The organism is Nocardia sp. NRRL S-836 (assembly GCF_001279525.1).
Classification (GTDB): Bacteria; Actinomycetota; Actinomycetes; order Mycobacteriales; family Pseudonocardiaceae; genus Lentzea.
Window position 1 is genome coordinate 57,541 of the sequence record NZ_LGDY01000102.1, and the last position, 115,343, is coordinate 172,883.

89 protein-coding genes (2 of these 89 only partly in view) are annotated in these 115,343 nt (G+C 71.1%); 57 read left to right on the top strand and 32 right to left on the bottom strand.

What is annotated here, in order from left to right:
- Positions 1–745, bottom strand: partial view of a homocysteine S-methyltransferase gene (gene mmuM, locus ADL03_RS21320; protein ID WP_053735280.1) — the 5' portion only. It extends 140 nt beyond the left edge of the window; 745 of the gene's 885 nt are visible here — the first part of the coding sequence; the start codon lies at positions 743–745; its stop codon lies off the left edge, out of view.
- A 68-nt stretch (positions 746–813) separates the two neighbouring features.
- Between mmuM and ADL03_RS21325 the strand changes: the two genes are divergently transcribed.
- Positions 814–1,815, top strand: a complete 1,002-nt coding sequence (locus tag ADL03_RS21325; RefSeq protein ID WP_053735281.1) for a TerC/Alx family metal homeostasis membrane protein — start codon at positions 814–816, stop codon at positions 1,813–1,815.
- Between the two features lie 340 nt (positions 1,816–2,155).
- Positions 2,156–2,563, top strand: a complete 408-nt coding sequence (locus tag ADL03_RS21330) for a hypothetical protein (protein WP_053735282.1) — start codon at positions 2,156–2,158, stop codon at positions 2,561–2,563.
- On the opposite strand, the gene ADL03_RS21335 is transcribed toward ADL03_RS21330, so the two are convergent.
- On the bottom strand, positions 2,560–3,570 hold the full coding sequence (locus tag ADL03_RS21335; RefSeq protein WP_231642098.1) for a LacI family DNA-binding transcriptional regulator: 1,011 nt from the start codon (positions 3,568–3,570) through the stop codon (positions 2,560–2,562). The two genes, ADL03_RS21330 and ADL03_RS21335, sit on opposite strands and share 4 nt — an antisense overlap.
- A gap of 120 nt (positions 3,571–3,690) precedes the next feature.
- Here ADL03_RS21335 and ADL03_RS21340 point away from each other — a divergent pair, with 120 nt between their 5' ends.
- From ADL03_RS21340 to ADL03_RS47260, 11 genes are all read left to right on the top strand, one after another.
- Complete coding sequence (locus ADL03_RS21340) at positions 3,691–5,193, top strand: sugar ABC transporter ATP-binding protein (protein WP_053735283.1); 1,503 nt, start codon at positions 3,691–3,693, stop codon at positions 5,191–5,193.
- Positions 5,190–5,447, top strand: coding sequence for a hypothetical protein (locus tag ADL03_RS21345; RefSeq protein ID WP_053735284.1), 258 nt, complete (start codon positions 5,190–5,192; stop codon positions 5,445–5,447). The genes ADL03_RS21340 and ADL03_RS21345 overlap by 4 nt, the downstream gene beginning before the upstream one ends.
- Positions 5,444–6,487, top strand: a complete 1,044-nt coding sequence (locus tag ADL03_RS21350; RefSeq protein WP_053735285.1) for an ABC transporter permease — start codon at positions 5,444–5,446, stop codon at positions 6,485–6,487. The genes ADL03_RS21345 and ADL03_RS21350 overlap by 4 nt, the downstream gene beginning before the upstream one ends.
- On the top strand, positions 6,480–7,439 hold the full coding sequence (locus tag ADL03_RS21355) for an ABC transporter permease (protein WP_053735286.1): 960 nt from the start codon (positions 6,480–6,482) through the stop codon (positions 7,437–7,439). The genes ADL03_RS21350 and ADL03_RS21355 overlap by 8 nt, the downstream gene beginning before the upstream one ends.
- Positions 7,436–8,497 carry a rhamnose ABC transporter substrate-binding protein gene (rhaS, locus tag ADL03_RS21360; RefSeq protein ID WP_053735287.1) on the top strand — a complete coding sequence of 354 codons (1,062 nt, stop codon included), beginning with the start codon at positions 7,436–7,438 and terminating at the stop codon, positions 8,495–8,497. Before ADL03_RS21355 ends, rhaS begins: the two co-directional genes overlap by 4 nt.
- Before the next feature lie 2 nt (positions 8,498–8,499).
- The gene (locus ADL03_RS21365) at positions 8,500–8,811 is read left to right on the top strand and encodes an L-rhamnose mutarotase (RefSeq protein ID WP_053735288.1); all 312 of its coding nucleotides are present in this window, start codon (positions 8,500–8,502) and stop codon (positions 8,809–8,811) included.
- 17 nt (positions 8,812–8,828) lie between these two features.
- Positions 8,829–9,983 (top strand): L-rhamnose isomerase, encoded by a 1,155-nt coding sequence (gene rhaI / locus ADL03_RS21370; protein ID WP_053735289.1) that lies wholly within the window; start codon positions 8,829–8,831, stop codon positions 9,981–9,983.
- On the top strand, positions 9,983–12,007 hold the full coding sequence (locus tag ADL03_RS21375; protein WP_053735290.1) for a bifunctional rhamnulose-1-phosphate aldolase/short-chain dehydrogenase: 2,025 nt from the start codon (positions 9,983–9,985) through the stop codon (positions 12,005–12,007). The genes rhaI and ADL03_RS21375 overlap by 1 nt, the downstream gene beginning before the upstream one ends.
- Positions 12,004–13,317, top strand: coding sequence for a rhamnulokinase family protein (locus tag ADL03_RS21380; protein ID WP_053735291.1), 1,314 nt, complete (start codon positions 12,004–12,006; stop codon positions 13,315–13,317). Before ADL03_RS21375 ends, ADL03_RS21380 begins: the two co-directional genes overlap by 4 nt.
- A gap of 373 nt (positions 13,318–13,690) precedes the next feature.
- Positions 13,691–14,173, top strand: coding sequence for a ricin-type beta-trefoil lectin domain protein (locus tag ADL03_RS21385; protein WP_053735292.1), 483 nt, complete (start codon positions 13,691–13,693; stop codon positions 14,171–14,173).
- Complete coding sequence (locus ADL03_RS47260; RefSeq protein ID WP_157529053.1) at positions 14,170–14,655, top strand: hypothetical protein; 486 nt, start codon at positions 14,170–14,172, stop codon at positions 14,653–14,655. The genes ADL03_RS21385 and ADL03_RS47260 overlap by 4 nt, the downstream gene beginning before the upstream one ends.
- Positions 14,656–14,744: 89 nt before the next feature.
- On the opposite strand, the gene ADL03_RS21395 is transcribed toward ADL03_RS47260, so the two are convergent.
- Positions 14,745–15,203, bottom strand: coding sequence for a VOC family protein (locus ADL03_RS21395; protein ID WP_053735294.1), 459 nt, complete (start codon positions 15,201–15,203; stop codon positions 14,745–14,747).
- A gap of 108 nt (positions 15,204–15,311) precedes the next feature.
- Here ADL03_RS21395 and ADL03_RS21400 point away from each other — a divergent pair, with 108 nt between their 5' ends.
- Positions 15,312–16,298 carry a YafY family protein gene (locus ADL03_RS21400; protein WP_053735295.1) on the top strand — a complete coding sequence of 329 codons (987 nt, stop codon included), beginning with the start codon at positions 15,312–15,314 and terminating at the stop codon, positions 16,296–16,298.
- On the opposite strand, the gene ADL03_RS21405 is transcribed toward ADL03_RS21400, so the two are convergent.
- Complete coding sequence (locus ADL03_RS21405) at positions 16,279–18,366, bottom strand: cellulase family glycosylhydrolase (protein WP_082373333.1); 2,088 nt, start codon at positions 18,364–18,366, stop codon at positions 16,279–16,281. The two genes, ADL03_RS21400 and ADL03_RS21405, sit on opposite strands and share 20 nt — an antisense overlap.
- Before the next feature lie 551 nt (positions 18,367–18,917).
- Between ADL03_RS21405 and ADL03_RS21410 the strand changes: the two genes are divergently transcribed.
- The 10 genes from ADL03_RS21410 (at position 18,918) to ADL03_RS21455 (ending at position 33,225) form a co-directional block, all read left to right on the top strand.
- A complete protein-coding gene (locus ADL03_RS21410) occupies positions 18,918–21,560 on the top strand; it encodes a glycoside hydrolase family 9 protein (protein ID WP_197288527.1) in 2,643 nt (880 codons plus the stop codon).
- 170 nt (positions 21,561–21,730) lie between these two features.
- Positions 21,731–22,753, top strand: coding sequence for a LacI family DNA-binding transcriptional regulator (locus ADL03_RS21415; RefSeq protein ID WP_197288528.1), 1,023 nt, complete (start codon positions 21,731–21,733; stop codon positions 22,751–22,753).
- A gap of 557 nt (positions 22,754–23,310) precedes the next feature.
- Positions 23,311–24,591, top strand: coding sequence for an ABC transporter substrate-binding protein (locus ADL03_RS21420; RefSeq protein WP_082373334.1), 1,281 nt, complete (start codon positions 23,311–23,313; stop codon positions 24,589–24,591).
- The gene (locus ADL03_RS21425) at positions 24,588–25,547 is read left to right on the top strand and encodes a carbohydrate ABC transporter permease (RefSeq protein ID WP_053735298.1); all 960 of its coding nucleotides are present in this window, start codon (positions 24,588–24,590) and stop codon (positions 25,545–25,547) included. The genes ADL03_RS21420 and ADL03_RS21425 overlap by 4 nt, the downstream gene beginning before the upstream one ends.
- Entirely contained in the window at positions 25,544–26,362 is an 819-nt protein-coding gene (locus ADL03_RS21430; RefSeq protein ID WP_157529055.1) for a carbohydrate ABC transporter permease, read from the top strand. Before ADL03_RS21425 ends, ADL03_RS21430 begins: the two co-directional genes overlap by 4 nt.
- Positions 26,363–26,364: 2 nt before the next feature.
- Positions 26,365–27,744 carry a GH1 family beta-glucosidase gene (locus tag ADL03_RS21435; protein ID WP_053735299.1) on the top strand — a complete coding sequence of 460 codons (1,380 nt, stop codon included), beginning with the start codon at positions 26,365–26,367 and terminating at the stop codon, positions 27,742–27,744.
- Entirely contained in the window at positions 27,741–28,760 is a 1,020-nt protein-coding gene (locus ADL03_RS21440) for a LacI family DNA-binding transcriptional regulator (RefSeq protein WP_053735300.1), read from the top strand. The genes ADL03_RS21435 and ADL03_RS21440 overlap by 4 nt, the downstream gene beginning before the upstream one ends.
- A gap of 135 nt (positions 28,761–28,895) precedes the next feature.
- Positions 28,896–29,204 carry a hypothetical protein gene (locus ADL03_RS21445; protein WP_053735301.1) on the top strand — a complete coding sequence of 103 codons (309 nt, stop codon included), beginning with the start codon at positions 28,896–28,898 and terminating at the stop codon, positions 29,202–29,204.
- Positions 29,205–29,434: 230 nt separating this feature from the next.
- Positions 29,435–31,462 carry a cellulose binding domain-containing protein gene (locus ADL03_RS21450; protein WP_053735357.1) on the top strand — a complete coding sequence of 676 codons (2,028 nt, stop codon included), beginning with the start codon at positions 29,435–29,437 and terminating at the stop codon, positions 31,460–31,462.
- Between the two features lie 170 nt (positions 31,463–31,632).
- Positions 31,633–33,225 (top strand): cellulase family glycosylhydrolase, encoded by a 1,593-nt coding sequence (locus tag ADL03_RS21455; RefSeq protein ID WP_053735302.1) that lies wholly within the window; start codon positions 31,633–31,635, stop codon positions 33,223–33,225.
- 56 nt (positions 33,226–33,281) lie between these two features.
- On the opposite strand, the gene ADL03_RS21460 is transcribed toward ADL03_RS21455, so the two are convergent.
- On the bottom strand, positions 33,282–33,845 hold the full coding sequence (locus ADL03_RS21460; RefSeq protein WP_053735303.1) for an NADPH-dependent FMN reductase: 564 nt from the start codon (positions 33,843–33,845) through the stop codon (positions 33,282–33,284).
- 85 nt (positions 33,846–33,930) lie between these two features.
- Between ADL03_RS21460 and ADL03_RS21465 the strand changes: the two genes are divergently transcribed.
- Positions 33,931–34,542 (top strand): TetR/AcrR family transcriptional regulator, encoded by a 612-nt coding sequence (locus tag ADL03_RS21465; protein WP_231642100.1) that lies wholly within the window; start codon positions 33,931–33,933, stop codon positions 34,540–34,542.
- Here the strand turns inward: ADL03_RS21465 and ADL03_RS21470 are convergent.
- From ADL03_RS21470 to ADL03_RS21515, 10 genes are all read right to left on the bottom strand, one after another.
- The gene (locus tag ADL03_RS21470; RefSeq protein ID WP_053735304.1) at positions 34,529–35,338 is read right to left on the bottom strand and encodes an ATP-dependent sacrificial sulfur transferase LarE; all 810 of its coding nucleotides are present in this window, start codon (positions 35,336–35,338) and stop codon (positions 34,529–34,531) included. The genes ADL03_RS21465 and ADL03_RS21470 overlap by 14 nt on opposite strands.
- Positions 35,338–37,314, bottom strand: coding sequence for a nickel insertion protein (gene larC / locus ADL03_RS50510; RefSeq protein ID WP_197288529.1), 1,977 nt, complete (start codon positions 37,312–37,314; stop codon positions 35,338–35,340). Before larC ends, ADL03_RS21470 begins: the two co-directional genes overlap by 1 nt.
- A gap of 313 nt (positions 37,315–37,627) precedes the next feature.
- A complete protein-coding gene (gene larB / locus ADL03_RS21480) occupies positions 37,628–38,311 on the bottom strand; it encodes a nickel pincer cofactor biosynthesis protein LarB (protein WP_082373336.1) in 684 nt (227 codons plus the stop codon).
- On the bottom strand, positions 38,308–39,438 hold the full coding sequence (locus ADL03_RS21485) for a glycerate kinase (RefSeq protein ID WP_157529057.1): 1,131 nt from the start codon (positions 39,436–39,438) through the stop codon (positions 38,308–38,310). Before ADL03_RS21485 ends, larB begins: the two co-directional genes overlap by 4 nt.
- On the bottom strand, positions 39,435–40,718 hold the full coding sequence (larA, locus tag ADL03_RS21490) for a nickel-dependent lactate racemase (RefSeq protein WP_053735305.1): 1,284 nt from the start codon (positions 40,716–40,718) through the stop codon (positions 39,435–39,437). Before larA ends, ADL03_RS21485 begins: the two co-directional genes overlap by 4 nt.
- Entirely contained in the window at positions 40,718–41,575 is an 858-nt protein-coding gene (locus ADL03_RS21495) for an amidohydrolase (RefSeq protein WP_053735306.1), read from the bottom strand. The genes larA and ADL03_RS21495 overlap by 1 nt, the downstream gene beginning before the upstream one ends.
- Positions 41,572–42,417: a fumarylacetoacetate hydrolase family protein gene (locus ADL03_RS21500; RefSeq protein ID WP_053735307.1), complete on the bottom strand. Its 846-nt coding sequence runs from the start codon at positions 42,415–42,417 to the stop codon at positions 41,572–41,574. The genes ADL03_RS21495 and ADL03_RS21500 overlap by 4 nt, the downstream gene beginning before the upstream one ends.
- 41 nt (positions 42,418–42,458) lie before the next feature.
- Complete coding sequence (locus tag ADL03_RS21505; protein ID WP_053735308.1) at positions 42,459–43,427, bottom strand: aldo/keto reductase; 969 nt, start codon at positions 43,425–43,427, stop codon at positions 42,459–42,461.
- On the bottom strand, positions 43,420–44,172 hold the full coding sequence (locus ADL03_RS21510) for an SDR family NAD(P)-dependent oxidoreductase (RefSeq protein ID WP_053735309.1): 753 nt from the start codon (positions 44,170–44,172) through the stop codon (positions 43,420–43,422). Before ADL03_RS21510 ends, ADL03_RS21505 begins: the two co-directional genes overlap by 8 nt.
- A gap of 95 nt (positions 44,173–44,267) precedes the next feature.
- Complete coding sequence (locus tag ADL03_RS21515; RefSeq protein WP_082373337.1) at positions 44,268–45,047, bottom strand: FadR/GntR family transcriptional regulator; 780 nt, start codon at positions 45,045–45,047, stop codon at positions 44,268–44,270.
- Positions 45,048–45,201: 154 nt separating this feature from the next.
- Here ADL03_RS21515 and ADL03_RS21520 point away from each other — a divergent pair, with 154 nt between their 5' ends.
- The 7 genes from ADL03_RS21520 to ADL03_RS21550 all read left to right on the top strand — a co-directional run bounded on the left by ADL03_RS21520 (position 45,202) and on the right by ADL03_RS21550 (position 51,348).
- Positions 45,202–46,473, top strand: a complete 1,272-nt coding sequence (locus ADL03_RS21520; protein ID WP_053735310.1) for an ABC transporter substrate-binding protein — start codon at positions 45,202–45,204, stop codon at positions 46,471–46,473.
- A gap of 5 nt (positions 46,474–46,478) precedes the next feature.
- The gene (locus tag ADL03_RS21525; protein WP_197288530.1) at positions 46,479–47,429 is read left to right on the top strand and encodes a carbohydrate ABC transporter permease; all 951 of its coding nucleotides are present in this window, start codon (positions 46,479–46,481) and stop codon (positions 47,427–47,429) included.
- The gene (locus ADL03_RS21530) at positions 47,429–48,256 is read left to right on the top strand and encodes a carbohydrate ABC transporter permease (protein ID WP_053735311.1); all 828 of its coding nucleotides are present in this window, start codon (positions 47,429–47,431) and stop codon (positions 48,254–48,256) included. Before ADL03_RS21525 ends, ADL03_RS21530 begins: the two co-directional genes overlap by 1 nt.
- Position 48,257: 1 nt before the next feature.
- A complete protein-coding gene (locus tag ADL03_RS21535) occupies positions 48,258–49,433 on the top strand; it encodes a mandelate racemase/muconate lactonizing enzyme family protein (RefSeq protein WP_053735312.1) in 1,176 nt (391 codons plus the stop codon).
- Between the two features lie 59 nt (positions 49,434–49,492).
- Positions 49,493–49,834 (top strand): L-rhamnose mutarotase, encoded by a 342-nt coding sequence (locus ADL03_RS21540; protein ID WP_053735313.1) that lies wholly within the window; start codon positions 49,493–49,495, stop codon positions 49,832–49,834.
- Positions 49,835–49,925: 91 nt separating this feature from the next.
- Complete coding sequence (locus tag ADL03_RS21545) at positions 49,926–50,876, top strand: hypothetical protein (RefSeq protein WP_053735314.1); 951 nt, start codon at positions 49,926–49,928, stop codon at positions 50,874–50,876.
- Positions 50,877–50,937: 61 nt separating this feature from the next.
- Positions 50,938–51,348 (top strand): Calx-beta domain-containing protein, encoded by a 411-nt coding sequence (locus ADL03_RS21550; protein ID WP_053735315.1) that lies wholly within the window; start codon positions 50,938–50,940, stop codon positions 51,346–51,348.
- Here ADL03_RS21550 and ADL03_RS21555 read toward each other — a convergent pair.
- Positions 51,326–54,130 (bottom strand): BTAD domain-containing putative transcriptional regulator, encoded by a 2,805-nt coding sequence (locus ADL03_RS21555; RefSeq protein WP_197288531.1) that lies wholly within the window; start codon positions 54,128–54,130, stop codon positions 51,326–51,328. The two genes, ADL03_RS21550 and ADL03_RS21555, sit on opposite strands and share 23 nt — an antisense overlap.
- A gap of 609 nt (positions 54,131–54,739) precedes the next feature.
- Between ADL03_RS21555 and ADL03_RS21560 the strand changes: the two genes are divergently transcribed.
- Complete coding sequence (locus ADL03_RS21560) at positions 54,740–55,498, top strand: hypothetical protein (protein WP_053735316.1); 759 nt, start codon at positions 54,740–54,742, stop codon at positions 55,496–55,498.
- Between the two features lie 9 nt (positions 55,499–55,507).
- On the opposite strand, the gene ADL03_RS21565 is transcribed toward ADL03_RS21560, so the two are convergent.
- Positions 55,508–56,194, bottom strand: coding sequence for a FadR/GntR family transcriptional regulator (locus tag ADL03_RS21565; protein ID WP_053735317.1), 687 nt, complete (start codon positions 56,192–56,194; stop codon positions 55,508–55,510).
- Between the two features lie 220 nt (positions 56,195–56,414).
- Between ADL03_RS21565 and ADL03_RS21570 the strand changes: the two genes are divergently transcribed.
- From ADL03_RS21570 to ADL03_RS21590, 5 genes are read left to right on the top strand one after another with little or no spacing between them, the layout of a single operon-like run.
- Positions 56,415–57,728, top strand: a complete 1,314-nt coding sequence (locus tag ADL03_RS21570) for an enolase C-terminal domain-like protein (RefSeq protein WP_053735318.1) — start codon at positions 56,415–56,417, stop codon at positions 57,726–57,728.
- A 41-nt stretch (positions 57,729–57,769) separates the two neighbouring features.
- A complete protein-coding gene (locus ADL03_RS21575) occupies positions 57,770–58,819 on the top strand; it encodes a sugar ABC transporter substrate-binding protein (protein WP_053735319.1) in 1,050 nt (349 codons plus the stop codon).
- A 25-nt stretch (positions 58,820–58,844) separates the two neighbouring features.
- The gene (locus ADL03_RS21580) at positions 58,845–60,350 is read left to right on the top strand and encodes a sugar ABC transporter ATP-binding protein (RefSeq protein ID WP_053735320.1); all 1,506 of its coding nucleotides are present in this window, start codon (positions 58,845–58,847) and stop codon (positions 60,348–60,350) included.
- Positions 60,343–61,368 (top strand): ABC transporter permease, encoded by a 1,026-nt coding sequence (locus tag ADL03_RS21585; protein WP_053735321.1) that lies wholly within the window; start codon positions 60,343–60,345, stop codon positions 61,366–61,368. The genes ADL03_RS21580 and ADL03_RS21585 overlap by 8 nt, the downstream gene beginning before the upstream one ends.
- 41 nt (positions 61,369–61,409) lie before the next feature.
- Positions 61,410–64,274 (top strand): RICIN domain-containing protein, encoded by a 2,865-nt coding sequence (locus ADL03_RS21590; protein WP_053735322.1) that lies wholly within the window; start codon positions 61,410–61,412, stop codon positions 64,272–64,274.
- 144 nt (positions 64,275–64,418) lie between these two features.
- Here ADL03_RS21590 and ADL03_RS21595 read toward each other — a convergent pair whose 3' ends face one another.
- Genes ADL03_RS21595 through ADL03_RS48560 form a run of 4 tightly spaced genes read right to left on the bottom strand, consistent with a single transcriptional unit; the run spans position 64,419 to position 69,026 of the window.
- Entirely contained in the window at positions 64,419–66,119 is a 1,701-nt protein-coding gene (locus tag ADL03_RS21595; protein WP_053735323.1) for an amylo-alpha-1,6-glucosidase, read from the bottom strand.
- Positions 66,120–66,130: 11 nt separating this feature from the next.
- Positions 66,131–66,943: a carbohydrate ABC transporter permease gene (locus ADL03_RS21600; RefSeq protein ID WP_053735324.1), complete on the bottom strand. Its 813-nt coding sequence runs from the start codon at positions 66,941–66,943 to the stop codon at positions 66,131–66,133.
- Complete coding sequence (locus tag ADL03_RS48555; protein ID WP_053735325.1) at positions 66,940–67,809, bottom strand: carbohydrate ABC transporter permease; 870 nt, start codon at positions 67,807–67,809, stop codon at positions 66,940–66,942. The genes ADL03_RS21600 and ADL03_RS48555 overlap by 4 nt, the downstream gene beginning before the upstream one ends.
- Before the next feature lie 2 nt (positions 67,810–67,811).
- Positions 67,812–69,026 (bottom strand): ABC transporter substrate-binding protein, encoded by a 1,215-nt coding sequence (locus ADL03_RS48560; protein ID WP_053735326.1) that lies wholly within the window; start codon positions 69,024–69,026, stop codon positions 67,812–67,814.
- A 157-nt stretch (positions 69,027–69,183) separates the two neighbouring features.
- Between ADL03_RS48560 and ADL03_RS21615 the strand changes: the two genes are divergently transcribed.
- From ADL03_RS21615 to ADL03_RS50850, 10 genes are all read left to right on the top strand, one after another.
- Positions 69,184–70,197 carry a LacI family DNA-binding transcriptional regulator gene (locus ADL03_RS21615; RefSeq protein WP_053735327.1) on the top strand — a complete coding sequence of 338 codons (1,014 nt, stop codon included), beginning with the start codon at positions 69,184–69,186 and terminating at the stop codon, positions 70,195–70,197.
- A 160-nt stretch (positions 70,198–70,357) separates the two neighbouring features.
- On the top strand, positions 70,358–72,112 hold the full coding sequence (locus ADL03_RS21620; RefSeq protein ID WP_197288532.1) for an RICIN domain-containing protein: 1,755 nt from the start codon (positions 70,358–70,360) through the stop codon (positions 72,110–72,112).
- A 145-nt stretch (positions 72,113–72,257) separates the two neighbouring features.
- On the top strand, positions 72,258–73,685 hold the full coding sequence (locus ADL03_RS21625; protein WP_197288533.1) for an arabinofuranosidase catalytic domain-containing protein: 1,428 nt from the start codon (positions 72,258–72,260) through the stop codon (positions 73,683–73,685).
- A 156-nt stretch (positions 73,686–73,841) separates the two neighbouring features.
- Entirely contained in the window at positions 73,842–76,421 is a 2,580-nt protein-coding gene (locus ADL03_RS21630) for a glycoside hydrolase family 9 protein (protein ID WP_053735329.1), read from the top strand.
- Positions 76,422–76,789: 368 nt separating this feature from the next.
- Positions 76,790–77,878, top strand: a complete 1,089-nt coding sequence (gene chvE, locus ADL03_RS21635) for a multiple monosaccharide ABC transporter substrate-binding protein (protein ID WP_053735330.1) — start codon at positions 76,790–76,792, stop codon at positions 77,876–77,878.
- 3 nt (positions 77,879–77,881) lie between these two features.
- Positions 77,882–79,408 carry a multiple monosaccharide ABC transporter ATP-binding protein gene (gene mmsA / locus ADL03_RS21640; protein WP_053735331.1) on the top strand — a complete coding sequence of 509 codons (1,527 nt, stop codon included), beginning with the start codon at positions 77,882–77,884 and terminating at the stop codon, positions 79,406–79,408.
- Entirely contained in the window at positions 79,405–80,619 is a 1,215-nt protein-coding gene (gene mmsB, locus ADL03_RS21645; protein ID WP_053735332.1) for a multiple monosaccharide ABC transporter permease, read from the top strand. Before mmsA ends, mmsB begins: the two co-directional genes overlap by 4 nt.
- 39 nt (positions 80,620–80,658) lie before the next feature.
- Positions 80,659–83,763 carry a family 43 glycosylhydrolase gene (locus ADL03_RS21650; protein WP_053735333.1) on the top strand — a complete coding sequence of 1,035 codons (3,105 nt, stop codon included), beginning with the start codon at positions 80,659–80,661 and terminating at the stop codon, positions 83,761–83,763.
- A gap of 13 nt (positions 83,764–83,776) precedes the next feature.
- Complete coding sequence (locus ADL03_RS21655; RefSeq protein ID WP_053735334.1) at positions 83,777–84,871, top strand: aldose epimerase family protein; 1,095 nt, start codon at positions 83,777–83,779, stop codon at positions 84,869–84,871.
- Positions 84,872–84,936: 65 nt separating this feature from the next.
- A complete protein-coding gene (locus tag ADL03_RS50850) occupies positions 84,937–85,269 on the top strand; it encodes a leucine zipper domain-containing protein (RefSeq protein WP_082373340.1) in 333 nt (110 codons plus the stop codon).
- 27 nt (positions 85,270–85,296) lie between these two features.
- Here the strand turns inward: ADL03_RS50850 and ADL03_RS21660 are convergent, their stop codons facing one another.
- A complete protein-coding gene (locus ADL03_RS21660) occupies positions 85,297–86,055 on the bottom strand; it encodes an AraC family transcriptional regulator (RefSeq protein ID WP_053735335.1) in 759 nt (252 codons plus the stop codon).
- A 71-nt stretch (positions 86,056–86,126) separates the two neighbouring features.
- Between ADL03_RS21660 and ADL03_RS21665 the strand changes: the two genes are divergently transcribed.
- Positions 86,127–86,948, top strand: a complete 822-nt coding sequence (locus ADL03_RS21665) for a phytanoyl-CoA dioxygenase family protein (protein ID WP_197288535.1) — start codon at positions 86,127–86,129, stop codon at positions 86,946–86,948.
- On the top strand, positions 86,945–87,223 hold the full coding sequence (locus ADL03_RS21670; RefSeq protein WP_053735336.1) for a hypothetical protein: 279 nt from the start codon (positions 86,945–86,947) through the stop codon (positions 87,221–87,223). Before ADL03_RS21665 ends, ADL03_RS21670 begins: the two co-directional genes overlap by 4 nt.
- Here the strand turns inward: ADL03_RS21670 and ADL03_RS21675 are convergent.
- From ADL03_RS21675 to ADL03_RS21700, 6 genes are all read right to left on the bottom strand, one after another.
- The gene (locus tag ADL03_RS21675; protein WP_053735365.1) at positions 87,220–89,187 is read right to left on the bottom strand and encodes a family 43 glycosylhydrolase; all 1,968 of its coding nucleotides are present in this window, start codon (positions 89,185–89,187) and stop codon (positions 87,220–87,222) included. The two genes, ADL03_RS21670 and ADL03_RS21675, sit on opposite strands and share 4 nt — an antisense overlap.
- Positions 89,184–90,833 (bottom strand): glycoside hydrolase family 27 protein, encoded by a 1,650-nt coding sequence (locus ADL03_RS21680; protein WP_053735337.1) that lies wholly within the window; start codon positions 90,831–90,833, stop codon positions 89,184–89,186. Before ADL03_RS21680 ends, ADL03_RS21675 begins: the two co-directional genes overlap by 4 nt.
- A 166-nt stretch (positions 90,834–90,999) precedes the next feature.
- Entirely contained in the window at positions 91,000–92,469 is a 1,470-nt protein-coding gene (locus ADL03_RS21685; protein WP_082373350.1) for a non-reducing end alpha-L-arabinofuranosidase family hydrolase, read from the bottom strand.
- A 38-nt stretch (positions 92,470–92,507) separates the two neighbouring features.
- Positions 92,508–93,515 carry a GDSL-type esterase/lipase family protein gene (locus ADL03_RS21690; RefSeq protein WP_053735338.1) on the bottom strand — a complete coding sequence of 336 codons (1,008 nt, stop codon included), beginning with the start codon at positions 93,513–93,515 and terminating at the stop codon, positions 92,508–92,510.
- 835 nt (positions 93,516–94,350) lie between these two features.
- Positions 94,351–95,394 (bottom strand): LacI family DNA-binding transcriptional regulator, encoded by a 1,044-nt coding sequence (locus ADL03_RS21695; RefSeq protein ID WP_063798666.1) that lies wholly within the window; start codon positions 95,392–95,394, stop codon positions 94,351–94,353.
- Positions 95,395–95,552: 158 nt separating this feature from the next.
- A complete protein-coding gene (locus ADL03_RS21700) occupies positions 95,553–96,326 on the bottom strand; it encodes a FadR/GntR family transcriptional regulator (RefSeq protein ID WP_082373341.1) in 774 nt (257 codons plus the stop codon).
- 266 nt (positions 96,327–96,592) lie between these two features.
- Here ADL03_RS21700 and ADL03_RS21705 point away from each other — a divergent pair, with 266 nt between their 5' ends.
- On the top strand, positions 96,593–98,968 hold the full coding sequence (locus ADL03_RS21705) for an RICIN domain-containing protein (protein ID WP_053735340.1): 2,376 nt from the start codon (positions 96,593–96,595) through the stop codon (positions 98,966–98,968).
- 121 nt (positions 98,969–99,089) lie between these two features.
- Here ADL03_RS21705 and ADL03_RS21710 read toward each other — a convergent pair whose 3' ends face one another.
- Positions 99,090–100,520, bottom strand: a complete 1,431-nt coding sequence (locus ADL03_RS21710; protein ID WP_082373342.1) for a glycoside hydrolase family 6 protein — start codon at positions 100,518–100,520, stop codon at positions 99,090–99,092.
- A 487-nt stretch (positions 100,521–101,007) separates the two neighbouring features.
- Between ADL03_RS21710 and ADL03_RS21715 the strand changes: the two genes are divergently transcribed.
- The 6 genes from ADL03_RS21715 (at position 101,008) to ADL03_RS21740 (ending at position 110,949) form a co-directional block, all read left to right on the top strand.
- Positions 101,008–102,342 (top strand): endo-1,4-beta-xylanase, encoded by a 1,335-nt coding sequence (locus ADL03_RS21715; RefSeq protein WP_197288536.1) that lies wholly within the window; start codon positions 101,008–101,010, stop codon positions 102,340–102,342.
- 88 nt (positions 102,343–102,430) lie between these two features.
- Positions 102,431–103,915 carry a glycoside hydrolase family 43 protein gene (locus ADL03_RS21720; protein WP_082373343.1) on the top strand — a complete coding sequence of 495 codons (1,485 nt, stop codon included), beginning with the start codon at positions 102,431–102,433 and terminating at the stop codon, positions 103,913–103,915.
- Positions 103,912–105,258: a PHB depolymerase family esterase gene (locus ADL03_RS21725; protein WP_053735342.1), complete on the top strand. Its 1,347-nt coding sequence runs from the start codon at positions 103,912–103,914 to the stop codon at positions 105,256–105,258. The genes ADL03_RS21720 and ADL03_RS21725 overlap by 4 nt, the downstream gene beginning before the upstream one ends.
- A gap of 184 nt (positions 105,259–105,442) precedes the next feature.
- The gene (locus tag ADL03_RS21730; protein ID WP_053735343.1) at positions 105,443–108,286 is read left to right on the top strand and encodes a glycoside hydrolase N-terminal domain-containing protein; all 2,844 of its coding nucleotides are present in this window, start codon (positions 105,443–105,445) and stop codon (positions 108,284–108,286) included.
- A 72-nt stretch (positions 108,287–108,358) separates the two neighbouring features.
- Positions 108,359–109,630: a cellulose binding domain-containing protein gene (locus tag ADL03_RS21735; RefSeq protein WP_157529059.1), complete on the top strand. Its 1,272-nt coding sequence runs from the start codon at positions 108,359–108,361 to the stop codon at positions 109,628–109,630.
- Complete coding sequence (locus ADL03_RS21740) at positions 109,627–110,949, top strand: ricin-type beta-trefoil lectin domain protein (RefSeq protein WP_197288537.1); 1,323 nt, start codon at positions 109,627–109,629, stop codon at positions 110,947–110,949. The genes ADL03_RS21735 and ADL03_RS21740 overlap by 4 nt, the downstream gene beginning before the upstream one ends.
- 158 nt (positions 110,950–111,107) lie before the next feature.
- Here ADL03_RS21740 and ADL03_RS21745 read toward each other — a convergent pair whose 3' ends face one another.
- The 3 genes from ADL03_RS21745 to ADL03_RS21755 all read right to left on the bottom strand — a co-directional run.
- Positions 111,108–112,133 carry a LacI family DNA-binding transcriptional regulator gene (locus tag ADL03_RS21745; protein ID WP_053735346.1) on the bottom strand — a complete coding sequence of 342 codons (1,026 nt, stop codon included), beginning with the start codon at positions 112,131–112,133 and terminating at the stop codon, positions 111,108–111,110.
- Between the two features lie 154 nt (positions 112,134–112,287).
- Entirely contained in the window at positions 112,288–114,741 is a 2,454-nt protein-coding gene (locus tag ADL03_RS21750; protein ID WP_082373344.1) for a beta-L-arabinofuranosidase domain-containing protein, read from the bottom strand.
- 207 nt (positions 114,742–114,948) lie between these two features.
- Positions 114,949–115,343: the 3' end of a glycoside hydrolase family 6 protein gene (locus tag ADL03_RS21755; RefSeq protein WP_053735347.1), read on the bottom strand. Its footprint extends 1,354 nt past the window's final position; the window shows 395 of its 1,749 coding nt (coding positions 1,355–1,749); its start codon lies beyond the right edge, outside the window; its stop codon occupies positions 114,949–114,951.

Sequence of the window (115,343 nt, forward strand, 5' to 3'; positions counted from 1 at the left end):
CGTTCCACCGCTCGCCGGTGTTCGGGTAGACGACGACCGGCAGTCCGGTGACCGCGCGGGCGGTGGCCACGGCACCGGCGACCTCCTCGGGCGCCGAGCAGTTGAGCCCCACCGCCACCACCTCGGCCACGCCGTCGACGAGCCCGAACGCCTCCTCCAGCGGCTGACCGGCGCACGTGCGGCCGTCACGGACGCTGTAGGAGAGCCAGGCGGGCACCCCGCTGCCCGCGACCACCCGCAGGACCGCCTCCGCCTCCTGCACGTCCGGGATCGTCTCCACCGCCAGCAGGTCGGGCCCGGCCTCGGCGAGCACCTCGATGCGGCGCCGGTGGAAGTGCTCCAGCTCGTCCGTGGTCAGGCCGTAGCGGCCGCGGTACTCCGACCCGTCGGCCAGCACCGCCCCGTACGGGCCCACCGACGCGGCGACCCAGCGCGGTCCGTCCACTTCGGACGCGGCTGATCGCGCGAGCGACACGCTGGTCCTCAACAGGCCGACGGTCTGCTCATCGGTCAGACTGCGGCGGGCGAAACCCGCGAAGGAGGCCTGGTAGCTGGAGGTGATCACGACGTCGGCACCCGCGCGGTAGTAGGCGAGGTGTGCCGCCTTCACCGCGTCCGGGTCGGTCAGCAGCAGACGTGCGGTCCACAGCTCGTCGGACAGGTCGTGACCAGCCTGTTCGAGGGCGGTCGACAGCCCGCCGTCGACCACGGCCACCCGGTCGGCCAGCGCGTTCACCAGATCCATCAGCCGAGGATACGCAGGATCCGGTAACGTCCAATTCAGACAAATAGACCACCGAGGGAGAGGCACCTGTGCTTGAGATCAGCGGACTGACGTGGGCGGTCACGATCGGGGTGATCGTCCTCCTGCTGGCGGTCGACCTCGTGCTCGCCGCCGCCCGCCCGCACCGGATCGGCTTCCGCGAAGCCACCCTGTGGTCGGTCTTCTACATCCTGGTCGCGATCGGGTTCGGCATCTGGTTCATGAGCGCCTACGGCGGTGGGTACGGCACGGAGTACTTCGCCGGCTACATCGTCGAGAAGAGCCTCTCGGTCGACAACCTGTTCGTGTTCGTGATCATCATGACCACGTTCCTGGTGCCGGAGGAGCACCAGCACAAGGTGCTGACGTTCGGCATCGTGCTGGCGCTGATCATGCGCGGCATCTTCATCGCGGTCGGCGCGACGCTGCTCTCGCTGTTCTCGTTCATGTTCCTGCTGTTCGGCCTGCTGCTGATCTACACGGCGGTCCAGCTGTTCCGGCACCGCAACGAGGACCCCGACGTCGAGAACAACGTCGTCGTGAAGACCGCCCGCAAGCTGCTGCCGGTCACCGACGACTACGTGGGCGGCAAGATCTTCACCCGCGTCGACGGCCGCAGGATGGCCACTCCCCTGTTCGTCGTGCTGGTGGCGATCGGCGGCGTCGACCTGCTGTTCGCGCTCGACTCGATCCCCGCGGTGTTCGGCGTGACCGAGGAGCCCTACATCGTCTTCACCGCCAACGCGTTCGCGCTGCTCGGCCTGCGCGCGCTGTTCTTCCTCGTCAAGGGCCTGCTCGACCGGCTGGTGTACCTGTCGGCCGGCCTCGCGGTCATCCTCGCGTTCATCGGTGTCAAGCTGATCCTGCACTGGGCGCACGTCGACATCGACCCGCGCGTGCCCGAGGTGCCCACGCCGCTGAGCCTCGGCGTGATCATCTCGATCCTGGTGGTCGTGACGGTGGCCAGCCTGGTCAAGACGCGCAACGACCCGTCGGCCAAGGCGCACCCCGGTTCGCTGCGCGCCCACCGGGAGCCGCACGAGGAGAAGTGACCGTCGGGGCGACCGGGTTCGCGGTCCCCGACTCGCCGGGGATCGCGAACGCTCGTTCCGCGCGGGCGGTGGCGACGGCCGGGCACCACACGAAGGCGCCCACCGCGTACAGCGCGAGCTTCCACGGCCGGGGCCGCACCACCAACCGTTCCGGGCAGGTCGTCACCGCACCGGAGCACCCCGGAGCGCCCCGGCGTGAACCGGAGATCGATTTGGCCCCTCGTTCACGCACTCACCCCGTGACTAACGTCGTTGCCGCACCCGAAAAAGGCGCAACAAACGGACCCGGCGCCACATCCCCGCGCCGGTCCGCCTTTTCTCACGACCACGAGGTGAAACCGTGCGTGTTGTTTCGACGTTCGTTCTGGCCACCGCCGCTCTGGTGGCCACCGCGTTGCCCGCCTCCGCCGACGTGGCGGCCGCCGTCGCGCTCCAGCCGCAGGGCAGGCTGGAGGCGCGCGGTGCCGCCGTCACCGCGCCGATGCGGGTGATGTGCCAGAACGGTGCGACCGGGACGTTGTGGGTGCAGATCACCCAGAACGTGCGCGGCGAGCTCGCGATCGGCGACAAATACGTTCCGAGTGTGCCGTGCAGCGGGAACTACGAAAAGGTCAGCGTGACCGTGGTGTCGCGGACGAAGGCGTTCCGGGCCGGTGTCGCTTTCACGTCGGCCTTGCTCAACGTCTACGTTCCGCCGAGCGATTCCACGGTGGTCGACGAAGCGCGGGAAATGACGATCGTCAGTTAGTTCCTGCGCGTTCTGGTCGACGCGCGGACCACGAGCTCCGGCTGGAACTTCACGTGCCGGTGCTCGTGGTCCGGCTCGTTCTCGGCCAGCAGCAGCTGCGCGGCCGTGCGGCCCAGCCGGTCGCGTGGCTGCCGCACCGACGTGAGCGGCACCGCCGCGGCCGCCGCGAACTCGATGTCGTCGTAGCCGACCACGGCGAGGTCGTCCGGCACGCTCAGGCCCTGCTGGGTCATCGACTGCAGCAGGCCGAGCGCCAGCAGGTCGTTGGCGCAGAACGCCGCCGTCGGACGGCGTACCGAGGGCAGCCCGACCAGCCGCTCCCCCGCGCTGCGGCCCTCCGCGACGCGCAGGCCGTTCGTCTCCAGCACGGTCAGCGCCTCCGGCGGGAGGCCGGCCTGAGCCAGTGCCCGCAACGCGCCCTGGCGGCGGTCGCGGACCTGCTGGATCGACATCGGGCCGCCGACCATCGCGATGCGGGTGTGACCGGTTTCGACCAGGTGGGTCACCGCGAGCTCGCCGCCGAGCACGTCGTCGACGGCCACCGAGCAGTGCGTGCCGTCGCGCGCCTCGCGGTCGACCAGCACGACCGGCGTGCCGCGGCTGGGCACGTCGGTGAACTCCGCACCGACCGGCGTGAGCAGGATGCCCTCGACCCGCTGCTCGTGCAGCAGCTCCAGGTACTCGCGCTCCCGGCCGTGGTCGGAGGCGCTGTTGCACAGGTACAGCGCCAGACCGGCCTCCCTCGCCGCGTCCTCGACCCCGCGGGCCACGTCGGTGAAGAACGGGTTCGCCGCGTCGAGCACCACGTAGGCGAGCACCCGGCTGCGGCCCGCCCTGAGCTGGCGCGCCGACTCGTTGCGCACGAAACCCAGCTCCGCGATCGCGGCCAGCACCCGTTCCCGCGTGGCGGTCGCGACGACGTCCGGGCGGTTCAGCACGTTCGACACCGTCGCGTTCGAGACACCGGCGTGACGGGCGACCTCGCGGATGCCCACGCTAGGTTTCACGGCTGACTCCTTGCTTGAAACGTGACAACGAATCCTAGCTCGTCAAGTCTTGACTTCCCCACTTGACGCACCCAGGCTGCACGTAACCCATGTTTTAAAACGTTTCAACATCGAGGAGACATGGTGGGGCCTCCCGTGGTGGAGCTGGCCGAGGTGAGCAAGGCGTTCGGTGCCGTCCGCGCGCTGTCGGGGGTGTCGTTGCGGCTGCTGCCCGGCGAGGCGCACGCGTTGCTCGGCGAGAACGGCGCCGGCAAGTCGACACTGATCAAGACGCTGGCCGGCGTGCACCGCCCGGACGCCGGACGGGTGCTCGTGGCGGGACGGGAGCGGCGGTTCTCCGGGCCCGGCGACGCGCTCGCGGCCGGGATCGCGATCATCTACCAGGAGCCGACCCTGTTCGGTGACCTGACGGTGGCCGAGAACGTCTTCATGGGCCGCCAGCCCCTCGGGTTCGGCCGCCGCATCGACGTGGCGTCGATGGAGGCGAGGACCGCGGAGCTGTTCTCGCGCCTGGGAGTGCGGCTCGACCCGGCCCGCCCGGCGCGTGGACTGTCCATTGCGGACCAGCAGCTCGTGGAGATCGCCAAGGCGCTGTCGTTCGACGCACGCGTGATCGTGATGGACGAGCCCACGGCCGCGCTCTCCGCGCACGAGGTCCGGCGGCTCTTCGGTGTGGTGCGGGCGTTGCGCGAGCAGAACGCCGCCGTCCTGTTCGTCTCGCACCGCCTGGACGAGGTCTTCGCGCTGTGCCAGCGGGCCACGGTGCTGCGCGACGGCGCGTTCGTGTGGTCGGGCGAGCTGGCGGAGGAGACGCCGGACTCGCTGGTGCGCAGGATGGTCGGCCGCGAGCTGTCGCAGCTCTACCCCAAGCAGGACACCACGACCGGCGAGGTGCTGCTGGAGGTGCGGCGGCTGACCCGCGAGGGCGTGTTCACCGACGTGTCGTTCGGCGTGCGGTCCGGCGAGATCGTCGCGCTGTCCGGCCTGGTCGGCGCGGGCCGCAGCGAGGTCGCCCGCGCGATCTTCGGTGTCGACCGCTCCGACGCGGGCGAGGTCCTGGTGCACGGCAAGGCGGTGAAGCGCGGCTCCCCCACCGCCGCGATGGCCGCGGGCATCGGTTTCGTGCCGGAGGACCGCCGCCAGCAGGGACTGGTCGTGGAGGCCTCGATCGAACGCAACACCGCGCTCGCCTCGCTGGGCCGCCTGTCGACGTTCGGCCTGCTGCGCCGCCGCACCGAACGCGCGCTGGCGCAGGACTGGGCGGTCCGGCTGCGGCTCAGGTTCGCCCGCCTCAGCGACCCGGCCGGGGTGCTCTCCGGCGGCAACCAGCAGAAGGTCGTGCTCGCGAAGTGGTTGTCGCGCAATCCTTCCGTGCTGATCGTCGACGAACCCACCCGCGGCATCGACGTCGGCACCAAGGCGGAGGTGCACCGGCTGCTGTCCGAGCTCGCCGGGCAGGGCGTGGCGGTGCTGATGATCTCCTCGGAGCTGCCGGAGGTGCTCGGGATGGCCGACCGGGTGCTGGTGATGCACGAGGGACGGCTGGTCGAGGAGCTGTCCAGGGCCGAGGCCACCGAGGAACGGGTCGCGCTGGCCGCCGCGGGACAGGCGGTGACGCGATGACGCCCACCGCACCCGCCAACGCCGACCCGGCACCGCTCGCCGCGGCACCCGCCGACGCCGCCCCGGCAACGCTCGCCGCGGCGCTCGCCCACGCCGACCCGGCAACGTTCGCCGCGGCGCCCGCCGACGCCGACCCGGCACCGCCCACCGCCCCCGCCAACGCCGACCCGGCACCGCTCGCCGCGGCGCTCGCCAACGCCGCCCCGGCAACGTCTTCTGCCCCCGCCGGCGACCTGCGGGCGGTGGCCGGATGACCGCGCAGCTCGACACCGCCGCCCCACACACGACCGGCCGCACCGCACGCACGCTGAGCAACCGCGTCGGCCGGGTCCGCGAGCTCGGCATCCTCGTCGCCCTCGCCCTGGTCGTCGTGCCGACGGCGCTGGTGAACCCGCGGTTCGTCCAGCCGCAGAGCCTGCGCGACCTCCTGCTCAACGCCTCGATCGTCGCCCTGCTCGCCGTCGGCCAGACCCTCGTCGTGGTGACCCGCAACGTCGACCTGTCCGTCGGCTCGGTCCTCGGCCTGTCCGCTTTCCTGACCGCGCGGCAGTTCGCAGACCACCCCGGCACGCCGCTGGTAGCGGGCATCGGGTTCGGCGTCGCCGTCGGCCTCGCCTGCGGGCTGCTCAACGGCCTGCTCGTGGCGCTGGGCAACGTTCCCAGCCTCGTCGTCACCCTCGGCACGCTGTACGTGTTCCGCGGCGTCGACTACGCGCTGGCGCAGGGCCGCCAGGTCAACGCGGCCAACCTCCCCGACGCGCTGCTCGACCTGGGCAGCGCGCGGGTCGCGGGCGTTCCGGTGCTCGTGCTGGTCACCGTCGTGGTGATCGCCGTCGCCGCGGTGCACCTGCGTTCCTACCGGTCCGGCCGCGAGCTCTACGCGATCGGCTCCAACCCGGAGGCCGCCGTCCTGGCCGGTATCCCGGTCGCGCGGCGCACGCTCACCGCGTTCGTCGCGTCCGGGCTCGTCGCGGGACTGGCCGGTGCGCTGTGGGTGGCCCGCTACGGCACGGTCGACGCGGCCGCGGGCACCGGGCTGGAGCTGCAGGTCGTCGCGGCCGTCGTGGTCGGTGGCGTGGCGATCTTCGGCGGGTCCGGAACGGTGGCGGGTGCGGCGCTCGGGGCGTTGCTGCTCGCCACGATCACGAGCTGCCTGGTGGTGCTGCGGATCCCCGCGTTCTGGCAGCAGGCCATCGCGGGCGCGCTGCTGCTGAGCGCGATCACCGTCGACCGGCTGCTGGCGCTGCGGCTGGCCAGGGCGCTGCGCCGCTCGGAAGGGAGCAGCCGTGCGTAGTCTGCTGCGCTGGGAGACCGCGCTGGTCCTCCTGCTGGTCGTGGTCGCGCTCGGCGGCCAGGTCGGCACGGACGGCGCGTTCCTGTCCGGCGGCAACCTCTTCTACCTCGGCCTCGACATCGGCGAGATCGCGTTGATCGCGCTGCCGCTGACGCTGGTGGTCGTGGCCGGCGAGATCGACCTGTCCGTCGCGTCGGTGCTCGGGCTGTCCAGCGCGTTGATCGGCTGGTTCTGGAACGCGGGCTGGCCGCTGGAGACGATCCTGCCGGTCGTGGTCGGCATCGGCGCTGTGGCCGGCGCGGTCAACGGCCTGCTGGTGACCCGGCTCGGCCTGCCGTCGCTGGCGGTCACGATCGGCACGCTGGCGCTGTACCGCGGGCTCGCGCTGGTCGTGCTCGGCGACACCGCGGTGGCCGACTTCCCGGCCGCCTACACGGCGTTCGGCACCACACCGCTGCCCGGCACGAACGTCCCGTACCCGGTCGTGCTCGCCGCCGTGCTCGCGGTGCTGTTCGGGATCGCGTTGCACGCCAGCACGTTCGGGCGCTCCGTCTACGCGATCGGCGCGAACGAGGAGGCCGCGCGGTTCTCCGGCATCCGGGTCAGGCGGATCAAGCTCAGCCTGTTCGTGCTCGCCGGTGCGGTGGCCGCGATCGCCGGCGTCGTCTACACGTTCCGCTTCTCCAGCGCCCGTGCCGACAACGGCCTGGGCCTCGAACTGGCCGTCGTCGCCGCGGTGCTGCTCGGCGGCGTGTCCATCTTCGGCGGCAAGGGATCGCTGCTCGGCGTGCTCGCGGGTGTGCTGCTGCTGGGCGGTCTGCGCAACCTGCTGATCCTGCGGGACACCTCCACCGAGGTGCTCACCATCGTGACCGGTCTCCTGCTGCTGGTCAGCGTGCTCGCTCCCTCGATCACCCGACGCCTCGGAACGCTCAGGAAGGCAACGACATGAACGCACGCTTGGCGCTCGCCCTGGTGGTGTCCGGGGCCGTCGCGCTCACCGCCTGCGGTGGCACGACGAAGGACAGCGCCGGTCAGCAGGCGAACACGGCGGCGAACACCGCGGCCGCCGACCCGAACGCGCCGATCAAGGAAGGCCTGAAGATCACCTTCCTGCCCAAGCAGGTCAACAACCCGTACTTCACCGTGGCGCAGAAGGGCGCCGAGCAGGCGGGCACGGCGACCAAGGCCGAGGTCAAGGCGACCGGCCCGTCCGATGCGGCCGCCTCCTCCCAGGTCACCTACATCAACACCGCCGCGCAGCAGCGCCAGAACGCGCTGGTGATCTCCGCCAACGACGCCAACGCGGTCGCGCCGGCGTTGAAGTCCGCGCGCCAGCAGGGGCTGAAGGTAGTCACGTTCGACTCCGACGCCGCACCGGACGCCCGTGACGTCTTCGTCAACCAGGCCACGCCGCAGGACATCGCGGTGGGCCAGGTGAAGCTGATCGCGGAGGCGATCGGCGGGTCCGGCGAGATCGCGATCCTGTCGGCGACCCCCAACGCCACCAACCAGAACGCGTGGATCGAGACCATGAAGACCGAGCTCGCGAAGCCCGAGTACGCGAAGGTCGAGCTGGTGGATACCGCGTACGGCAACGACGACGACCAGACGTCGTTCCAGAAGACGCAGGGTCTGCTGCAGGCGCACCCGAACCTCAAGGGCATCATCTCGCCGACCACCGTCGGCGTCGCCGCGGCGGCGCGCTACCTCAGCTCGTCGGAGTACAAGGGCAAGGTCGCGCTGACCGGGCTCGGCACGCCGAACCAGATGCGCAAGTTCGTGCAGGACGGCACGGTCGGCTCGTTCGCGCTGTGGGACCCGAGCAAGCTCGGCTACCTCGCGACCTACGCCGCCGCGGCGCTCGCGTCCGGGCAGATCACCGGTGCGCAGGGCGAGAAGTTCAAGGCGGGCGAGCTGGGTGAGTACACCATCGGCGCCAAGGGCGAGGTCGTGCTCGGGCCGCCGACGGTGTTCACCAGGGACAACATCGAGAAGTTCGACTTCTGACCATGCGGGTCTGCTTCACGCTGCGGGTCCGGCCGGACCGCGTGGCCGAGTACCGGGAACGGCACCGCGAGGTGTGGCCCGAGATGCGGGCCGCCCTCAGCGAAGCGGGGTGGCGCAACTACTCCCTCTTCCTCGCCGGGGACGGCCTGCTGATCGGCTACCTCGAGTGCGACGACTTCGACTCCGCGCTGGCCCGGATGGCGCGGACCGGCGTGAACGCCCGCTGGCAAGCCGAGATGGCCGGGTTCTTCGTCGGTGAGGGCAACGCCGACGACCGGATGCGGCCGCTCACCGAGGTCTTCCACCTCGACTGATCTTTTTGGGGACGAGCATGGACGTGAAGGCCGCGCTGCGCGAGCAGCGGATCGAGACGCCGTCGTGGGCGTACGCGAACTCGGGCACCCGGTTCAAGGTGTTCGCGCAGCAGGGTGTCCCGCGCACGCCGTACGAGAAGATCGACGACGCTGCGGTGGTGCACCGGCTGACCGGGGTCGCGCCGACGGTCGCGTTGCACATCCCGTGGGACGAGGTGGACGACTACGGCAAGCTCGCGGCGCACGCGCGTGACCGCGGGGTGGCGCTGGGTGCGATCAACGCCAACGTCTTCCAGGACGACGACTACCGGCTCGGCAGCGTCACGCACCCCGACCCGGTGGTGCGGCGCAAAGCCCTGGCGCACCTGCTGGAGTGCGTCGACATCATGGACCGGACGGGGTCGCGCGACCTGAAGCTGTGGTTCGCCGACGGCCTCAACTACCCCGGCCAGGACGACATCCGCTCCCGGCAGGACCGGCTCGCCGAGGCCCTGCACGCGACCTGTGAACGCCTCGGCGCCGGCCAGCGGATGTTGCTGGAGTACAAGCTGTTCGAGCCGGCGTTCTACGTCACCGACGTGCCGGACTGGGGCACGGCGTACGCGCACTGCACGCAGCTGGGTGACAAGGCGCAGGTGGTGATCGACACCGGGCACCACGCGCCGGGCACGAACATCGAGTTCATCGTGTCGTTCCTGCTGCGGGCCGGCAAGCTCGGGGCGTTCGACTTCAACTCGCGCTTCTACGCCGACGACGACCTGATGGTGGGCTCGGCCGACCCGTTCCAGCTGTTCCGGATCATGCACGAGATCGTGCTCGCCGACGCGCTGAGGCCCGCGGCGGGCATCGCGTTCATGCTCGACCAGTGCCACAACATCGAGCCGAAGATCCCGGCGATCATCCGGTCGGTGCTCAACGTCCAGGAGGCCACGGCCAAGGCGCTGCTGGTCGACCGCGAGGCACTCCGGGCCGCGCAACGGACCGGTGACGTGCTCACCGCGAACGGCGCGTTGATGGACGCCTACAACACCGATGTGCGGCCGCTGCTGCGGGAGCTGCGCGAGGACATGGGACTGGATCCCGACCCGATGGCCGCCTACCGGCGGTCCGGGTACGCCGAGCGGATCGTCCGGGACCGGGTCGGTGGCGAGGCCGCCGGGTGGAGTGCGTGATGGGCGAGGTCGAAGCGCTGCTGGGGCGGAGCAACCGGCTGGGTGCCGACCCGCGCAACACCAACTACGCGGGCGGCAACACCTCCGCCAAGGAGACGGCGGTCGACCCGGTGACCGGGCAGCCGGTGGAACTGCTGTGGGTCAAGGGGTCCGGCGGCGACCTGGGCACGCTCACCGCGGCCGGGCTCGCGGTGCTGCGGCTGGACCGGTTGCGGGCGTTGCGACAGGTCTACCCCGGCGTCGAGCGCGAGGACGAGATGGTCGCCGCGTTCGACCACTGCCTGCACGGCAGGGGTGGCGCGGCGCCGTCGATCGACACGGCGATGCACGGGCTGGTGGAGGCCGCGCACGTCGACCACCTGCACCCGGACGCCGGGATCGCGTTCGCCACCGCGGCCGACGGCGAGGCGCTGGTGCGGGCCTGCTTCGGCGACCGGGTGGTGTGGGTGCCGTGGCGGCGGCCGGGGTTCCAGCTGGGGCTGGACATCGCGGCGGTGCAACGTGAGCACCCGCGGGCGATCGGCGTGGTCCTCGGCGGGCACGGCATCACCGCGTGGGGCGCGACGAGCGAGGAGTGCGAGGCGCGGTCGCTGGAGATCATCCGGACCGCGCAGCGGTACCTCGACGAGCACGGCCGCGCGGAGCCGTTCGGGCCGGTGGTGCACGAGCCGTTGCCCGAGGCCGAGCGCTGGGTGAGGGCCGCCGAGCTCGCGCCGGTCCTGCGCGGCCTGGCCTCGACCGACGCACCGCAGGTCGGTCACTTCACCGACGCCGGCGTGGTGCTCGACTTCCTCTCCCGCGCACGGCATCCCGAGCTGGCCGCGCTCGGCACGTCGTGCCCCGACCACTTCCTGCGCACCAAGGTCCGGCCGCTGGTGCTCGACCTGCCGCCGTCCGCGCCGCTGCCGGACGTGGTCACGCGCCTGAGAGAGCTGCACGACGCCTACCGCGCGGACTACCGGGCCTACTACGAACGGCACGCGGAACCGGACAGCCCGCCGATGCGCGGCGCGGACCCGGCGGTCGTCCTGGTGCCGGGCGTGGGCATGTTCAACTTCGGCCGCGACGAGCAGACAGCGCGGGTGGCCGGTGAGTTCTACGTCAACGCGATCAACGTGATGCGGGGCGCCGAGTCGGTGTCGCGGTACGCGCCGATCGAGGAACGCGAGAAGTTCCGCATCGAGTACTGGGCGCTGGAGGAGGCCAAGCTGGCGCGGATGCCGAAGCCCAAGGCGCTCGCCACCCGCGTCGCGCTCGTCACCGGTGGCGGGTCGGGCATCGGCAGGGCCATCGCGCGACGGCTGGCCGCCGAAGGTGCGTGCGTGGTGGTCGCCGACCGCAACGGTGACACCGCACGTGAGGTCGCCGAGAGCATCGGGAACGCGGACGTGGCGGTGCCGGTGACGGTCGACGTCACGGACGCGGCCGGGGTCGCGGAGGCGTTCCGGACCGCGGTGCTCGCGTTCGGCGGCGTGGACCTGGTGGTCAACAACGCCGGTCTGTCGATCTCCAAGCCGCTCGCCGAGACCACCGAGGCCGACTGGGACCTGCAGCACGACGTGATGGCCAAGGGCTCGTTCCTGGTGTCTCAGCAGGCCGCGAAGGTGATGCGGGCACAGGGCATGGGCGGCGACATCGTCTACATCTCCAGCAAGAACGCGGTGTTCGCCGGACCGGACAACGTGGCGTACGGGGCGGCGAAGGCCGACCAGGCGCACCAGGTCCGGCTGCTCGCGGCCGAGCTGGGCGGTGACGGCATCCGCGTCAACGGCATCAACCCCGACGGCGTGGTCCGCGGCTCCGGCATCTTCGCCGGCGGCTGGGGCGCGCAACGGGCCGCCGTGTACGGCGTGCCGGAAGAGGAGCTCGGCGCGTTCTACGCCCGGCGCACGCTGCTCAAGCGGGAGGTGCTGCCCGAGCACGTCGCCGCGGCCGTGGTGGCGCTGACGGCGGGCGAGCTGTCGCTCACGACCGGGCTGCACATCCCGGTCGACGCCGGTGTGGCGGCGGCGTTCCTGCGATGAGGGCGGTCGCGGCGGTCGACCTCGGCGCGTCCAGCGGCCGGGTGGTGCGCGGTGCCGTCGGCGACGGCACCGTGCACGTCGAGGAGGTGCACCGGTTCCCGAACGGGCCGGTGCGCCTGCACGACACGCTGCACTGGGACGTGCTGGGGCTGTACCGGGAGGTCCTGACCGGGCTCGCGCTCGCCGGTGAGGTCGACGGCATCGGCATCGACAGCTGGGCCGTCGACTACGGTCTGCTGGACGAGCGCGGGGCGTTGCTCGGCAACCCGGTGCACCACCGCGACGCCCGCACGGCCGGCATCACCGCGCCGGACGGCCTGTACGAGGTCAACGGCCTGCAGTTCCAGCCGTTCAACACGATGTTCCAGCTCCAGGCCGAACCGCTGCTGCCGCACGCGGCCCAGCTGCTGCTGATCCCGGACCTGCTGACCTACTGGCTGACCGGCGAACGCGGCGCCGAGTACACCAACGCCACCACGACGGGCCTGATCGACGTCCGGAGTGGACGGTGGTCGGCCGAGCTGACCCGTGCCCTGCCACGGGGTCTGCTCCCGGACCTGCGCCACCCCGGCGACCCGGCCGGCACCTTCGAGGGCGTCCCGGTCATCGCGGTCGGCTCGCACGACACCGCGTCCGCCGTGGTGGCCGTGCCCGCCGCCGACGACCGGTTCGCCTACATCTCCTGCGGCACCTGGTCGTTGGTCGGTGTCGAGCTGCACTCCCCCGTGCTGACCGCGGCGAGCAGGGCCGCCAACTTCACCAACGAGGGCGGCGTCGACGGCACGATCCGTTACCTGCGCAACGTGATGGGCCTGTGGCTGTTGCAGGAGTGCCTGCGCCGCTGGAACACCGCGCTGGAACCGCTGCTGCGGGCAGCCGCGCACGCCCGGGGCACGGTGTTCGACCCCAACGACCCGGTGTTCCTGCCGCCCGGCGACATGCCGGCCAGGATCCAGCGGTGGTGCCGCGCGCACGACCTGCGCGTGCCGGACACCCCCGCCGAGATCGTCCGGTCCGTCCTGGACAGCCTCGCGATCGCCCACCGCGACGCCATCGCGGACGCGCAACGGTTGTCCGGCAAGGAGGTCCGGGTCGTGCACGTCGTCGGCGGCGGCTCGCGCAACGAACTGCTGTGCCAGCTCACCGCCGACGCGTGCGGCCTCCCCGTCCTCGCCGGGCCCGCCGAGGCGACCGCGCTCGGCAACGTCCTGGTGCAGGCACGTGCCGTCGGCGCGACGCACGGCACGCTGGCCGACCTCAGGAAGCTGGTGCGGGAGTCACAGCCGCTGCGGCGCTACCTCCCCCGGTGAAGGTCCGCACCGAGCGCCGAGCCGACATCCACCAGGCGATGCCCGCCCCGGCCTGCTCGATCATCCGCCTGCGGGAACTCGTTCCGAGCTGATCGCCCAACGGCGTCGGCCGAGGGCTCGCGGTAGCCGGAAGCGCGGTAGCGGACCGCCTGCGAAGGGCGCTGTTCTCGCCGGCGCGCTGGAACCCATCGATTTACCGGGCTGAAGTACCCGGTCGGATACTCATCACCTCCCGCTTCCGTGACCGGCGCGGCCTCTTGCTGACCAGGCAGTGTTATTCAACGCCACCATGGTGGTTCCAGCAGCGCACTGGACCTGCCCGGCGCCTTTACTCGACGGTGCAAGCGAACGCCGTCAACTGGAGGCACAAGACATGATCTTCGGAAGAGTCGCCGCCGTGGTCGCCGTGGCCGCCTCGGCGCTGCTCGTCGCACCGGTCTCCAACGCAGCCCCACCCGATGCGCAGGAGAACGTGTGGATGATCGAGAGCGTCACCCGGCCCGGCGATGTGTGGGACCAGACCAACTGGGCCTGGGACCCCGAGTACCCGGTCATCCCCCACCCGCGCCACAACGAGGACAACCAGAAGTGGTACATCTCCGATGACGGTGGCATCAGGAGCGTGCGGTACGACTGGTGCGTGACCTCGATCGACGGCAAGCTGGCAGGCCGCTCGTGCGACGGCTCGCACGCCCAGCGGTGGAAGGGCTCGTCCTACGACGGTTACCACTCCTGGCTGTTCGAGCTGGGTGACACCGGCCGGTGCATCACGCACAACGGCGTGTACAAGGAACTGGTCCTCGCGGCGTGTGATGCCGATCGGAGCGACCAGCGCTGGATCATCCACCGGGTGTGATCGGCACCGTGCCGGCCGGGCACGTCCCGGCCGGCACGGGTCAGCGCCGGCGAGAGGCCGGGCTGCCCTGGGCGGCTGTGCAGCCGGGGTGGCCACCTGCCGTTGAACGCGCCGTTCTGGCGATTCACCTGAACGTGGAGCCTTTGGTGTGCGTGGCTGTCCACACTCGCCGGTGGAATCAGGAATCATTGGCGGTTCACCGTCGATTGTGGAAGGCCGTCATCCCCATGCGCATGATCGAGAAAATTGCCATCGCCACCGCCGCGGCCGGTGCGGCGTTGTTGGCCGCGCCGGCCGCACACGCCGGTCTGCTCGACGGCTCGGCCAACAACGCCGACCTCCTCGGTCACATCGGGTTGCTGAACAGCAACCTCAACTCTGACGCGACCACCACTGAGGTCGGCAACTCCAACAGCCGGCCCGAACGCCCCGTCGCCGATGTCGATGTCGACCTGGACTCACTGGCGTCCGCTGTCCGCTGACGCCAACGGGTCACCGGGTCCTGCAACAGCACCGTCGCTTCGGTTGGCGGCTACGGGTGAACACGCACTCGCAGCCGCCGGGACGCAGCTCAGTACCCGGCCGCCACGTCGAGGATCCAGGTGACGCCGAACCGGTCGGTCAGCATCCCGAAGGCCGGGGCCCACTGCGCGGGGCCGAACTGCTCGATCACCGTCGCACCCTCGGCGAGCCGGTCCCAGTGCGCGGCGACCTCCTCGACGCTCTCGCCGCGCACGGACAGGAAGAAGGGCTCGGTGGTGACGGTCGTGCCGTTCTCCCTGCGCGTGGTGGGCTCGCCGGAGGCGACCGCCTCGTCGGCGCCCGGCACGTCGTAGGCCATGACGCGGAAGCCGTTGTCGGCGACGACCTGGCCGAACACCACCTTCGCCGCGCCGGGCAGCTCGGCGGGCATGCCGAAGTCGCCGTAGGTGGCGATGGTGGTCTTGCCGCCGAACACCGCGCCGTAGAACTCCAGGGCCTCCCTGGCCTGGCCGCGGAAGTTCAGGTGGGTGACTGCGTTGAGCGACATTGATGTCCCCTGGGGAGTGGTTCCGCACCGGAGGTTTCCGGCGACGAGGACCACGATGCCGGTAGTAGCGGACAGGGAACGTCCGCTACTTGTGCGAGGCTGGCAACCATGCCGATCGCTTCCTCGACCACCACCTCCGGGCGCCTGCTGTCGTTGCTGTCGCTGCTGCAGGTCCGCCGCGACTGGCCGGGCGGGCTGCTCGCCGACCGGCTGGGGGTCAGCGAGCGCACGGTGCGGCGTGACGTCGACCGGTTGCGCGAGCTGGGTTACCTGGTGCACGCCGTCAAGGGGCCCGACGGCGGGTACCGGCTGGAGGCGGGCAGCGCGGTGCCGCCGTTGCTGTTCGACGAGGAGCAGGCGGTCGCGCTGACCGTGGCGCTGCGGATCGCGGTCGGGACGGGAGCGGGCATCGAGGAGGCGGCCGCGCGGGCGCTGGTGACGCTGCGCCAGGTGCTGCCGGCACGGCTGCGGCGGCGCATCGACGTGCTGGACGTCGGGTCGGCCGGTGGCGGGCCGCAGGTGGACACCGAGGTCCTGCTCGCGGTGAGCGCTGCCGTCCGTGCGCGGGAGGAGCTGCGGTTCGACTACCGCGCTCCCGGTGCCGCGGAGGGCGACGGGCCGCCGCGCCGGGTGCAGCCGCACCACCTGGTGAGCCGGGCCGGTCGCTGGTACGTCGTCGGGTGGAGCGCCGAGCGCGGCGACTGGCGGACCTACCGGGCCGACCGGATGACCCTGCGGACCCCGAACGGACCACGGTTCACGCCGCGGGAGGTGCCCGGTGGCGACGTCGCCGCGTTCCTGTCCGCGCGGTTTAAGGGTTCGGACACCACGGCGTGGCCGTGCCGGGGCGAGGTGGTGCTCGACCTGCCGGTCAGCGAGGTCGCGCCGTTCGCGGGCGAGGACACCGCGCACGACGCCGGGCCCGGCCGGACCCGGCTGCTCACCGGGTCCTGGTCGTGGGCCGCGCTCGCGGCGAAGCTGGCCCGCTTCGACACCGAGGTCGAGGTGGTGAGTCCGCCCGAGCTGCGCGACGCGTTCGCCGACCTGGCCGCGCGCGCCGCTCGGGCGGCCGGGCTCAGCCCACCGTCCCGGTGACCGCGCTGCCGGACTTCGTGACGTAGTAGGTGAGCTTCGCGCCGCTCCAGTAGTGGAACGTCAGGGTGACCCGCCGGTTGTCGGCGACCTCCGCGAAGAACTCCGGCGTGAGCGTCGTGGTGCCCGCGGTGTAGTTCGGCGCGAACGTGCGGTCGAACTCCTTGAAGGAGGTCCAGTTCTGCGGGCCCGCGTTCGACCCGTCGTCGTACTTCGCCTCCATCGTGGCGAGCAGGTCGCCGCGGAAGGTCGTCGGGATCGCGAACGCCGCGGTGGTGCCGGTCGCGTTCCGCAGCACGGGCACGTCGTAGGTGACCAGGTTGATCCGCCACGGCACGCCCTGCGAGAAGTGCGCCGTGATCGTGGCGTTCGTGCCGTACTCGCGGGCTCCGCTCAGCCGGGTCAGCGCCGCCGCGGTCAGGGTGAGCTGGTCGCCCTGCACGGTGTAGTCGGTGCCGCGCACCAGTTCCGCCGTGCCCTGGCGCAGGCCGCTGAACGTGGTCCCGTTGAGGTTCAACGTGATCGTCTTGGCGGTGACCGGGCTCGACTTCGCACTGAACACCTGGTCGGTCGAGGCGGTGCCGGACCGCGTGGTCCAGCTGGACCTGATCTGCGCGATCAGCTCGGGATCACTCCACTGGAACGACGTGCGGCCGAAGTGCTGGCCGTTGTCCCACAGCATCGTGGTGATCTTCTTGGCCTTCGCGTAGTAGCCGAAGTACTCGAAGAACTTCAGCTTCTCGCCCTGCTCGATCGTGCCGGTGTGCCGGTCGAACCCGAGCAGGCCGTACTCGCCGAGGATCACCGGGATGCCCCGCGCGACGAACGAGTTGTACACGCGGTCGAACGAGTCCGTGAGGTCCTTTTGCGCGGTGGCGTCGAAATGCGTGCCGCCGGCCACGTTCACGCTGAACGGCCAATAGCCGTAGTAGTGGACCGTCGCGGCGATGTTCGGGTCGTTGAACGTGGTCAGCGACGCCGTCAGCTCGTCGATCCGGGCCTGGTCGGACGAGGTGTGCAGGGTCGGCAGGACGAGCAGGCGGCTGGTGTTGTTGCCGCCGGAGCGCCGCACGATGTCGCGGAACGACGCGTTGAGCTCGTGCAGCAGCTGGGCGTTCTGCGCGTCGCCGGAGCTGCCGGTGAACTGGGGTTCGTTCACGCTCTCCAGCACGAGCTTCGCCGGGGAATCCTTGAAGGCGGCGGCGAGCTGCGTCCAGGTGGCGTTGTAGCGGGCCAGCACACCGGTCCGGTCGGTCGGCATGGTGTTGATCCACTGCCACGAGTCGTGGTGGATGTTGATCAGCACGTGGAAGCCGTCCGCGAGCGCCCAGCCGACGACCTCCTTGACGCGGGCGAGGTAGGCGGGCTCGATGGTGTAGCCCGGTGCCGGGCCCTGGTGCTGGCCCCAGGTCACCGGGATGCGGATGCTCTTGAAGCCCTGCGCCTTCACGTTGTCCAGCAACGCTTCCGTGACCCGCGGGTTGCCCCACGACGTCTCGTCGGCACCCGTCGCGTCCAGCGAGTTGCCGAGGTTCCAGCCCGGCTGCATCGCCGCGACCTGGGCCATCGCGTCACCGGGCGCCGGGTTGCCGGACGTGGTCGTGGTGGTGGTCGTGGTCGTCGGTGGCGTGCCGGGGACGCCCGTGCAGGTCACGCCGTTGAGCGCGAACGACTGCGGCGCCGTGTTGGTGCCGGACCAGCTGGCGTTGAAGCCGAAGGAGACCGAGGCGTTCGGCTCGATCACCGCGTTGTAGCCCGCGTTCGTGGCCGTGACCTGGTTGCCCGACGACGTCACCGTCGCGTTCCACGCCTGGGACACCTGCTGGCCGGACGGCCACGCCCAGGTCAGCCGCCAGCCGTCGACCCGGTCACCGACGTTGGTCACCGCGACGTTCGCGGTGAAGCCGCCGGACCACTGGCTGGCCACCGCGTAGTCGACCTTGCAGCCGGGTGCCGCCGCGGCCGGGGTGACGGCGGCCAGGCCGATGGTCCCCGCCACCGCCACGAGTGCCGCCGCCAGCGCGGCGCCACCACGGCGAACCGCCTGGAACCTGTCGCGAAGTCCGGTCATGGCACGCCTTTCCGAGCCCGGCGCGGGTGCAGGAGCACTCCCTCCGAACCGCACGTTCGGAGGGAGTGCTCGAAGGGGCCGTCGCAGCCGCCACGACGCCGCACCGTGGCGATCCGCGCCCTGTTCGACCCCTGGCTCAGGAGCTGGGAGCGCTCCCAGTCGATTGCCGGACTGTAACCACGCCGGGAGCCGATCGGGAAGACCTGTCGAACACCGGTCGAATTGAAAGCGAACCTCACGTTGCACTCCGGGTGATCGGCGAAAGCGCGTTCGCTCACGCGTTACGATGAACCTCAGCCGCCGGAAAACGGTGCCCGAGCACATTTCGTCACCGGTTTTTCCGAGACGCTCGGCCATTCCGGCGACCGCCCCGAAATTGACGATCATGGCAACTGCGCGGCCGTTAAGCGAAAGTTGCGGCAAACGGCGGAATGCGCGAAGAAAACAGCACAAGGGGCCTGTCGGAGCGGTTTCGTGACCGTTACAGTCCGGGACCTGGGAGCGCTCCCAGACCGACACCCCTGCCATCGGAGGCTCACATGCACAGTCGCATGTCGAGAGCTGCGACAGCCGCCCTCGTCGCCCTGCTCGTGGTGCTGACCGGCCCGCTGGCCTCGAGCTCGGTGGCCGCGCCCGCGTTCAACTACGCCGAGGCACTGCAGAAGTCCGTCTGGTTCTACGACGCCCAGCGGTCCGGGAAGCTCCCGCAGGACAACCGGGTGAGCTGGCGCGGGGACTCGGCGCTGCGCGACGGTTCCGATGTCGGGCTCGACCTGTCCGGCGGTTTCTACGACGCCGGTGATCACGTCAAGTTCGGGCTGCCGTTCGCGTTCAGCATGTCGATGCTCGCCTGGGGCGCCGTCGAGAACCGCGCCGCCTACGCGAGCTCGGGACAGCTGCAGCACCTGATGGCGAACCTGCGGTGGGGCACCGACTGGATCATCAAGGCGCACCCGTCGCCCAACGTCGTCTACGGGCAGGTCGGCGCGGGCAACCCCGACCACGCCTGGTGGGGCCCGGTCGAGGTCATGCCGATGGCGCGGCCGTCGTACAAGGTGGACGCCTCCTGCCCCGGTTCCGACCTGGCCGGCGAGTACGCCGCCGCGATGGCGTCGGCCTCGATGGTCTTCAAGGACACCGACCCGGCCTACGCGGCCACCCTGCTGACGCACGCCAAGCAGCTCTACTCGTTCGCGGACACCTACCGCGGCAAGTACAGCTCGTGCATCACCGACGCCGCGAGCTTCTACAACTCCTGGAGCGGCTACCAGGACGAGCTGGTGTGGGGTGCGATCTGGCTGCACCGCGCGACCGGTGACGCGACCTACCTGGCCAAGGCCAAGTCCGAGTACACGAAGCTCAGCACCGAGCAGCAGAGCACCGAGCGTTCCTACAAGTGGACCATCGCGTGGGACGACAAGTCGTACGGCGCTTACGTGCTGATGGCCAAGCTGACCGGTGAGCAGACCTACATCACCGACGCCAACCGCTGGCTGGACTACTGGACCACCGGCTACAACGGCAACCGGGTGCGCTACTCCCCCGGTGGCCAGGCCGTGCTCGACAGCTGGGGTTCGCTGCGCTACGCCGCCAACACCGCGTTCGCCGCGCTGGTCTACTCGGACTGGCTGTCCACTCGCGACAGCACGCGGGCCAAGACCTACCACGACTTCGGCGTGCGCCAGGTCAACTACGCCCTCGGCGACAACCCGCGCAACGCGAGCTACGTCGTCGGCTTCGGCGCGAACCCGCCGCGCAACCCGCACCACCGCACCGCGCACGGCGCGTGGGCCGACACCATCCAGGACCCGGTCACCAGCCGGCACGTGCTCTACGGCGCCCTGGTCGGCGGGCCCAGCACGAACAACGACGCCTACACCGACAGCCGCAGCGACTACGTGATGAACGAGGTCGCGCTCGACTACAACGCGGGCTTCACCAGCGCGCTCGCCCGGCTGTACCAGGAGTACGGCGGCACCCCGCTGGCGAACTTCCCGGTGGCCGAGACCCCCGACGGCCCCGAGCTGACCGTGCAGGCGTCGGTGAACCAGGGCGCGGCGCAGTTCACGGAGGTCAAGGCGTTCGTGCTGAACAAGAGCGCTTGGCCGGCCAGGACGTTCAACGGCACGCTGCGCTACTACTTCACGCTCGACGGCGCCACGACGCCGAGCCAGATCAGCGTCACCACGAACTACAACCAGTGCGGTGCCGCGAGCCAGCCCGCGCAGTACCGGGGCGCGGTGTACTACGTCGAGATCCCGTGCACCGGCGTGGCTCCGGCCGGGCAGTCCGCGTACCGCAAGGAGGTCCAGTTCCGGATCACCAGCACCGGCACGTGGGACCCGGCCAACGACTGGTCCTACGTCGGGCTGGGCAGCGGCAACACGGTCGCCCAGACCGACCGGGTGGTGCTGCGCCAGGACGGGCGCACGGTGTGGGGCCAGGAGCCCGGCGGTGCCGTCGACGACGGCGAGGCACCGACCGTCCCGAGTGGACTCATCGCCGCGAACGCCGGCAGCACCAGCGTGACGCTGAGCTGGACCGCCTCGACCGACAACGTGGGCGTCACCGGGTACGAGGTCCTCGACGGCACGACGGTCGTCGGCGCGGTGAGCACCACGAGCCTGCTGCTCACCGGCCTCACGCCGGACACGCCGTACTCGTTCGCGGTGCGGGCTAGGGACGCGGCGGGCAACGTGTCCGCGGCCGGCACGCCGGTCAGCACCAGGACGTTGCCCGGTGTCCGCAGCACCCTGACGGTGCAGCAGAAGGGTTCCGGCACGGCCAGGACGAACCAGATCGGTGCCACGGTCCAGCTCACCAACCGCGGCACCACGGCGGCGAACCTCGCCACGACGACGGCGCGGTACTGGTTCACCGGTGACTCCGCGTCGGCCGGCTACCAGGTGTGGTGCGACTGGGCCCAGATGGGCTGCGCCAACATCAGCCTGCGCGTGGTCAAGCTCGCCACCGCCCGTCCGGGCGCCGACGCCTACGTCGAGGTGTCGTTCCCGTCCGGCAGCCTCGCCCCCGGCGCGGGCACCGGCGAGATCCAGCTGCGGGTGGCGAAGTCCGACTGGTCCGCGTTCGACCAGTCCGACGACCACAGCTACCGGGTGAGCTCCACGCTCACCGACTTCGACCGGGTGACCGCCTACACCGCCGGCGCGCTGGCGTGGGGTGCCGAACCCTGACAGAGCTTCGGTGCGGGGCGTTCTGCGCGCCCAGGCGTTCCGCGCCGATCCCACTTCCGGCCACGGGCCGGTCCCAGCCGCGTCCCCGGCACAGCGTGGTGCCGGGGACGCGCCCCGACGCAGTTCGCCCGTTTTCGAACTGACGGCCGCTGACTCCTACGATGAGCGGCATGACGGAGATTGACAGGCACCGGCGGCCCGGTCCGCGCATCGAGGAAGTCGCGCGACTGGCCGGGGTGTCCAAGTCGACCGTCTCCCGCGTGATCAACGACGAGCCGTACGTGAGCACCAAGGCCCGCGACGCGGTGCACGAGGCGATCAGCCACCTGCGCTACAGCCCGAACCAGGCGGCCAGGACGCTGGCGGGCAGCAGGGCGAGCGCCATCGCGTTGGTCGTCTCCGAACAGGGCAGCCGCGTGCTGGGCGACCCGTTCTTCGCCGGCGTGCTGCGCGGGGTGCACTCCGAGCTCGCCGGGCGGCACGTTCAGCTGCTGCTCATGCTGAGCCAGCCGCAGGACCACGACGACCTCGTCGCCTACCTCACCGGCGGCCACGTCGACGGTGCGCTGCTCGTGAGCCTGCACGGCGACGACCCGCTCCCCCGGCGGCTGCACGAGCTCGGCCTGCCCGTGGTCGTCGGCGGCCGCCCGCTCGGCGAGGCGAGCGTTCCGTTCGTCGACTCGGACAACTTCACCGGCGGCCTGGAGGCGGCCCGGCACCTGGTGTCACTGGGCCGCGGCCGGATCGCGACCGTGACCGGCCCGCGCGACATGGCCGCGGGCCAGGACCGGCTCAGCGGGTGGCGGCGCGGCCTCGGCGAGGCCCAGCTGCCCGCGGACCTGGTGGCGGAAGCGGACTTCACGCCGGAGAGCGGCGCCTCGGCGATGGCCGCGCTGCTCGACCGGGCACCCGACCTCGACGCCGTGTTCGTCGCGGCCGACATCATCGCGGTCGGCGCCCTGCAGGTGCTGCACGCGCGGGGCCGGCGGGTGCCGCAGGACGTGGCGGTGGTGGGGTTCGACGACTCGCTGCTGGCCTCGACCGCGACCCCGCCGCTCACGACGGTCCGCCAGGACGTGGAACAGCTCGGGCGGACGATGACCTGGCGGCTGCTCGGCGCGCTCGCCGGGGAGGACGGGTTGCCGCCGTCGCTGCTGCTGCCGACGTCGCTGGTGCGGCGCGCGAGCGCGTAACCGACGCCGCCGCACCGCCAGCCGCCGCGGTCTGCCACGCGGGGAGCTTTCGCACGCTCCTGGAGGACGAAACCTCCCCGCGTGCGCCTAGCAGCAGCGGGGTCAGGGGTGCGGGTCAGCTGTCGATGGTGAGCCGGTCGGCGTCGGCGAGGCGTTGGCGTGGGCGGCGCGGCAACACGGGACCCACCGTCGAGCGGCCGCACAACGCGCAGCCCGACAACGCATTCGTCGCGGAAACATCCGTGTCCCGGCCGGGTGGGCAGCGTGCGCGTCTGCGTGACCGAACGCTTGCTAGGCCAACCGGTCGCAGGCCCGTTGACGCTGTCCGTACCTGTACCCGCACACAGCGTTAACCCAAACGACACTCTTCCGGGAACGCTCCCAGTTTTCCCAACTGTGACCTCCGCCGAGAACCCGAGGTCACCCCCCTCACCACGGCCGGAACTGCCTGATCCGGGCCGGAGTGTGTCTTGACACACTCTCGACACCAGTACGACACTCCTCGGCACCTGGGAGCGCTCCCAGAATCCGCCCGCCGAGACCAGAGGAGTTCTCCCGTGCGACACCGTTGGGTCAGCGTGCTGATCTGTGCCGCCGTGTCCGCCGCAGCCACGACAGCGTGCGGCTCGGGTGGCGCCACTCAGTCCGCCGATGGCAAGACTGAGCTGACGATCGCCACGTTCAACGAGTTCGGGTACGAGGACCTGTTCAAGGAGTACGAAGCAGCCCACCCGGACGTCAAGATCACGCAGCGGAAGACCGGGCAGGGTCAGCCGCACCACCAGAACCTGTTCACCAAGCTCGGTGCCGGGTCGGGTCTCGCTGACATCGAGGCCGTCGAAGAGGGCTACCTCAGCCAGGTCATGTCGAAGTCGGGGCAGTTCAACGATCTCAAGGAGATCGGTCCGAAGATCGAGGACGGCCGCTGGCTGCAGTGGAAGACCGACGCGGTCACCACCAAGGACGGCAAGCTGATCGGTTACGGCACGGACATCGGCCCGCTGGCGATGTGCTACCGCAAGGACCTGTTCGCGCAGGCCGGGCTGCCGTCCGACCCCGAGGGCGTCAAGGCGCTCTTCGCCACGTGGGACAGCTACTTCGCCGCCGGTGACACGTTCGTCGCCAAGGTTCCCGGTGTGGCGTGGTTCGACAGCGCCGCCCAGGTGTTCAACGCCATGCACAACCAGCACGAGGTCGGCTACTACGACAAGTCCGACAAGCTGGTCGTGGACACCAACCCCGACATCAAGTCGGACTGGACCGCGGTGACCGCCGCTGTCGCGAAGGGACAGTCGGCGCGGCTCGGCGCGTTCAGCAACGAGTGGAACACCGGCTTCAAGCTCGGCAAGTTCGCCACCAAGACGTGCCCGTCGTGGATGCTCGGCGTGGTGGAGTCGCAGGCCGGTCCCGAGAACGCCGGCAAGTGGGCGGTCACCGACGCGTTCCCGAACGGTGGCGGCAACTGGGGTGGCTCGTACCTGAGCGTTCCCAAGCAGAGCAAGAACGCGAAGAAGGCCGCCGAGCTCGCCGCCTGGCTGACCGCGCCGGAGCAGCAGGTCAAGGCGTTCAAGGCCAAGGGCACCTTCCCCAGCCAGGTGAAGGCGCTCGACGCCCCGGAGCTGCTGCAGCAGACCAACGCCTACTTCGGTGACGTGAAGGCCGGCGCGCTGTTCGCCACGCAGGCCAAGAAGGTCAAGGCCGCGCAGTACAAGGGTCCGGCTGACGGCCAGATCCAGGAGACCGTGTTCAGCCCGGCCCTGCAGTCCGTCGAACAGGGCAAGAACGCCGACGAGGCGTGGAAGACCGCCGTCGAAGGCGCCCAGAAGGCGGCCAAGTGACCGCCGTTCTCTCCAAGGTCGACCGCGGGCGAGTCCAGGAGACTCGCCCGCGGGCGCCGCGGCGGCACCGGCTGTCCAAGTTGGACAGCAAGGTCTCGCCGTACCTCTTCGTCGCGCCGTTCTTCGTGCTGTTCGGCGCGGTCGGGCTGTTCCCGTTGCTGTACACGGCGTACGTCTCCCTCTTCGAGTGGGAGGTGGGCGCGGACAACCCGACGTTCATCGGTCTCGACAACTACAAGACGTTGTTCGAGGACGACCAGTTCTGGAACGCGCTGTTCAACACGTTCAGCATCTTCGTGCTCTCCAGCGCCCCGCAGGTCGTCGTCGCGGTCGTGCTCGCGGCGCTGCTCAACGAGAACCTGCGCGCCCGCACCGGCTGGCGGATGGGTGTGCTGCTCCCCTACGTCGCCAGCCTCGTGGCGTTGACGATCATCTTCGGCAACCTGTTCGGGCCGCAGTACGGTCTGGTGAACGACTTCCTCACCCTGGTGGGCATCGGCCCGATCGACTGGCAGGCCTCGACGTTCGGCAGCCACGTCGCCATCGCGTCCATGGTCAACTGGCGGTGGACGGGCTACAACGCGCTGATCGTGCTCGCCGCGATGCAGGCGATCCCGCGTGACGTGTACGAGGCCGCGGTCGTCGACGGCGCCGGGGCGCTGCGGCGGTTCTTCAGCATCACGCTGCCGCTGCTCAAGCCGACGCTGATCTTCGTGATCGTCACCTCGACCATCGGCGGCCTGCAGATCTTCACCGAGCCGAAGCTGTTCGAACCGTCCGGTGGCAGTGGCGGCGGCACGGAGCACCAGTACCAGACGGTCGTGCTCTACCTGTACCAGTCGGCGTTCCAGGGTCTCGACCTCGGGTACGCGTCCGCGATCGCGTGGGTGCTGTTCCTGATCGTGATCAGTGTCGCCGCGCTCAACTTCTTCCTCACCAGGAGGGCGGTGCGATGACGAACCGCAGACCGTCTTTCCTGATCTACGGGCTGCTCGGCGCGTTCGTGCTCGGCTCGGCGTTCCCGTTCTACTGGTCGTACCTGGTCGCGAGCCGCGACAACGCTGTCCTGACCGGTGACTTCACGTTGATCCCCGGCGGCAACTTCTTCACGAACGCCGCCAGGGTGATCGACACGATCCCGTTCTGGAAGGCGCTGGCCAACAGCTTCATCGTGTCCGGGACCGTGACGCTGTCGGTGGTGCTGCTGTCGACGCTGGCCGGTTTCGCCTTCGCCAAGCTGCGGTTCCGCGGTCGCGGGGTGCTGTTCCTGTTCGTGGTGGCGACGCTGGCCGTGCCGACCCAGCTCGGCATCATCCCGCTCTACATGGCGATGGCCGAGTTCGGCTGGGCCGGTGAGCTGGAAGCCGTGATCGTGCCGAACCTCGTCACCGCGTTCGGCGTGTTCTGGATGCGGCAGTACCTCCTCGACGCCATCCCCGACGAACTGGTCGAGGCGGCGCGCATGGACGGCTGCAGCCTGTGGCGCACGTTCTGGCACGTCGCCCTCCCCGCGGCCCGGCCAGCCGCGGCGATGCTGGGCGTGTTCACGTTCATGCAGTCCTGGAACGACTTCCTCTGGCCGCTCGTCGTGCTCAACGCCGACAACCCGACGCTCCAGGTCGCACTGGAGAAGCTGCAGAGCGGCTACTACGTCGACTACTCGCTCGTCCTCGCCGGAACCACGCTCGCGACGATTCCGGTTCTCATCGTGTTCCTCGTGCTCGGGCGGCAGATCGTCGCCGGTGTGATGCAGGGCGCCGTCAAGGGGTGAAAATGGAGAACATTGTTTTCCCGCAGGGTTTTCTGTGGGGAGCCGCGACCGCGGCGTTCCAGGTTGAGGGTGCGACCGCCGTGGACGGCCGCACCGACTCCATCTGGGACGCCTTCTGCCGGGTGCCCGGCAAGGTCGTCGGCGGCGACTGCGGCGAACCCGCCGCCGACCACTACCGGCGGTTCGAGCAGGACGTGGCCATGATGGCCGAGCTCGGCCTCAAGGCCTACCGGTTCTCGATCGCGTGGCCGCGGGTGCGCCCGGACGGCGGCGAGGTGAACCCCAAGGGTCTCGACTTCTACCAGCGGCTCGTGGACACGTTGCTGGCGCACGACATCGTGCCGTGGCCGACGCTCTACCACTGGGACCTGCCGCAGACGCTGGAGGAGTCGGGCGGCTGGACCTCCCGTGACACGGCCTACCGGTTCGCCGACTACGCCGCCGCCACCGTCGAGGCCCTCGGTGACCGCGTGGACACGTGGACGACGCTGAACGAGCCGTGGTGCTCGGCGTTCCTCGGCTACGCGTCCGGCGTGCACGCACCGGGCCGCACCGACCCGAGCGCCGCCGTCGCCGCGGTGCACCACCTGCTGCTCGGCCACGGGCTCGCCGCGGACACCATCCGCGCGACCGTGCCGGACGCGAAGGTCGGCATCACGCTCAACATGTACCCGATCATCCCGGTCGACCCCTCCGACCCGGCCGACCTGGACGTGGCGCGCCGGCTCGACGGGCTGCAGCAGCGGATCTTCCTGGACCCGTTGCTGCGCGGCGAGTACCCCGCGGACATCGTGGCGGACCTCGAACCGTTCGGGTTCAGCGAGCACGTGCGCGACGGCGACCTCGACGTGATCTCCGCGCCGATGGCCATGCTCGGCGTGAACTACTACTCCGAGCACTACGTCAGCGCGTCGCCGAACGGCAGCGACAACGCGCCTTCGCCGTGGGTCGGTGTGCAGCACGCGTCGTTCCCGCGCCGTGACGCTCCCCGCACCGACATGGACTGGGAAGTCCACCCGGACGGTCTCACCGCCGTGCTGCTGCGGCTGCACCACGACTACCCGCGCCTGCCGCTCTACATCACCGAGAACGGTGCCGCGTTCCGCGACGACTTCTCGGTCAACGGCGCGATCGACGACGTCGACCGGACCGGGTTCATCGCCTCGCACCTGCGTGCGGCGCACGCGGCGATCGAGGCGGGCGTCGACCTGCGCGGCTACTTCTGCTGGTCGCTGATGGACAACTTCGAGTGGGCCGAGGGGTACGCGAAGCGGTTCGGCATCGTCCACGTGGACTACGCGACCCAGATCCGCACACCGAAGATGAGTGCGAGGTGGTTCGCCCGAGTGGCCCGCGACAACGCGTTGGTCGCCGTCTCATGACGGAAGGCAGGACTCGGCGCCCCGGCCCGCGCATCGAGGAGGTCGCGCGCGTGGCCGGGGTGTCGAAGTCCACCGTCTCCCGGGTGATCAACGGGGAGAAGTACGTGAGCGAGCGGTCGCGCCAGTCCGTGCACCGCGCGATCGCCCTGCTCGGGTACAGCCCCAACCACGCCGCGCGGACCCTGGCCGGCAGCAAGGCCAACGCGATCGCGCTGGTGATCTCGGAGCAGGGCAGCCGGGTGCTCGCCGACCCGTTCTTCGCCGGTGTGCTGCGCGGGGTGCACGCCGAGCTGGCGGGACGGCACGTCCAGCTGCTGCTGATGATGAACCAGCCGCTGGACGGCCAGGACCAGGTCGCCTACCTCACCGGCGGGCACGTCGACGGCGCGCTCGTCGTGAGCCTGCACGGCGAGGACCCGTTGCCGAGGACGTTGCACGAGGCGGGGCTGCCCATCGTGGTGGGCGGCCGCCCCCTCGCGGGCGGCACCGTCCCGTTCGTCGACTCGGACAACTTCAACGGCTCGCTGGAAGCCGTGCGGCTCCTGGTGTCCCTGGGCCGTGAGAAGGTCGCCACGATCGCGGGCCCGCGGGACATGGCGGTGGGCATGGACCGGCTCAGCGGGTGGCGCTGCGGGCTCGCCGAGCACGGCCTGTCCGTGTCGCTGGTGGTGCACAGCGACTTCACGCCCGAGGCCGGGGCACTCGCGATGGAGGAGCTGCTGCGCAGGGCACCCGACCTCGACGCGGTGTTCGTCGCGGCGGACATCATGGCGCTGGGTGCCCTGCGCGTGCTCCAGGCCCGCGGCTACCGCATCCCCGACGACGTGGCGGTCGTCGGGTTCGACGACTCGGTGCTCGCCTCGACCGCGGTGCCGCCGCTGACCACCGTGCGGCAGGACCTGGAGCAGTTCGGCCGCACCATGACCTGGCGGCTGCTCGCCGAGCTCGCGGGCGAGGAGAAGCTGCCCCTCTCGATGCTGCTGCCCACCTCGCTCGTGCGCAGGGCCAGCGCCTGACGCACTTCCGAACGCGCCGGCCCGAATCGACGCGGACCCATTCGACGCCGAAGTAGTTGCCCCGCGGCCTGAACCCGGGCCGGGACCAGGCCGTACTACGCGGTGTGAGTGGGAGAGAAGAGCGGGGGTTGCAGGATGCGGACCGGCAGGTTCTACGACAGCTCGGGTGACGACGCCCCGGCGCTGCCCGACACGGCGGTGCTGCGGGTGCTGTGGATGACCGCGCAGGGCATGGTGTGGCCGTGGCTGCTGCAGAGCATGTGCCGCGGGGACGCCATCGAGCACGCGCTGCGCGCGGAGCTCATCTGGGCGCCCGTCGGCGAGCACCTCGGCTACCACATCACCGACGCGGGCAGGCGCCGGATCGTGGACTGGTACCAGCGGAACAAGCCCGGCGGCGACGCGGACGACGCCCAGCAGTGGCGTGCCGTGACGTTGCGCTGACGGTCACCGGTGCCCGGCAACCGGGCTTTGCCACGTGTGGCAGAGGAACTCCCGCGGCTCCGCCGAGTCCGCTCCGCCCTTCGGGTGCGTTCGCGTCGAATCGACCGTCGAAAGTGGACTGCCCGGTCATCCACGCTTCCGATGGCTCCGAACGCCGTCTTGACCCTCGGGCGGCAGCCGACGAACCTGGGAGCGCTCCCAGAACTTCCGTCGACGAGGACGTGATGCGCATGGCCAGCCGCCGGCTCCTCCTGGTGACCGTGCTCGTCGCGGCCTGCCTGCCCGCCGTGGCGAGCACCGCCGCCGCGGGCAGACAGGCCGCGGACGCCACCGTCGTGGTCAACGCGAAAGCGGGGCTGGCGACCGTGCCGGACACCGCGCTCGGGGTGAACCACGCGATCTGGGACAGCCAGCTCGGCACCCCGGCGGTCGCCGACCTGCTCGGTGACGCGGGCGTGCGGATGATGCGCTACCCCGGCGGGTCGTACGGCGACATCTACCACTGGAAGGACCACACCGCTCCCGGCGGGTACGTGGCGCCGAACACCGACTTCGACACGTTCATGACCGGCGTGCGCCGCGCTCAGGCCCAGCCGATCGTCATCGCGAACTACGGCACCGGCACGCCGCAGGAAGCCGCCGAGTGGGTGCGCTACGCCAACGTCACCAAGGGCTACGGCGTGAAGTACTGGGAGATCGGCAACGAGCTCTACGGCAACGGCCACTACGGCTCGGGGTGGGAGGCGGACGACCACCCGGACAAGAGCCCGGCCGGGTACGCGCGGGAGACCGTGGCGTTCGCCCAGGCGATGAAGGCGGCCGACCCGACCATCAAGGTCGGCGCCGTGCTGACCACCCCGGCGAACTGGCCGGACGCGATCGTCGCCGAGGGCGACGCCGCGAGCTGGAACCAGACCGTGCTGTCGATCGCGGGCCCGCACGTGGACTTCGTGATCGTGCACTGGTACCCGTCCGGTTCCACGACGGCGCAGACGCTGGCGGCCACGGACCAGATCGCGGACATGACGTACCTGCTGCGCCAGCAGATCACCAGGTACGCCGGGCCGGACCCCGGCCGCCTGGGCATCGCCATGACCGAGCTGAACTCGTCCTACGGCCGCAACACCCAGCCGGGCGCGCTGTTCGCGGCGGAGGCCTACACCTCGTTGCTGGAGAACGGTGTCTTCACCGTCGACTGGTGGAACACCCACAACGGTCCCGGCCGGGCCTCGACCGTGGCCGGTCAGCCGGACTTCGACGACTTCGGGCTGCTCTCCAGCGGTGGCTGCCTGCCCGACGGCGCGTGTGAACCGCCGTTGAACACGCCGTTCGCGCCGTACCACGCGTTGAAGGTCCTCAGCCTCTTCGCACGGCCGGGCGACCAGCTCGTCCGCGCCGGCTCCGACGACGCGTCGGTCAGGGCGCACGCGGTCCGCAGACCGAACGGCGACCTCGCCGTGCTGCTCCTCAACGCCGACCAGGACAACCCGCGCACGGTCACCATCGACTACGCGGGCTACACCCCGGCCGCGGGCGCGCCGACCGTGCACACGTTGACCAACGGCGCGACCGGCGTCGTGACGTCGGCGGACGGCACCGCGACCAGCCGCACCCTGCCGCCGTTCTCGCTCACCACCCTCGTCCTGCACCCGGCCGCGACGGCGCAGCTGCCCGCCGCGCCAGGACGACCGGCGCTCAGCTCGGTCACCGACCGCACGGCCACGATCACCTGGCCGGCCGTGCCCGGTGGCGTGAAGTACGAGGTCCACCGCCAGGTCGGCACCACCAGCGAGCAGTGGGGTGAGACGACCGGCACCTCGTTCACCGTCCCGAACCTGCGCCCCGGCACCCGGTACACGGTCAACGTGCTGGCACGGGACGGTTCCGGCGCCCTGTCGTGGGCCTCTCCCCCACTCACCCTGACCACCGGCAGCCCGGCCACGAGCACGTGCTCGGTCCGCCTGGGCAACGTGAGCGACTGGAGCAGCGGCTTCGTCGGCAGCGTCGACATCACGAACACCGGCACCCGTGCGATCGCCGACTGGACGCTGACCTTCACCTGGCCCACCGCCCTGCAACAGGTGTCGTCGGGCTGGAACGCGACCTGGAGCCAGGCCGGCAGCACGGTCACCGTCGTCGGCACCGGCCGCATCGAACCGGGCGCGACCGTCGGCACCGGCTTCGTCGGCAGCTACACCGGGCCGAACATCCCGCCGACGGCGTTCACGCTGAACGGAACCCTCTGCCGCACAACCTGAGCAACTCCCACTGATCCACAGTGGACCGTCTGGGCACCGACGTGACCGGACGGTCCACTGTGGATGTTGTCGAATATCGACGCACCCTTGACACCGCCGCCCGGCTCACTACGCTCGCCCTCTGGGAGCGCTCCCAGAACGTCACTGCGGCGTTGCTCAAAGGAGAGCAGATGAAGCGGCGGAACAAGATTTCAGGCGCGCTGGTCGCGGCCGTGGTGGCCGTGAGCGGGATGGTCGCCCTCGGCACGGCGAGCCAGGTCACGGCGGCGGCCGCGGGCGGAACGGGCACCGGGTACCTGCACACCAGCGGCAGCAAGATCCTGGACAGCACCGGTGCGACGGTCCGGCTGACCGGCATCAACTGGTTCGGGATGGAGACCGACAACAAGACCTTCCACGGCCTGTGGGCCAGCCGGACGTGGCGCCAGCAGCTCGACCAGATGGCGCAGCTGGGCTACAACACGTTGCGCATCCCGTTCTCCAACGACGCGCTCAAGCCCGACGCCAAGGCCACCGGCATCAACGACTACACCAACCCCGACCTGGTCGGGCTGTCCCCGTTGCAGATCCTCGACAAGGTGATCGACTACGTGGGGCAGAAGGGGATGCGGGTCATCCTCGACCGGCACCGCCCGACCAGCGCCGGCCAGACCGCGCTCTGGTACACCGCCGGTGTCCCGGAGTCGACCTGGATCAACGACTGGAAGATGCTCGCCCAGCGCTACGCGGGCAACAGCACGGTCATCGGCGCCGACCTGCACAACGAGCCGCACGCCGAGGGCACCAACCCGGCCGCGACCGGGTCGTGCTGGGGCTGCGGCGACACCGCCCGCGACTGGCGGCTGGCCGCGGAACGCGCGGGCAACGCGATCCTGGGCGTGCAGCCGAACTGGCTGATCTTCGTCGAGGGCGTCAGCTGCCCGAGCGGCGGGCTGTCGAACGTGTGGGACGGCGACCCGACCAACGACGAGGACTGCGGCTGGTGGGGCGGGAACCTGTCGAAGGCCGGTGAGTTCCCGGTGCGCCTGTCCGTGGCCAACCGGCTGGTGTACTCGCCGCACGAGTACGCGACCTCGGTCTACAACCAGCCGTGGTTCAGCGCGCCCGACTACCCGGCCAACATGCCCGCGATCTGGGACAAGTACTGGGGTTACCTGTACAAGCAGAACATCGCGCCGCTGATGATGGGTGAGTTCGGCACCACGCTGGCCAACCCGGTCGACAAGGTGTGGCTGGAGAACCTCATGGCCTACACCGGGACCGGCGTCAACGGCATGTCGTTCACCTACTGGTCGTGGAACCCCAACTCCGGTGACACCGGCGGCATCGTCGGCGACGACTGGACCACGGTCAACCAGGCGAAGCAGAGCATCCTGCAGCCCTACCTCATCCCGCCGACCGGTGGCGGGACCGGTCCGACGAGCACCACGACCACCCCCGGCCCCGGCACCGGTGCCTGCAGGTCGGCGTGGAAGCTGGACAACTCGTGGCAGGGCGGGTTCCAGGGCGCGCTGACGGTGACCAACACCGGCACCAGCGCGGCCAACCCGTGGAAGGTCACGTTCACGCTGCCCGCGGGGGCCACCATCGTCAACGGCTGGAACGGCACCTTCAGCCAGAGCGGCACCACGGTCACCGTGACCGCGCCGTCGCACAGCACGTCCCTGGCACCGGGAGCGGCCGTGTCGCTCGGTTTCACCGCCAACGGGACGGCGAGCGCACCCTCGGCCGTCACGCTCAACCAGGCGGCCTGCGGCGCATGACAGCATTCGGCCGTGGTGCCCGTGCGGGCACCACGGCCGTATGTCGGTCGGGCGGGTCAGACGGTGGCGGTGGCGCTGGCGCGAGCGGCCAGGCCCTCGATGACGGCGGACAGCTTCTCGGTGACCTCGGGGTCGTCGACCGGGTGCAGCTCGGCGAAGCGGACCACCGAGCCGGGGATCGACAGCGTCAGGTCCTCCGCGACGTCGGCGCCGGCGATCCGGACGGCCTTGCGCGCCTCGTCCTGCGCCCACACGCCGCCGTACTGGCCGAACGCGGTGCCGACGACGGCGACCGGCTTGCCGGACAGGGCGCCGGCGCCGTAGGGGCGCGACAGCCAGTCGATGGCGTTCTTCAGCACCGCGGGGATGGTGCCGTTGTACTCGGGCGAGACCAAGAGCAGCGCGTCGGCGTCACCCGCGGCCTCGCGCAGCTTGACGGCCTGCGCGGGGACGGTGCCCTCGACGTCGATGTCCTCGTTGTAGAACGGCACGGTGTCGAGCCCGTCGAACAGGCTCACCTCGACGTGCTCCGGCGCGATCTGCACCGCAGCCTCCGCGAGCCTGCGGTTGTGCGATCCGGCGCGGAGGCTGCCGACGAGGGTGAGAATGCGGACGGCCATGTGAATGCTCCTGAGTGCGGGTCGAACAGGATGACACCAGCGTAAACGGGACGCGGCCCGGTTATCTTCCGGTTAGGCTCCTGAGGTGATCAGCGGCACACCCCTGCCCCTCGTGGGCACGGAGCCACACCTGCGTGCGGACGCGGTGCGCAACCGGGCCCGCCTGCTGGAGGCCGCGGCCAGGCTGGCGGCCGAGCACGGCGCGGCCGCGCTCACCATGGAGATGGTGGCGGCCGCGGCCGGCGTCGGCAAGGGCACGGTGTCGCGCCGCTTCGGCGACCGCAACGGCCTGCTGCAGGCGTTGCTCGACCACGCGGAACGGCAGTTCCAGGAGGCGTTCCTCAGCGGCCCGCCACCGTTGGGCCCCGGCGCCGACGCGGACGCGCGGCTCCGTGCGTTCGGACCGGCCCTGCTGCGCCACGAACGCACGCACCGCGACCTCTACCTCGCCGCCGAACCCACGCCGCAGCGCCGGTTCGCGGTCCCGGCCAAACGGCTGCGCCACGCCCACGTCGCGGCACTGGTCCGCACGCTGCTCCCGGGCGCCGACGCCGACCTGCTCGCCCACACCCTGCTGGCCTCGGTGGACGTCGTCCTCGTGGGCCACCTGGTGACCGACCACGGCATGACCGCGCACCGGCTGGAGGCGGGCTGGCACGACCTGCTCGACCGGCTGCTGCCGGTCACTCGTGGTTGAGCGCCCCCGACCGGAACACCGCGAGCTCCGCACCGCCGAACCCCGCGGCGCGCACCACCTCGGCCAGCCCCGCCCTGACCTCCGGCCGCTCGGCCAGCTGCGGGTCGAGCTCGACCCGCCCGACGTCGCCGAGGTCGCGCACCCGCAGGTCCCTGGAGGGCGTGCCGGCGTCGGCCAGCCAGGCCCGCACGGCCACCTCGGCGCGTTCCACCCTGGCCAGTCGCGCGGGCGTGATCGTGAGCCCGTACCGCACCCGGCTCGCCAGGCACGGCTGCGCCGGTTTGTCCCACGTGGACAGCCGCCACAGCCGGCTCACCGCCCGGACGTCGGCCTTCGTCATCCCCAGCTCCCGCAACGGCGTGTGCACACCGATCTCGTCACCGGCGCGGATGCCGGGCCGGAACGGGTCCCGCGCGTCGTCGGCGTTCGTGCCGGTCGCCACCGCCGTCAGCCCGTGCTCCCGCGCGACCGCCGTGATGGCGTCCAGGACCGTGGACTTGCAGAAGTAGCACCGGTCACGGCCGTTCGCGACGTACCCGGGACTGTCCAGCTCGGAGGTGGCGGGCGCGATGTGCCGCACCCCGAGGTCGTGCGCGAAGGCGACGGCGCCCGTGAGCTCGGCGGCGGCGAGACTGGCCGAGTCGGCGGTGACCGCGAGAACGGCGTCCGGCCCACTGGCCCGCACGGCGGCGGCCAGCACCAGCGCCGAGTCCGCGCCGCCGGAGAACGCGACCGCGACCGGCCCGATCCCGGCGAGCCGCACGACGAGCCGGGCCGCGGTGGTGGCGGTGTGCATCAATGCTCCTTCGGCAGTTCCGCGGCCATGGCCAGCACGGAGCGCAGCGGCAGCCCCGTCTGCCTGGCCACGGCGGCGGCGTCGTCGTACTCGGGCTTGCCGTGGTGCGGTCCGTGCTTGCGGCGCACCGGCATGCCGTGCACCCGCACGACATCGCTGGTGCGGGCCACGGCCGTGCGCCGCACCGCCGTCCGCCGCACACCGAGGGTGCCGGTCTCGGCGAACATCAGCCGTTCGAGCGCGTCGGCGTTCTCGGGCGTGGCCAGTGCGTGCAGCACGTGCGCGGGCCGGCCCTTCTTCATCACGGCCGGGGTGGTCCAGCTGTCGAGGGCGCCGCTGTCGAGCAGCAGGCCGACGACGTGGCCGAGGACCTCGCCGGTGACGTCGTCGAGGTTGGTCTCCAGCACGACGAGGTCCCGCGTGTCCGGTGGCGGGTGGTGTGGCGGTGGTTGGTGGTGTGGCGGTGGTTGGTGGTGCGGCGGGGCGGCGGTGTCGAGGAGCTGGGGGTCGTCGGCGGTGGGGGCGCCGGGGGCGGCTTCGGCCGCGCAACTGGCGGTTCCGTCGGCTGCGGGGGCACCGGGGGCGGCAACGCCCGTGGTTCCGCTGGCCGCGGCGACACACGGGGCGGCTCCCACCACGGCCGCGCGACTGGCGGCTTCACCGACCCCGGGGACGCGCGGGTCGGCGCCTACGGCGGCAACATCCGTGGTTCCGCTGGCCGCGGCGGCACTCGGGGCGGCCCCCACCACGGCCGCGCGACTGGCGGCTTCACCGACCCTGGGGACGCGCGGGTCGGCGCCTACGGCGGCAACATCCGTGGTTCCGCTGGCCGCGGCGGCACTCGGGGCGGCCCCCATCACGGCCGCGCGGCTCGGGATTTCGCCGCCCTGGGCGTCGCCGGTGTCGGGTTCGGCTGCGGCGGAGGCTGCGGTCGCGCCTTCCAGCGCGCCCGTGTGGGCGACACGTACCGCACCGAGGCCACGGGATTCGCCTGCGTCGCCGACACCGTGAACGGTGCCCACCGCCGCCGCGCTGCTACCGGTGTCCCCGCCCGAGGCGCCGGCGTGGTCGGCGTCCGTGACGGCGAGGCCACGGGTGTTCCCGGCCACCGCGCCGGTGTGGGCGGCACCCACCGCAGCACCGAGGCCACGGCGTTTGTCCGTGTCGCCGTGCACCGCAGCAGTGCTGCCGTGGTCGGCACCCGCCGCGGCGGCGAGGCCACGGGCCTCCCCGGCCACCGCGCCGGTGCGGTGCGCTCCCACCGGGTCGCCGATCCGCACCACGGCGACGTTCGGCCGGTCGGGCAGTGTCCTCGTTCCCGCCCCGTAGCCGGTGGCGGTCAACCGCATCGGCGGGGGCGGGCGGTAGTCGGCCGACATCGCGCGCAGCAGGGCGGCGGCGGTCGGGGTGACGGTCTCGCCGGTCAGGGGCGTGCCGGTGACCACCGCGCCCTCCAGCAGTGCCGCGGTCGCCGGTGCCGGGCAGGGCAGCACGCCGTGGGCCGTCCTGACCGAGCCGGTACCGAGCGGCAGCGGCTCGCAGTGGACGGTTCCGACACCGAGCGCGTGCAGGGCGGCGGCGACGCCGACGACGTCCACGAGCGTGTCGTGGCCGCCGAGCTCGTGCAGGTGCACCTCGTCGGGGTCCTCGCCGTGCAGGCGGCCCTCCACCTCGGCCACGGCCCGCAGGGCGGCCACCGCCAGGTCCGCGACGGGCCGGGAGCGCACCCGGCGGGCCATGGCGATCAAGTCGCCCGCCTTGCGGCTCGTGGCGTCGTCGGAGACCGCGACGACCGCCCGGCGGGCGCTGAGGCCGTGGGTGAGGACCCGTTCGACGGTGAGGTCCCAGCCGGTCAGGCCGGTGTCGGCGACGGCGGCGCGGACGGCGTCCAGCGACGCGCCGGCGTCGACCAGCGCGGCCAGCAGCATGTCACCGGCCAGCCCGGTGAACGGCGCGATGACGCAGATCCGGTTCATGGCGCGCTCCAGCGGAGAAGGCCAGGTACAGCGACGGAACCGCGAGCCGGGCTCGGGACGGCGCTCGGCCGGGACCCGAACGCCACGGCAACCGGACCGCAGGCCCGGCCCGCGACCACACCCCGGCAAGACCCGGACACCACGGCACCCGAACCACAAGCCCCGCCCACGACACAGCGGGCTCCAGACACGCGCGAACCCCGCATCCCACACACCCCCCGGCAAACCGCAGACACGCCCGAACCGCGTTCCCGGCTCATCACGCCACCCCGGCCGGACGCGGACACCACGGCGGCCGAACCGCGTTCCCGGTTCACAGCGCGCCCCGGCGAGCCACCCGTGACAGCCGGAACGCCGCCATCGCCGCCCCGAACCCGGAGTCGATGTTCACCACGGTGATCCCGGCCGCGCAGGACGCGTGCATCGCCAGCAACGCGGTGATCCCCTCCAGCCCGGCGCCGTACCCGGTCGACGTCGGCACGGCGACCACCGGGCACGCGACGAGCCCACCGATCGCGCTGGCCAGCGCACCCTCCATGCCCGCGACGACGATCACGGTGTCCGCCGCGCGCAACCGGTCCTGCTCGGCGAGCAGGCGGTGCAGCCCGGCCACGCCCACGTCGGTGACGGTGGTGACGTCGAGCCCGACGGCCGTGGCGATGGCGGCGGCCTCGTGGGCCACGGGCTGGTCGGCGGTACCGGCGGCGGCGACCACGACGGTGAACCCGGTCGGTGCGGCCGGGCGCCAGCCGAGGAGGCGGGCCGCGGGGTCGTACGTGCCGTCGGGCACCTCACTCACCACAGCGGCCGCGACTTCAGGGGCAACGCGGGTGGCGAGCACCGGACCGTCGTTGTGCCGCAGCAGGGTGCGGACGATCGAGGTGATCTGGGCCGCGGTCTTGCCGGTGCCGTAGACGACCTCCGGCAGTCCCTGGCGGGCCTCGCGGCCGACGTCCACCCTGGCGAAACCCAGGTCCACGGCGTCCGGTCCGGTCACGCCGCCCCTCCCCTCGCCACGACGGACGGCAGCTCGCGCCCGATCTGCGCCAGCAGCTCCGGCGCCCGGCTGACGGCGGCGTCGAGGTTTCCGGCGCGGGCCAGCAACGACCACGCCGCGCTCACGCCGGCCGCGCGCAGCTGGTCCGCGGAGAGGCGGACGTCGCCCGCGACGACCACGACCGGGACGCCGTGCCGCCGGGCCGCCTCCGTCACGCCGACGGGGGCCTTGCCGCGCAGGCTCTGCTCGTCGAACCGGCCCTCGCCGACCACGACGAGCGCGGCGGTGCGCAGGGCCTCCTCGACGCCGATCTCGGCCAGGACGAAGTCCGCGCCGGACGCGCGGCGGGCGCCGAGGGCGGCCAGCGCGGCGAAGCCGGTGCCACCGGCCGCACCCGCACCCGGTTCGCCGCTCAGGTCACGGCCGGTCTCGGCGGCGAGGACGGCCGCGAACCGGCGCAGGCCGCGTTCCAGCACCTCCACGTCCCGCGGTGACGCGCCCTTCTGCGGGCCGAACACCGCGGCGGCACCGGACGGGCCGGTCAGCGGGTTGTCCACATCGGACACCAGCGTCACCCGTGCCAGCCGCAGCCGGAAGTCCAGACCGGACAGGTCCACGTGGGCCACGCCGGTCAGCGCGGCACCGCCCGGCCCGACCGGCGCGCCGCGGGAGTCGGTGATCCGGGCGCCGAGTGCGCGCAGCAGGCCCGCTCCCCCGTCGGTCGTGGCGCTGCCGCCCACCGCGAGCACGATGTCGAGGCAGCCGTGGTCGAGCGCGGCACGGATCAGCTCGCCGGTGCCGTGGCTGTCGGCGACCAGCGGGGCGAGCCGGCCGTCCGGTAACGCGTCGAGGCCGCTCGCCGTGGCCAGCTCGACCACCGCGCGGGTACCGCGCACGGCGAACGCGGCCCGCACCGGCCGTCCGGTGGGGCCGGTGACGTCGACGTGGACCTCGCGGTACCCGGCCTGGGCCAGTGCCGCGAGCGTGCCCTCGCCGCCGTCCGCGACCGGCATCGCCACCGCGGCACCGCCCGCGTCGACCACCCCGGCGACAACGGCGGCACAGGCCTGCGCCGCGGTCAGGCAGCCGCGGAACTTGTCGAGGCAGACGAGCACCTTGCCGCTCATCGGCGGCCCCCGGTGACGTACGGGATCGTCTGCGGCCCTTCGGGAAGCACGCACAGGCGGGCACCGGGCCCCGCCGCCGCGAGCGCCTCCCGCACCGCGAGGGAGATGTCCGCCGTCTGCTCCAGGTGCGCGGTGGCCAGGTCGGCGTCGCTGAGGTGCGAGGTGTGCATGACCACCCGGCAGTCGGCCTGGATGCGCGCCTGGATCTGCACCTGCCACTGGTCGGGCACGGTGACCTCGCGCGCGGAGATCTCCGCGAACAACGCCGCCGGCGAGTCGGCGGAGGCGAGGACCTCGCGGTACGAGCCGTGGTCGGGGAAACCGTCGCGGCACTCGGCGGCGCACACGATCGTGCCGCCCGGCCGCACCACCTGGTAGGCCGCCGACATGCCCTTCACCGACTGGTAGAGGTTCTGGTCGAGCGGGTAGCCGGAGTTGGTCGTCACCACGACGTCGAACAGGTGCGGCACCGGCTGCATCGCGACTTCACGGGCCGTGCGCACGGCCTCCGCGTGCATGTCGAGCAGGTCTCCGCCGAACGCGGCGACGACCTCCTTGTCCTGGTTCAGCACGACGTCGAACCCGAAGGTCACGCCGGTGGCGGCCGCGATGGCGCGCACGTCGTCGTGCACCGGGTTGCCCTCGATGACGCCCCACGTCGCCCGCGGGTGCCCGATCCGCCGCGCGTCGTGCAGCACCAGCACCGTCTCCAGCGCGGCGAGGCCCGGCGCGACGAGCTTCGGCCCGCCGGAGAACCCGGCGAAGAAGTGCGGTTCGACGAACCCGGTGGTGATCCGCACGTCCGCGGCGACCCACTCGCTGTTGAGCCACACCGGCACGTCCGCGCCGAGCCGGCCCAGCCACGTCAGGCTGTCGCGGTCACGGGCGTCGTGGTTGACGATCCGCACCGAGTCGACCACCTCGTCGCCGAACATCGCCCGCAGCTCGGCGTCGGTGTTGCCGCGGTGGGTGCCGGTGGCGACCAGCACCACGACGTCGGCGGGGTCGACCAGCCCGTCGAGCTCCTCCAGGACCGCCGGGATCATCAGGTGCCGCGGCTGCGGGCGCGTGCCGTCGCAGGCCGAGATCGCCACGGTCTGGCCGCGCCGCACCCGGCTGCGCAGCGGCGGACCCGCGACCGGGGACCGCAACGCCCGCCGCAGAACGTCCCGCGGTGGCTCGGAGACCCGGTGGTGCCGCGGTGTCACGACCGTGGTCACCGCCGGGTCGACGCGGAGGTCCAGCCCGGTCTCGCCGTAGGCCAGCCGCACGGTCCGCATCACCGCTCCCCCAACCGGTAGACGCGGGCGGCCGTGCCGGCGAACACCTCGGCGCGCTCGTCCGCCGACAGGCCCGCGGTCAGCTCCTCCGCGGCGCCCAGCACGTCCTCGTAGGAGGCGGCGAGCAGGCACACCGGCCAGTCCGAGCCGACCATCAGCCGACCGGGCCCGAACACCTCCAGCGCGACGTCGACGACCGGCCGCAGGTCCTCTGCGGTCCACTGTGGACCCGCCTCGGTCACCAGCCCGGACACCTTCGCGGTCACGTTCGGCTCGGCCGCCAGCGCCGCGAGGTGTGTCGCCCACGGCTGGTACTCCCGGTGCGCGATGTCCGGTTTGGACAGGTGGTCGACGGCGAACCGCAGGTCCGGCACCGACCGCACCGCCACCAGCGCCGCGGGCAGCTGGTGCGGCCGGGTCAGCACGTCGTAGGCCAGCCCGGCGTCGCGCACCGCCCGCAGCCCGGCCAGCACCGCGGGCCGCATGAGCCAGTCCGGGTCCGGCTCGGACTGCACGAGGTGCCGCACGCCCACCAGCCGGTCGCCGCCGGGCCCCGACCTCAGCCGGTCCAGCTGCTCGGCCACGTCGGGCGCGGTGAGGTCCACCCAGCCCACGACACCGGCGATCAGGTCGGAGTCCTTCGCCAGCGCCAGGAACTCCGCCGTCTCCTCGACGTCGGGAAGCACCTGGACCAGCACCGTGGCATCCACCCCGGCCAGCTCGGTCACCGCGCGGAGGTCGGCGGGACCGAAGTCGCGCCGGATCCGCTCGACCTCCGGCGCGTCGAGCCAGTCCTGCGGCCGGGCGGACAGGTCCCACAGGTGGTGGTGGGCGTCGATCCGGCGCGGCGCGGTCATGCCTGTCCGATCCGGTGCCGCTGCACGCCCAGGCGGTCGACGCTCACCTCGACGGTGTCGCCCTCGCGCAGGTAGCCGAAGTCGTTCACGCCGAGCGCCACCCCGGCGGGCGTGCCGGTGTTCACCACGTCACCGGGTTCGAGGACCATGAACTGGCTGAGGTACCAGATGACGTGGTGCACGCCGAACACCATGTTCTTCGTGTTCCCGTCCTGGCGCAGCTCGCCGTTGACGCTCAGCCGCAGCCCGAGCGCCTGCGGGTCGCCCACCTCGTCCGCGGTGACCAGCCACGGCCCCAGCGGGTTGAACGTCTCGCAGGACTTGCCCTTGGTCCACTGGCCGCCGCGCTCGATCTGGAACTCGCGCTCGCTGACGTCGTCGGAGACCGCGTAGCCCGCGATCACGCCCGCCGCGTCCGCCGGGCTGTCCAGATACCGCGCGGTGGCACCGAGAACGACCGCCAGCTCCACCTCGTAGTCGGTCTTCGTGCTCTTCCTGGGGATCAGCACGGTGTCGTTCGGCCCGACGACCGTGTTGGTGTTCTTCATGAACACCACGGGTTCACTCGGCGGTTGCGCCGAGGTCTCCGCCGCGTGGTCGGAGTAGTTGAGCCCGATGCAGACCAGCGCACCGGGACGGGCGACCGGCGCGCCGATCCGCAGTCCGGTGACGTCCAGCTCCGGCAGTCCGGCCAGCGCGGCACGCACCCGTGCCACACCGCCGTCCGCGAGGAAGTCACCGCTGATCTCGCTCGTCACCGGGCGCAGGTCACGCGCCTGGCCGGCGTCGTCCAGCACCACGGGGATCTCGGTGCCGGGATCGCCCACTCGCAGCAGTCGCATTGCCGTTCCTCATCCGTTCTTCGTCGATGCCGTTGTCGGAGTCAGGGGGTCGGTACGCCGGCCCCGAGCAGTCCTTCGTCGCGCAGCTCCGCCCACAGCCCGGCGGGCGGGGGCGTGTCGAACGCGGCCACGTTCGCGCGGATCTCGGCCTCGGTGCGGGCACCGACCAGCACGCCGGTCACCGCCGGGTGGCCGAGGGGGAACCACAGCGCCGCGGCCGGCAGCGTCGTGCCGTGCCGTGCGCAGACGGCGGCGATCCGGCGGGCCCGGCCGACGACCTCCGCCGGGGCGGTCCGGTAGTCGTAGGTGGCGTCGTCCGGCACGTCCTGCGTGGCGAGCAGGCCGGAGTTGAACAGCCCGGCGGCGACCACGTCCACCCCGCGCTCCGCGCACAGCGGCAGGAGCTCGGCCAGTGCGGGCTGTTCGAGCAGGGTGTAGCGGTTGGCGAGCAGCACCGCGTCGACCGTGTCCACTTCGGACGCGCGCACGAACCGAGCGAGCAGCTCCCACTGGTTCATCCCGGCCCCGATCGCGCCGACGACGCCCTGCTCGCGCAGCTCCACCAGTGCGGGCAGCGCCTCGCCGGCCGCCTGCTCCCAGTGGTCGTCCGGGTCGTGCAGGTACACCACGTCCACCCGGTCGAGCCCGAGGCGGTCCAGCGACGACTCCAGGCTCCTGCGCACGCCGTCCGCGCTGAAGTCCCACACGCGGCGGTGCGTCGCCGGTACCGCGAAGCCCTCCGGGTCGAGCCCGGCACCACCGGCGTCGGGCACCAGCAGCCGTCCCACCTTGGTGGACACCACGAACTCGGCACGCGGCCGGTCCCGCAGTGCGGCGCCCAGCCGTCGTTCCGCGAGGCCCAGCCCGTAGTGCGGAGCGGTGTCGAAGATCCGGACGCCGGCCTCCCACGCCGCGTCGACGACCGCGCGGGCGGCGTCGTCGCTCACCTCGGTGTACAGGTTGCCCAGCGGGGACGTGCCGAGGCCGAGCCGGCTGCGCTGGTCAGCCACGGGGACGCAGCCGCAGCGCGTCCATGCCGCCGTCGACGGCGAGCACGGTTCCCGTGGTGGAACCGGACAGCGGGCTCGCGAGGTACGCGATCGCCCCGGCCACCTCGTCGGCGCTGACGAGCCGGCCGTGCGGTTGCCTGGCCTCCAGCGCCGCGAGCTCGGCCGCCGGGTCCGTCGTCGAGTCGAGGAGCCTGCGCACCCACGGGGTGTCGGCGGTGCCGGGCGCCACGGCGTTCACGCGGACGCCCTCGCGGACGTGGTCGGCGGCGAGCGCGCGGGTCAGCGCGTGCACGGCACCCTTGCTCGCCGAGTAGACGGCCCGTTGCGGCAGACCGGCGGTCCCGGCGATCGAGCCGGTGTTCACGATGGCGGCGGCGCTGGACTTCCGCAGGTGCGGCAGGGCGGCGCGGGCCACCCTGGCCATCCCCAGCACGTTGACGTCGAACACCTTCAGCCACTCGGCGTCGGTCGCGGCGGTCACGTCACCCTGCGCGCCGATGCCCGCGTTGTTCACCACGACGTCGAGGCCGCCGAAGTGCTCGGCCACCGCCGCCACGGCCGCGCGGACGCTCTCGTCGTCCGTGACGTCGGCCCGCACGAACAACATGCCCTCCGGCAGGTCCTCCGCCGCGAGGTCGAGCACGGCGACGCGCGCACCGCGGGCGGCCAGCAGCTCGGCGGTGCTCCTGCCGATGCCGGAACCACCACCGGTGACCAGCGCCACCAGCCCGTCGAAGTCACCCATGACCGATCGCTCCGTTCGTCGAATGCTTGCGGGACAGGCGAATTGCGTCCGCAGCGCGGAGGCGTCGCCCGGTGCGCGGCGGCAGCGCAGGTGGTCTACCGGTCCAGGCGGCCGGGTTCGCCCACGCCGGTGCGCCGCACCAGCCACGCCTCGGTGATGTGGGTGAACATGGCCTCGGCGGCACCTTCCGGGTCGTGCGCCGCGATGCGCTCGCAGATGCGGCGGTGCCCCTGGTTGGAGGCCGCGCACAGCTCGCGGTCGGTTCTGCCCATGTAGCGGGCGGTGTTGAAGACCTGGCTCTCCAGCGACCGCACGACACCCCTGGCGATCCGGTTGCCGGACGCGCGCATGATCGTGTCGTGGAAGGCGTGGTCCTGCTCGCGGTAGGCGACCGGGTCGTCCACCAGCTGGTCCATCAGGTCCACGAGGTCGCGCAGCGCGGCGACGGTGGCCTCGTCCGCGGTGCGGGCGGCGACCTGCGCCATGTCGGACTCCAGCAGCCTGCGGGTGACCACCAGGTCGTCCAGGACGCCCAGCGTCTCGTCCTCGGCGACCACAGCCCCCAGCACCAGCTCGTCGAGCACGTTCCACATCGACGGCGGCGTGACCATGGTGCCCGCACCCTGGCGAACCTGGACCAAACCCTTCTCCTGCAACACCTTCACCGCCTCGCGGATGACGGTCCTGCTCACCGAGAAGGTCTCGCACAGCACGGGTTCCGGCGGCAGCGAGGTGCCCGACGGGTGGTCGCCGCGCACGATCCGCTCCACCAGCTCTGTCGTGATCGCCCTGGCCAGGTTCGCCGGCCGGCGCACCCAGCCCGGCGCGGAGTGCGCGCCCACCGTCGCGTTCGGTTGCTGGCCCGATGCCGTCATTCGTTCCTCCGGTCGCGCCCCGGCCGAAGCACCGCGGCGTGCAACGAGCCTACCCCGAATGACCCGTTGACGTAATACGTCATACGACTTACGTTCAGCACACACCTCGTCGGGCCGCTTTCGCCCGGCCATCCGTCTCGAGAAGTGAGCAGCGATGAAGCAGCGGACACTGTGGTCTGCCGCCCTGGTGGCGGGGCTGGCGTTGACAGCGGGATGCGGGAGCGCCGCCGGACCCGGCACGTCGTCCGGCGGCTCCGGTGACAAGCTCGTGGTCTGGGACTGGAAGTCCGGCGACGCGAAGGCGGCCGGCTACCTGGAGAAGGCCAAGGCGGACTTCGCGAAGAAGCACCCCGACGTCAAGGTCGAGTTCGTGGCGCAGCCGTTCGACCAGTACTACACCCTGCTCGGAGCGGCCATCCAGTCCGGCAAGGGTCCCGACGTCATCCTGTTCAACGGCGGCGGCCAGATCCGCGACCGGTCCGACGCGCTCGCCCCGCTCGACTCCCACGTCGCCGAGGACCGCGCGCGGCTGGCCGGCTGGGACGCGTTCACCAAGGACGGCAAGGTCTACGCGGAGCCGGTGACGTTGCAGGGCCACCCGATCTACTACAACAAGGACCTCTACCAGAAGGCCGGTCTGGACCCCGAGGCCCCCGCGAAGACCTGGGACGACTTCGTCCGCAACTGCGGTGCCATCACCCAGAAGACCGGCGCGAAGTGCTTCGCGCTGGGCAACAAGGAGGGCATCGGCATCCAGTTCTTCCTGTCCGCCATGGGATCGGCGGTGCTGACCCCGCAGGAGTACGACGACTGGATCGCCGGGAAGCGCGACTGGTCCTCACCGGACGTCAAGCGGATCTTCGAGCTGTGGAAGCAGACCGGTGAGGCCGGGCTCAACACCGACGGCGCCAACTCCACCGCGATGTTCAACGACGCGTTCGCCGCGTTCAACTCCGCCAAGGCGGCCAACGTCATCGGCCTGATGTCCGATGTCGGGCACTGGAAGGACTTCGCCGAGTTCCTCACGCCGGAGAAGGTCGGCGTCATGCGGGCGCCGGTGGTCAACCCGGCCGCGAAGCCGAGCCTGGCCTACGACGGCGGCATCGGCTACGCGGTCGCGAAGTGGACGAAGGACCAGAAGCTCGCCGCGGACCTGGTGCGGTCGCTGACCTCGACCGAGGCGCTCAAGGCGTTCTACCTCGACGGTGGCGCGATCGCCTCCGACACCACGATCGACACCTCCGCCGGCGGTCCCGCGGTCAAGACGATCGTCACCGAGGTCAAGTCCGGCAAGCCCGCCCTGCACGTCGCCTTGTCGTCCAAGACGATCGACCTCATGGGACGGCTCTCGCAGCAGCTGCTCAGCGGCTCGACCACGGTGGACGAGGTGCTGCAGCAGCTGGCCGCCTCCGACAAGACGGGCTGACCGGCGTGACGGCACCCCCTCTGTCTCCCGCGGGCCCGGCCACGACCGGGCCCGCCGGGGCGACCGCGCGCCCCGCACGGCGGCCCCGCGGCGGCCCGCGGTCCGAGCGCCTGGCTCCCCTGGTCCTGCTGGCACCGGCCGTGCTCGTCATCGCCGGCCTGCGGCTGTGGCCGCTGGTGCTCGGGATCAACTTCTCCTTCACCGGCGACGGCGAGCGCAACGGCCTGCCGGTCGGCTTCGACAACTACGTGACCCTGCTGCACGACCCGCTCTTCCGCACCGCGCTGCGCAACGTCGGCCTGCTCGTGCTGCTGCTTCCGGTGGCGGTGGCGATCCCCGGCCTGCTCGCGACGTTCATCTTCCTGAAGGTGCCGGGACACCGGCTGTACCGCGGCGTGTACTTCTTCCCCGCCGTGCTGTCGCCGGTCATCGTCGGTGCGATCTTCACCCTGCTGCTGGCGTTCGACGGCCCGCTCAACGCGCTGCTCGGCGGGCTGGGCCTCGGGCCGGTGGACTGGCTGGGCGACCCCGACGTGGCGATCTTCGCGGTCGTCGGCGTGCACGTGTGGGCGACGTTCGGCATGGCACTGGTGGTCTTCCTGGCCGGGTTCGCCACGCTCGACGCCTCGCTGCTCGACGCGGCGAAGGTCGACGGCGCGTCGCTGGGGCAGACGATCCGGCACGTGGTCGTGCCGAGCCTGTCCCGCACGATCCAGTTCGTCTTCGTCACCACGATGATCGGCATGCTGACGTCGATGTTCGGCCTGGTGTACGTGATGACGAGCGGCGGGCCGGAGGGGTCGACCTACCTGCCCGAGTACTACGTCTGGATCCAGCAGGGGCAGATGAACCAGCCCGCGCTCGCCTCGGCGGCGTCCACCGCGTTGTTCCTGATCATGCTCGTGGTGGGGCTGGCCCAGATCGGGATCCTGCGGCGCGCGGGCAAGGAGGACTGATGACCGGCACCCGGCTGACCAGGTGGGTGGTCGCGATCCCGATGGCGCTGCTCGCGCTGGCGACGGTCTACCCGCTGGTGTTCACCACCAACGTCGCCATGAAGACCCGCCGCGAGTACGTCCTCGACCGGTTCTCCCTGGCCGAGTCGTTCAGCCTCGACAACGTCGTCAAGGCGTGGACGAGCGTGGGGATGTCGCGGTACTTCCTGAACTCGGTGGTCGTCGTGACGTGCTCGGTCGCGTTGCTGCTGCTGATCGGGTCGATGGCGGGCTTCGCGCTCGCCCGGCTGCGCTTCCGCGGTTCCTCCGCGCTGTTCCTGGGGGTGCTCGCGGCGTTGTTCATCCCGTTCCAGGTGATCATGGTGCCGCTGGCGCGGATCATGGCCGACACCGGTCTCGTGGACACCTACCCCGGGCTGGTCCTCGCCTACGTGGCGCAGTTCCTGCCGTTCACGATCTTCCTGCTGACCAGCTACTACTCGACCGTGCCGCCGGAGATCGTGGACGCCGCGCGCATCGACGGGAACTCCGTCTACGGCGTCTACTGGCGGATCATGCTCCCGATCGGCGCGCCCGCGCTGCTGTCGGTCGGCGTGCTCAACGCGCTCTTCTGCTGGAACGACGTGCTCATCTCGTTGCTGATGATGCCGTCCGCCGAGCACCGCACGCTCATGGTCGGGGTGACGTCGTTGCGCGGGCAGTACTCCGACGACATCCCCACGTTCGCCTCCGGTGTGCTGATCGCCGCGGTCCCCGTCCTGGTCGTGTACCTGTTCCTGCAACGACAGATCGCCGACGGGGTCACCGCCGGGTCGACGAAGGGCTGACATGCGCATCACTGGTCTGCGGACCCTCACCACGGTCCAGGACTGGGGCCGGCCGGTCGGTGACGCCAACGGCGTCTACGCCGACGGGCTCGTCCGGGTCCCGATCGTCGTCGTCGAGACGGACACCGGCCTCACCGGTGTCGGTCTCGGGCCGCACGTGGAGATCGACAGCGTCTTCGCCGCCATCGAGGGCGAGGACCCGCGGTCCGTGACCGCCCTCTACGACCGGATGCTGCGCCACACGTTCAAGGCGGGGCACTCCGGCGCGGTGTTCGGCACCATCGGCGCCGTCGACACCGCGCTGTGGGACATCAAGGCGCAGGCGGCGGGAGAACCGCTGTGGCGGCTGCTCGGCGGCCGCGACCGCCGCGTGCCCGCCTACGCCTCCGGCCTGTGCGCCGCGCTGACCGACGACGAGCTCGTCGCCGTGTACCAGAACTACGCGGCGCACGGCCTGCGCGCGGCGAAGCTCAAGGGGGGCCTCGACGTCGACCGCGACCGCCACCGCCTCGCCCTGGTCCGCGACATCCTCACCGAGGCGGGCCGCGGCGCCCGGCCGAGCCTGATGCTCGACGTCAACGAGACCTGGACGCGCAAGCAGGCCGTGCGCTACGTCTGCGAGCTCGAACGCACCTTCGACCTGACCTGGGTCGAGGAGCCGGTGCGGCGCTGGGACGTGGAGGGCCACGCGGCGGTGGGCCGCGGCATCCGCGCCTCGGTCGCCACCGGTGAGAACCTCACCGGCCTCGAACAGCACCGGCCGCTGATGGCCGCGGGCGCCGTGGACGTCGTCCAGACCGCCGCGGTCTGGGGCGTGACCCACTTCCTGCGGGTCAGCACGCTGGCCCACGCCCACGACCTGCCGGTGAGCCCGATCGGCACCAGCCCGATCGGCCTGCTGCACGCCGCGGCGTCGTTGCCCAACCACCTGGTCAGCGAGCTGCAGGACCTGCGGCCCGCGGTGGGCGTCGCGATCGACCTGACCGTCGAGGACGGGGCGTACGTCCTCGGTGACAGCCCCGGTCTGGGGCTGCGCATCGACGAGGAGAAGATCGCCGCGTCAGGCGACCTGCTGCCCGACCCGCTGGCCGGCGGTCCGCACATCCGGCCGGAACGCGCGGGACGCCGCCTGCACGCGGTCGAGCCCGCCCAGAACGACCCCGGCCCCGACCTGTAGCACCGAACCCGCACCCCGCACGTGGCACCGCGTGCCGCCGGACTCCGAGGAGAACCGACATGGACCGACCCCAGCGCTTCGGCATGGTGATCCGGCTGCGCCCGGAGCACCGCGAGGAGTACCTGCGGCTGCACTCGGCCGTCTGGCCCGCCGTCGAGAAGACGATGCTCGACGCGAACATGCGCAACTTCACCATCTTCCTGCACGGCGACCTGCTGTTCGGTTACTACGAGTACGTCGGCGACGACCACGACGCAGACCAGGCCCGCATCGCCGCCGACCCGGAGACGCAGCGCTGGTGGACGTTCACGGACCCGTGCCAGGAGTCGCTGGCCGAGCCGGGCTCCGGTCACTGGTGGGTGCCGATGCAGGAGGTGTGGCACCTCGAAGACCCCGCATAGCGTCGTTGCGCGGCAGTGACAACAGCACGACAACCGCGCTACAACAGCACGCCGGTACTCCTTCGGTCAGCAGAGCACAACCGAGGAGGACATGGTGAGAGCCAAGCTGGCGGCGGTACTGGTCGGATTGCTCGCGGTGGTGGGGCTCGTCGTGCCGACGGCGAGCGCCACACCGAACTACCGCGACGTCTACGTGCGGGACAACGCGAGCGACGTGGGCAACGAGCCCAGCACCGGCAGCATCTACTACAGCCCGGACATCAAGGTGTGCCACACCCCGGTGCTCTGCGCGGTGTCGCAGAACCCGATCGCCGGGGCGACCAACTACGTGTTCGTGACGTTGCGCCGCAAGGCCACCCCACTGGGCAACGTGGACGGCAACCTCGTCCTGTACCGCAGCAACCTCGGCGGCGGGACGGCGTGGCCGGGCGGCTGGACCTACATCGGCAACGCGGCGGCGAGCGTGCCGGTCAGCGGCACCACGGTCATGATCACCTGGCCCGGCTGGAACGTGCCCGGTCCTGCCCACTTCTGCCTGCTCGCCAGGTGGGTGTCGAACGCCGACCCGATGACGTTCGCCGAGGTCGCCAACACGCAGCTCAACGCCCAGCGCAACAACAACATCGCGTGGCGCAACGTCGACTCGGTGCGGGTCTACCCGTCCCGGCCGGTCACCGTGCCGTACACGATCGGCAACCCGGAACCGTTCGACACCCGGCAGAACCTGCTCTTCGAGCAGCCGGAGCGGCCGTTCGCGGGCACGGTGACGGTCGACCTCGGGCGTGACCTCGCGGCACGGTGGAAGGCCACCGGCCAGCGGGGCGTCGGCGTGAAGCAGGTCGGCGAGACGCAGTTCCAGCTGGTCGAGCCGAAGCTCGCCCGCTTCGACGGCCTCACGCTCAAGGCCGACGAGCGCGTCGAGATCGCGCTGACGTTCGCGACCCAGGTGGAGGCCGAGCCGGCGGTGCTCGAGGTGCACCAGGTCGACGCGCAGGGCCTCGACCTCGGCGGTGCCCAGTACCGGATCAACGACAAGGAGTGAGTATCAGCTTCGGCGGGTCCGACTCCGTTGAACGGAGCCGGATCCGTCGAAGGGGTTGTCAATGAAGACGATCATGGTGTTGTTACTGCTCTTGCTGGGAATCGTGCCCGCACACGGCGCAGCGGACTGCGAACCGCCCGACTGCCCGGTGGTCGTGGACGCGCTCGACGGGCCGGTGCACGAGAGGGCGGAGTCGTCCGCCGCGGTGCTCAAGCTGCGCAACGGCGCGTCGAGGCAGGACGTCGAGGTGTCGTACAGGTTCGTCGACGGCACCGCGAAGCTGGGCGAGGACTACAAGGCCGTGCCGAGCGGAACGGTGACGATCAAGGCGGGCCAGACCTCCGCCGGGGTGCCCTACACCGTGTTGCGGGTGAGCGATCAGCAGAAGCAGTTCTCGCTGCAGATCACCGCGGTGAGGTACGGCCAGATCGGCAAGGGCGTCGCCGTGTTCACGATCGGCGGCAAGTGGTGAACAGGGCGAGGGCCTGAGCCCAGTGCCGTGCGGCCTCGGTCCACCGCCCGCACCGACCGGCCAGGTCGGCGGAGCTGCGGTGGACCGAGGCCTCCTCGAACGCGTCCGGTGCCTGCGCGCGCACCGCGAGCGCGGCCGTGAGGTGGGCGCGGGCGGCGGCGAGGTCGCCCAGCGCCAGCTCGGTCTCACCGAGGTGGTGCAGTGCCGAGGCTTCGCGGTGCCGATCACCGAGCGCACGGCACACCGCGAGCGCGCCGGTCAGGTGCTCGCGTGCCACGGCCGGGTCGCCGAGCGCGAGCTGGGTGACCCCGAGGTGGGCCAGCGCGTCGGCCTCGAACCGGTGGTCGGCGATCTCGCGGCTGATCCGCAGCGCGTCACCGAAGTAGCGCAGCGCCGGTGCGCGGTCGGCGAGCTGGTGGAACGCGTTGCCCAGCGACATCAGCGTCGCCGCTTCCAGCCGTGAGTTCCCGACCGCGCGGAACGTCTCCAGCGCCGCGAACAGCGGTTCCACCGCCCGGTCCGGCCGGCCCATCCGCACGCGGGTGTAGCCGAGGTTGCGCCGGGCCAGCGCCACACCGACCTCGTCGCCCGCCGCCCGGTGCACGCGCATCGCCGCCTCGTACGACTCCAGCGCCAGGTCGAACTCGCGCAGCTCGGAGTGCGCGTTGCCGATGTTGTTGTGCAGCCGGGCTTCCCCGCGCAGGTCGCCGGCCTCGCGCGCGAGGACGAGCGCCTGCCGTTGCACCACCATGGCGTCCGCGATGCGCGAGGTCATCTGCAGCGCGATCCCGAGCCCGCGCAGCATCTCCGCCTCCGCCCGCCGGTCGCCGAGCGCGCGGGCGGCCTCGACGGCGTGCTCGCACTGCTCGACGCGGGCCGCCCAGTTGCCGCGCGCCTCGAAGTAGCTCGTCAGCAGGTACGCCAGCTGCCAGGTCTCCCGCCGCAGACCGGAGCGCGCGGCCAGCCGGATCACGTGCAGCATGTTGTCGCGTTCGGCGTCGAGGTGGGCGAGCACCTCGACGCGGTTCGGCGCGAACGGCAGGTCGTCGCAGTGCGGGCGGCGCACGAGGTCGTGGCGCGGGTTGAGCACGCCGTTGGCCGCGTGCGCGATCGTGAGGTACCGGTCGAGCAGCCGCCGCACCCCGTCGCCGAGGTCACCGCTCTGCCGCGCGAACAACCGGATCAGGTCGTGCAACGCGTACCGGCCGTTGCCCACCTCGCTGACGAGGTGCGACGCGACCAGCTCGTCGAGGCCGGGCCCCAGCGCGTCGGCGAGGTCGGCGGGAAAGCTCGCGCCGGGGTGCTCGCCGAGCACGCGGAACAGGTGCGCCGCCTGCGGGCTCAGCGTGCGGTGCGCGCTCGCGAACACCGTGCGGACCGTGCGGTCGTCGCCGTCGACCGCCAGCACGTCCAGCGGGTCGTTGCGGGTCAGCTCCCGCACGAGGTCGGCGATCCGCCGCCCCGGCCGCACCGCCAGCCGTGCCGCCGCGATCCGCAGCGCGAGCGGCAGCCGTCCACAGTGGACGGCCAGGGCCGCGGTCGCGTCGGACTCCGCACGCACTCGTGGCGCGCCCAGGATGTCGGCCAGCAGGTCGTGCGCCTCGGGTTCGCTCAGCAAACCGAGGCGCACGGTGTGCACGGCGTGGTGCGTGCCGAGCGCCGAGAGCGTGTCGCGGCTGGTGACCAGCAGCAGGTTGCCCTGGTCGCCGGGCACGAGCGGCAGCACGTCCCGCGCGCGGCGGACGTCGTCGAGCACGATCAGCACCCGCTTGCCGTGCAACAACGTCCGGTACAGCGCGGCCGGGTCGGCGGGCGTGCGGTCCGCGGGGACGCCGAGGGTGTGCAGCATCTCGGTCAGCGCCTGCTCCGGCGTGAGGCGTTGCAGGTCCAGGAACACCTGCCCGTCGGGGAAGCGGTCGGCCACGCGGTGCGCCCACTCGACGGCGAACGTCGTCTTGCCGACCCCGGCGACACCGGAGACCACGACGATCGGCGGCAGGCCGGCCAGCGCGGCGAACTCGGCGGCACGGCCCGTGAAGTGCCCGGCGCGCGCGGGCAGCTGGGCGGGCTTCGCGGTGCGCGGAGCGGGTTTCGCGCTGTGCAGGGAGGGATCGCGCCGCAGGATGGCGGTGTGCAGGGCGCTCAGCTCGGGCCCCGGGTCGGCACCGAGCTCGTCGGCGAGCCGGGATCTGAGGCGCTGGAACGCTTCGAGCGCGTCCGCGTGCCTCCCGTCGAGGTGCAGCGCCCGCATCAGCAGACCGACGAGCCGTTCCCTGGTCGGGTGGCTCACCACGAGCCGTTCGAGCTCGGCGACCGCGTCCTCACGGCCGAGCCGCTCGGCCCAATGCCCCTCCAGCGCGGCGATCCGCTGCTCCCGCAGCCGGTCGACCTCCGCACGCCCCCACCCGAACAGCTCGACGCCCGCCAGCGGCTCGCCCCGCCACAGGCTGAGGTCCCTGGTCCGCTCGAACCGCTCCGCGTCGACCGAGGCGTCCAGCTGGTAGCCACCGGGCTTGGTCACGACCGCGCCGGGCATGCCGCAGTCAGCCAGCGCCTGCCGCACCCGCGCGACATAACTGTGCAACGACCGCACGGCCGTGCGCGGCGGGTCATCCCCCCACAACACGTCCACGAGGCGGTCGACGGGAACCGGCGTACCCGCGCGCAGCGCCAGCACCGCCACGACGCTGCGCTGCCGGGCGCCGTTCAGCTCGGCCCGACCACGCGGGCCGCACACCTCCACGGGCCCGAGGATCCGGACCTCGCCACCTGGTCCCCCCACGATTTGTACGTTAGCTGGCCAAATGGGCTGATGGCGAGGTGTTCGGGGGGAACCGCCCATCGGCTGGAGTGATCGCACACGGCCTGGGGAGGGTCGGCGGTCCGGGCCGGGCACGGCTGGTGGTCGCGGTGAGGCACGGCTGGCGAGTGGGGCGGCATTCGCGGGTGACGGCACGGCGGGGAGGGGCGCGGCGGCGGCGAGGCGCGGTGGGGCGGCGGCGGGCGGCGGAGCCGGGGGCAGCAACGGAGCCGGCTTGGCGGCGGCTGGTGGCTGGGGCTGGGGTTGCAACGGCGGGCGGCGGGATGGCGGCCAGGTCGGCCTGGCGATAGCCCTGGGCGCGCCCCTGCCCGACAGGGGGCGCGGCACAGCCCGCCCCACAGCCGTCGCGGCACGGCATGCCCGGCGGTGGTTGTCGCACGCCCCTCGCCCGGCGACGGTCCCGCGCAGCCCGCCCGTCGGTGTCCGGCGCGCCGGACAGCGGTCGCGGCACAGCCTGCCCGGCAACGGTCGCGGCACAGCCCGCCCGGCATCGATCGAATTCGAGTCGAAGACGCGTGCCGGAAAGCCTTTGCTGGCACCGTTTGCGGCCGACCTCGTAGATTGCCGGGCATGCCTTTGCGGAAAGCGTTGTCCGTGATCCTGGCTCTCCCCCTCCTCCTCACGGCCCTGCCGGCCGCGACCGCGCACCCGCGCTCGTGCGCTCGCCCGGGGTTGTTGTTCTGCGAGGACTTCCAGTCGGTGCCGCTGGGTGGTGCGACCAGTCTCGACTGGGGCGTGGACACCCGGCACGGCACGCTCACCGTGGAGAAAGCCGCGCGCGGTCAGCGGGTGCTGCACGTGCACACCGAGGGCAACGGGCGCGCCTTCCTGCGCGTGGACGACTTCTCGGCGCCGGGCAACAGCTTCTACGGGCGGATGCGGCTGAAGGTCGACGCCTTCCCGAAGCAGCCGGACTGGGCGCACTACACCCTGGTCGAGGCCACCGGGGATGGACCGGAGGTCGTGCGGCCGCTGGGTGGTCAGTACGTGCCGACCGCCGATCGGGCGCTGTGGGGTGTGGGCGCCGACGGCGGGCCGACCGGTGACTGGACGAACTGGCGGGAGTCGGCGCCCTCGCGTGCGGACGTGTGGCAGTGCGTCGAGTGGCGGATGGACGCCTCCGACAACCGCGTCGAGCTGTGGTTCGACGGTGTGCCGCAGCCGGACCTCACGGTCTCAACTCGGTCGCACGGCGGCAATCCGGTGGACTTCGTGTTCCCCGCCTTCGACACGGTCAAGATCGGCTGGCAGCTGTACCAGCCCCACGACGGCGCCCACGACCTGTGGCTCGACGACATCGCGCTCGGGTCGCGGCGGGTGGGGTGCTGAGGGACGGGCTCAGGCCTCGCGGCCCACGTGCTCGCGCAACCAGCGTTCGGTCGTGTTGATGTGCATCAGGGCGGCGGCCTGTGCGAGTGCGGGGTCGCGGTCGGCCAGTGCCTGGTGGATCGCCTCGTGCTCGGCGAGGGTACGGCTGGCGGCGTTGTCGTCGACCAGGCCGCGCCACACCCTGGCGCGGACCGTGCGGCTGGAGATGCCCTCCAGCAACGTGGTCAGCGTGGCGTTGCCGGTGGCGGCGACGACCGCGCGGTGGAAGGCGGCGTCGTGGAGGTTGAGCAGTTCGACGTCGTCGCGGGCGGCGCGCATCGCGTCCAGGTGCTGTTCGACCTCCCGCAGTTCGCGGTCGGAGATGCGGGTCGCGGCGAGTGCGGTCGCGACCGGTTCGAAGAGCCTGCGCACCTCGGTCAGCTCCAGGAGGGTGTCGCCGCGCAGCAGTTCGACGGCCGAGGAGATGCCGCCGAGCAGCACCGACGGTTCCAGGCTCGTCACGTAGGTGCCGTCACCGCGCCGGATCTCCAGGACCCGCGCCACCACCAGGGCCTTGACCGCCTCGCGCATCAGGTTGCGGGACAGGCCCAGCTCGGCGGCCAGTTGCTGCTCCGGCGGCAGCTTCGACCCCGGCGGCAGCTCGCCCGACCCGATCAGGTCCCGGATGCGGTCGATGGCCTTGTCGGTCAGTGACATCCGCGCAGGGTAGCAACACATCCCATCTCTGCCGAAGAGATGGGTCGTCCGCATCCACGCGCCTCGAACAGCATCGCTGCCTGCAGCAGGCATTTGAGTGCAATTTGCCCGAAGACGATGGACACGTCTAGTCGCCGTGGCCTATAAATCCATCCCATGTCCGCTCACGGATCGTTGCTCCGCGGACACGCCGCTGACACACGACGATGGGGTGGTTGCAATGCACCGGACCGAGCTGATCACCGCGGTCGAGGCGATCGACGTCCGGTTCCCCACCTCGCGTGAGCTCGACGGGTCGGACGCGATGAACCCCGAGCCCGACTACTCGGCCGCCTACGTGACCATCCGCACGAGCGGGGGCGCGGAGGGGTACGGGCTCGCGTTCACCGTGGGACGGGGCAACGACGTCGAGGTCGCCGCCGTGCGCGCGCTGGCCCCGCTGGTGACCGGGCTGCCGGTGGACGAGGTCCTCGGCGACCTCGGTGCGTTCTCACGCCTGCTGACCGGTGACAGTCAGCTGCGGTGGCTCGGCCCGGAGAAGGGCGCCATCCACATGGCCGCTGCCGCGATCGTGAACGCGGTGTGGGACCTCTACGCACGGCGGGAGGGCAAACCCGTGTGGCAGCTGCTCTCCGAGCTGTCACCGGAGCAGCTGGTCGACCTCGTCGACTTCCGCTACCTGGAGGACGCGCTCACCCGCGACGAGGCGCTCGCCATCCTCCGGCGCGCCGAACCGGGTCGTGCCGCGCGCACCGCCCACCTGCGCAGCCACGGTTATCCCGCCTACACGACCACGCCCGGCTGGCTGGGCTACGACGACGAGAAGCTCGTGCGGTTGTCACGGCAGGCCGTCGCCGACGGGTTCACCCTGATCAAGCTCAAGGTCGGCGCCAACGCCGAGGACGACCTGCGGCGGCTGCGGCTGGCCCGTGAGGCGGTCGGTCCCGACATCAAGATCGCCGTCGACGCCAACCAGGCGTGGGGTGTGCGGCAGGCAATCGACTGGATGGCCGAGCTGACGCCCTACGACCCGTACTGGATCGAGGAGCCGACCTCACCCGACGACGTCCTCGGCCACGCCACCATCCGCCGGGCCGTCGCGCCGGTGAAGGTCGCCACCGGCGAGCACACGCACAACCAGGTGATGTTCAAGCAGCTGCTGCAGCTCGACGCCATCGACGTCCTGCAGCTCGACGCGAGCCGCACCGCCGGCGTCACCGAGAACGTCGCGATCCTGTTGCTGGCGGCCAAGTTCGGCGTGCCGGTCTGCCCGCACGCCGGTGGTGTCGGGCTGTGCGAGATGGTCCAGCACCTGGCGATGTTCGACTACGTGGCGGTCAGCGGCACCACCGAGAACCGCGTCGTCGAGTACGTCGACCACCTGCACGAGCACTTCACCGACCCGGTGCGCGTCCGCGACGGCCACTACCTCGCACCGACGGCCCCCGGCATCAGCGCACAGCTGCACCCGGCCTCCATCGCCGCCCACCGCTTCCCGGACGGGCCCGTCTGGAACGGGCAGGTCACCGCCTGAGCGTCGACGCACCCATCCCGTCACCCGTTAGGAGACCCGCCGTGAACACCAGAACCCGCGCCTGTCTCGGTCTCGTCGCGCTCCTCACCGCCGCGCTCACCGCGTGCGGCTCGTCGAGCACCGGTGCGGGCGGGCAGGTGGTCGGTGTCGACTACCCGCGCTCCGACACCGACTTCTGGAACTCCTACATCAAGTACACCCCCGAGTTCGGCAAGGAGCTCGGCCTGGAGCTCAAGACCACGAACTCGCAGAACGACGTCGCCAAGCTCACCGCCAACGTCCAGACGTTCATCAGCCAGGGCGTGAAGGGCGTCGCGATGGCGCCGCAGGACACCGCGGCGATCGCACCGACGCTGGAACAGCTGGCCGCCAAGAAGATCCCGGTCGTCACCGTCGACACCCGGCCCGACAGCGGTGACGTGTTCATGGTCGTGCGCGCCGACAACCGGGCCTACGGCGAGAAGGCCTGCCGGTTCCTCGGCGCGAAGCTCGCAGGCAAGGGCAAGGTCGTGATGCTGCAGGGCGACCTCTCCTCGATCAACGGCAGGGACCGCACCGAGGCGTTCAACGACTGCATGAAGGCCAACTACCCCGGCATCACCGTGCTCGGCGAGGCCACGAACTGGGACGGCGCGGTCGCGGCGCAGAAGCTGCAGACCGACCTCACCGCCAACCCGGACGTCAAGGGCGTCTACATGCAGTCGAGCTTCGCGCTCTCCGGCACGCTGCAGGTGCTCAAGCAGAAGAACCTGCTGGTGCCGCCCACGGACCCCAAGCACGTGTTCATCGTGTCCAACGACGGCATCCCCGAGGAGCTCAAGAACATCGCCGAGGGCAACATCGACGCCACCGTGTCCCAGCCGGCCGACCTGTACGCCAAGTACGCGCTGCAGTACGTCAAGGCCGCGATCGAGGGCAAGACGTTCAACCCCGGCAAGACCGACCACGACAGCACGATCGTCCAGGTCCGCCCCGGCCTGCTGGAGGACCAGCTCTCCGCTCCGCTGGTCACCGCCGACGGCGGCACCTCCGACGGCGTGACCAGCCTCAAGCACGACGACAAGTCGTTGTGGGGCACCAAGCTCGGCTGAGCCGGCGACAACGCGGGAGACAACCATGGTCGCAGCTGCGCCCGTCGTCGAGGCGACGGGAGTGACGAAGCGGTACGGCTCCACCGTGGCCCTGCACGAGGCCGCCATCCTCATCGAGCAGGGGCAGACCCACGCCCTGGTGGGGCGCAACGGGGCCGGCAAGTCGACGCTGGTGTCCGTCCTCACCGGACTGCAGGCGCCGGACGAGGGCACCATCACCTTCGGCGGCGCACCGGCTCCGCGGCTCACCGACCGCGACGCGTGGCGGCAGCGGGTGGCCTGCGTCTACCAGAAGTCCACGATCATCCCCGGGCTGACGGTCGCGGAGAACCTGTTCCTCAACCGCTACGACCGCGGCCGCAGCGGCCTGATCAGCTGGCGGACGCTGCGCGGCAAGGCACGCGAGCTGCTCGACGCCTGGTCGGTCGACGTGGACGTGCGGCTGCCCGCCGGTGACCTCGACGTGGAGCAGCGGCAGTTCGTGGAGATCGCGCGGGCGCTGTCGTTCGGGGCTCGGTTCATCATCCTCGACGAGCCGACCGCCCAGCTCGACGCCGCCGCGATCACCCGGTTGTTCGGCCGCATCACCGAGCTGCAGCAGCAAGGCGTCACGTTCCTGTTCATCAGCCACCACCTGCAGGAGATCTACGAGATCTGCGACACGGTCACCGTGTTCCGCGACGCCCGGCACGTGCTGACCGCGCGGGTCGACGCGCTGCCACGGGCCGAGCTGGTGGCCGCGATGACCGGGGAGGTGGCGGCGCAGACCGGTGCCACCCGCCGGGCTCCGGCCGCGGACGCCCCCACCGTGCTGGAGCTGGCGGACGTGTCGCTGGAGGGCGGGTACGACGACGTGTCGCTGCACGTCCGGGCGGGCGAGGTCGTCGGTCTCGCCGGTGCGGCGAGCAGCGGCCGCATCGAGGTCGCGGAGACGATCGCGGGTCTGCGGGCCGCCACCGCGGGCACGGTGACGATCGCCGGGACGCGGCCACGGCCGGGCAGCGTGCCCGCGGCGTTGAAGGCGGGCGTCGGGTTCGTGCCGCAGGACCGGCACCACCAGGGGTACGTGGCGCAGCTGTCCATCGCGGACAACGGCACCCTGACCATCCCGGAACGGCTGGGCCGCGCGGGGTTCATCGACGGCCGCCGCCGCGACGGCTTCGCCCGCGACATGATCGGCAAGCTGGAGATCAAGACGCCGGGGCCGGAGCTGCCGGTGTCCGGGCTCTCCGGCGGCAACCAGCAGAAGGTCGTGATGGCCCGCGCGCTCGCGAACGACCCGCGGCTGCTGGTGCTGGTCAACCCGACCGCCGGCGTCGACGTGCGGTCCAAGGAGTTCCTCCTCGGCAAGGTCGAGGAGGTCGCCGAGTCCGGCGCGGGCGTGCTCATCGCCTCCGACGAGCTCGACGACCTGCGCCTGTGCGACCGGGTCCTGGTGGTGTTCGGGGGCCGCGTGGTCGCCGAGATCCCCCGCGGCTGGCACGACCACCAGCTCGTGGCCGCGATGGAAGGAGTCGACCTCGATGGCTGAGACCACGGAGCTCACGGCGGCGGCACCGGCGGCGAACGCCACCGGCACCGGCAGGCGGATCGCGTTCGCCCGGCTGCGCGACCTGGCGCTGATCCCGGCGATCATCGTGATCGCGGTGGTCGGCCAGCTGGTCAGCCCGGTGTTCCTGCGCGGCGACAACCTGGTCAACGTGCTGCAGACCATGTCGGAGATCGCGGTCCTGGTGCTGGCGCAGACGCTGGTGCTGATCGTGAAGAAGATGGACCTGTCGCTGGAGTCCACGGTCGGCCTCGCGCCCGGTGTCGCCGCCTGGCTCACCGTGCCGGTCGGCGCGGGCCACGGGCTGGGGCTGCTGCCCGGCGGCTGGTCGGTGCCGATCACGCTGGCGGTCGGTGTGCTCGTCGGCGTGGTCAACGCGTTGTTCATCATCCGGTTCGGGCTCAACGGCTTCATCGTGACGCTCGGCATGCTGATCGTGCTGCGCGGCGTCCTGACCGGCATCTCCGGCGGTCAGACGTTCTTCCGGCTGCCGGAGTCCATGCTGTACCTCGGCACGACCCAGTGGCTCGGCATGCCCGCGTCGGTGTGGCTGTGCCTGGCCCTGTTCGCCGCGGGCATCGTGGTGCTGGGCTTCACGAGCTTCGGCCGGTCGTTGTACGCGATCGGCGGCAACGTCGACGCGGCGAAGGCGGCGGGCATCCGCACGGACCGGGTGCTGTGGCTCGTCATCGTGACCGCGAGCCTGCTCGCGGCGCTCGCCGGTCTCCTGCTGTCCGGGCGGCTGGCCTCGGTCGCCTCCGCGCAGGGCAACGGGTACATCTTCACCGTGTTCGCCGCGGCCGTCATCGGCGGCATCAGCCTCAACGGCGGCAAGGGCACCATGTTCGGCGCCTTCACCGGCATCCTGCTGCTCTTCCTCATCCAGAACGTGCTCACGCTCGCCGGTGTCCCCGCCCAGTGGATCGGGGCGCTCAACGGCACCATCATCCTCATCGCGCTGGCGCTGTCGCGGGTCACCGGGGGCAAAGCCCAGGACTGACCCGCACGAGCACGACATCCGCACGGTACAAGGGAGTTCACGTGACGGACCACCACCTCGACCGACGGCGCTTCCTCGCCGTCACGGCACTGGCGGCCGGCGCCGCGGCGTTACCCGGCGCCCGCTCGAACGCCGCGGTGCCTCCCCAGCTCACGGTGCCCGAGCGCGGCATCTTCGACACGAGCCCGGCCACGTCCTGGACGGACGGGTTCCTCACCGGCAACGGCGAGTACGGCGCCGTGGTGCACGGCGGTCCCACCGCCGAGAAGGTGATCTTCAACCACCACCGGCTGGTGCTGCCGAACGGCACGCGCTCGGTCACTCCCCCGGTGCTGTCGGGCCGGCTGAACGCGGTGCGGGACAAGGCGCTCGCGGGTGACTACGCCGGCGCCAACCGGGACTTCGCCGCGGGCTGGTCGTTGCGGTGGACGCAGACCTACCACCCCGGCTACGAGCTGCGGATCACCACGCCCGGCCTGACCGTCGGCGACTACGGCCGGGTCACCGACTTCCGCACCGGCGAGGTCGTCACCAGCTGGACCGACGGCGCCGGAACGTGGACCCGCAGGGTGTTCGTGTCCCGCGCCGACAACGTGGTCGTGCACGAGCTCCTGCCCCCGCCCGGCCGCACGATCGACACCACTCTCAGCGTCAGCACCGCGCTGGACGGCGCACCGTCGAGCGTCCGGTACGCCACCCTGACCACGATCTCCAACGGCTCCGGCTACCTGAACCTGCGCGGCACCTACCCGTCGGGGCAGGGCGCGTTCGGCTACGAGGGCGTCACCAGGGTCGTGGCCACCGGCGGCAGCACCACGGCGAACGGCGCCACGATCGTCGTGACCGGGGCGAGCAAGCTGGTGCTGCTCACCAAGCTCGACCGCTACGAGTCGCCGGCCGTGTGGGACGCCAGGCCGTTGCACGCGGCGCTGGCGGCGATCGGCACCGACTACCCGGCGCTGCGTTCCCGGCACACCGCCGTGCACACCGAGATGTACGACCGGTCGCGGCTGGACCTGGGCGTGTCCGCGGCCGACCGGAAGCTGTCCACCAGCGAGCTGATCGCCCGCCAGAACGCCAACAGGGGCGTCATCGACCTCGCGTTGCTGGAGCGGCTCTACGACAGCGGCCGCTACCTGTTCATCAGCTCCAGCGGTGTGCTGCCGCCCCGGCTCACCGGCATCTGGACCGGCACGTGGTCCGGTGCGTGGGCCGACGACTTCACCACCGACGCCAACGTCAACCTCCAGGTCGCCGGCGGCAACATCCTCGACACGACCGAGGCCATGCAGGGCTACTTCACCCTGGTGCTCGGGCAGCTGGCGCACTGGCGCACCAACGCCAGGAACCTCTACGGCGCACGTGGTTTCCTCGCGCCGACCCGCACCGACGGCGAGTACGGCCACATGCTGCACTTCGACGCAGGTTTCCCCGGCCACACGTGGACCGGTGGCGCCGACTGGCTGCTCTACCCGTTGCTGGAGCACTACGAGGTCACCGGCGACCAGGCGTTCCTGCGTGACCGGCTCGGGCCCGCGCTGATGGAGCTGGCCCTGTTCTACGAGGACTTCCTGACCCGCACCGACTCGAACGGCAAGGTCGTCTTCGTGCCGTGCTTCTCGGTGGAGAACGCGCCCGGCAACACCGGCGTGCACCTGAGCATCAACGCCACCGGCGAGATCATGGCCGGCAAGCACGCGCTGCAGGCCGCGGTCTTCGCCGCGAACGCGCTCGGCGTGGAGCAGGGCGCGGGCCAGGGCGTGCAGCGCTGGAAGGCGTTGCTGGCCAGGATGCCCGCCTACCGCACCAACAGCGACAACGCGCTCGCCGAGTGGTCGTGGCCGAGCCTCACCGACCAGTACTCCCACCGGCACGTGCAGCAGCTCTACGGCGCCTGGCCGTTGCACGAGATCAACCCCGAGGAGACACCGGACCTCGTCCGCACGGGCCTGCGCGCGCTGGAGGTCCGCGGCGACCAGAACATCTCCGCCCACGGCAGCCTGCACCGCGCGCTGGCCGGCGCCCGGCTGAAGGACGGCGGCAAGGTCTACGACAACCTGCGCAAGATCATCGGCAACAACATGGTCTTCCGGTCGCTGATGACCTCCCACAACCCGAACCTCGACATCTACAACGCCGACGCCGCGAACGCGATCCCCGCTGTGCTGGCCGAGGCGCTGCTCTACTCGCGGCCCGGCGTGCTGGAGGTGCTGCCCGCGCTGCCCGGCCAGCTGACCAGGGGCACGATCACCGGTGTGCGGGCGCGCGGCCGGATCCGCGTGCACAGCCTCGGCTGGGACCTGACCGCCCGCACCGCCACGATGTCGGTCACCTCGGCCGTCGACCAGACCGTCACCCTGATCAGCCGCCGCGGCATGTCGGCGCTGACGACCACCGCACCGGTCGCGCCGTCACCGCTCGGCCCGCACGCCCGGCAGGTCACGCTGGCCGCGGGGCAGCGCACGGACTTCGCGATCTCCTTGCAGAGCAGTTGGTTCCGGCTGGTCAACCGGCGCAGCGGCAAGGCGCTCGACGTGACCGGCGCGAGCACCGCCGACGGCGCCAAGGTCGTCCAGTGGACGTGGTCGGGCAGCACCAACCAGCAGTGGCAGCTGCAGCCCAACGCGGACGGCTCGTCCCGCCTCGTCGCACGGCACAGCGGCCGGGTGCTCACCGGTGCGGGCGGCTCAGCCCAGGGCGCCCAGCTCGAACAACGCGCCGACACCGGCAGCACCGACCAGTGGTGGAAGGTCGTCGACGCGGGCGGCGGGCACGTCCAGCTCGTCAACGTGCGCACCGGCTGGTGCGCGGACGTGGAGGGCGGTGCCCAGACCGACGGCGCCAAGGTGGTCCAGTGGCAGGCCAACGGCGCCGAGAACCAGCAGTGGCAGGTCGTCTGGGTCTGACCAGCCGGGCATGGGGTCATCGCGGCAGCCAGCCGGTCGCCGCGATGACGTCACGCGCGATCGCGGCCCACGGCTGTGCGGAGACCTCCCCACCGGCCGTGGCCTGCCCACGCCGGCCCGTCCCCCGGCAAGCGGTGCCCCGGTTCAGGCACGGGCCCGGTTCTGGCCGACACCGCCGTTCTCGCCGAGCAGCAGGTACGCCGCCGCCGTCCACGTGTAGGCGCGGTCGCGCAGCCCCTCCCCCGTCAGCGCGTCGAAGTTCTCGGCGAACCCGGACTTCTCGCACGTGGCCAGGAACCGGGCGCGCACCTGGTCGGCCAGCTCCACCGCGCCGCCGCGGCGCAGGCCGTCCTCGACCAGCACGGTGGCCGGTGCCCACACCGGTCCGCGCCAGTAGCCGTCCGGGTCGTACCACCGCGAGCCCGGCAGCTCGGTGGCGAGCCCGACGGACGTGAGGTGTTTGGCGACACCGTCGCAGAGGCCGGCGAAGACCTCGGGCGGCAGGTGCTCACCCAGCACGACGGGCATCAGGTCGAGCAGGCTCGCGCTGCGCCGCTTCGTCCCGCTCGTCACGCCCTGGCTGACGAAGCCGTTGCCCTGCCAGAGCTCGTCGAGCAGCACGGCCAGCAGCTCGTCCGCCAGCGCGGCCCAGCGGACCGGCGACTCGCCCACCTCGGCGGCGAGCACGGCGAGCTCCTTGCACTGCAGCACCAGGAAAGCGGCCAGGTCGGGTGAGCGGACGAGGCGTTCCTCCAGGAACACCGTCGAGTTGTCCCAGCCGCTGTCGTTGCCGTGCTCGTAGTGCGGCAGGCGGCTGCCCGGCGCGCGGCGGTGGTCCAGCCAGAACGACGTCCACGCCGACAGCTGCCGGTACGCGGTGGCCACGTCCGGCAGCCCACCGGGGAGCCGGCGGCGCAGCAACGACAGCGCCCAGCCGTGCACGGGAGGTTTCACGAAGTTGCGCAGCACCTCGGAGTGCGTGACCGAGTCCGGCAGCGCGCCCTCGGCGTCCTGGTGGTCGAACACCACCTGGAACTGCTCCCAGGCCAGGTCCGGCGCGCCGCAGGCCAGTGCCAGCGCGGTGAAGCAGTGGTCCCAGCTCCACACCTTGTCCATCCAGTGCTTGGACATCAGCACCGCGGGCCGGCGCACGAACCCCGCCGGGCGCACGGTCGCCGACCAGAGCACGTAACAGGCGAGCTCGGCGGCCGGCGTGCGGTCGTCGCGCCACGGTGCCACGGCGTCGGCGAACCGGGTGAACTCCGCGCGCACGGCCGTCACGTCGTCGGCGAACGCGGTGGTGGGCCGCGACACCGCGCGGGCCGTGCCCAGCTCCTCGACCACCAGCTCCCACGGCTCGCCCGCGCCCAGCACGACCGCGCGCCGGGCCGTGCCGAGCTCTTGGTCGCCGATCTGGCTCCACTGTCCGGACAGGACGGTCAGGCGCAGCCGGTGCCCGGTCTCGTAGGAGGTGAAGACGAGCCCGCCGGCCGGGTCGGCGAAGAAGTACGTGCCGGTGAACGGGGTCAGCGTCCGCTGCGTGGCGCTGAGCAGCAGGCCGGCGCCGGTGCCGGAGATCCGCAGCACGTCCGGCGCCGAGTACACCGCGGTGACGAGCCCCTGCTCGGTGCGCCACGTCAACGTCGCCGGGTCCGCGGTCACCTCGGCCGCCACCGGCTTGCCGTTCAACACCGGCACGAGCGACAGCAACGGGTGCATGCCGTTGCGGTGCGAGACGAGGTGCACCTCCTCGGCGTAGGAGGCCAGCCCGATCACGGGCGAGAGGCCGAACCAGGCGCCGGAGCGGCTGAACGGGATCTCGCGCACGGAGAACTCGGTTGCCACGGGGGTTCCTCTCAGTCCTTCACGGCGCCGGAGGTCACCCCGGCGGCGACGTAGCGCTGGGCCACCACGAGCAGCACGGCGGCCGGCACCGACGCGACCACGGCGGTGGCCATGATCGAGTTCCACTCCTGGTTGTTGTTGCCGATGTAGCGGTAGATGCCGAGCGTCAGCGGTTGCAGCGCGCCACCGGAGTCGAGCGTGGCCGCGAACAGGAAGTCCGACCACGCCCACAGGAACGAGAACAGCGCCGCGGTCACCACGCCGTTGCGGCTCGCGGGCAGCACGATCGAGACGAACGTGCGCCACGCTCCCGCGCCGTCGATGCGGGCGGCCTGCAGCAGCTCGTCCGGCACCGCGGCGATGAACGAGGTGAGGATCAGCACGGCGAACGGCACGGCCACGGTCGAGTCGGCGAAGACGAGGCCCCACACCGTGTTCGTGATGCCCAGGCGCACGTAGACGCCGTAGAAGCCGAGCGCCATGATGATGCCGGGGATCATCTGCGCGACCAGCAGCACGAACCCGAGCACGCGCCGTCCGGCCGGCCACAGCTTCGCCAGCGCGTACGCGGCGGGCGCGGCCAGCAGCAGCGTGAGCCCGACGGTGCCGACCGCGACCAGCAGGCTCGTGCCGAAGTACGGCAGCTGCTCGCCCAGCACCCGTTCGTAGCCCTCCAGCGTGGGCGAGGACGGGAACAGGCTCGGTGGCGACCTGCGCATGTCGACCGCGGGCGTGAGCGACACGGTGACCATCCAGTAGACCGGGAACAGCATCACCGCGGTCAGCACGACGCCGACGGCCGTGCGCCAGGACCGGGCCCTCATCGGCGTTCCTGCACGCGGGCGTAGAGCAGCCCGGCGACCAGCGCGAACAGGATCAGGACGTTGCCGACCGCGGCGCTCGGCCCGAACCGGGGCAGCGCGTTGCCGAAGCCGAGCTCGTAGGACCAGGTGGCGAGCGTCGTGGACGTCCCGCTCGGCCCGCCCCTGGTCATGATCCAGATGAGGTCGAACACCTTGAGCGTGTAGACCAGCCCGAGCAGCAGCGTGATCGCCGAGACCGGGCGCAGCATGGGGAACGTGACGTGCCGGAACGTCTGCCAGCCGCTCGCACCGTCCAGTGAGGACGCCTCGTACACCTCGGGCGGGATGGTGCGCAGGCCGCTGTAGAGGACCACGAGGTTGAACGGCACGCCGATCCAGATGTTGGCGGCGGTGACCGACACCAGCGACCACGACGGCGAGGTCAGCCAGTTGACCCGGTCGGCGCCGAACGCCGCCAGCACCGCGTTGACCAGGCCGGACTCGCTGTTGAGCAGCCACGCCCACGTCGAGGCCGACACGATCAGCGGCAGCAGCCAGGGCACCAGGAACAACGCGCGCAACGTCGCCGACAGCGGGAAGTCGCGGGCGAAGAACACCGCCAGCGCCAGCCCGATCGTGTACTGGAACACCAGCGACACGACCGTGAAGGCGACCGTGTTCAGCACCGCCGTGCGGAACGTCGGATCGGCGAACACCGCGGCGTAGTTCGCGAAGCCGACGAACGGCGCACCGCCCTGGACGAACGTGCGCACGGTGGTGCCGCGCACGCTCAGCTCCACGTTGGTGTACAGGGGATACGCGTAGCAGACCAGCAGGTAGGCCACGAGCGGGGCCGCGAACGCCCAGGCGGCGAGCCGTGCGCGCACGGCTACTTCGCGGCGGCCGCGGCGGCCTGGGCGTCCTTCAGCGCGGCCTCCGGTGTCTTCGCACCGGTGAGCGCGGCCTGCACGGCACCCCACAGCGGCTGCGAGATCCGCGGGTAGCGGGTGCCGAGGTTGTCGCCGGTGCGGCCCTTGGCCTTGTTCACCGCCTCCACCCAGACCCGCAGCTCGGGCAACGCCGCCACCTGCTGTTGCTGCACCGACTGCACGGCGGAGACGTAGGTCAGCGCGGTGTCGGCCGCGAGCACCCGCTCGGGGCTGGTGAGACAGGCGGCGATCTGACCGGCCTTGGTCTCGGTGGCCTTGTCGGCCTGCACGGGCACGGTCACGAACTCGCCTCCCGTCGGCGCGGGCGCGGTGCCACCGGTGCGGCCGGGGATCGCGATCACGCCGTACTCGAAGCCGGTCTTCTTCGCGTTCTGCAGCTGCCAGGTGCCGTTCTCGGCGAACGCGTACTCGCCGGTGGCGAACTCCTGCCAGCTGGTGGTCTGCGTGTTGCCGATCACCGAGTTGGGCGCGAAACCCTGGTCCAGCCACGACTTCCACAGCGCCAGCGCGCTCGCGGCCTGGCCGGAGCCCAGGTCGGTGAGCGCCGCGCCGGAGCCCCAGAACCACGGCAGGAACTGGAAGGTGCCCTCCTCGGTGCCGATCGCGGAGAACGTGATGCCCTTCTTGCCCGCCGACTTCACCTTGGCGAGCGCCGCTGTCAGCGCCGCCCAGTCCGTGATCGCGGCCGGGTCGACACCGGCGGCGGTCAGCACCGCCCTGTTGTAGTAGAGGGCCAGGGTGTTGGCCCCGACGGGAACGCCGTAGGTCTGCCCGTCGAGCGTCCCGGCCGACACGAGGTTGGGTGCCGCGGCGGACGCGTCGAGACCGACCTCGGAGTTCGGCCGCAGCACACCGCCCTCGGCGAGCGTCGACACCACGGGGTTGTCGACGACCAGGACCTGCGGCGCGGTGCGCTGCTGTGCGGCGAGCAGCACCTTGCTCGTCAGGTCGGTGGTGTCGAACGCCTGCCGCGCGACCTTGACCCCGGCCTCGCTCCCGCACCGGTCGATGGTCTTCGCCCACTCGGAGTCGGCGGTGAACTGCGGGTAGGGGTCCCAGACGGAGAACGTGTCCGGCGCACCGGTGCCGGGCGCCGAGGTGCACGCGGTCACGGCGAGGCCGGCCGCGAGGAGGGTGAGGGCTGCGCGCCGCATGGGTGGTCCTCCCTGTCGGCGTCATCGCCGACAATCATCGAACCGGTTCGATTTTCGAGCAGCCGGGTCAACCTAGCCAAGTCAAGTGACCGGGTGCAAGACCTCTGGCCTACGATGTCGACCTGTCGAATCGGTTCCTTCGACGAGGAGAAGCGGCATGAACATCGGTGAGATCGCCAGGCGGGCCGGGGTCTCCCGCAGCACCGTGTCGTACGCGCTGAGCGGAAAGCGGCCGGTCTCGGCCGCGACGGTGCGGCGGATCAACGACGTCATCGCCGAGCTCGGGTACCGGCCCAACGCCAGCGCCCGCGCACTCGCCGAGGGCAAGACCAGGACGCTGGGGCTCGTGATCCCGCCCGCGAGCACCCGGCTGACCGACGTGCAGCTGAGCTTCGTGGCGAGCGTCGTCGAGGCCGCCGCCGCGCACGACCACGACGTGCTGCTGTCGCCGAGCGGGGGCGACCACCACCGGTCGTTCGACCGCGTCGTGACCGGCCGCAGGGTCGACGGCGTGATCCTGATGGAGATCCTGCTGCACGACCCGCGGGTCGAGCGGCTCACCAGCCTCGGCCTGCCGTTCGTCACGATCGGCCACGTCGAGGACCCGGCCGCGTCGTGGTGGGTCGACGTCGACTACGGCGGCCTGATCAGCCGGTGCGTGCGGCACCTGGCCGACCTCGGCCACCGCGACGTCGTGCTGGTCAACCGGTCCGACGAGCTGGTCGCCTCCGGCTACGGCCCCGCGGTGCGCGCCACGGCGGCGTTCCTGCGGACCGCGCGGGAGTGCGGGCTGACCGCGCACGACGTGTGCTGCGCCGATGACCCCGCCGCCGGCCTCGCCTGCTTCGAGCACATCCGGTCGCATTGGCCGGAGGTGACGGCGGCGGTGACGATCAACGAGGCCGCGCTGCCCGGCGTGCAGCGCGCGTTGCACCAGGCCCGGCTCGACGTGCCGCGCGACTTCTCGCTCACCGGCGTGATCGCCGACCGGCTGGCCGAGGACTTCCACCCGCCGCTGACCGCCGCCGACGTGCCGGCCGGGCAGATGGCGCAGCTGGCGGTCGACCTGCTGCTGGAGCAGATCGGCGACCGGTCGGCCACGCCGCGGCACGCGCTGCTCGCGCCGCCCATCACATTGCGCTCCAGCACCGGCGCGCGCCGGGGTGCCTGACACCGGCCGAACCGGTTCGACTTACCAGCCCCTTGCCGTGAACTCTGCTGTGCGCGTACTTTCACTCATCGATCGAACCGGTTCGAGTCTCCGTCGCCCCTGACCCGTTACGGAGCCCCTCATGGTTCAGCGACGAACCACCACAGTCCTGTTGGCAGTCATGGCATCCGCACTGGCATTCCCCGCACCCGCCCAGGCCGCGAACGAGTCCATCAGCGTCAACTTCTCGGCCACCACCGGCACCCCGACCCACCGCGCCTCCGGCTGGATCTACGGCATGACGGAGAACGCGTCCGGGCCCGCCGACCACTTCTACCGCGACGTCGAGTTCCGCGCCATGCGCGCGGGCGGCGCCCAGCTCGACAGCCCCGGCGGCTGGGTCTCCGGGAAGTACGACCGCCGCTGGAACTCCACCCGTGCGCAACTGCTGCGCACCCGGTCGCTGGGCGGCGAGTTCGTGCTGCTCCCCCACGACCTGTGGGGCGCGGACGGCTACCCGATCTCCCGCTTCCCCGGCGACAACGGCAGCTGGACCGACTACGACAACTTCCTCACCCGCCTGATCGACGACGTGCGGGCCACCGGCGCGCCGGTGCAGTGGGACCTGTGGAACGAACCGAACATCACGACGTTCTGGAACCGCCCGCAGGCGCAGTACTTCGAGCTGTGGCGGCGCACCTACCAGCGCGTCCGTGCGGCGTTCCCGTCGCACCTGATCGTCGGGCCGAGCCACGCGGGCGTGCCGTCGACCGGGGGCTGGTGGACCCAGTACCTGGACTTCGTGCGCGCCAACAACGTCGTCCCCGACATCTTCAGCTGGCACGCGCTGCCCAGCGACCCGGTGGTCAACGTCGCGACGGCGAACCAGACGCTCGACGCGCGCGGCATCCCTCACCCGCGGCCGTACCAGATCAACGAGTACGGCGCGTCGAACGAGCAGAACCCCGGCGACGGCGCGTGGTACATCTCGCGGCTGGAACGCGCCGGTGCCGACGGGTTGCGCGCCAACTGGGCCAGCAGCGGCAACCTGCACAACGACCTCGGCAACCTGCTGGTCCGCAACTCCGCGGGACAGCACCAGCCCAAGGGTGAGTGGTGGGTCTACCGCTTCTACGCCGGGCAGACCGGCGAGATCGTGGCCTCGACGCCGAGCCAGTCCTACGACTCGTTCGCCACCAAGGCCGGCGGCGTGGCGAAGGTGCTGATCGGCGGCGGCAGCACGACCGGCAACGTCGCGGTCTCGTTGCAGCGCCTGGACACCACGACCGGTCTGGTGCAGAACGGCCAGGTCCGCGTGCTCGTGCAACGCATCCCGCACAACAACGGCGGTGCGGTGCAGGGACCGGTCACGGTGCAGAACTCGGTGGTGCCGGTGTCCGGCAACGCCGTCACGGTCACCGTGCCGCACAACGACGTCAACGAGACGTCCACGATCACGTTGCTCCCGCCCGGTGACGCCGGCTTCCAGTCCGTCGCCGCCGCCCAGCACTCCCAGCAGTGCCTGGACAACACGAACCTGAGCCCGGCGGACGGCAACCAGCAGCAGCAGTTCCCCTGCGAGGGCGGCGACCAGCAGCTGTGGAACTTCACGCCGGTCACGGGTGTCGCCGACACCTACACCGTGACCAACCGGCAGTCGGGCAAGTGCCTCGACGTGTCCTCGACCGCCGACGGTGCCGCCGTCGTGCAGCAGACCTGCTCGCCCGGTTCGACGAGCCAGCAGTACGCGCTGCGCAAGGTCACCTACAGCGGCAACGACCCGCACGACTTCCAGCTCGTGGCCCGCAGCAGCGGCAAGTGCGTCGACGTCAACGGCGTCTCCACCGCCGCCGGTGCCCGGATCATCCAGTGGACGTGCAAGGCCGCGAACCAGGGCAGCCAGCTGAACCAGACCTGGCGGCTCTGGGGCCGGTAGCGACCGGGTCCGGATCGCGCACGCGGTCCGGACCTCCCCACGTTCTCCGAACCCCCACAACGCAGTGGAGCGGATCATGACAACCACCCGGACCAGGCCGCGGCGCCTTCTGCACGCGGTATCAGGCATCTGCACGGCCGTTGCGATGACCATTGTGCCGGTCAGCGCGGCGACCTCGACACCGGCGGCAGCGGCCACGACCGGACCGTGCGACATCTACGCGTCCGGCGGCACACCCTGCGTCGCCGCGCACAGCACCGTGCGAGCGCTATTCGGCTCGTACGCCGGCAACCTCTACCAGGTCCGGCGTTCGTCGGACAACACGACCAGGAACATCCCGGTGCTGACCGCGGGCGGCAACGCCAACGCGTCCACTCAGGACACGTTCTGCGCGGGCACCTCCTGCGTGGTCACGGTGGTCTACGACCAGTCCGGCCGCGGCAACGACCTGTGGTACCAGGGGTCGAGCGTCGTGCCCGGCTCGCCGCAGAGCAGGCCGGCGGTCGCGACCTCCGAGTCGCTCGCCGTCGGCGGCGACAAGGCCTACTCGCTCTACATCAACCCCGGCAACAGCTACTGGCGCGACGGCCACCTGACCGGCGTTCCCACCGGCAGCGCGCCGGAGGGCATGTACATGGTCACCAGCGGCACGCACGTCAACGGCGGCTGCTGCTTCGACTACGGCAACAGCGAGACGACCCGCAAGGCGGACGCGGCCGGTGCAATGGACGCCATCAACTTCAGCACGCAGTGCTGGTTCGGCGGCTGCCAGGGAACCGGTCCGTGGGTGCAGGCCGACCTCGAATGGGGCCTGTTCCCCGGCGGCAGCCAGTCGTGGAACCCCAACCAGCGGGCGTTCCCGAACAAGTTCGTGACCGCGATGCTGAAGAACAACGGCACCACGCGGTTCGCGCTCAAGGGCGGCAACGCGCAGAACGGGACCATGACGACGTTGTGGGACGGCTCCCTGCCACCGGGCTACAGCCCCATGAAGAAGCAGGGCGCGATCATCCTCGGCAGCGGCGGTGACTGCTGCAAGCCCGACGGCGGCGCGAACCTCAGCGCGGGCACGTTCTACGAGGGCGCCATGGTGTCGGGCTACCCGTCCGACGCGACCGAGAACGCCGTGCAGGCCAACATCATCGCGGCCGGCTACAGCACCGGCGGCGGCAGCGGCTCGACCGGGGCGGTGCGCGGGCTGGCGTCCGGCCGGTGCCTGGACGTCAACGCGGGCAGCACCACGCCGGGCACCGCCGTGCAGATCTGGGACTGCCACGCGGGCGCCAACCAGACGTGGACCCGCACCGCGTCCGGCCAGCTGACCGTCTACAGTGGAGACACGACCCGGTGTGCGGCGGCGCAGAACAACCAGACCGCGCCGGGCACGGCGGTGGTGATCGCCGCGTGCGACGGCGGAGCGGGCCAGCGCTGGCAGCTCAACGCCAACGGCACGGTCACCGGCGGGCAGTCCGGCCTGTGCCTGGACGTCAACGGCGCGGCCACCGCCAACGGCAGCAAGGTCATCCTGTGGACCTGCCACGGTGGCGCCAACCAGCAGTGGACGTTCGGCTGAGGTGTCGCGGCTGCGGCACATGGACCAGGCACGTCAGCCCGAGTGACGCCGTGCGGTAGGGGCTGAACGGCGCTTGCAGGCAACGCGGAGGCCGACCTACGGTCTCCTGGGAGCGCTCCCAGAAATCCCGTCGACGAGGACGGAGAACCTCACCACATGAGATCGCAACCCCCACGCCTGCTCGCTGCCGCCCTGCTCACGGCGCTCGCGGCGACCGCGATACCGGCGGCGGGCACAGCCGAGGCTGCGGAGTACGAGCGCGTGCTCAACGGAAAGTTCGACAGCGGCTCCGCCGACCCCTGGTGGAGCAGCGCCGGCGTGACCAACCGGATCACCGGCGGCGAGCTCTGCGCGTCGGTCACCGGCGGCACGACGAACCCCTGGGACGCGCTGGTCGGTCAGAACGGCGTTCCGTTCGAGAGCGGCCAGTCCTACACCCTGTCCTTCGACGCGCACGCCACGACCGCGCAACCGGTCGCGGCGGCGGCCGGCGAGAGCGTGAGCCCGTACCGGGGCATTGCCCGGCAGGAGTTCGCGGTCACGCCGACCAAGCAGCACTTCACCTTCAGCTTCACGTCCACGCTGGACTTCCCGGACGCGGGCAACGGCCAGGTCGCCTTCCAGCTGGGCGGCCAGACCGCGGACAACACGATCTGCGTCGACAACGTGTCGCTGGTCGGCGGGGTGAAGCCGCCCGGCGGCGTCGTCCCCAACCCGACCAGGAAGGTCCAGGTCGACCAGGTCGGGTACGTGCCGGGCCTGCCCAAGCGCGCCACGCTCGTGTCCACCGCCACCACGCCCCAGACGTGGACGCTCAAGAACTCCGCGGGCGCGACGGTCGCCAGCGGGCAGAGCACGCCCAAGGGCGCGGACGCCACGTCCGGCGACTCGGTGCACTCGATCGACTTCTCGTCGTTCGACACGCCGGGCACCGGCTACACGCTGGTGGTCGGCACGGACAGCAGCTTCCCGTTCGACATCTCGGCCGACGTGGTGAAGAAGCTGCGCTACGACGCGCTCGCGTTCTTCTACCACCAGCGCAGCGGCACCCCGATCGAGGCGCAGTACGTCGGCGACCAGTACGCGCGCCCGGCCGGTCACATCAACGTCGCCCCCAACCAGGGTGACAACAACGTGCCGTGCCGCGCGGACCTCGCGTGCGGCTACACCCTCGACGTGCGCGGCGGCTGGTACGACGCGGGCGACCACGGCAAGTACGTGGTCAACGGCGGCATCTCGGCCTGGCAGCTGCTCAACTCCTACGAGCGGGCGGCCCGCATCGGTGACGCCTCGGCGTTCCGCGACGGCACGCTGGCCATCCCGGAGAAGGCCAACGGCGTGCCCGACCTGCTCGACGAGGCGCGCTGGGAGGTCGACTTCCTGCTCAAGATGCAGGCACCGGACGGCATGGCGCACCACAAGGTCCACGACGCCAACTGGACGGCGCTGCCGACCAGGCCGGAGCTGGACGACCAGCCGCGCAGGCTGTCCGCGACCAGCACCGCGGCGACGCTGAACCTGGCGGCCGTGGCGGCGCAGGCGTCCCGGCTGTGGAAGAGCGTCGACGCGACGTACTCCGCGAAGCTGCTCACCGCGGCGCGCAAGGCCTACGCGGCGGCCAAGGCGAACCCGAACAAGATCGCCGACCCGAACGACGGCACCGGCGGCGGCGCCTACAGCGACAACACCGTGAGCGACGAGTTCTACTGGGCCGCCGCGGAGCTGTACGCCACCACCGGCGAGAGCGCCTACGGCACCGACGTGACCTCGTCACCGCACTACAAGGCGGCCAGCCTGACCAGGGCCGGCTTCTACTGGGGCGGAACGGCGCCCCTGGGTGACATCACGCTCGCACTGGTCCCCACCGGCCTTCCGGCGGCGGACGTCACGGCGATCAAGACGGCGTTCGCCACCGTCGCCGACCAGCACCTGGCCGCCATGGCCCAGATGGGCTACGCGACGCCGTACGACAACAGCGTCGACGGCTACGTCTGGGGCTCGAACTCGGCGGTGCTGAACAACGCCCAGGTGCTCGCGCTGGCACACGACTTCACCGGTGCCGACAAGTACCGCGACGGCGTGTTCGAGGCGCTGCACTACCTCCTCGGCCGCAACCCGCTGAGCACCTCGTACGTGGCGGGCTACGGCGAGCAGGCCGTGCAGAACGTGCACCACCGGTTCTGGGCGAAGCAGAACGACCCGACGCTGCCGATCGCGCCGCCCGGATCGCTCTCCGGCGGCCCGAACAGCGGCCTGCAGGACCCGATCGTGCAGCGGCTGCTGCCGGGGTGCCCGCAGCAGAAGTGCTGGGTGGACGACATCGGCGCCTACTCGGTCAACGAGGTGGCGGTGAACTGGAACTCCGCCCTCGCGTGGGTCAGCGGCTGGGCGGCCGAGAAGTCCGGCAAGCCGCCGGTGCCCGTGGCGGACTGCGAGGTCACCTTCACGGCGAACCGGTGGTCGAGCGGCCTGTCGGCGAACGTGGCGGTGAAGAACACCGGCACCACCGCGTGGACGTCGTGGAAGCTCGGCTTCGCGCTGCCCGGCACCCAGCAGGTCACCGCCGGGTGGTCGGCGAACTGGAGCCAGACCGGCCGTGACGTGACCGCGACGAACATGTCGTGGAACGGCAAGGTGGAGGCCGGCAAGTCCGTCTACATCGGGTTCAACGCCTCCGGAGCCGGGGGCGACCCGACCGCCTTCACGATCAACGGCAAGAGCTGCAAGACCGGCTGATCCCGCACCACCGAACGCGCCCGTCACCGCATCCGCGGTGGCGGGCGCGTTTCGCGTTCACGCCGGTGGTGATCGGCCGATGTGGGCGGTTGGCGCCTGATGTGCGACCTGGCCAACCGGCCGTGGACCCCTGTCTGAACGCGTCCGCCACCCGCTCCGCGTGACCGCCTTTTCACCCTCGGGAACGGACCACCCCTCCCCCGCCCGCCACCTGCGCGAACCCGCCGCCACCCAAGCCGGACAAGCGTCCTGTGAGCGCTAACAGGAATGACCAGGGGTTATCAGACTGTCACTTGACTGGTCCATTGTTAGCGATAACACTCGCCGCCTACAGCACTGTTGCCTGTCGGTGACATCAAGGAGAACCAATGAGGCTTGTCCGGATCGCGGCCGCCACCGCCGCGCTCGCCGTCACCCTCTCCGCCTGCGGTTCGGCGGAGAAGACGGTCGACCAGAAGAGCGGGTCGAGCGAGGGTGCGACGGTCGGCGTCACCATGCCGACCCGTTCGTCGGAACGCTGGATCCACGACGGCGACAACATCAAGAAGGCCCTGGAGGCCAAGGGGTACAAGGTCGACCTCCAGTACGCGGAGAACGACATCCCCACCCAGGCCAACCAGATCGAGAACCAGATCACCAAGGGCGCCAAGCTCCTGATCGTGGCCTCGATCGACGGCACCGCGATCACGTCGCAGCTGCAGCAGGCGGCGGACGCGAAGATCCCGGTGATCGCCTACGACCGGTTGATCCGCAAGAGCCCGAACGTCGACTACTACGCGACGTTCGACAACTTCAAGGTCGGCGTCGAGCAGGCGAACTCGCTGCTGGCCGGCCTGAAGACGCGCGGCGAGGGCCCGTTCAACGTCGAGCTGTTCGCCGGTTCGCCCGACGACAACAACGCGACGTTCTTCTTCAACGGCGCCATGTCGGTGCTCCAGCCGCTGATCGACCAGGGCAAGCTGAACGTCAAGTCCGGCCAGAAGGACTTCAAGACGGTCGCGATCCTGCGCTGGGACCCGGCCACCGCGCAGAAGCGCATGGAGGACATCCTCACCTCGACCTACGGCGGCGCCAAGGTCGACGGCGTGCTCTCCCCCTACGACGGCCTGTCGATCGGCATCCTGTCCGCGCTCAAGAGCAGCGGCTACGGCACGGCCGGCCAGGCGTACCCGATCGTGACCGGTCAGGACGCCGAGGTGGCCTCGGTCAAGTCGATCATCGCCGGTGAGCAGTACTCCACCATCCACAAGGACACCCGTCAGCTCGCCGACATCACGGTGAAGATGGCCGACGCGGTCCTCAAGGGTGGCAAGCCCGAGGTGAACAACACCAAGGACTACGACAACGGTGTCAAGGTCGTCCCGTCGTACCTCCTGCAGCCGGTCACCATCGACAAGGCCAACTACCAGAAGGAACTCGTCGACTCCGGCTACTACACCGCCGATCAGCTCAGGTAGGTCATGTCCGACGACATCCTGGTGATGCGCGGCATCACCAAGAGGTTCGCGGGGGTCACCGCGCTGCACGACGTCACGCTGACGGTGCGGCGCGGTGAGATCCACGCGATCTGCGGAGAGAACGGCGCTGGCAAGTCCACGCTGATGAAGGTGCTGTCCGGTGTGCACCCGCACGGCACGTACGACGGTGACATCCTCTTCGAGGGCGAACCGTGCGCGTTCCACGGCGTCCGCGACAGCGAACGCCGCGGCATTGTGATCATCCACCAGGAGCTCGCGCTGTGCGGGCAGCTCTCCATCGCGGAGAACCTGTTCCTGGGCAACGAAAGGGCGCGGCGCGGGTTCATCGACTGGAACCGCACCAACCACGAGGCGCAGGCCCTGCTCGACCGGGTGGGACTGCGGGAGAACCCGACGACGCCGGTGAACGACCTCGGTGTCGGCAAGCAGCAGCTGGTCGAGATCGCCAAGGCACTGTCCAAAGAGGTCAGCCTGCTGATCCTGGACGAGCCGACCGCCGCGCTGAACGACGACGACTCGCAGCACCTGCTCGACCTGCTCGAAGGCCTGCGGGACCAGGGCATCACCTCGGTGATCATCTCGCACAAGCTGGGCGAGGTCACCAGGGTCGCCGACACGGTCACCGTGCTGCGTGACGGCAAGACGATCGAGACGCTGCCGGCCAAGGGCCTCAGCGAGGACCGCATCATCTCCGGCATGGTCGGCCGCGACCTCGAACACCGGTTCCCGCCACGCACGCCCGACATCGGTGACGAGGTGCTGCGCATCGAGGACTGGACCGTGCACAGCCCGGCCCAGCCGGACCGGGTGGTCGTCGACCGCGCCACGCTGTCGCTGCGGCGCGGGGAGATCGTCGGTCTCGCCGGGCTGATGGGCGCCGGCCGCACCGAGCTCGCGATGAGCGTGTTCGGCCGCTCCTACGGCGTGGGCATCTCCGGCCGGGTCCTGAAGGACGGCCGGGAGATCGACACCCGCACCGTGCGCGCCGCGATCCGCAACGGTCTCGCGTACGTCAGCGAGGACCGCAAGCGCTACGGCCTCAACCTGATCGAGGGCGTGCAGCGCAACGTCTCCGCCGCCGCGCTGGGCAAGCTCTCGACGCGCGGCTGGGTCGACGAGAACGAGGAGTACACCGTCGCGGAGCGGTTCCGGCGGTCGATGGGCATCAGGACCTCCACCGTGACGACGCCGACGGGCACGCTGTCCGGCGGCAACCAGCAGAAGGTCGTGCTGGCGAAGTGGATGTTCACCGACCCGGACGTGCTGGTGCTGGACGAACCGACGCGCGGCATCGACGTCGGCGCCAAGTACGAGATCTACTCGATCATCAACGACCTCGCGGCGCAGGGCCGCGCGGTGCTGGTGATCTCCTCGGAGCTGCCGGAGCTGCTCGGCCTCTGCGACCGCGTGTACGCGCTGTCGGAGGGCCGGATCACCGGTGAGGTGGACCGCGCCGAGGCCACGCAGGAACGCCTGATGCAGTTGATGACGCGAGGACAGGACCAATGACCACCAAGACCGCGCCCTCCCCGGTCGCCTCCCCGCCGGCGGCGTCCCGCCGGTTCTCGATCAACCTCCGGCAGTCCGGCATCTACGTCGCGTTCGCGTTGATCGTCGTGCTGTTCGCGGTGCTGACCGACGGTGCCCTCCTGCAGCCGCAGAACATCTCGAACATCATCGTGCAGAACTCGTACGTGCTGATCCTCGCGGTCGGCATGATCCTGGTGATCATCGGCGGGCACATCGACCTGTCGGTGGGCTCCACGGTCGCGCTGACCGGCGCGGTCTGCGCGGTGCTGACCGTCCAATGGGGACTGCCGTGGCCGGTGGCGGTGCTGCTGACGCTCCTGGCGGGTGCGCTCATCGGTGCGGCGCAGGGCTACTGGATCGCCTACTTCGGCATCCCGGCGTTCATCGTCACGCTGGCCGGCATGCTCGTGTTCCGCGCGCTGACGCTGACCACGCTCGGCAACCAGGGCATCGGCCCGTTCCCCGACGAGATCCGGTCGCTGTCCAACGGCTTCACCGGCGGCTACCTCGGCAACGTCGGCCTCGGCCCGCTGGGCGGTGCCGACCTGGTGAGCCTGCTCGCCGGGATCGCGTGCGTCGCCGGGTTCGCGCTGTCGCAGTGGCGCAAGCGCGCGGCCCGGCTGGGCTACGGCCAGACCGTGGAGCCGATGCCGGTGTTCGTGCTCAAGATCGTCGGCGTGGCCGTGGTCGTCATGGCGGTCGTGGTGCAGCTGGCGCGCTTCCGCAACCTCCCATGGGTGCTGGTGCTGCTCGTCGTGCTGACGCTCGGCTACTCGCTGATGGCGAACAACTCGGTGTTCGGCCGGCACATCTACTCGATCGGCGGCAACCTGCAGGCCGCCACGCTGTCGGGTGTGAAGGTCAAGGCCGTCACGTTCTGGGTGTTCGTCAACATGGGCGCGCTGGCCGCGCTCGCGGGCGTCATCTTCGCCGGACGGCTCAACCAGGCGGGTCCGACCGCCGGCACGGCGTTCGAGCTCGACGCCATCGCGGCGGCGTTCATCGGCGGCGCGGCGGTGCAGGGCGGCGTCGGCAAGGTGGTCGGCGCGATCACCGGCGGCCTGATCATGGGCGTGATCAACAACGGCATGTCGCTGATCGGCGCGCCGAGTGAGCGCGTGATGCTCGTGAAGGGCCTCGTCCTGCTCGCGGCGGTCGCCTACGACGTGTGGACCAAGCGCCGCGCCTGATCGTCCGACCACACAAACCCGGAAAGGCGGACAACAACGGTGTTGTTCTCCCTGCGCCATTTCGGAGTCGTCGTGGCCGTCACGGCCGCACTGCTCCCCTCACCGGTTGCCTCCGCCGCCGAGTCGCCGCTGCGTGCGGCGGCGAACGCGGTGGAGGTGCCGAACGCCGATGACGTCCGCGGTCACCTCACCCTGCCGGTGACCGGTCCGGACGGCACCACCATCACGTGGGCGTCGTCGAACCAGAAGGTGATCACGCCGACCGGTGAGGTCAGCAGACCGCCGGCCGGCGCGAAGCCGGTGAGGGTCGTGCTGACGGCCAAGGTGAGCCGCGGGCGGCAGAGCACCACCCGTGCCATCACCGCCACCGTCGCGCCGTTGCCCGCCAAGGAACCGTTGGCGGGCTACGGCTTCTTCTACTTCACCGGCGAGGGCAGCCCGGACGGCGAGCAGATCTACGCCGCCGCCAGCAACGGCAACAACCCGCTGGACTTCTCCGAGGTCAACAACGGCCGGCCGGTTCTCCGGTCCAGCCTGGGCGAGCTCGGCGTGCGCGACCCGTTCATCCTGCGCTCCCCCGAGGGCGACCGGTTCTTCCTGCTCGCGACGGACCTCAAGATCAACGGTGGTCGCGGCTGGGACGCGGCGCAGCGCACCGGCAGCCGGTCGATCATGGTGTGGGAGTCGGCCGACCTGCGGAACTGGTCGCGCCAGCGCAGCGTCGAGGTGTCGCCGCCGACCGCGGGCAACACGTGGGCACCGGAGGCGCACTGGGACGCGCAGCGCGGCACCTACGTCGTCTACTGGGCCTCGAAGCTGTACGCGGAGAACGACCCCGGCCACACCGGCGACAGCTACAACCGGATGATGTACGCGACCACGCGCGACTTCGTCACGTTCAGCCCGGCGGAGGTGTGGATCGACCCCGGCTACTCGGTCATCGACTCGACCGTCATCGAGCACCGGGGCACCTACTACCGCTACACCAAGGACGAGCGCAACAACTCCTCGACCTCGCCGTGCAGCAAGTACATCACCGCCGAGAAGTCCACCGACCTGCTGGACCTCAGGTACGACTTCGTCTCCGAGTGCATCGGCAAGGGCACGGCGACCAGCCCCGGCCTGAGCGCGGGTGAGGGTCCCACGGGCTTCAAGTCCAACACCGAGGACCGGTGGTACCTGTTCGTCGACGAGTACGGCGGCCGCGGCTACGTGCCGTTCGAGACCACCGACCTCGCCTCCGGCCGGTGGACCATGTCCACCGGCGCCCGGCTGCCCGCCTCACCGCGGCACGGCACGGTGCTGCCGGTGACCCAGGCCGAACTGGACCGGCTGACCGCTCCCCCGCCCCCGGTCAAGGCCGACAGCAGGGGTCTCGTCGCGCACTGGCCGCTCAACGCCACCTCCGGTCTGGTCGCGAAGGACGCCACCGGCCACGGCCACGACGGCGTGCTCGCGGGTGACGTGAGCTGGTCCGGCGGCGCGTTGTCGTTCGGCGGCCGCACCGGGCACGTCCAGCTGCCGAACAACCTGCTCACCGGTGCCACCGCGGTCACGGTGGCCGCCGACGTGCTGGTCGACCCGGCCCAGCGGACTCCCTACTTCCTCTACGGCTTCGGCAACACCGGCACCACCGGCGCCGGTGACGGGTACCTGTTCAGCACCGGCGACACCTACCGCGGCGCCATCGCGACCGGGAACTGGACGACCGAGCAGGGCGTCGACTCCGGCAGCGCGTTGCCGCGCGGTGTCTGGAAGAACGTGGCGCTGACCGTCGGCGACGGCGTGGCTGTGCTCTACCTCGACGGCGTCGAGGTCGGCCGCAACACCGGTGCGACCATCAAGCCGTCGGACCTCGGTGGCGGCGTGACGGCGGCGAACTACCTCGGGCGGTCGGTCTACGCGGCCGACCGGAACCTCACCGGGAAGATGAAGGACGTCCGGCTCTACAACCGCGCGCTGTCCGGTGCCGAGATCGCCGCGCTGCCGTCGAACAGCACCATCATCCGGTCGGTCGAGCTGGCGTCGCTCAAGGTGCCCGCGATCATCGACTCCGCGGCGGGCTCCGTCGTGCTGCCGGTCAAGCCCGGCACCGACCTGCGCAGGCTCGCGCCACGGTTCGGTCTCGCCCCCGGCGCCCGGATCACCCCGGCCGGCACCGTCGACCTGCGCAAGCCGCGGAAGTTCACGGTCACCGGCGCGCAGGGCGACCGCCGGGTGTGGACGGTCGAGGCCCGCGAGATGCGCAGCCCGGTGCTGCCGGGCCTGAACGCCGACCCGAACATCGTGGCGTTCGGCGACACCTACTACCTGTACCCGACGGCGGACGGCTTCCCCGGCTGGAGCGGCACGAGGTTCTCCGCCTGGTCGTCCAAGAACCTCGTCGACTGGAAGGACGAGGGCGTCGTCCTCGACCTCGGACCGGACGTGAGCTGGGCGGACGGCCGCGCCTGGGCACCGACGATCGCCGAGCGCGGCGGGAAGTACTACTTCTACTTCTGCGCCGATGCCAAGATCGGTGTCGCGGTCGGCGGCTCCCCCACCGGTCCCTTCGTGGACTCCGGCAAGCCGCTGATCGCGCGCAACCCCAGCGGCAACGGCCAGGCCATCGACCCGGCGGTGTTCCTCGACCGCTCCGGGCAGCCCTACCTGTACTGGGGCAACGGCGAGGCGTACGTCGTTCCGCTGAACGACGACATGATCTCCTACGACCCCGCCGAGATCACCCGCATCGACGGCCTGCCGGACTTCCGCGAGGGCCTGTTCATGGTGGAGCGCAAGGGCACCTACTACCTCAGCTGGTCGGTCGACGACACCCGCAGCGAGGACTACCGCGTCGCCTACGCGACCGCACCCGGCCCCACCGGCCCGTTCACCGCTCGCGGTCTCATCCTGAGCAAGGACACCCGGCTCGGGATCAAGGGCACCGGGCACAGCTCGATGCTGCGGGTGCCGGGCACCGACGACTGGTACCTCGCCTACCACCGCTTCGCCATCCCGGGCGGGGACGGCGTGCGCCGAGAGACCACCATCGACAAGATGACCTTCGCGGGGGACGGCACGATCAAGCCGGTCGTGCCGGCCCTGGAGAGCGTCGCACCACAACGGATCCGGCCTCAGCACTGCCGGGCCCTGTTCAACTGATCAGAGGAGTTCGATGTCGCAGCGGGAACCCGAGCTCGGCCGTGAACCGTTCGGCCGGGTCGGTGACGCCGAGGTGCACCGGTACGTCCTGGCCTGGCCAGGCGGTCTCACCGTGCGGGTGCTCGACTACGGTGGCGTGATCCAGTCACTGGAGGCGCCGGACCGCCGGGGCGTCCCCGGCAACGTGGTGCTCGGGTTCCCGGCACTGGACGACTACGTGGCGAACAACCAGCCCGGTGCGTCCAGGGTGTTCCTGGGCGCGCTGGTCGGCCGGTACGCCAACCGCATCGCGGGCGGCACGTTCACCCTGGACGGCACGACGTACCGGCTGCCCGTCAACAACGGCCCGAACACCCTGCACGGCGGCCCGGACGGCTTCGACGCGCAGGTGTGGTCGGCGACCGAGCTGCACGAGCCCGACAGCGTGGGCGTGCGGCTGGAGCTGGTGAGCCCGGCCGGCGACCAGGGCTTCCCCGCCACCGTCACGACCCAGGTGACCTACCGCCTCAGTCGCGACAACCGCCTGAGCATCACCTACAGCGCGACCGCCGACGCGCCGACCGTGCTCAACCTGACCAACCACACCTACTGGAACCTGGCCGGGGAGGGCAACGGCGACGTCTTCGGCCACTCGCTGCGGATCGACGCGAGCCGGTTCTGCCCGGTCGACGACACGCTGATCCCGGTGGGCAGCCCGGTGCCGGTCGAGTCGACGCCGTTCGACTTCCGCGAGCCGACCCCGATCGGCGCCCGCATCGACGGCCCCGACCCCCAGCTGCTGCTGGCCGGCGGCTACGACCACAACTGGGTGCTCGACGACGCCGACCCGGCGACGCCCGCGTTCGCCGCACAGGCCGACGACCCGGTGTCCGGGCGCCGCCTGACCATGTGGACCACCGAGCCGGGCCTGCAGTTCTACTCCGGCAACTTCCTCACCGAGGACCTGGTCGGCACCGGTGGCCGCCCGTACCGCCGGGGCGCCGGTTTCGCGCTGGAGGCGCAGCACTTCCCCGACTCGCCGAACCGCCCCGACTTCCCCAGCACCGTGCTGCGGCCGGGCGAGGCCTACCACCAGGAGACGGTCTACGGTCTGTCCACCTCGGACTGATCGGGGTGTCGTGCCGGTCACGGCGGTGGTCCTCGCCGCTGTGACCGGCAGGTGTCGCGGACCAGCTGGGCATCTCAAGGGCCACCGTGCACAAGTGGCCGGCCTGGCACCGACCTGAGGGCGGCGTGGGCCTGGCAGATCGCAGCTCGCAGCCCCGCCCGGACACCGGCCGAGGTCGAGGACCGCATTCCGGCCGTGCGGCGGGAGGTACGACGCGGCCCGGTGGACCTGTCCGGCCTGCTGGCCTCCACGACAGGCCGGATTCTGCGCGGCCGCGGCGAGCCCGCCCTGGCCGTGGCCGACCCGATCACCGGCCTGCCGGTGTGCCGCCGCCACAGCGGCATCCGCTACGAACGCGCCCACACCGCCTTCGGCGGCCACCCATCACCCCCGACTGACCCCTTGGACGTCGACAACGTCACGAGTCAGCACAGCTGGGCCCCGCGGATCGCCTGCGGTGACGCGCCCAGCTCCCGGCGGCACACCTTGTTGAACGCCTGCAGGTCCGGGATGCCGACGGCCGCCGCGACGGCGGTGACCGACAGCGTCGAGGCGGTGAGCAGGTGGTGTGCCCGCTCCACGCGACGGCGGCGCAGGTAGGCCACCACGGTGGTGCCGGTGCGGGCGCGGAACAGCCGGGTCAGGTGGTTGTGCGACACCCCGGCCACCTCGGCGACCTCCGCCACCGACAGCGGGCCCGCGAGGTTCGCCTCGATGTGCGCGGCGGCCACCGCCACCGGGTCCGGCCGGCCGCGCCCGGCCGGCGCCGCGTCGGTCAGCTGCCACAGCACGGTCCACAGGTGCGCGGCGGCGCGTGGCGGTGCGGCGGCGAGGGCTCCGCGCATCAGCCGGTCGATGACCGTCCTGTTCGGACCGGCGTCCTGCATCACCGGCGCCACCCGGTGCCCGTCGCCGGCCGGCAGGCGCAGGTGGGCGTAGAGGTGCTCGGACCGGCCGCGGTACCGGAAGCGGACCTCGGTGCCGGGCGGGACGAGGCTGACGTGGCCGGGGGCGATGCGGTGCCGCGTGCCGCCGAGCTCGAGCACGCCCTCGTAGCCGTAGAGGTGCAGCTGCCACAGGCCGGGCAGCCGGAAGACGTCCTCCAGCACCGTGGTCCCGTGCACCGCCACCCCGGCGTCGGCCACCACCGGCGCCTCGCCCAGGGGCAGCACGACCTGACGCACGGGTGAAAAACTACCAGCAGTGGGTGATTTCAACCCACGCCGCGCACGGACCCGCCGCCTACTTTCGTGGCATGCCAACCACTACTCCCCCGCTGCTCACCTCGGTGCAGCTGGCCCGGTTCGTCGCGCACGGCCACCTGCGGCTGGACGCGGTCGTGCCGGCGGAGCTGAACCGGGAAGCACTCGACCTGCTCCCGGCCGGCCTGCCGGACGTCCCCCACGGCACCCCGTTGGCCGACGCCTACCCGCCGGGGTCGCTGCCCCGGCGGCTGGTCGAACTCCCGGCCGTCGCGGGCGCCCTGCGGTCGCTCGTCGGGCCGTCGCCGACCGTGGACCACCACGCGGTGCACGTCCGCGAACCGCACGAGGGCCACGCCCAGCCGCTGCACGGCGACGCGATCATCGACGTGCGCCCGGACGCGTTCGACGTGCAGCTCATGTACTACCCGCAGGAGGTCACGGCGGACATGGGCGGCACGCTGCTCGTGCCGGGCAGCCACCTGCGCCGCACCAACGAGAGCGACACCGGCCGCTACCAGAACCTGCGCGGCCAGACCCGCCTGGTCTGCCCGGCGGGCACGGTCCTGTTGCTGCACCACGGGATCTGGCACGGCGGGCGCCGCAACGACAGCGCCCGGCGCCGGTACATGTTCAAGATCCGGTTCAACCCGACCGTGCCGCAGGTGCGGTTGTGGGACACCGCCGACCTGGCCGACCCCGCGGTCACGACCGAGCTGGGCCGCTACTTCCCGTGGTACGAGCAGGCCACCGGCCGCCTGGAGGTCCACAACCGGGTGCGGTTGTGGCGTGCGCTGACCGGCGACGACTCGTTCGACGTCGAGCACTGGGTCACCCGCGTCACGAACCGTCCCTCGCAGCGGAGCCGCTCATGACCGTCCGGCAGCAGGTCCTGGTGCTGTACCTGTCCACCTCCGCGCTCGACTCGCACGTGGTCGGCTGGGCGCGCTACGACGGCACGGGCGCGTCGCGGCCCACCACCGGCGACTCGGACGAGCCGCCGTACCCGGACGGGGTGGCCGCGTTGCGGGACGGCTGGCGGTTGTTCCAGGCCGCGCAACTGCTTCCGCCCCATCCGGGTGGCGAGTACGACGTGTCGTTCCTCAAGCACGAGTTCTTCTTCGAGAAACTCGGCCAGATCTCCGGCTAGGGCGTGGTCAGCGCGAACCGCGACACCCCGACCGATCCGCCCAGCGCCTGCGTGGCGTGGTTGAAGATGCCGAACCGGTAGCCCATGAAGAACTGCCAGTCGCTCTTCAGCGTGAACCCGCTGCCGAGCGAGCTGAAGTTCACCCCGTCGGTGCTGTAGGAGAACCGGGCCTGCCTGCCGCTGCCGGGTCTGATGTCGGCGTTGGCGCGCAACCAGATCCGGGTGCCGGTGAAGTTCGCGCTCGCGACCTCCGTGCCGGTGCCGGTCGTGTTCCAGTTCGAGTCCATGGTCAGGCCGTTGACCATGACCACGCGGTTGCGGCCGCTGTCGCGTTTTATGCCGATCCAGGCCGAGGAGTCCCTCAGCATCGCCAGACCGCTGCGGTCGCCGTCGCGCATCGCGCTCACGTCGAGCTCGACGGTGGCCGTGGAGGTCGGGCCCTGCACGCGGTGGGTCAGGGTGTTGCGGGCGTTGTACAGGTCGTTGGTGACCGTGGCGGTCGAGAGCCGCAGACCGTTGTTCACGCTGTACTTCGTGGTGTCGGGGTTGTGGTTCCACTCCCACTGCGGCCCGAGCTGTGTGCCCTGGAACGTGTCCACGCCGGTCATGGGTTTGACCTGACGTGGTGGTGCGGGCAGGTTCGGCATCGGGTAGTTCGCGCCCCAGCCGCCGTTGACCGTGGTGATGCGCGGCCAGCCGTCGGAGGTCCAGGTGACCGGTGCGAGCACCGGCACGCGGCCACCGGGGTAGGCGTCGACGAACGCCATGTAGTACCAGTCACCGTTCTGCGTCTGCACCAGGCCGCCCTGGTGCGGCACCCCGCCGCCCTGGATCGGCGTGGGCATGTTCAGCAGCACCTGCTGGACGGTGTAGGGGCCCCACGGGCTGGACGACTTGAGCACGTACTGGCCGTTCGCCGGCTTGGTCAGCCAGATGTAGTAGTTGCCGCCCCGCTTGTAGAACCGGGAACCCTCCAGCGTTCCGATGTTCGAGGGCGTCTGGAACACCTGCTGCGAACGCACCTCGGACTTCCCGTCCGCCGACAGCTGCGCGACGCTGATCGTGGTGTTGCCGTAGGCGACGTACATCGTGTCGTTGTCGTCGACCAGCATGCCGGCGTCGTAGTAGCACTTGGGAATGGTGGCGTGCTTGGACCACTGCCCGTCGACGGCGGTGGCCGTGTAGATGTGGGTCTGGGCGAAGTCCACGCACCCGCCCCAGTAGAACGTCTTGTTGCTCTTGCGGTGCTGCAGGAACGACGCCCAGATGCCCCGCACGTAGCCGCGGCCGCCGTTGAGGTCGTACTTGCTGCCGAAGTCCAGCCGCGGCACGGAGTGGCCGGCGAACTCCCAGTTGACCAGGTCGTAGGAACGCAGCACCGGCGCGCCCGGCGAGTAGTGCATGGTGGACGCCGAGTAGTAGTAGGCGTCGTCGACGCGGATGATGTCGATGTCCGCGAAGTCCTGCCACAGCACCGGGTTGGTGAACGACGACGGCCGGGGCGTGCTGGTCGTGGTCGTGGTCGTCGTAGTGGTGGTGGTCGTTGTCGTGGTAGGCGTGCCGGTGTCGTCGCACGTGGTGCCGTTCAGGCGGAAGGACACCGGGTCGGGGTTGGTCGAGGTGACCGTGGCGTTGAACCCGAACTCCACCTTGCCGCCGGTGGGCACGGAGCCGTTGTAGGACACGTTGCGGGCACTGACCTGGTCCCCGCTCTGCGTGATCGTGGCGTTCCAGTGCTGCCCGACCTGCTGACCGGAGGCGTAGGTCCATTCGAGGGTCCAGCCGTTGAGCGCGTCGCCGGTGTTCGTGATCGACACGGACGCACCGAAGCCGCCCTGCCACTCGGAGGTCTTGGTGTAGGTGACCGAGCAGCCGGGAGCCGCGTGTGCCGCCGTGGTCGCGGCGAGTCCGGCGGCCACGAGGGTGAGCGCGGCCAGCCCGGCCGCGAGGGGTGCGCGCCTCATGACCGCGTCCACTTCTGGTTGTTCTGCCCGTTGCAGGTCCACAGGACCAGCTTGGATCCGTTGGTGGTCGCGGCCCGTTCGACGTCGAGGCACAGGCCGGACTGGGTGTTGCGCAGCGTTCCGTCTGCCTGGGCGGTCCACTGCTGGTTGGCCTGGCCGTTGCACTGCCAGATGATCACGCGGGTGCCGTTGGTGGTGCCCTGGTTGTAGCCGTCGAGGCACTTGTCGCCGAACACGCGCACCTCACCGCTCGCCCAGGTGGTCCACTGCTGGCTCGCGGCGGTGTTGCAGTCCTGGATCACGGCGTTGGTGCCCGCGGCGGTGGCGCCGTTCTCGGAGTCAAGGCAGCGGTTCGCGCCCGTGCCGCGCAGTCGCGCGGTGGTGCCCGTCAGCGGGCTGCCGCCGGTCACCCGGAAGGCGGCCACGCCGTGCGCGGGCACGGAGGCGGAGATCGCGCCCGAGGTCGACGAGGTGGCACCGGTCCACAGGTCGGTCAGCGTGAAACCGCTGCCCGACAGGCCGATCTGGGCGGCAATGGTGGACACGGTCGCGGTGCCGCTGCCCCGGTTGAACAGGCCGACGGCGACCGAGCCGTCCGCGAGCGGCTTGGCGAACACCTCGGTGGCGCCGTCGTCACGCACCCGGCGCCCGCCCGCGCCCAGGCTGTCCTGGTTCACCGCGATCAGCCGCGTGTTGCGCAGGACCGCGCTCACGTCCGCGGACATGGTGCGGATGTCGTTGCCCGCCATGAGCGGCGCGGCCATCAGCGACCACAGCGCGAAGTGCGCGCGGGACTCGGTGATGGTGAGCCCGGGACGGCCCACGACGAGCATGTCGGGGTCGTTCCAGTGGCCGGGACCGGCCTGGGCGGCGAGCGGGGCGGTGACGTCCAGGACGTTGCCCACGCCCATCGGGTAGCTGTTGACGTTGCCGTTCTGCCAGATGTCCAGCAGGTCCTCGGTGGTGCGCCAGAGGTCGGCGACCTCACCCCAGTTGTACCGGTCGCCGGTGATGGCGTGGAAGCTGTTGGGGTTGATGCTGTAGACGATCGGGCGGCCGGTGGCGCGCAGGGCGTCCCGCATGATCGAGAACCGCGCGACCTGCTCGTCACGGGTGCCGGCGCCCGAGCACCAGTCGTACTTCAGGTAGTCCACGCCCCACGAGGCGAACGTGCGGGCGTCCTGGGCCTCGTGGCCCTTGCTGCCGGTGGCGCCGGGGAAGGCGCCGGTGCCCTGCGCGCACGTCTTCTCGTTGGGCACCTGGTAGATGCCGAACTTCAGGCCGCGCGAGTGGATGTAGTCGCCCAGCGCCTTCATGCCGCTCGCGAACTTCGTCGGGTGCGCCCGCAGGTTGCCCGCCGAGTCGCGCTGCGGGTCGAACCAGCAGTCGTCCACGACCACGTACTGGTAGCCGGCGTCGCGCATGCCGGAGGACACCATCGCGTCGGCGGCCTGGCGGACCTGTGCCTCGGTGATGCCGCAGCCGAAGCTGTTCCAGCTGTTCCAGCCCAGCGGCGGGGTCAGCGCCGGACTGCCGGGCGCCGCGGCGGCGACGGGCGGCGACGCGACGGGGTTGGCGGTGACGGTCGCTACCGCCGCCAGCACGGCGACGGCTAGGTGCGCCAGTCTTCTGGTCCGAGAGCGCATCGTGGCCTCTTTCTGGCAGGGGGAGGACGCCGCCGGAGCGGGTGGCCGGCGGCGTCCGTCTTGGGGGTCGGCAGGTCGAGGTCGTTCTGGGTCGGCGGGCTGCGGTCGGCCCTGGATCGGCGGGCCGAGGTCGGTTCGGAATCAGCGGGCCGAGCCCGGTCCGGCGTCAGCAGGCCGAGTTGGTCTGGGTCAGCAGGCCGAGCTTCCAGGGCAGCTGGTTGTAGTCACCCCCGGCGTTGGGATCCATGCCCTGGTAGAGGTAGCGCAGCTGACACGGGTTGATCTCCATCGTCTGGTCGATGCCGGAGCGGATCATCTCGCCGTGGCTGATGTCGCGCGTCCACTGTCCACTCGGGAACGTGACGTTGTTGTGCCTGGCGAACGGGTTCGACTCCTCGGCGGCCAGCGCCGTCCACGGGCCGGTGATCGCCGGGGCGGTCCAGGTGCGGAACCAGCGCCGGCCGTCCGAGCCGATGGCCTCGTGCACCAGCAGGTACTGGTTCTTGCCCGCGACCTTGTAGACGTTGGAGGCCTCGAACAACCGGTTGCGGTTCGAGTCCTGCAACGCGATCACGGTGTTGGTGAACCCGTTGGGGTACTGCGCCACGGTCGTCTCGGAGCGGTACAGGTGACCGTTGTCGTCGGAGGAGAACAGGTAGCACTTGGCGGTGTCGCACACGACCCAGAAGTCGACCCAGTAGCCGTTGCCGATGTTGTCGCGGATGATCTGCGGCATGCCGTTCGCGTAGAAGTTCTTCGGCGCCGACCACGACGACGGGTTGGAGATGTCGGTCGTCGTGGAGTACGACGCGTTCGACCCCGTCTGGTACACCAGGTACCACAGGCGCTGGGGCGCGAAGTAGAACACGTGCGGCGCCGCCTTGTAACCGGTGCCCACGGCCGTGCGGTCCAGGTAGTAGTGCGGTGCCGAGGACGCCTGCGACCAGTCGCTGAAGCTCGTGTACATCAGGTTGTAGCCGTTGGTGTACACCGAGGCGAACACGTGGTACTTGCCGTCGTGGTAGACGACGCTCGGGTCCTTGACCGAGTACACGGTCCGGTGCGCCGAGTCCGGCTTCGGAGCGATCAGCGCGCCGCTGGAGGACCAGCGGAAGCTCGACGGCAGGTTGCCGACGGGCGGGTTGCCGGTCGTGGTCGTCGTCGTGGTGGTCGTGGTCGTCGTGGTGGTGGGGCCGACGTCACCGGTGCACAGGGTGCCGTTGAGGGTGAACGCGGTGGGGTTCGGGTTGCTCGTGCCGCTGGCGGTCCCGTTGAACCCGAACTCGACCCGGCCGCCGGTGGGGATCGCGGCGTTGTAGGAGACGTTGCGCGCGGTCACCTCGGCACCGGACTGGGCCACCTGGGCGTTCCACGCCTGCGTCACCTTCTGGCCGGCGCCGTAGCTCCAGGTCAGCGTCCAGCCGTCGACGGCGTCGCCGAGGTTGGTGACGGTGACGCTCGCGGTGAACCCACCGTCCCATTGCGACGGTGCGGCGTAGGTGACCGAGCAGCCGGGGGCCGCCGACGCGGGCGGCAGTGCCACCGCGGTCAGCGCGGACACCGCCATGAGCGGCACCGCGGCCAGGACCGTGAGCCGGGCCCGGCGGGACGTGAACAGTCGTCGTGCGAAGAACATGATCACCCTTCGTCGTCGGAGGGTCGGGCGAGCGGGGGTCAGGGGCTGCTGCAGGTCGCGGCGCCGACCGCGGGGGCGGCCGAGCCGGCGGCGAGGAAGCCGAACGTCGTGCCGGCACCGGGCGCGACCGTGCCGTTGTAGCCGGCGTTGGTGACCGTGACCGAGCCGCTGGCGGTACCACCCCAGATCTGGCTGACGGTGTGCCCGCCGGGCAGGCTGAACCGGACCGTCCAGCCGCTGAGCGCCGCCGCGGTGGGGTTGGCGACGGTCACCTCGGCCTGGAAGCCACCGTCCCAGTGCCCGGTCACCTGGGCCGTCGCGGTGCACGAGCCACCACCGGGCTGCTGCGGCTCGCCGATGCTGCCGGGCACCGCGGACAGCGCGTTGAACCAGACCGCGGCCATCTTGCTGTAGCCGGCGGCGTTGGGGTGGATGCCGTCGGGCAGGTCGGAGATCGGCACCGCCGAGTACATGTCGACCACGTGCACCCGCTTGCCCGCCGCCGCCTTCGCCCGCAGCAACGGCACGATCGCCGCGTTGTAGCCGCGCACGGTCGGGTCGGCGAACCGGATCGGGATGATCGTGGAGACGAACACCTCCGCCGACGGCGCCTGCGCGGTGATCTTGTCCACCAGCGCGGACAACCGCCGCGGCGCACCGGCCGGGTCGCTGCTGTACATGTCGTTGGTGCCGATGTGCAGCAAGATCGTCCGCGGCGTGTAGGTGCGCAACCAGTTCACGACGTTGGCGTCGACCTGCGCGATGGTCCAGCCCGGATGACCCTCGTGGTTGCGGTCGGGCATCGAGGAGGGCCCGTCGGCGAGCGACCCGACGAAGTCGACGTTGCGCCCAGCCGCCCGCAGCCTCGCCCCCAGGTCGAGGCGGTAACCACCGATAGAGCCGCCCTGGGTGATCGAGTCGCCGAGCGGCATGACCCGCACCGGATCGGCCTGGACGTCCACAGAGGACTCCCCCGCGACCGCGGGCGGTGCCACCAGCAGCACAGCGATGACGGCTGCGCACAGCGCTTTGAGCGGGCTCGGCATGGGTGAGCCTTCCCGGGAGACCGGGTGGTAGGCCCGAGGTCTCCCTGCGTCTTCGTTGACGAGCGGTCAGCGCAGGGGCCGACTCCCAGCAATGTAACCAGGCAGTCACAGGGGGTCAAAGCTAAAGTTGTGAGCGTTAACCTTTAGCTGTGCGCTGGTTTGGGCGTCGAATGCCGTTCGACGCGGGGGTAGACTGTTAGCGCGAACATTTGGCCCGAGGTGGGTGGGCTGTCGGTGTACGGGGCGCGGGGCGCTCCGGGTGGTCGAGGCTGCGCGAGAGGCCGAGCCGGCGGTGGCACAGGGGCGAACTCGACTCGGCGGGCAGGCCAGTGGCGGGCAGGCCAGCGGTACGCCGGCTCTGCGTGCACCCCGCCCTGCTACGCACCGCCTGCGGTACGCCAGGCACTGCGGTACGCCAGCCCTGCGATGCGCCCGACCCCGCGATCCGCCAGCCTTGCAATGGCGCCCAGCGCTGCAGCGAGCAACCCGAAGGCATCACAGGCTCGCGCAGGGGTCCCCCGCGGACTCAGACCCCCCGCGACCCAACCTACTCACGGGGACCGACAGTTTCGCCCCCTCGACGCCCGCACCCAGGTCAGCCGCAGGGAGGCGCCACCGAGCCACCCCTCCGCACCGGCACCCCAGCCCCGCGGCAACCCAGGCTCGCAGCATCGCAAGCTCACGCAGGGGTCCCCCGCAAAGCCGGGCCCCCCGCGACCCAACCTACTCACAGGGACCGACAATTCTGGACGTCGCCGCCCGACGCCCAGGTCCGCCGCGCCCGACGCCCAGGTCCGCCGCCCGCCGCCCCTGCCCCTCACCACCCGGCCCCAGGTCAGCCGCGCGGAGGCGCCACCGAGCCACCCTCCCGCACCGGCATCGGCACCCGGTGCACCATCGGCGCCCGAGCGTCACGGCCGCGCCGTTCCACCATGTCGACCAGCACCTTGACGGCCTGGGCGCCCAGCTCGTGGTGCGGCAGGGCGATGGTGGTCAGCCGGGGGCGCATCCACGACGCGACCGGGTGGTCGTCGAAGCCGATGACCGAGACGTCGTCGGGGACCGAGAGGCCGGCTTCGGCGAGGGCCTGGTACGCGCCGAAGGCCAGGCGGTCGTTGAAGCAGACCAGGGCCTTGGGCAGGTGGTGGCGCAGCAGGTCCCTGGTGGCGTCGTAGCCGTGTTCGGGTGTCCACTTCGGACAGCGGTGGGCGCTGACCACCTCGACGCCTGCGGCGGTGAAGACGTCGCGCAGGCCGAGGAGGCGTTCCACGGCCGCGATGCTGTTCGGTGGCACGTCGTAGGCGCCGGGGCCGGCGCCGATCAGGTGGACGCCGTGTTCGTGGCCGGCCTCGACCAGCACGAGTGCGGCCGAGCGGCCGGCCTGCAGTTCGTCGGGGACCACCGACGGGGCGCCGGAGCGGGTCCAGGCGGTGGCGTTGAGCAGCACGGCCGGTCCGTCGTTCACGCCCTCCGGCACGACGATCGCCCTGGTGTGCATGGCGGCGAAGATGATGCCGTCCGCGCGGCGGTCGCGCATCGACTCGACCAGTGCCCGTTCGATCACCTGGTCGCCGCCGGACTCGCCGACGAACAGCATGAAACCGTGCTGGTAGGCGGCATCCACGGCGCCGCGCACCATGTCGCCGGCCAGGCCCGATGACGCGACCGTGTCCGAGACGAAGCCGATCGTCTGCGAACGGCCGGTGCGCGGGCTCGCGGCCAGTGCGCTGTTGCGCCGGTAGCCCAGTTCCTGGGCGGTGGAGCGCACCCTGCGCTCAGCCGCCTCCGAGATGCGCAGCTCGCGTGCGCGGCCGGTCAGGACGAGTGACGCCGTGGTGACCGACACCCCGCTCGCGGCCGCCACGTCGGCCAGTGTCACGCGCGTTCGTCCCACTCCGGATCCGCCTCCCGTCGCAGTACGGGTTCCGACCGCTCATCCGGTCGGAAGGTTGCACGAAATGCTTGTGGTTCACACGTTCGCGGGCCTGGCGTTCGCCGGGCGGTCCTGGCGGAGGGACCACCGGGCGGGCGCCGGCCCTACCGCTTGAGCCGGCCGGGGTCGCCGGCCCTGCCGCGGCGCACCAGCCACGCCTCGGTGATGTGGGTGAACATCGCCTTCGCCGCGCCGGGCGCGTCGCGGGCCGCGAGGCGCTCGTAGATGCGGCGGTGCCCCTTGTTGGAGGCCTTGCACAGGTCCCGGTCGCTCTTGCCCTGGTAGCCGGACGTGTGGATCACCTGGCCCTCCAGCGCGCGCACGACACCGCGGGCGATGCGGTTGCCGGACGCCTGCATGATCGTGTCGTGGAACAGCCGGTCGTGCTCCTCGTAGGTGGGGGTGTCGTCGACCAGCTCGTCCATCCGGTCCACCAGCGCGCGCAACCGGTCCAGCACGTCCTGCTCCAGCGTGCGGGCGGCGACCTGGGCCATGTCCGACTCCAGCAGCCGCCGGGTGACGACCACGTCGTCGAGGATCGCGAGCGTCTCGTCCTCGGCGATCGTGGCGCCGAGGACCAGCTCGTCGAGCATGTTCCACTGGGCCTGCGGTGTCACCGTGGTGCCCGCGCCCTGGCGCACCCGGACCAAGCCCTTCTCCTGCAGCACCTTCACGGCCTCGCGGACCACGGTCCTGCTCACCGAGAAGGTCTCGCAGAGCACCGGCTCCGGCGGCAGCGTCGTGCCCGGCGGGTAGTTGCCGCGCACGATCCGCTGCACGAGCTCCGCGGTGACGGCCGTCGCGAGGTTGGCCGGTCGCCGCGTCCAGCCGGGACGCACGGCGGTGGCCGGCTCCGGCTGCGAACGTGTCGCTGACATCTTGCCTCCGTTGCGCTGCCCGACGTCGGTGGCGGCGATCCGACAGTATACGTAACACCATTGACGTCACACGTCATACGAGTTACGTTCCGACTTGTTTCCTGACGCGGGTGTCACACCGCTTCCAGCGGATCCCGGCGCACCGGCCACCGTGGTCGTCCTCCACCACCACGGCAGCTCCACCTCGTCGTCCACACCGGACACAACTCTGCCCCGTCCGCCGCAACGGGAGGGTGACCAGGCCACACCCCTCACCAGGAGGTCCCTTGTCCACGTCCTCGTTCCCCGACACGCGCAGGCGGGCCGCGTTCGCCGTCACGGCGGTGGTGGCCGCCGCGCTCGCCACCGCTCCCCCCGCCACCGCGGCCACCACCACCCTCTACGCCTCCCCCACCGGTACCGGTACCGCCTGCACCGCCACGGAACCGTGCGCGCTGCCCGCGGCACAGGCCGCGGTGCGCTCCCGCACCGGCTCGATGACCGGCGACATCGTCGTGGAGCTGGCCGACGGCGTGTACCGGCTCTCCCAGCCGCTGCGCTTCACCTCGGCGGACTCCGGCACCGGCGGCTACCGCGTGCTGTGGCAGGCCGCCGCGTCGGCGAAGCCGGTCATCAGCGGCGCCAGGGCGGTCACCGGGTGGTCGGTCGCCGACTCCGGGAAGAACATCTGGCGGGCGAACGTCGGCACCGGCGTCGACAGCCGCCAGCTCTACGTCAACGGCGCCATCGCCAGCCGCGCGCGCACGCAGGTCAACCGGGCGGACTTCACGTTCACCGACACGGGCATGCGCTTCTCGAACAGCGCGCTGAACTACCTGAACACCCTGGCGAACCAGAACCGCGTCGAGGTGGAGAGCGTCAACTCGTTCACCGACCGGTACTCGCCGGTGCAGAGCATCAGCGGCAACTTCCTCACGATGCAGCAGCCCGCCTGGAACAACAACACGTTCGGCTACGACACGCTGAGCAAGCCGCACCGCGCCGGGCCGCTGTACCTGGCCAACGCCTACGAGTTCCTGGACGCGCAGGGCGAGTGGTACCTCAACCCCGGTACCGGCACGCTCTACTACATCCCGCTGGCCGGGCAGAACATGAGCAACGTCAGCGTCGAGCTGCCGACGCTGCAGTCGCTCGTGAACGTCGGCGGCACCTACGACGCTCCCGCGCGCAACATCACCTTCAGCGGCATCACCTTCACCGGCACGTCGTGGCTCGGCCCCAGCAGCAACCAGGGCTTCGCCGACCAGCAGACCGGCGCGTACATGTCGGGCAACCAGAACTGGCCCGCCGACCGGATCAACTCCTGCCAGAGCGGCTGCGCGCAGTTCGAGGCGGTGCGGCCGCACTGGTCGCAGATGCCGGCGGCGGTGCAGGTCTCCGCGGCCAGCGGCATCACGTTCACCGACTCGCGGTTCTTCAACCTGGGTCAGACCGCCATCGGGATCGGCAACGACGCCAACGCCCACGCCAGCGGCGTCGGGCTGGGCGCGTCCGGCATCACGGTCACCCGCTCGGAGATCGCGCGCACCTCGGCCGGTGGCGTCGTCGTCGGTGGCGTGCGGGCCGACGCCCACCACCCGAGCGACCAGCGCATGGTCAACCGGGACATCACGGTGAGCTACAACCGCATCCACGACATCGCCGTCGAGTACCGCGGCAACGTGTCGGTGCTCAACACGTACGTCAACGGCGCGACCGTGGCGCAGAACGAGATCTACAACCTGCCGTACTCCGGCCTGTCCCTCGGGTACGGCTGGGGCGCCAACGACGCGGGCGGCAGCAACCACTACGCCAACCGCGGCCTGTACAACTACCAGCCGCGGTACTCGACGCCGACGACCGCGACCGGCAACCGGCTGCTCAACAACTACGTGCACGACGTCATGCAGCAGATGACCGACGGCGGCTGCATCTACACGCTCGGGTGGAACCCGAACGCCGAGATCAGCGGTAACCACTGCCTGCGCACCAACGGCTGGTTCGGCCTGTACTTCGACGAGGGCTCGAAGTACTACCGCGCCACCGGCAACGTCTTCTCCGCCACCGGCACCTGGGCCACCGCGAACTACTGGGGTGGCGAGAACATGGGCAACTGGACCGTCAGCAACAACTGGTCGACCAACAACAGCACCAACATCACCAACGGCGACCGCGGCAACGTCGTCAACGGCAACGTCGTGGTGTCCAACGGCAACTGGCCGGCGGGTGCCCAGGCGGTGATGGCGAACGCCGGACCCGGCGGCACCGGTGGCGGCGGCCGGGAGAACGTCGCGGTCGTCGGCGCCCAGTCGAACCGCTGCCTGGACGTGGCCGCCGCGACCAACAACACGCAGGCGCGGCTGTGGGACTGCACGGGCAGCGCGAACCAGCGCTGGAGCCACACGGCGGGCAAGCAGCTGACGGTGCAGGGCAAGTGCCTCGACGCCTCCGGTCAGGGCACGACCAACGGCACCGCGGCGATCCTGTGGGACTGCCACGGCGGCCTGAACCAGCAGTGGAACGTCAACGCCGACGGCAGCATCAGCGGCGCGCAGTCCGGGCTGTGCCTGGACGCCAGCGGCAACGGCACGGCGAACGGCACGCTGGTCCAGCTCTGGACCTGCCACGGCGGAACGAACCAGCAGTGGGCGTTGCGCGGCTGAGCCGCGCGGCGGGGTGCGGGGACCGGCGCCGTCCGGTCTCCGCACTCACGGCGCACGGCAGTGCCCCGCCACGGCCGGGGTGCTGGCCGTGACGGGGAACCGGTTCCCTGCCGGAGGAACGTCAGGAGGAGCAGACCGCTCCGTTCAGCGCCGGCGACGCGAACGGCGGCGCCGACCCGGTGTAGTTCGCGTTGTAGCCGATGGACACCTGGCCACCGGACGGGATCGAGCCGTTCCACGCCGCGTTGGCGACGCTGACCGTGTCACCGTTGTCGCTCCACGTGCCGCTCCAGCCCTGCGTGACGGTCACGCCGGGCGCGGAGAAGGTGAAGGTCCAGCCGTTGACGGCGGAGCCGCGGTTCTCCAGCACGATCTCGGCGCTGTAGCCGCCCTGCCACTGGCTGATCACGCGGTGGCTCGCCCGGCAGCCGCTGCCGGGGTTGCCGCCGGTCGTCGTGGTGGTCGTGGTGGTCGTAGTCGTCGTGGTGGTGGTGGTCGTGGTGGTGATCGGGCCCGCCGCCAGCGCGAGCTCATAGGCGCGCTGCGGCACGAACTGGCCGGCCGGTCCGATGCAGCCGTCCGACTCGCCGGGCAGCTTGATCCACAGGAACGCGTCGATCTTGCTGTCGCCGGTGTTCGCCGTGCTGGGCGTGCCGATCGCGCGGCCGCCCGGGTCGCACCACTCGCTGCCGGCGGGGCCGTTGCCGTTGCGGCTGGTGTCGATCACGGCCTTGAGGCGGCTGTCGCCGACGGCGTTCAGCACGGACTTGGCGAAGTTCACCTCGTCACCGGTCGAGCGGTAGTTCGACACGTTGGTCGAGATGCCGTCTGCGCTGTTGGAGATGTCCGCGGCACGCAGGCGGTTCGCGGCCTCACCGGCGTTCAGCCACGCGCTGTGGCCGATGTCGAAGTACACCTTGGCCTGCGCGGAACCGGACTTGAGCTTCTTGCCCGCGTAGGCCATCGAGGCCTTCGTCTGGTTCTGCTGGTCGGCGCTCTGGCAGCTGGTCATGATCGGCAGGACGTCGGGCTCGAGGATGATCGTCGCCGGCCGGCCGCCCAGACCCGCCGCCACCTCGTCCACCCACGCCCGGTACGCCTGGTGCGACGGTGCGCCGCCGCCGCTGGCGCCGCCGCAGTCGCGGTTGGGGATGTTGTAGACCACCAGGATCGGGATCTTCCCGGCCGCGGCGGCCGCGCCGACGAACGAGCTGACCTCCGACCGGACCGTCGAGGTGTTGGTGGTGGTGTACCACCGCGGCTGCGGCACGGAGGCGATCCGGTCGCGGATGAGCGCGGCCCGCGAGTCGCCGGGGTTGGCGGCCACCCACTTCGCGCTGGAGCTCGACGGGTCGACGTAGAACGCCGACTCCGCGGCGCTGACGGTCGCGCCACCGCTCACCGCCATGACGACGGTCCCGGCCACCAGGGCGCCCGCGGCCGCGCAGGCGCCCGCCGCCCGCCGCCACGTGCCGGCCGGACGGTGGGGCAGGGACGAGGAACCACGGGTCGGCGTGCTGGCGCCGGCGCGTGCAGGATCGGTTGTTCTCATTCAGGTCCTCGCAGCGTCGTTGCTGTTCCGATATGGGGCCGAACAATCATGAGAGCGCTCTCACAAGCAATGTGGCGGAAATGTCCACTCAGCCGCTCGTCTGGATCGAACCCACCGTAGGCACGGCTTCGAGGACGGGTCAAACGCTAAAAATGTGAGCGTTAACTTTAGCGTTGGGCGTTCGACCGCCCTTCAACAAATCGCGTTCGACGGATTCGATGAGCGGACTGGGAGCGCTCCCTGCATTTGGTAGCCCGTTCAGCTCAATCTCGCCGGCAAACCGTTGCCATCGCCTTGTGAGCGTGAACATGGAGCTGCCACACTCCTTGACAGGAAAGGCAACACCTTCGACGCACGCAGCGAGGCCCGGCACCGGCGCACCGGGCGCTCAGCCCGTGCGAACTGTTCGCCCTGCCCATCGAGCCCGGCATTCGGGCATGTTTCGAAAGTGTGGAAGATGAAACTGACATCGAGGTCAGTGTCACTTGTGCCAATCGTTTCGGCAGTCGTCGCGGCGGCACTCGGTACGACACTGGTCGTCACCGCCACCGCGAACGCGGCCACCACTCTCGGCGCCGCAGCGGCTCAGAGCGGTCGTTATTTCGGCACCGCCGTGGCCGCCCAGAAGCTCGGCGACTCGACCTACGTGAACCTCCTCAACACGGAGTTCAACATGGTCACCGCCGAGAACGAGATGAAGTGGGACGCGACCGAGCCCAACCGCGGTCAGTTCAACTACTCCGGCGGCGACCGCATCCTCAACCACGCGTTGAACAACGGCAAGCGCGTGCGCGGTCACGCCCTGCTGTGGTACCAGCAGCAGCCGCGCTGGGCCCAGGGGCTCAGCGGCTCGGACCTGCGCCAGGCCGCCATCAACCACGTCACCCAGGTCGCCACCCACTACAAGGGGAAGATCTACGCCTGGGACGTCGTGAACGAGGCGTTCGCCGACGGCAACAGCGGCGGCCGGCGCGACTCCAACCTGCAACGCACCGGCAACGACTGGATCGAGGCGGCGTTCAGGGCCGCCCGTGCCGCCGACCCCGGCGCGAAGCTCTGCTACAACGACTACAACACCGACAGCATCAACCCGAAGTCGACCGGCATCTACAACATGGTCCGCGACTTCAAGGCCCGCGGCGTGCCGATCGACTGCGTCGGGATGCAGTCCCACCTGAGCAACAACGCGCCGTCGGACTACCAGGCCAACCTCCAGCGCTTCGCCGACCTCGGCGTCGAGGTGCAGATCACCGAGCTGGACATCTCCGGGTCCAACCAGGCCAACGCCTACGGCGCGGTGACCAGGGCGTGCATGGCGGTCACCCGCTGCGCCGGCATCACGGTGTGGGGCATCCGCGACAGCGACTCCTGGCGCGGCGGCGAGAACCCGTTGCTGTTCACCAGCTCGGGCGCCAAGAAGCCCGCGTACACGTCGGTGCTGAACGCGCTGAACGCGGGTGGCCCCGGCCCGACGACGACCACCACCACGACCACGACGACCACCACGACGACGACCACCGACCCCGTTCCCCCCGGTGACTGCACCGCCTCGGTGTCGCTGAACCAGTGGAACGGCGGCTTCGTCGCCACGGTGAAGGTCACCGCCGGGTCGTCGGCACTGAACGGCTGGCGGGTCACGACGACCCTGTCCGGCGGCTCGGTCACCGGCTCGTGGGGTGCCAACGGCAGTGGTACCAGCGGCACCGTCAACTGGACCAACGTGGACTACAACGGCAGCGTGCCGGCCGGCCAGTCCACCGAGTTCGGCTTCCAGGGCAGCGGCAGCGGATCGGGCCTCAACCCGACCTGCTCCACGCGCTGACGTCCGGCACCAGCACCAGCCGAGGACGGTTCCGCGGACCGGGCACGCAGCCCGGTCCGCGGGCCTCCCCTGCCCTCGGGAGACAACGATGGTCACAACACGAAGGTTCTGGACGCGCATCGCCGTGGTGGCGGGGCTGCTCCTGGCGGTGACCGCCCCGGCGAGGGCGGACAACCCGGTCGTGCAGCACATCTACACCGCGGATCCCGCACCGATGGTCCACAACGGACGGGTGTACCTCTACACCGGTCACGACGAGGACGGCTCGACCTGGTTCACCATGAAGGAGTGGCGGGTCTTCTCGTCGGCCGACATGGTGAACTGGACCGACCACGGCTCCCCCATGAGCCTCGCCACGTTCAGCTGGGCCAGCAAGGACGCGTGGGCCGGGCAGACCGTGGAGCGCAACGGCAAGTTCTACTGGTACGTGCCGGTCGTCAACCGCGCCACCGGGCGCATGGCCATCGGCGTCGGTGTCTCCGACAGCCCCACCGGCCCGTTCCGCGACGCCATCGGCCGCCCGCTGCTGGAGAACGGCGAGATCGACCCGTCGGTGATGATCGACAGCTCCGGGCAGGCGTACCTGTACTGGGGCAACCCCAACCTCTGGTACGTGCGCCTCAACCCGGACATGATCTCGTTCTCCGGTGGTATCAACCAGATCCCGCTCACCACCGCGGGGTACGGCACCCGCACCGGAGACGCGAAGCGGCCCACCCTCTACGAGGAAGCGCCCTGGGTCTACCAGCGCAACGGCCAGTACTACAACGTCTTCGCCGCGAAGTGCTGCTCGGAGTTCATCGCCTACTCCACCGCGCCGGGCCCCACCGGGCCGTGGACCTACCGCGGCACCGTGATGCCCACCCAGGGCAGCGCCTTCACCAACCACGCCGGTGTCGTCGACTTCAAGGGCAGCTCGTACTTCTTCTACCACAACGGCGCGCTGCCCGGCGGCGGCGGTTTCACCCGTTCCGTGGCCGTGGAGAAGTTCAACTACAACTCCGACGGCACCATCCCCCAGCTCACCATGAGCACGGCCGGGCCTCCGCCCGCGGACACGCTGAACCCCTACACCCGGCAGGAGGGCGAGACGATCGCCTGGGGCAGCGGTGTCGAGACCGAGGTCTCCGGTGAGGGCGGTCTGAACCTGAGCCACACCAACAACGGCGACTACGTGAAGCTGAAGAACGTCGCGTTCGGCAACGGTGCCACCACGTTCACGGCCCGCGTCGCGTCCACCGTCGCCGGCAGCTCCGTCGAGGTCCGCTCCGGCGGTCCGACCGGCACGCTCGCTGGCCGCTGCTCGGTGCCCAACACCGGCGGCTGGCAGACGTGGACCACCGTCACGTGCCCGGTGAGCGGGCTGACCGGCACCCGCGACCTGTACCTGAGGTTCAGCGGTGGCAGCGGTTACCTGCTCAACCTGAACTGGTGGCAGTTCACGGCCGGTACCGCGGCCGCCGCCTCGAACCAGACCACAGGAGATGCCATGTGCACGCCTGTCACCACGCCGGGCGGTCCGCGGGCCGCGCTCGACGGCGATCCGGCCGGCTCGAAGTGTGCCGCGTCATGACCGCCCGGCCGCACCCGACCAGGCCCTCGGTCATCGCGCTGTTCTCGGCGCTGCTGGTCCTGGCCGCCGCCGTCGCGCTCGCGCTGGTGCCGCAGCCGGCCCGTGCCGCGTCACTGGTCCGCGTCACCAACTTCGGCACCAACCCGACCGGCCTGAACATGTACGTCTACGTGCCGGACCGGGTCGCGCCGAAGCCGGCGTTGCTGGTGATGGTGCACTACTGCACCGGGTCCGCGAGCGCGGTCCACAACGGCGGCGGGCGCGACTTCGTCACCGCGGCGGACCGCCTCGGGTACGTGATCGTCTACCCCGAGGCCACGCGCGAGGGCCACTGCTTCGACGTGTCCACCCAGAACGCGTTGCGGCGCAACGGGGGCAGCGACTCCACGGGCATCATGTCGATGGTGACGCACGCGCGGCAGGCCTACAACGTGGACCCGGCGCGGATCGTCGTCGCCGGCATCTCCTCCGGCGCGATGATGACGAACGTGCTGGCGGCGCAGTACCCGGACGTGTTCAGCGCGGGCTCCGCGTTCTCCGGTGTGCCGGCCGGGTGCTTCGCCACCACGGACGGCTCGACGTGGAACAGCCAGTGCTCCGGCGGAAACCTGCTGAAGACCCCGCAGCAGTGGGGTGACCAGGCCAGGGCGATGTACCCCGGCTACACCGGCCGCTACCCGCGGATGCAGCTGTGGCACGGCACCAACGACACCACGCTGGCCTACCCGAACTTCGGCGAGGAGCTCGACCAGTGGACGAACCTCCACGGGCTGAGCCGGACGCCGTCGTTCACCGACCAGCCGCGGTCGAACTGGACCCGCACCCGGTACGGCGACACCGGCACCACGGCGACCGTCGAGGGCATCAGCGTCCAGGGCGTCGGTCACGACCTGCCGCAGTCGGGGATGATCGCGTACGCGATCTCGTTCCTCGGTCTGGACGCCCCGCCCACCACGACGACCACGACCACAACGACGACCACCACAACGACCACGACGACCACCACGACCACGCCGCCGCCCACCGGCGGGTGCAAGGTGGCCGCGACGGTCAACGCCTGGAACACCGGCCTGACCGAGACGATCACGATCAGCAACACGTCGACCGCGGCCGTGAGCGGCTGGCAGCTGCGCTTCACGTTGCCGGGCGGGCAGGCCATCACCGGCGGCTGGAGCGCGAGCTACTCCCCCGCCACCGGCGAGGTGACCGCGCGCAACGTCGACTACAACGGCCAGATCCCGCCGAACGGTTCGGTGTCGATCGGCTTCCAGGCCACGCACACCGGTGACAGCGCGGCCGCGACCGGCTTCACGCTCAACGGCGCGCGCTGCACCGCGGCCTGACCTGCGGCGACGTCCGCGGGTCCCACCAGGACACCCAGGTGGTACCCGCGGACTTCCCGGCCGGCAATGGCGGCGGGGTCGCGCAGCGTGCGCTCGGCACGCGGCCCAGGTCCGAGCACCGGCTCCTCGTGGCAGACCACCGGGGGCACTTCAGCGACCCGCGCACACCCATTGGAGGACCGGCATGGCCGACCTGAACCGGCGGCAGCTCATGAAGCTCGGCACGGGAGCCGTGCTGACGCAGGCAGGGTGGACGGCGACCGCCGGTGCCGCACCACCGCAGGCGCGGGCGGCCGACGACCTCTCGCTGTGGTACGACCGGCCGGCCGGGTCCGACTGGCTGCGCGCGCTGCCGGTGGGCAACGGCCGGCTGGGCGCGATGGTGTTCGGCAACACCGACACCGAACGCCTGCAGCTCAACGAGGACACGGTCTGGGCGGGCGGCCCGCACGACTACAGCAACCCGCGCGGAGCGGGCGCACTGGCCCAGATCCGGCAGCTCGTGTTCTCGAACCAGTGGTCGCAGGCGCAGACGCTGATCGACCAGACGATGCTGGGCAGCCCCGCCGGTCAGCTCGCCTACCAGCCGGTCGGCGACCTGCGGCTGGCGCTGCCCTCCGCGACCGCCACGAACTACCAGCGCTCGCTGGACCTCACGACCGCGACCACCGCCGTGACCTACACGGCGAACAACGTGCGCTACCGCCGTGAGGTGTTCGCGAGCGCGCCGGACCAGGTGGTCGTCGTGCGGCTGACCGCGGAGACGCCGGGCTCGATCACGTTCACCGCGTCGTTCACCTCGCCGCAGCGCACGACGGCGTCCAGCCCGGACGCCACGACCATCGCGCTGGACGGCATCTCCGGCACGCAGCGCAACATCGCGGGCACGGTGAGGTTCCTCGCGCTGGCCAGAGCCGTCGCGGAGGGCGGCACCGTCAGCAGCTCCGGCGGCTCGCTGCGGGTGAGCGGCGCCAACGCCGTCACCCTGCTGATCTCCATCGGCACCAGCTACGTCGACCACCGCACGGTCAACGGCGACTACCAGGGCCTCGCCCGCACCCGCCTCAGCGCCGCCCAGGGCGTCCCCTACGACACGTTGCGGTCGCGCCACGTCGCCGACTACCAGGCGCTGTTCGGACGCGTCACGCTCGACCTGGGGCGCACGGCGGCGGCCGACCAGCCGACCGACGTCCGGATCAGCCGGCACTCCGGCACCAGCGACCCGCAGTTCGCCACCCTGCTGTTCCAGTACGGCCGGTACCTGCTGATCTCCTCGTCGCGGCCCGGCACGCAACCGGCGAACCTGCAGGGCATCTGGAACGACCAGATGGCACCGTCGTGGGACTCGAAGTACACGCTCAACGCCAACCTGCCGATGAACTACTGGCCGGCCGACACCACGAACCTCGGCGAGTGCTACCAGCCGGTGTTCCGCATGATCAACGACCTCACGGTCACCGGCGCGCGCACCGCCCAGGTGCAGTACAACGCCCGCGGCTGGGTCACCCACCACAACACCGACGCCTGGCGCGGTTCCTCGGTGGTCGACTTCGCCGCGGCCGGCATGTGGCAGACCGGCGGCGCGTGGCTGTCGACCATGATCTGGGACCACTACCGGTTCACCGGCGACGTGAACTTCCTGCGCACGTACTACCCGGCGCTCAAGGGGTGCGCGCAGTTCTTCCTCGACACCCTCGTCACCGAGCCGAGCCTGGGCTTCCTCGTCACGAACCCGTCGAACTCGCCGGAGCTCAACCACCACTCCGGTGTCAGCGTGTGCGCGGGACCGACGATGGACATGCAGATCCTGCGCGACCTGTTCGACGGCTGCGCGAGCGCGTCGGAGGTGCTGGGCGTCGACGCCGACCTGCGCACGCAGGTGCGGGCGGCCCGGCAGCGCCTGGCGCCCACCAAGGTCGGCTCCCGCGGCAACGTCATGGAGTGGCTGTACGACTGGGTGGAGACCGAGCCGAACCACCGGCACGTCTCGCACCTCTACGGCCTGCACCCGAGCAACCAGATCACCAAGCGCGGCACGCCCCAGCTGCACGCCGCCGCCCGCAGGACGCTGGAGCTGCGCGGTGACGCGGGCACCGGGTGGTCGCTCGCGTGGAAGATCAACTACTGGGCGCGGCTGGAGGAGGGTTCGCGGGCGCACGACCTGCTCCGCTCGCTGGTGACCACGGACCGCCTGGCGCCCAACATGTTCGACCTGCACCCGCCGTTCCAGATCGACGGCAACTTCGGCGCCACCTCCGGCATCGCGGAGATGTTGCTGCACAGCCACAACGGCGAGCTGCACGTGCTGCCCGCGCTGCCACCGGCGTGGTCCGCCGGCAGCGTCACGGGGCTGCGCGGGCGGGGCGGGTACACCGTCGGCGCGACCTGGGCCGCCGACGGCGCCGTGACCCTGACCGTCACGCCGGACCGCGACGGCACCGTCCGCGTGCGGAACCGGATCTTCGGCGGCACCTTCGAGCTGCGCGACACCACGACCGGCACGGTGATCCAGCCGGCCCAGCCGGAGGCCGGTGTCGCCGAGTTCTCCGGGCTGGCCGGGCACACCTACCGCGCGAGCGGTCAGGGCTCCGGCTCGGCCGTGGTGCGGCCGGGCGTGTACTACCGGCTGGTCGCGCGGCACAGCGGGAAGTACGCCGACATCAGCGGCGTGTCCACGGCGGCGGGCGCGTTGCTGCAGCAGTGGTCCCAGACCACCGGTCTCAACCAGCAGTTCGACTTCCTCGACTCGGGCGGCGGCTACTACCGCGTGCGGGCCCGCCACAGCGGTCTCGTGCTGCAGGTCGCGAACTCGAACACCGGCGCCGACATCACCCAGCAGACCGACACCGGCGCGACCAGCCAGCAGTGGCGCGTGGTTGACCAGGGCGGTGGGGTGATCAGCCTGGTCAACCGGCAGAGCGGTCTCGCCATGGACGTCTGGAACGCGGCGACCACCGACGGCACCCGCGTGTCGCAGTGGACCCCGAACGGCGCCGAGAACCAGCGGTTCCAACTCCAACCAGTCTGACAACCGAAGGGACGACGATGTTCCAGCAACCCGAAGGGCGCTGTCATGGCACGGCATAGGACTGTGCTGGCGATGGCCCTCGCGAGCGCCGTGGTCCTGCTGGGCGCGGCCGGCATCGCGCTCGGCGGCACGGTGAGCGGCGGTGTCGGCGCGGCGGCGGCCACGGCGGGGTGCGGCAAGGCACCGGCGCTGTCGAGCGGCCAGCACACCATCAGCAGCGGCGGTCAGAACCGCAGCTACATCCTGCGGCTGCCACCCGGTTACGACAGCAACCGGCAGTACCGGTTGTTCGTGGGCTTCCACTGGAGGGGAGGCACCGCGAACGACGTCGACTCCGGTGGCACCGACGGCTACAACTGGTCGTACTACGGCCTGCGCAAGCTGTCCGACGCCGCGAACAACGGCACGATCTTCGTGGCGCCGCAGGGCAACGGCAACGGCTGGGCCAACCCGGGCGGGCAGGACCTGAAGTTCGTCGACGACCTGGTCAACCTGCTCGGCTCGAGCCTGTGCATCGACACGACGCAGCGGTTCGCCGGCGGCTTCAGCTACGGCGGCGGCATGTCGTACGAGGTCGCCTGTGCGCGCGCCAACGTCTTCCGCGCCGTGGTGGTCTACTCGGGCGCCCAGCTCAGCGGCTGTGACGGCGGCACCCAGCCCATCGGGTACATGGGCGTCCACGGCGTCAGCGACAACGTGCTCGGCATCGGCCTGGGCCGCGGGCTGCGCGACACGTTCGTGCGCAACAACGGCTGCACGCCGCAGAACGCGCCCGAACCGGCCGCCGGCAGCAGGAGGCACATCGTCACGAACTACAGCGGCTGCCGGGCCGGGTACCCGGTGGTGTGGGCGGCGTTCGACGGCGGGCACACGCCCGGCCCGATCGACTCCGGCGGTGACGGCTGGCGCACCTGGACCTCCGGCGAGGTCTGGAAGTTCCTCACCCAGTTCGCCGGCGGCGGTGACCCCACCAGCACCACGACCACGACCACGACGTCCCCCGTCACCACGACGCCGCTGCCCGTGGGCGACTGCAAGGTCGGCGCGGAGGTCAACGCCTGGAACAACGGGCTGACGGCGAGCATCACCATCACGAACACCGGCACGGCGCCGATCAGCGGCTGGTTGCTGGGCTTCACGCTGGGCAGCGGGCAGAGCATCACCGGCGGCTGGAACGCCACCTACGACTCGACCACCGGGCGGGTGGGCGCGACCAACGTCTCCTACAACGGCGACATCGCGCCGGGCACGTCGACCAGCATCGGCTTCCAGGCCACGCACACCGGCAACACCGCCGCGCCGTCCCAGTTCACCCTCAACGGGAAGACGTGCACGTCCGCATGACCCCCACTACAGAGAGCGCGACCAACCTGATGCGCACCAAGCACATCCTCCGCCGGGCGTCGTGGCTGCTCGCGGCCGCCGCACTGGCGCTGTCGGGCAGCAGCGTCGCCCAGGCGCAGGTGCCCTCCGAGCCGACCGCGCTCGCGGGCACCGCCGGCTGCGGCAAGGCCCCCACGCTGCGCAGCGGCAACCAGACGATCCAGAGCAGCGGCAAGACCCGCTCGTACATCCTGAGCATCCCGGACAACTACGACAACACCCGCCAGTACAAGCTCGTCTTCGGCCTGCACTGGCTGGGCGGCACCGCGCAGCAGGTGGCGGGCGGTGGCAGCGACGGCGACGTCTACGCCTACTACGGCCTGCGCAGGCTGGCGAACAACTCGACGATCTTCGTCGCGCCGCAGGGCCTCAACAACGGCTGGGGCAACTCCGGTGGCGAGGACGTCCGGTTCGTCGACGACATGATGAGCCGGATCGAGAACGACCTCTGCGTCGACACCACGCAGCGGTTCTCGCTCGGCTTCAGCTACGGCGGCGCGATGAGCATCTCCCTCGCGTGCTCACGCCCGACCGTGTTCCGCGCCATCGCCGCCATCTCCTCCCCCGGCGAGATCAGCGGCTGCGCCGGTGGCACCGCGCCCGTCGCGTACATGGGCATCCACGGCATCAACGACAACATCGGCTCGGGCCGCAGCCAGCGCGACCGGTGGGTCAGGAACAACGGCTGCACCCCGCAGAACGCACCGGAACCCGGTCCCAACAGCCGCACGCACATCACGACGAAGTACGCGAACTGCCGGGCCGGCTACCCGGTGGTGTGGGCGCCGTTCGACGGCGGCCACCAGCAGGGGCCCGTGGACGGGTGCGCGGGGTGCGAGAGCGGTGCCCGCAGCTGGGTGAAGAACGAGGTGTGGGCGTTCTTCACCGGTGAGGCGCCGCCGGCGCCGACCACGTTCCGGCTGCGCGGTGAGGCCGCCGGCCGCTGTCTCGACGTCAACGGCGCGAGCACGGCCAACGGCGCGCAGCTGATCACGTGGGACTGCCACACCAACGCCAACCAGCAGTTCACCCAGGACGGGCAGACGTTGCGGGTGACCGGCAAGTGCCTGGACGCGCCCACCAACGCCGGTTCCGGCACGCGGGTGCAGATCTGGGACTGCAACGGTGGCGCGAACCAGGCGTGGCAGCTGACCGCCGGTGGCACGGTGACCAGTGTCCAAACCGGACTCTGCCTGACCTCCGCCGGGACGGCCAACGGTGCGGCCGTGACGGTGGCGACCTGTCAGGGTGGCGCGAACCAGCGCTGGGCCAAGGCCTGAGGGAAGGAGTGCGCGACTCTCACTCCGAGCGTCGCGCACTCCTCCAGGACGGTGTTCTGGGACGACGTCCACGCGTGCGGGCCGCATTCCGCACGCGGGCCGTCGTCCGTCGACCGCCCGGTCCTGGGCACCTCCGCGGCAGCGGAACCGGTCAGCCCCTACGAGCTCACCCTGCGGTGTGCCGCCGGGTCCGGGGTGCTCGCCCGCCGCGACAGCCGCGGTGGCAGCAGCATCAGCGGCGGTGGCTGCTTGCCGTCGAGCTTGGCCGCCAGCAGGTCGACCGCGTGCCTGCCGAGCTCTTCCGCCGGCAGCCGCACCGACGTGAGCGGCGGCGACATCTGCTCGGCGAGCTCGTCGGGGCAGATCGCGACCACGGCCACGTCGCCGGGCACCTGGCGCCCGGCCGCGCGCAGGCAGGCGGTGATCCAGCCCAGTGCCGCCTCGTTGTGCACGACCAGCGCCGTCATCGACGGGTGCGCGCGGACCAGTGCCTTGGTGGCCCTGAGCACCGAGTCGTGGTCGTCCTCAACGGACAACGCCGTCGCCGCGACGCCTCTGCGCATCGCGGCCGCGCTGAAGCCGTTCATCGTGCGGTGCGCGGATCCGGTGCTGCGCCGGTACACCGCGCTCGGCGCGCCCAGGAAGCCGATGGAGCGGTGCCCCAGGTCGGCGAGGTGGTCGACGCACTTCGCGCCGGCCGCCTCGAAGTCGAGGTCGACGCAGGTGAGCCCGCGTGCGGTGGCCGGATGTCCGATGAGGACGGACGGCTTGGACAGCTGCCGCAGCAACGGCACGCGGTCGTCGTCCATCTCCACGTCCATCACCAGGAAGCCGTCCACCTGGGCGCTGTTCGCGGCCCTGCGCAGGCCCGAGGCGCCGTCGTCGGCGGTCATCAGCAGCAGGTCCATGTCGTACCTGCGCGCCGTGGTGACCGCGGCGGTGACGAACCGCATCATGCCCGGCAGGTGCATGCCCGCCCGCAGCGGCAGCACGAGCCCGATCACGTTCGTGCGGCTCGAAGACAGGCCCCGGTCGGTCACGTGCGGCTGGTAGCCCAGCGCCCTGATGCTCTCCCTGACCCTCGACTTCGTGCCCGCGGAGATCGACCGCTTGCCCGTCAGCACGTAGGAAACGGTGCTCGGGGCGACCCCAGCGTGCCGCGCGACGTCCGCGATGGTGACCACACCGCCCCCTCTCCCGCACTCACTCTGTGCAGCGTTCCGACACCATAGAGATACGGATCAGCTCGTTACAAGAGTGATGTTCGCGTTAACATTGGTCATTTCGAGTGGTCCAGACGAATTCCGCACTGTATGGAAACTTGCCGGTTGGGCACGTTCACAACCTCCGATCAGCGGCTGCGCGGAGGTCCGCCACCTCGGCGGGGGTCAGTGCCCGGCCGTACACCCGCAGGTCCTCGACAACGGCGTCGAGGTACGGGTCGCCCGCGTGCTGCGAGCGCCCGAGCCAGTTCTGGGTCGTGCTGCCCAGCGCGGCCGGGCTCACCGCCAGCCCCGCGTGCCGCGCCACCTCCGCGCCGTTCACGTAGAGCACGCCGAGCTCACCGGCGTGGGTCACGGCCACGTGCGTCCACTCGCCCACCGGAACCGGTTCCGCGTCCAGGTGCCGCTCCGCGCCCGTGCCACCGGTGGTGATCGCGTACCGCAGGCCGCCGCCCGCGCTGAGCGGCGTGAGGCACAGGTAGGAGTTGACGCCGCTGCCGAAGTCGAAGACCCGCGCCTCGGTGGCGGCCGAGCGCAGCCGCAGCCACACCGCCACGCTGAACTCCGCGGCACCGGCGAGCAGCCCGGCCGGCAGCACCACGTGCCCGCCGGCCCCGTCGAGCGACACCGCGGCACCGGCGCGTCCGGTGGTCCACCGCGCGCCGCCGGCCAGCGTCGCGCGCCGGCCGCTGCCGGTCGCGTCCGCGGCGGTCGAACCGTGTCCCTCGCCGAGCCGGAAGTGCGCGATGAACGGCGGCGGCGCGGGGGCGTCACCCACCCGCCAGTAGACGGTGTAGCGCTGGCCGTGCACCCGGTAGAACGGCACCAGCGTCACCGGTCCGGTGCTCGCCATCGCGGTGTACCGCAACGGGGTGCCTGCCGGTCGCAGCGTCGCGGCGCGCAACGTCGGCAGGAACGCGAGGTCGTTCGTGCCGTACTCGCCCGCGAGCACGATCGGGCCGACCTGGACCGTCCGCACCCGCTTGTCGTCCGGCGCGCGCTCCAGGCGCAGCGCCATCGGCAGGGTCAGGTCCACGACGTCCCCGCTGCTCCAGTGGCGGTCGATCCGCGCGTAGGTGCCCGGTGTGGCTGGGTGTTCCTCGACGCCGTTCACCAGCAGCCGCGCGCCCGCCGCCCAGGACGGGACGCGCACGCGCAGGTCGATCCGGCGGGAACCGGTGATCGTGAGCCGGGTGGCGCCCGACTCCGGGAAGGACGTGTCCTGGCGCACCGAGACGCCCCGGCCGGACCAGGTGAGCACGGACGGGATGAACAGGTTGACGTACAACGTGTTCCCGGCGTGGAAGTAGATGCTGCCGCCGTGCCGGGTGTTGGTCTCCATGCCGGTGCCGTGGCAGCAGGTGAAGTCGTCGTAGTCGCTGCTGTAGCTGCGGGTCCCGCCCGCGCGCAACGGCACGAAGTAGCAGTGGTGGCCGTGCGCGGACCGCGGGTCCTGCGCGCCGAGCAGGTGGTTGTACAGCGCCTTCTCGTAGTGGTCGAAGTAGCGCGCCCGGCCGGGGTCGGTGCGGAAGAGCTGCCGGGTCAGCTTGAGCACCGTGTCGGTGGTGCAGCACTCGCAGGTGTGGTCGGACAGCTCGGTGGCGATCCGGTTGGGCGGCCGGAACTGCCCGTTGTTCGAACTGCCGCCGATCGCGTAGGTGTGCGCGCTCGTCACGATCCGCCAGAAGTGCACGGCGATGTCGCGGTACCGCGCGGTGCCGGTGGCGTGGTAGGCCCGCAGCGCCCCGAGCACCTTCTGGGCCTGCGTGCCCGCGTGCAGGCCGTTGAGCTCGTCGGTGCCCAGCGCCAGCGGGTCGAACACCTCGCCGTGCTCGAAGTACCGCGCGGCGGTCAGGTGCGCCGGGTCGCCGGTGAGCTGGTAGAGGTTCGTCAGCACCTCGTTCATGCCGCCGGTCCCGGTGCGCAGCACCTCCTGGCGGTGGGCCTCGGTCAACCGGCCGGCCCGCCAGCCCACCCACGCCGCCATCCTGGTCAGCACGCGCAACGCCCGCGGGCTGCCCACGAGCACGTGCACGTCGAGCAGACCGGCCATGATCTTGTGCAGGGTGTGGTACGGCGACCAGACCGGTTCCCGCGCCTCGGCGTGGCCGATGAAGCCCTCGGGGAACGCCGAGAGGTACCCGGTGCTGTAGCCGGCGATCCTCGCGCGGTCCTGGCACATCGCGAGCTGCTCGACCAGGTAGTCGGCCCTGACCGAGAACGCCCGGTCGCCGGTGCTCGCGAACGCCTGTGCCAGCGCGGAGAGCACGTGCCCGGTCGAGTGGCCGCGCAGCTCGCTGTCCGGCGACTCCCAGCCACCGCAGGGAACCACGCCGGAGGGCAGCCCGACGTTGCGCCGGAAGGTGTGCAGGAGCCGATCGGGGTCGAGGAACCTCAGGTACGCGTGGGTGCGGGCGGTGTTGTCCAGGAACGGTCCCGGCAGCAGAGCGACCGCGCCGAGCGGGAACGGTTCCGCGGCCACGCCGAAGTCCTGGCGGGCGGGGCCGATCCGCACGTGCGGGACCGGTGCGCCAACGGAAAGCACGTCGTGGCGCGGGGATTCTGGCATTGCGCATGACCTTTCGCAGGGGCCTTGGCCATCCGCAGCGTGGTGTCGAACCGAGCCGAACACAAGATCAGCTCGGTTCGACGGCTGCCTTCGAACCACGTCGAACGCACCCGCCGGGCGCCGCCGCCGGGGGTGCGGCCACGGCGGCGGCGGGGGCTCCTGCGCGAGCGGAAGTCGCGCAGGAGCCGGTTCACAGCGGCACTTCGCTCACAGCGCGGGGTAGGCGTTGCGCATGAGCTCCTGGAACTGCGCGGAGAACCACTTGCCGGACAACGGGGCGTCCGGAAGCGCACCGGACAGGTTGTTGCCGTTGCGCACGTTCCCGGTGTAGGTCGGGTCGCACATCTTGTCCGCGCCCTTGCCCTCGTTGTTCGGGATCTCCTTGCTCGCACCGTCGGACTCGCCCGGGGGCTTCATCCACACGTAGGCGTCGATACCGGCCGCCGGAGCCGCCGTCGGCCGCTCACCGAGGCCGGCACCCGACTGGTTGCACCAGTTGCCGAGGTGGATGCGGCGGTCCAGGCGACCACCGTTGACGTAGGCGTCCACACCGGTCGTCGGGCCGGGGCCCGTCGGCCGGGCGCTGCCGCCCCAGCCGTTGC

Excerpts from the sequence above, each read along its gene's own strand:
- ADL03_RS21340 (WP_053735283.1), top strand. The coding sequence starts at position 3,691 with ATGGTGGGGCCTCCCGTGGTGGAGCTGGCCGAGGTGAGCAAGGCGTTC.
- ADL03_RS21345 (WP_053735284.1), top strand. The coding sequence starts at position 5,190 with ATGACGCCCACCGCACCCGCCAACGCCGACCCGGCACCGCTCGCCGCG.
- ADL03_RS21350 (WP_053735285.1), top strand. The coding sequence starts at position 5,444 with ATGACCGCGCAGCTCGACACCGCCGCCCCACACACGACCGGCCGCACC.
- rhaS (WP_053735287.1), top strand. The coding sequence starts at position 7,436 with ATGAACGCACGCTTGGCGCTCGCCCTGGTGGTGTCCGGGGCCGTCGCG.
- ADL03_RS21365 (WP_053735288.1), top strand. The coding sequence starts at position 8,500 with ATGCGGGTCTGCTTCACGCTGCGGGTCCGGCCGGACCGCGTGGCCGAG.
- rhaI (WP_053735289.1), top strand. The coding sequence starts at position 8,829 with ATGGACGTGAAGGCCGCGCTGCGCGAGCAGCGGATCGAGACGCCGTCG.
- ADL03_RS21375 (WP_053735290.1), top strand. The coding sequence starts at position 9,983 with ATGGGCGAGGTCGAAGCGCTGCTGGGGCGGAGCAACCGGCTGGGTGCC.
- ADL03_RS21380 (WP_053735291.1), top strand. The coding sequence starts at position 12,004 with ATGAGGGCGGTCGCGGCGGTCGACCTCGGCGCGTCCAGCGGCCGGGTG.
- ADL03_RS21385 (WP_053735292.1), top strand. The coding sequence starts at position 13,691 with ATGATCTTCGGAAGAGTCGCCGCCGTGGTCGCCGTGGCCGCCTCGGCG.
- ADL03_RS21395 (WP_053735294.1), bottom strand. The coding sequence starts at position 15,203 with ATGTCGCTCAACGCAGTCACCCACCTGAACTTCCGCGGCCAGGCCAGG.
- ADL03_RS21400 (WP_053735295.1), top strand. The coding sequence starts at position 15,312 with ATGCCGATCGCTTCCTCGACCACCACCTCCGGGCGCCTGCTGTCGTTG.
- ADL03_RS21405 (WP_082373333.1), bottom strand. The coding sequence starts at position 18,366 with ATGACCGGACTTCGCGACAGGTTCCAGGCGGTTCGCCGTGGTGGCGCC.
- ADL03_RS21410 (WP_197288527.1), top strand. The coding sequence starts at position 18,918 with ATGTCGAGAGCTGCGACAGCCGCCCTCGTCGCCCTGCTCGTGGTGCTG.
- ADL03_RS21415 (WP_197288528.1), top strand. The coding sequence starts at position 21,731 with ATGACGGAGATTGACAGGCACCGGCGGCCCGGTCCGCGCATCGAGGAA.
- ADL03_RS21430 (WP_157529055.1), top strand. The coding sequence starts at position 25,544 with ATGACGAACCGCAGACCGTCTTTCCTGATCTACGGGCTGCTCGGCGCG.
- ADL03_RS21435 (WP_053735299.1), top strand. The coding sequence starts at position 26,365 with ATGGAGAACATTGTTTTCCCGCAGGGTTTTCTGTGGGGAGCCGCGACC.
- ADL03_RS21440 (WP_053735300.1), top strand. The coding sequence starts at position 27,741 with ATGACGGAAGGCAGGACTCGGCGCCCCGGCCCGCGCATCGAGGAGGTC.
- ADL03_RS21445 (WP_053735301.1), top strand. The coding sequence starts at position 28,896 with ATGCGGACCGGCAGGTTCTACGACAGCTCGGGTGACGACGCCCCGGCG.
- ADL03_RS21450 (WP_053735357.1), top strand. The coding sequence starts at position 29,435 with ATGGCCAGCCGCCGGCTCCTCCTGGTGACCGTGCTCGTCGCGGCCTGC.
- ADL03_RS21455 (WP_053735302.1), top strand. The coding sequence starts at position 31,633 with ATGAAGCGGCGGAACAAGATTTCAGGCGCGCTGGTCGCGGCCGTGGTG.
- ADL03_RS21460 (WP_053735303.1), bottom strand. The coding sequence starts at position 33,845 with ATGGCCGTCCGCATTCTCACCCTCGTCGGCAGCCTCCGCGCCGGATCG.
- ADL03_RS21470 (WP_053735304.1), bottom strand. The coding sequence starts at position 35,338 with ATGCACACCGCCACCACCGCGGCCCGGCTCGTCGTGCGGCTCGCCGGG.
- larC (WP_197288529.1), bottom strand. The coding sequence starts at position 37,314 with ATGAACCGGATCTGCGTCATCGCGCCGTTCACCGGGCTGGCCGGTGAC.
- ADL03_RS21485 (WP_157529057.1), bottom strand. The coding sequence starts at position 39,438 with ATGAGCGGCAAGGTGCTCGTCTGCCTCGACAAGTTCCGCGGCTGCCTG.
- larA (WP_053735305.1), bottom strand. The coding sequence starts at position 40,718 with ATGCGGACCGTGCGGCTGGCCTACGGCGAGACCGGGCTGGACCTCCGC.
- ADL03_RS21495 (WP_053735306.1), bottom strand. The coding sequence starts at position 41,575 with ATGACCGCGCCGCGCCGGATCGACGCCCACCACCACCTGTGGGACCTG.
- ADL03_RS21500 (WP_053735307.1), bottom strand. The coding sequence starts at position 42,417 with ATGCGACTGCTGCGAGTGGGCGATCCCGGCACCGAGATCCCCGTGGTG.
- ADL03_RS21510 (WP_053735309.1), bottom strand. The coding sequence starts at position 44,172 with ATGGGTGACTTCGACGGGCTGGTGGCGCTGGTCACCGGTGGTGGTTCC.
- ADL03_RS21515 (WP_082373337.1), bottom strand. The coding sequence starts at position 45,047 with ATGACGGCATCGGGCCAGCAACCGAACGCGACGGTGGGCGCGCACTCC.
- ADL03_RS21520 (WP_053735310.1), top strand. The coding sequence starts at position 45,202 with ATGAAGCAGCGGACACTGTGGTCTGCCGCCCTGGTGGCGGGGCTGGCG.
- ADL03_RS21530 (WP_053735311.1), top strand. The coding sequence starts at position 47,429 with ATGACCGGCACCCGGCTGACCAGGTGGGTGGTCGCGATCCCGATGGCG.
- ADL03_RS21535 (WP_053735312.1), top strand. The coding sequence starts at position 48,258 with ATGCGCATCACTGGTCTGCGGACCCTCACCACGGTCCAGGACTGGGGC.
- ADL03_RS21540 (WP_053735313.1), top strand. The coding sequence starts at position 49,493 with ATGGACCGACCCCAGCGCTTCGGCATGGTGATCCGGCTGCGCCCGGAG.
- ADL03_RS21545 (WP_053735314.1), top strand. The coding sequence starts at position 49,926 with ATGGTGAGAGCCAAGCTGGCGGCGGTACTGGTCGGATTGCTCGCGGTG.
- ADL03_RS21550 (WP_053735315.1), top strand. The coding sequence starts at position 50,938 with ATGAAGACGATCATGGTGTTGTTACTGCTCTTGCTGGGAATCGTGCCC.
- ADL03_RS21560 (WP_053735316.1), top strand. The coding sequence starts at position 54,740 with ATGCCTTTGCGGAAAGCGTTGTCCGTGATCCTGGCTCTCCCCCTCCTC.
- ADL03_RS21565 (WP_053735317.1), bottom strand. The coding sequence starts at position 56,194 with ATGTCACTGACCGACAAGGCCATCGACCGCATCCGGGACCTGATCGGG.
- ADL03_RS21570 (WP_053735318.1), top strand. The coding sequence starts at position 56,415 with ATGCACCGGACCGAGCTGATCACCGCGGTCGAGGCGATCGACGTCCGG.
- ADL03_RS21580 (WP_053735320.1), top strand. The coding sequence starts at position 58,845 with ATGGTCGCAGCTGCGCCCGTCGTCGAGGCGACGGGAGTGACGAAGCGG.
- ADL03_RS21585 (WP_053735321.1), top strand. The coding sequence starts at position 60,343 with ATGGCTGAGACCACGGAGCTCACGGCGGCGGCACCGGCGGCGAACGCC.
- ADL03_RS21600 (WP_053735324.1), bottom strand. The coding sequence starts at position 66,943 with ATGAGGGCCCGGTCCTGGCGCACGGCCGTCGGCGTCGTGCTGACCGCG.
- ADL03_RS48560 (WP_053735326.1), bottom strand. The coding sequence starts at position 69,026 with ATGCGGCGCGCAGCCCTCACCCTCCTCGCGGCCGGCCTCGCCGTGACC.
- ADL03_RS21615 (WP_053735327.1), top strand. The coding sequence starts at position 69,184 with ATGAACATCGGTGAGATCGCCAGGCGGGCCGGGGTCTCCCGCAGCACC.
- ADL03_RS21620 (WP_197288532.1), top strand. The coding sequence starts at position 70,358 with ATGGCATCCGCACTGGCATTCCCCGCACCCGCCCAGGCCGCGAACGAG.
- ADL03_RS21625 (WP_197288533.1), top strand. The coding sequence starts at position 72,258 with ATGACCATTGTGCCGGTCAGCGCGGCGACCTCGACACCGGCGGCAGCG.
- ADL03_RS21630 (WP_053735329.1), top strand. The coding sequence starts at position 73,842 with ATGAGATCGCAACCCCCACGCCTGCTCGCTGCCGCCCTGCTCACGGCG.
- chvE (WP_053735330.1), top strand. The coding sequence starts at position 76,790 with ATGAGGCTTGTCCGGATCGCGGCCGCCACCGCCGCGCTCGCCGTCACC.
- mmsA (WP_053735331.1), top strand. The coding sequence starts at position 77,882 with ATGTCCGACGACATCCTGGTGATGCGCGGCATCACCAAGAGGTTCGCG.
- mmsB (WP_053735332.1), top strand. The coding sequence starts at position 79,405 with ATGACCACCAAGACCGCGCCCTCCCCGGTCGCCTCCCCGCCGGCGGCG.
- ADL03_RS21655 (WP_053735334.1), top strand. The coding sequence starts at position 83,777 with ATGTCGCAGCGGGAACCCGAGCTCGGCCGTGAACCGTTCGGCCGGGTC.
- ADL03_RS21665 (WP_197288535.1), top strand. The coding sequence starts at position 86,127 with ATGCCAACCACTACTCCCCCGCTGCTCACCTCGGTGCAGCTGGCCCGG.
- ADL03_RS21670 (WP_053735336.1), top strand. The coding sequence starts at position 86,945 with ATGACCGTCCGGCAGCAGGTCCTGGTGCTGTACCTGTCCACCTCCGCG.
- ADL03_RS21675 (WP_053735365.1), bottom strand. The coding sequence starts at position 89,187 with ATGAGGCGCGCACCCCTCGCGGCCGGGCTGGCCGCGCTCACCCTCGTG.
- ADL03_RS21680 (WP_053735337.1), bottom strand. The coding sequence starts at position 90,833 with ATGCGCTCTCGGACCAGAAGACTGGCGCACCTAGCCGTCGCCGTGCTG.
- ADL03_RS21685 (WP_082373350.1), bottom strand. The coding sequence starts at position 92,469 with ATGTTCTTCGCACGACGACTGTTCACGTCCCGCCGGGCCCGGCTCACG.
- ADL03_RS21690 (WP_053735338.1), bottom strand. The coding sequence starts at position 93,515 with ATGCCGAGCCCGCTCAAAGCGCTGTGCGCAGCCGTCATCGCTGTGCTG.
- ADL03_RS21700 (WP_082373341.1), bottom strand. The coding sequence starts at position 96,326 with ATGTCAGCGACACGTTCGCAGCCGGAGCCGGCCACCGCCGTGCGTCCC.
- ADL03_RS21710 (WP_082373342.1), bottom strand. The coding sequence starts at position 100,520 with ATGAGAACAACCGATCCTGCACGCGCCGGCGCCAGCACGCCGACCCGT.
- ADL03_RS21720 (WP_082373343.1), top strand. The coding sequence starts at position 102,431 with ATGGTCACAACACGAAGGTTCTGGACGCGCATCGCCGTGGTGGCGGGG.
- ADL03_RS21725 (WP_053735342.1), top strand. The coding sequence starts at position 103,912 with ATGACCGCCCGGCCGCACCCGACCAGGCCCTCGGTCATCGCGCTGTTC.
- ADL03_RS21730 (WP_053735343.1), top strand. The coding sequence starts at position 105,443 with ATGGCCGACCTGAACCGGCGGCAGCTCATGAAGCTCGGCACGGGAGCC.
- ADL03_RS21735 (WP_157529059.1), top strand. The coding sequence starts at position 108,359 with ATGGCCCTCGCGAGCGCCGTGGTCCTGCTGGGCGCGGCCGGCATCGCG.
- ADL03_RS21740 (WP_197288537.1), top strand. The coding sequence starts at position 109,627 with ATGACCCCCACTACAGAGAGCGCGACCAACCTGATGCGCACCAAGCAC.
- ADL03_RS21750 (WP_082373344.1), bottom strand. The coding sequence starts at position 114,741 with ATGCCAGAATCCCCGCGCCACGACGTGCTTTCCGTTGGCGCACCGGTC.